Origin of the sequence: Haloarchaeobius iranensis, assembly GCF_900103505.1 — an archaeon.
Classification (GTDB): domain Archaea; phylum Halobacteriota; class Halobacteria; order Halobacteriales; family Natrialbaceae; genus Haloarchaeobius; species Haloarchaeobius iranensis.
The window spans coordinates 171,115-279,216 of sequence record NZ_FNIA01000001.1; the positions used below are offsets into that span (position 1 = coordinate 171,115).

The window sequence follows — 108,102 nt, forward strand, 5'->3', positions numbered from 1 at the left end:
ATACCGACGCCGACGACGAACAGCAGCCCCATCGCGTCCATCACCAGGGAGTAGGAGAGGTAGAACGCCCCCGAGAGGAACGGCTCGTTGCCGAGTGCCTTCTGCCAGAAGTCGATGTCGATACCGATGATGATGGTCCCGATGAGCAGCGTCAGGAAGCCCCACATGATGAACGTGTGCATCAGGCCCCCGTACATGTCGCGGTTGAACTGCTTCTCGTTCGTCGCGACGATCTTCGTCGCCTCGACGACCCGACTCGCGATGTCGTCCGTCCGGTCGAACCAGTCCTCCGCGCCGCGCGTGTACCGCGTGAACCGCCGGTAGACGCCCCAGCCGAACGTCAGCAGCGCCATCGCAGCGAAGAAGTAGAACAGTATCTCCTGGACGTGCCCGATCTGCCAGAACGTCTCCCGTCCGGGGGTCTGTAACGGCGGAACTGTCATAGTCTATCACCCGGACGACGAAGGCTTAAATCTTGCCACACCTGCCCGATATCATCCCGCCGGCGTCTTGCGGGAATCTCGAACAGGTTTCCAGTTTACCGTCGGCTGACTGCCGTCCGGCGATTCCGCCCGAGGTGACCGGCGGCGGTCCGGACCCCAACCAGTTGACCGCAGTCTTTTATAGGCCGTCCGCGTAATTGTGTCGCCACGATGGACAGAAAGACGGAGGAGCTGCGCGATATCTTCATGGACGTGGCCGAGGGGGAGACGGTCACGGAGTCACAGGAGGAATCGCGCGGGTCGCTCGCGGACAGGGGTGACGTCGGCCAGCGCCTCTCCGACGTCATCACCGGGATGCGCGAGCGGTACGCGTTCCGGGCCGACTTCGACGACGAGGCGCTGTGCGCCCTGGTGCGTGGCTTCTACGACGGCGAGACCGACGCCGAACTCGCGCGCACGCTCGACGTCTCTCGACACACCGTGTTCCGGGCGCGGATGGACCTGCACCTGCTCCGCGAGAGCGACCTCGACGCGCCGTTCGACCTCGACGTCCTGCGCGAGAGGCTCGCGGACGAGGACCCGCTGACGGAGGTGGCGGACGACCTCGGCGTCAGCGCCTCGACGGTGCGCCGCTACCGGGACGCGCTCGCCGCACGGAACGAGTCCCGCGGTGCGAACGACCGGTATCGCGCCGAGTTCGACAGCATCCTCGCGGACAGCGACCTGACGGGCGGGCTCACGGACGATGTGAAGAACGACGGGCTCGACGAGGCGACGGAGGACGCCGAGGTCGACGTCTCATTTTAAGTAGCAAGCCGGGGCCAGAGCGGTCGTGCTCGCGTTCAGCGACCTCCGAGAGGCGACGTACTGTCCGCGCAAGCTCTACTACGCCCGCCGCGCCGACCGGACGGTCCCCGACGAGGTGACGGCGGTCCAGGAGCTCGCTCATCGGTACGACGACGTCCTCGAGGGCGACTGCGACGACGAACTCGCGGGGCTTGCCGCGCTGCCACCGCCAGCGTACCGCGAGCAGCTTCGGCGCACCGCCGAGCGCTGCGCCCGGTTCGACGCGCTCTGCGAACCCGCCGACCGGGACGTACTGCTGACGGGCCGGGACTGTCGCGGCATCGCCGGGAAGGTGCTCGCCGGCCCGCCCGAGCCGTCGCTGGTCTCGCCCGGCGAGCCCCCCGAGAACGGCGTCTGGGAGCCGCACTCGGTGTGGGCGGTCGCGGCGGCCAAGGCGCTCGCGTGGGAGCGCGAGATCCCCGTCGAGCGGGCGTACGTCGAGTATCCGGCCCACGGCGTCGTCCGCAGCGTCGACATCACGGCACGGCGGACGGCGGCCTACCGGCGGGCGATGCGGACGGTCGAGGGTATCGACGGTCCGCCGCCGCGACTGCGAAACAGCGCGAAATGCGAGTCCTGCGAGTACGCCGACACCTGCGGCGTGCGGACGCGGTCGCTCAGCTCGCTTCTGGGGCTGTAGCCCGGTGCCTGGCGGTCACTCCGCCACGGGGACGAACACGTCGAGCGTCTCCCCGGGGGTGGTGGGGTCGAAGTCGGGCCCGTAGTACTCGAACGCGGGGCCGTCGCCGTGCTCGTACGCCGCCGACGGGAACCACTCGTCGTACACGCGATCCATCAGCGTCCCGATCTCGTCGAGTCGGGCCGTGAACACGGCGTAGGTCCCGCCGGGTATCTCGACGTGCTCGAGCGATGCTGGGGTGTCCGTCTCGTCCGACGGCTCGACCCCGGCGAGGTACGTGAACGAGCCGGTCCCGGCGTCGAAGTCGAACAGGACGCCGAACGCCTCGTCGGAGTTGATGCGGTCGGTGTACGCGCCGTGTCGTCGCTCGAAGTCGCTCCAGTGCGCGCCCAGGTCGGCTTCGTCGGTCGCACGCGTCGTGAGCCCGACTACGGTGAACGCGTCACGGTGGACCATTCGTGGGTCGTCGATGGTGGTCATGCGGCAACTACGGGTTCAGTCGACTTGACGGTTGTCGCCTCGGCCGGGGACGCCCTCGTGGTCGTCACGTCCGGTCGAGCCACGCGTCGATGGGGTCAGCGAGCGCCCCACGCCGGTGTATCTCGCCGCGCTCGACATCGACGACGGTGCTCTCGGTGCCATCGGTCGGTCCGTCGTCGACGACGTGGTCGACGTGTTCGAGGAACGCGCCGTCGAGGTCGGCCGGGTCGGTGACGCTGGGCCGTCCGCTCAGGTTCGCGCTCGTCGCCGTGACTGGCGTCCCGGCGGTCCGGTACAGCGCCAGCGCCGTCGCGTGGTCGGGCACGCGGACGCCGACCTGTTCGCGGCCGGCGGTCAGGACGTCGGGGACGTGCTCGCGGCGCTGGCAGAGCACCGTCACCGGCCCGGGCAGGAACTCGTACATGAACTCGGTCTCGCGGTCGGTCGCCTGCACGTGCTCCGTCGCGGTCTCGACGTCGGGGACGCCCAGCGAGACGGGCTTGTCGCGGGCCCGTTCCTTCGCCTCGAACACCATCTCGACGGCCTCGGGGTCGAGCGCATCGGCACCGAGTCCGTACACCGTCTCGGTGGGATAGACGACGAGGCCGCCCTCGCGGAGGACCTCGCCCGCGTGTGTCACGTCGGTCATGGCGGGAGCTACTGGGGGGAGGCGTAAAAGCGTGTCAGAACCACGACCACCCGGGTCCTACAGCGCCTCGAGCGCGGCCTCGACGTCGTCGTAGTCGGGGAACTCCGGCCACTCCTGGCTGGCCCAGGCGTACTGGACCGTCCGGTCCGCGTCGACGAGGAAGACCGCGGGCCGGAACTCGGTGACGCCGGCCATCCCGTCGAGGTCGTGCTCGATGCCGTACTCGGCGGCGACGCCGGCCGCGGGGTCCGAGAACAGCGCGTGGTCGATGTCGCGGTCCTCGATGAGCCGCGTGTGGGCGTACGGGTCCGACACGGAGATACCGACGACCTGCACGTCGAAGCGCTCGCCCCAGTCGCGGTCGCGGATCTCGTTCCACGTGTACGTCGCCGGGAACGCGCCGTTCATCGTGTGGGCGACGAGCAGCACCGGGCCGTCGTCGGTCAGCGCGGAGAGGGAGACGTCCTCCCAGTACTCCTCGTTCACCAGCGGACGGGTGAAATCCGGGGCCGTCTCGCCGGCCTCGACGTGGTCCGTCTCCGGCAGGTCGACGACGTCGAACCCGAGGTCCATCAGGCCTCACCCCCGTAGGTCGCGTGGAGATAGTCGACGATGTTCGCGCTCTCGGTCATCGTGACGCCCGTGTTCTCGTCGACGATGGCCGGGACCGTCCGCTTGCCGGAGACACGCTTGACGACGTTACGACGGGAGTGTCGCGGTTCGACGAACCGCGAGCTGTAGTCGAGGTCGTACTCGTCGAGCACGCGGACGACGCGCTCGCAGAACGGGCACGCCTGGAGCCGGTAGAGCGTGATGGCTGGGCCGTCTGACATACCCACCGGTACGTGCGACGCGTCCGAAAGGCCTTCGCTCGCGGCAGTCACCCGGTTCGAACCGGCCGAACCGGTCAGGAAACAAGAAAAGAGTTAATCCCGGGGGCGACCAAGGCTCACTGTCGAATGGGTTCATTGCTTAGTCTCGCGTCCGTGGAGCTCCCCGCACTGTACGAGGTGCCACTGCTCGGTATCGAACTTTCGCGGGACATCATCGGGATTCTCGGCGCACTGTCGATCCTCGTCCTGCTCGGGCTGTCGGCCTTCTTCTCCTCCTCGGAGATCGCCATGTTCTCCCTGGCGAAACACCGCATCGACGCCCTGGTCGAGGACGGCAACCCCGGTGCACGGACACTGGCCGGACTCAAGAAGGACCCACACCGGCTGCTGGTGACGATTCTCGTCGGGAACAACCTCGTCAACATCGCGATGACCTCCATCGCGACGGGACTGCTCGGCATCTACCTCGACAGTCAGGCGCTGGCGGTCGCCGCGTCGACGTTCGGGATCACCGCGCTCGTCCTGCTGTTCGGCGAGAGCGCGCCGAAGAGCTACGCCGTCGAGAACACGGAGTCGTGGGCGCTGCGCATCGCCCGCCCGCTGAAGTTCTCCGAGTACCTCCTGCTCCCGCTCATCGTCCTCTTCGACTACCTCACCCGGCTGGTCAACAAGGTCACGGGTGGTCGCTCCGCCATCGAGACCTCCTACGTGACCCGCGACGAGATACAGGACATGATCGAGACGGGCGAGCGCGAGGGGGTCATCGAGGAGGACGAGCGCGAGATGCTCCAGCGCATCTTCCGGTTCAACAACACCATCGCCAAGGAGGTGATGACGCCGCGGCTGGACATGACCGGCGTGCCCAAGGACGCCGCCATCGACGAGGCCATCGAGACGGCCATCCACTCGGGCCACGCCCGGGTTCCGGTGTACGAGGGCAGCCTCGACAACGTCATCGGCGTCGTCCACATCCGCGACCTCGTCCGCGATAACAACTACGGCGAGACGGAGCCAGAGGAGATCGAGCTCGAGGACCTCATCCAGCCCACGCTGCACGTGCCCGAGTCGAAGAACGTCGACGAGCTCATGGCCGAGATGCGCGAGAACCGCATGCACATGGTCATCGTCATCGACGAGTTCGGCACCACCGAGGGACTGGTGACGATGGAGGACATGATCGAGGAGATCGTCGGCGAGATACTGGAGGGCGAGGAGGAAGAGCCAATCGAGTCCGTCGACGACGACACCTTCCTGGTCAAGGGCGAGCTCAACATCGAGGACGTCAACGAGGCGATGGACATCGAGCTCCCGGAGGGCGAGGAGTTCGAGACCATCGCCGGCTTCATCTTCAACCGCGCGGGCCGCCTCGTCGAGGAGGGCGAGCAGATAACCTACGACGGCATCCAGATCACCGTCGAGCAGGTCGAGAACACCCGCATCATGAAGGCTCGCCTCGCTCGCATCGGTACCAGCGACGGCGAGCCGGGTGACGACCCCGACGCCAAGCCGGGCGACGACCCCGACGCCGAGCCGGACGAGCTCCAGCCGGAGTAGCCGGCTCGGTCCCGACGGGCGCGCGATTCGGTGGTCAGCCGTCCCGGACCGTAGCTGTTTCCAGCAACGAACAGTTCAAACGTCGCTCTGTTCCCGGACAGGGGCCAGCGACGCGCCACCGCCCGGAAGGCGGTCCTCGGCGGTTCCGGACGGGGCGTCGTCGCGCTTCACGACTGTCCCGAGCGACGGTCCCCGCTCAGAGCAGCAGCGCGTCGACGGCCGCGAAGCCGGCGTACGCGACCGCGAACGAGAGCGCGAGCGAGCCGACCCACGCGAGCACCGTCTTCACCATCTTCTCGCGGCTGACGCCGCTCCCGCCGGCCGCGTAGCCGCTGCCGATGATGGCGCTGACGATGATCTCGTTGAACGAGACGGGGATGCCGAAGAAGATGGCGATCTGCGCGATGGCGAAGCTCGGGATGAGCGCGGCGATGGAGCGGCGCGGCCCGAGCGAGGAGTAGTCCTGCGAGAGCGCCTTGATCATCCGTGGCGCGCCCGTCCACGAGCCGACGAGCAGGCCCAGGCCGCCGCCGACGAGCACCGCAACGAGGGGGACGTCGAACTCGGAGAGCAGCGGCGCGAGCGGTCCGACGGCGAGGCCGACCTGGCTCCCGCCGGCGGAGAACGCGACGAGCCCACCGAGGGCGAGCAGGAACCGGCGCTGTGCCGCCGCCTGGTCGCGCGAGATGTCCCACGCGAGCGCCAGTGCGATGCCGGCGGCGACGAGGAGCGTGACGACCACCGTCGCGACCAGTTGCGGGCCCGGGAGCGACGGCGCGATGGCCGCCGCCAGCGAGGCGCTCTCGCCGGGCGGTCCGAGCAGGACGAACTCGACGTTCGCGAGGAGGGCACCGACGAGGCCGGCCAGCACCGGGACGAGCAAGCTCTCCTCCAGTGCGTCGCCGCGCAGCGCCCGTGCGGTCGTGTACGCCGCACCGCCGCCGAGGAACGGCGTCAGGATCCACAGTGTCGATATCTCCGCGTACTTGGCGAACTGCGGCGTCCCCCCCATCGCCAGGCCGACGCCGACGACAGCGCCGGTGACGGTGAACGCGGTGGCGATGGGGTAGCCCGTGAAGATGCCAACCGCGACGAGCACCGCGGCAACGAGCAACGCCACCGTGGCCGCCTCCGCGGAGAGTGTGGTCACCTGCCCACCGATGAGCTCCTTCCCGACTGCCTCGGTGACGCCCTGCCCCTGGAGCACCGCGCCTGCGAACCCCAGGATGCCGACGAAGAACCCCGCCCGCATCACCGAGATGGCGTTCGCGCCGACCGCCGGTGCGAACGGCGTCGAGCCCGAGGAGCCCGCGCCGATGGACCACGCCATGAACAGACTCGCCAGTCCCGCGACGAGGAACGTCGCGACCGTCGCGGTTCCTACCATTGCTCGGAGCCTCGGCTGGGTACTTTAAGACGGTGTCGCCTCCCGGCCGTCGCTGCTGGTTCGTGTGTCCGCCGCTGCTGCCGGCGTGACAGCACTCCGGCCAGGCAACCCGAACCGCGCTGCCCGCTCGCGAGTTGCGCCGCTCGCCAGGGGAACCGTCCAGAGTAGCGTCGGGGGCGGTCAGTTCGTCGAGGGCTTCGACCGGTCCTCGGACGGCGGCGGCTCGACGCCCTCGGCGGCCTCGACGTGCGTGGTGTCCTTCTCGACGTCGACGTGCCAGCGGTCGACGGTGTCCTCGTACTCGTAGAGGCGGTCGCCGACCTGCGCTTTGATCTCCTCGTCGTTGATGTTGACCTCGAAGATGAACTCGTCGTCCTCGCCGGCGGACTGCTGGAGGTTCGCGCTGACGAGCTCGTTGTCGAAGTAGTACGGGGCGAGCTGGGTCATCACGCGCTGGTAGACGGTGTCCTCGACCTTGCGGAGCGCCTTCCGACCGACGGAGTCGGCGGCGCGGGCGACGTACTCGATGGACTCGTTCCACTTGTCGACGGCCGAGTCGGTGTCACCGTTTTCCAGGTTCTCGTAGGACTGCGAGAGCTTCTCCCCGGCGGTCTGGACGTCCTCGTTGGGGTCCTTACCCGCCTTCTCGCCCTCGCCCTCGTCGACGCTGGCCTGCTCGGCGGTCTTCTCGCTGACGTCCTCGTCGATGTCCTCGGTGACCTTCGGTCGCCACTCGTTCCACTCGGCGAAGGCGTCTGCCTGTTCGCCGTCGTTCACGTCGAGGTCGCGTAGTGCTCTGGTGACGCGCTCGCCGTGTTCGACGACCTCGGGCCAGGTCCCGCGGATCTTGAACCCGGAGATGCTCTCTTCCATCGGCTTGCACCGGCCTATGCCCCCATCACTGATAAACTTTCCAGGGAGTCACGGGGTAGCAGGGCGCGAATCGAACGATTTTACAGGTTCGGCCGCGCTGGTGGGTGTATGACCATCGAAGACCGTGGCGACGCGTACCTCGTCACCCACGCACTGGCGACGGACACGCTCACGAAGCTCCGCAGCGTCGAGACGGAACAGGTCGCGTTCCGCAAGGGCCTGGTCAAGCTCGGCCGAATCTGTGGCTACGAGATCATCGACGGCCGGATGGAGACGCAGTACGTCGAGGTGCAGACGCCGCTGGAGAAGACGATGGGTGAGCGCGTGAAGGGGCTGGACGACGTGGTCATCATCAACGTCCTGCGCGCCGCGACGCCGTTCGTCGAGGGGCTGCTGAAGGCGTTCCCGCGCGCTCGCCAGGGCGTCATCTCGGCCTCGCGCGACGAGGAGGCGGGGCGCAACGAGGACGGCGAGTTCCCCATCACCATCGACTACGTGAAGCTGCCGGAGATCAACGAGGAGGACACCGTCATCGTCGCCGACCCGATGCTCGCGACGGGTTCGACGATGAACGCCGTGCTCGACCACGTCACCGAGCAGGCCCCCGACCCGGAGCACCTCATCGTGCTCTCGGCGGTCAGCGCGCCCGATGGTCTCATCCGCGTCGGCGAGCAGTTCCCCGAGGCCGACCTGCTCACCGTCGCTATCGACGACCACCTCGACGACAACGGCTTCATCGTCCCCGGGCTGGGCGACGCGGGCGACCGCGCGTTCCGGACCACGTGAGGACCTGAACGTCTTTAACCACCCGGTGCGACGGTCCGCCCATGACCGAGGACCCGTGTGACGACTGCGGCGAGCCAGTCAGCGACGCGCTCTCACGGACCGTCCAGCTGGCGGTCGACCGCACGCAGATTGACGCACAGCGGCTCTGCCCCGACTGTTTCGCGGACTGGATCGACCGCTACCAGCACGAGATGGGGACCGACGAGGGCTCGTCGGTCGACATCGACGACGACGATATCATCGTGGACTGAACCCCTTCACTTCGTGTCGAACACGCCCGCTTGCGTCGGGGGCGGCGTGGAATTTCTCCGGGCGAAACGACCCGTTAGTGTGCTCTGTAGCCGACGGAAGCGCTACTGTGTGAAAGTATAGCATCCATGTGGACGCGGATTCGAACCCCTCCGTTTCGGCTCCGAACCACACGACTGAGTGGCGGTGCCGGGTGAAATTCTCCGCGCGAAACGCACCCATGTTTGGCAATAGTTCACTTGGACGGTGGTCACGGCGGGGTCCGTGCGCCGTAGCCGGCGACGGCCGCGAGCGCGGTGTTTCCGTCGCCGCTCGAGCGCTCGCGTCGGCGGGTACACCTTTAGTCTAGCCGCTCTGAAGGTACACAAAGAAACCAGAGGACGACATGTCAGATACCGCCGACACAACCACCGTCCTCCACGTCGACGACGACCCGGCGTTCACCGAGCTCGTCGCGACGCAACTCGAACGGGAGGACGAGCGGCTGACCGTCAGGACGGCGACGAGCGCAGCCGACGGCCTGGCACTGCTCGACGACGGCGACGTGGACTGCGTCGTCTCCGACTACGACATGCCCGGACAGAACGGCATCGAGTTCCTGGCGGCGGTCCGTGAGCGTCACGGGCCGCTCCCGTTCGTCCTCTACACGGGGAAGGGCTCGGAGGAGGTCGCCAGCGAGGCTATCTCGGCCGGCGTGACGGACTACCTCCAGAAGGGCACCGGCAGCGACCAGTACACCATCCTCGCGAACCGCATCGGGAACGCCGTCTCCGCCCGTCGGTCGGCCGACGAGGCGGAGCGACGGCGGCGACGCCTCGAGGAGACGACCGCCCGGCTCGAGGTGCTGTTCGAGGACTCCCCGGACATGGTCAACGTCCACGACGCGTCCGGGTCCATCCTCGACCCGAACGCGAAGCTCTGCGAGGCGACCGGCTACGAGCACGACGAACTCACCGGGATGAAGGTCTGGGAGCTCGACCGGACGCTCACTCCCGCCCAGGCGGCCAACATCTGGGAGGAGATGGCCGTCGGGGACAGCCGTCGATTCGAGAGCACCTACGAGCGTCGCGACGGCTCGACGTTCCCGGTCGAGGTCCACCTGAAACGGCTCGACCTGGAGGGGGCCGACCGGTTCGTCGCCATCAGCCGCGACGTCTCCGAGCAGCGGGCGCGCGAACGACAGCTGGAGCGCAGCGAGCATCGGTACCGCGCTCTGGCCGGGAACCTGCCGAACGGAGCGGTCCTCGTGTTCGACACGGAGCTCCGCTACCTGAGCGCGGACGGCGGCCTGTTCTCGCGTCCGGGCGTCGACCGGGAGACCTACGTCGGCAACCGGGTCGACGAGGTGTTCGAGGGCGAGACGCGCGCGACCAAGCGGGAGATGTACGAGGCGACGCTCGACGGCGAGACCTGCCAGCGACGGGTGGCGTACGAGGACCTGGTGTTCAGGGTGTACACCATCCCCGTCCGGGACGACGGGGGAGCCGTCTTCGCGGGCATCGTGATGACCCAGGACATCACCGAGCGCGTCGAACGAGAACGGAAGCTGGAGCAGCTCCGCGAGCGCACTCAGGAGCTGATGTACACGGAGACGGTCGAGGAGAGCACCGGCTACGCCGTCGCGGCAGCGGACGAGATCATCGACGCCCCGCTGAGCGGCATCCACCTCCTGAGCGACGACGGGTCGGCACTGGAGGCGGTCGCCGTGGCCGATTCCGTGCCGGACGTCTTCCCCGACCCGCCCCGGTTCGAGCGGGGCGGCGCCCCCGGTTCGCGGGCGGCGCTCGTCTGGGAGGCCTACCGGAGTGGCGACCCGGTGTCCGTCGACTCCCTCTCGGACTCCGACCGGGTGACCGAGGAGAGCCCGGCGGAGAGCGTCGCCGTCTACCCGCTCGGCGACCACGGAGTGTTCATCATCTCGTCGAAGGCCCCGCAGGCGTTCACCGACACCGACCGGCTCCTCGCGGAGATACTCGCGAACAACCTCGAGGCGACGCTCGACCGCGTCGACCGCGAGCAGACGCTCCGGACGCGGGAGAACCGCCTCGGGCTGCTCCACGAGGCGACGCGCGACCTCATCCGCGCGGACTCGACACGGGAGGTGACCGAGCGCATCGCCGAGGCCGCCGAGGAGATACTCGGCTTCTCGCTCACGGTCGTCCGGCTGTACGACGCCGACGAGGGCGGGCTCGTCCCGGTCGCACAGACCGACCAGGTCGACGACGTGCTGCCGGAGCGCCCCCTGTATACCCCCGACGACGACAGCGTGAACTGGGAGACCTACGAGTCGGGCACGGTCCGCATCATCGACGACATCGAGACGTTCGACGACGTGGCGGACAAGGGCACCGGCCTGCGGAGCGTCATGCTGCTCCCGATGGGCGAGTTCGGGACCATCTCGGTCGGCGAGACCGTGCCGCGAGCGCTCGACGACACCGACGAGTTCCTGGCGCGTATCCTGGCTACCGCGGGGGAGACGGCGCTCCAGTCCCGGGCACAGCGGGCCGACCTCCAGTCGCGCCAGGCGGCACTCCAGCGCCAGAACGAGCGCCTGGAGGAGTTCGCGAGCGTCATCAGCCACGACCTGCGCAACCCGCTGAACGTGGCGAGCCTGAACCTCGAGCTGGTCGCCGAGGAGTGCGACAGCGAGCACCTCGACGGGGTCGAGCGTGCACACGACCGGATGGCGGCGCTCATCGAGGACCTCCTGACGCTCGCCCGGGAAGGGCAGACGCTGAGCGAGGTCACGAACGTCGAGCTGGCACCGCTCGTGGCGAACTGCTGGCGGAGCGTCGATACGCGCGGCACGTCCCTCGTCGCCGAGACGGACCGGACGATCCGGGCCGACCAGGCGCGACTCCGACAGCTGTTCGAGAACCTGTTCCGGAACGCGGTGGAACACGGGAACCCGGGCGACGGGCACGACGCCGCCGCCACCGGTTCGCAGGACGCGACGACCGACGGGGACGGGTCGGCGACCGACGCCGGGCTGACGGTGACCGTCGGGGACTTGCCGGACGGGTTCTACGTCGCCGACGACGGACGGGGTATCCCCGAGTCCGCGCGTGACCAGGTGTTCGAGACGGGGTACTCGACGAGCGCCGACGGGACGGGCTTCGGGCTCAGCATCGCCGAGCAGGTCGCAGACGCGCACGACTGGTCGATACGGGTGACAGAGAGCGAGGCCGGCGGTGCGCGGTTCGAGTTCACCGGTGTCGAGACCGCGACCGAGTAGCGCTCAGTTCCCCTCGGGTTCGTCGTCGTCACCCGCCGACAGCCCGGCGTCGGGCGCTCGCCCCAGTGCGGGTGGGGCGTCGTGGTGGTCGCTGTAGCCGTCGAACCAGCGCCGGATGCGCTCGATGCGGTCGACGACGTGGCAGGGCTCGCCCGACCGGGAGAGCTCGTGGCCCTCGCGCGGGTAGCGGACGAACCGGGTGTCGGTGCCGGTCTTCCGGAGCGCCCGGAAGAGGAACTCGGCCCCGTCGACGGGCACCCGGAAGTCGTTCTCCGCGTGGAGGACGAGCGTCGGCGCGTCGATGTCGTCGGCGTGGGCGACCGGCGAGTGCTCCCAGAGGAAAGCGGGGTCGTCCCACGGGTCGGTGCCGAAGTCGCCCTCGACGAGGTGGTACGCGATGTCGGTCGACCCGTAGAAGCCCAGCAGGTCGTAGACGCCGCGCTGGGCGACCGTCGCGTCGAACCGGTCGCTGGTCGCGGCGAGCCACGCGGTGAGGTAGCCGCCGAAGGAGCCACCGGTGAGGAACACGTTCGAGGCGTCGACGGCTCCGCTGTCGGTGACGTGGTCGACGCCGGCGAGCACGTCCGCGCCGGTCACGTCGCCCCAGTCGCCCTCGATTGCCTGCATGAACGCGGCCCCGTAGCCCGCCGAACCGCGCGGGTTGCAGAAGAAGACGGCGTAGCCCGCCGACGCGAGCGACTGGAACTCGTGCCACATCGTCCCGGAGTCGGACCACATGATGTGTGGCCCACCGTGGACGTTCACGACCAGCGGGCTCGCCCCGTCGGCGTCCGGCGGCGTCAGCAGCCAGCCCTGTATCTCGTGGCCGCCGCTCTCGAACCGCAGCGCTTCGGGCTGGGGGACTGCGACGCCGTCGAGCACGTCCGCGTTGACACGGGTGAGCCGGTTCCCCTCGCCACCACCCGGCGTGGAGACGAACACGTCGCCGGGATGGTCCCACTCGCTGGCGGTGTAGGCGAGCACGTCCCGGCCGACGTGGGCCGCGTCGACGTCCATCCCCTCGCCGGCGACGACCGTCGACGGGTCCGGCGCGCCGTCGCCGTCGTCGGCGTCCCAGGGGAACCGCCGGAGGACCACCGAGCCCTCGTCGGGTGTGGTGACGTACAGCCGCTCCTCGTCGGCCCCCCACTCCAGCACCGAGTGGTACGCCATCGTCCGGTCCACGCCCGCCGTCGGCGTCCGCGTCTCGTCGCTCGCGGGGTCGTACACCCGGACCTCTGTCTGCTGCAGGGTCGAGCGCTCCTCGGGCGTGTGGAAGTACGCGACCCGGCCGTCGCTCGCGGCCCGGACGAACCCGCCCCAGCCCTCGTCGCGCGTGACCAGTTCGCCGTCACCGGGCTCGGCCGGGTCACAGCGTCGGATCTCGATCCGGATCGCGTCGTCGGCATCCGCCTCGCCCTCGCGGGGCACCTGCCGACCGAAGTACAGCGTCTCCGCGTCCGCCCACGTCGGCGAGAAGTGGTCCGCCTCGACGTCGGTGACTCGCGTCACCGCCGCGCGTGCACGCTCCTCGTCGGCCGCCACCGCCCCCGCCTCGTCCACGTCGACGACGTACACCTGCGGCCGCTTCCGGTCGAGGTACCGCCCTTCGGCCCGGTACACCGTCCGGTCGACGACCCGCGGGTCCGGCTCCGCCGGCTCGTACTCCTCGTCGACCCACCGGTCCCGCCCCGCCTCGCGGTCGTCCGGGGCCACCTGCTGGACGAACGCGACGCGGCTCCCGTCGGGGCTCCAGACCGGCGCGGCGACCCCGCCAACGACCGAGGTGACCTGTCGCGCCTCGCCCCCGTCGGCCGGAACAACCCACAGCTGGCTCCGGTCGCCCTCGCCGCGGGTGCTCGTGAACGCCAGCCGATCACCCGACGGCGACCAGCGGGGCGCGGCGTCCTCCCCCTCGCGGACGGTGAACCGCCGCGACTCGCCGCCCCCGACCGGCGCGACGTACACCGTCGCCTCGTACTCCTCGTCGTCTTCGGGTACCGTTCGGACGTACGCCACCCGCTCGCCCCCCGGCGCGACCCGTGGCTCCGAGACGCTCGCGAGCTCGTGGAAATCGCTCGCCTCGATGGAATCCATGGCCCTGCGTTCGGTTGCACGTGGGTTAGGCGTTCGGTTCGGAGAACCGGCTGGTCGTGGCGGAGTCGGCGGACTCGCACGTCGCGCCTCGAGTCGCGCACCGTTCACGGTCGCACCGCCGCACGTCGTGCTGGTGAGTCGAGCCGCTACGACAGCTCGACGCGGCCGCTCGTCGCGCTGCGGAGTCGGTCCCGGAGCGCCTCCGCCTCCGAGACGGGGACCCGCACGTCGAAGCTGACGCGCTCGGCGTAGTCGGCGTCGAACTCGCAGTCCCAGCCCTCGAGGATGCCCCGTACGGTCCCCGAATCGTCGTAGTCGACGGTGACGCCGACGGCCTCGTGCGGGCGCTCCTCGACGACCCCCGCGGCGTCGAGCGCGTCCTTGACCGACTGGCCGTAGGCGCTGACGAGGCCACCGACGCCGAGGTTCGTGCCGCCGTAGTAGCGCGTGACCACGACGACCACGTTCTCGACCTCCTGGCCCTGGAGCACGTTGAGCGCGGGTTTGCCCGCGCTCCCGGAGGGTTCGCCGTCGTCGCTGGCCCACTCGCGGAACGGGTCGGCGCGCACCCGGTAGGCCGGGACGTTGTGCGTCGCGTCGTCGTACTCGGCGCGGATCTCGTCGACGAAGGCCTCGGCGGCGTCGACGCGCTCGACGGGCCTGATGTGGCCGATGAACTCCGAGCCCTGCACGGTGAAGGAGGTGCGCGCCGGGCCGGCGACGGTCAGGTAGGTGTCCCCGGTCACGGGGCCGCCTCCGCGTCGCCGTCGGGGGTGTCGTCGGCCGCGCCGTCGGGGGTGTCGTCGGCCGCGCCGTCGGGGGTGTCGTCGCCGAACCGTTCGTGGTAGAGCAGCACGAGCAGGATGGCGAGCAGCACCGTCTCGATGGTCTTCGTCGTCACGAGCCAGATGGAGCCGAACAGATGCTCGACGAGCGTGCCGAGCGTCGAGCCGTGGGTGTGGCCGGTTGACTCCCAGGCGTAGGCGATGACCTCGTTGCCCTCGGGGTGGCCGCCGAGCAGCAGCCAGCCGACGATGTACGTCAGCGCGATGACGATGCCGAGTCCGTAGACGTAGTCGCGGCGGAGGCCGTACGCGGCCAGCCCGATGCCGACGAGCACGGCGAGCGAGGAGAGCACGAACAGTGCCTGCCGCGGGTCGGTGAGCGGCTCGCCGACCTGCGCGTACAGGAGCAGCGGGCGCAGGCCGATCCAGAGGTGGATGCCCGCGGTCGCGGCCGCGAGCTGCGCCGCGGTGAAGCGCAGGGCGACCTCGACGTTCTCGTCCATACCAGAACTCCGGCCGCCGAGCCCAATAGCGCGTCGGTTCGGCGCTACTGGAGCTCTATCTTCCGGACGAACGCCAGCGCGCGGATCTCGTTGATGAGGTCGCCGGGGAGGGGTTGGTCGGTGACGAGGTGGAGCTTCGGGTCGTCGGTGAACTCGGGGTCCTCGCTGATGGTCTGTCGGATGGAGATGTCGTGCTCGGCGAGCAGCCCGGTCACCTGCGAGACGATGCCCTGCTGCTCGGCGTCGGAGACCTCGACGGTGAGCACGGTCAGGTCGAGCACGGGCGCGAGGTCCATCAGGCTCGGCACCTGCGAGATGTTCTGGAAGATGCGTCGCAGCTCCTCGTCGTCGAGGATGGCGTCGGTCGTGGAGTCGACCACGCGCCGGTCGACGCCGATCTCGCGGGCGATGCCCGTGTTGGGGATCTCGATGCCGCCGGAGACCACGCGCCCCTCGTCGTTCACGGAGAAGCCGCGCTCGAGCAGCAGCCGGATGACCGCCTGCTGGCTCGGAGAGCCCTCGAACTTCTCCATGATCTCGTCGAACATGCCTGTCCGAACCGACGACAGGAACCGCGAAAGAACTGTCGACTCGGGCTACAGCTCGCCCTTCGTGCTCGGCGTGCCGCTCCGGCGCTCGTCGACCCGGGTCGCGTCGTCGAGTGCTCGCGCGAGCGCCTTGAACAGCGCCTCGACCTCGTGGTGGGCGTTGTCGCCGTCGACCTCGCAGTGCAGCGTCAGTCCGGCGTTCATCGCCAGCGACATGGCGAAGTGCTCGGCCATGTGGCTGGTGAACTCGCCGACGGACGGCTGGGAGAAATCGCCGTCGAACGCGAAGTAGGGGCGTCCCGAGATGTCGACGACGACGCCCGCGACCGCCTCGTCGAGCGGGACCTGCCGGTCCGCGTAGCGGACGATGCCGCGCTTGTCGCCGAGCGCCTCCGCGAACGCCTCGCCGAGGACGATGGCGACGTCCTCGACGGTGTGGTGGTCGTCTATCTCCAGGTCGCCGTCGCAGTGGACCGTCAGGTCGAACAGGCCGTGCTTGGCGAACGACGCGAGCATGTGGTCGAAGAAGCCGACGCCGGTGTCGACCTCGCTGTCGCCGTCGCCGTCGACGACGAGGGTCAGGTCGATGTCCGTCTCGGCGGTCTCGCGCGAGACGGCCGCGCTTCGGTCGCTCATACCGCAACCCAACCACCGGGTGGGCAAAGCCGTTGCGCTCGGCGCAGGCCACAGCGTCCGCCGGGCGTGTCCCGGTCCGTACGACGGATGGGACTGCATACTGCACCGGCTCCCACAGCCGCTGGGCGCTCGCAGCCCCCGTGAACGGTGACCATCGTGCACCGAGGCAGAACTCGGGTTACGGACTCAGAGCCGGTTGTAAAACATTAAAACGTCTCTCGCCGCTTCGAAAAAGGTCAGTATTCGCGATAAAACGGGTCGAAATAGACGAAAGGCTCGCCCCGTTATATGGTGGTCCCCATTGTAGGAGTGGATGCGAACCAGGTGTCCCCGATATGGCCCCCGCAACTCCAAACCAACTCCCTTCGATTCCGAGCCCCGTCAGCGAGCGACTGAGCGTGAGCGCGGTCGTCGCACAGCTCCAGATGGCGTGCTTCTGGCTCGCCGTCGTGTTACCGTTCGCGTACCTCTCGCTGCTCGCGTCGGGTATCGACTCGACTGCAGAAGTGCAGGCGTTCCTCGTACTGCTCGGGCTGAACCTCGGGACGCTCGTCGTCGGTCACGGTCACCGCAGCGACCGGGGCGACGACTGACCGCGCATCCGTCCCGGGGACCGCCCTGAACCACCTGCCCTCCTCCCACACCAACACCACACCACCTTCTCACTGCCCCACAGCGGCGGCGCCCGCCACACTGCCTACGGAGAGTCGACCGCGGCCATCGCCTCCCGGAGCGTGAATCGGCCCTCGTACAGCGCGCTGCCGACGACGACGGCTGCAGCGCCCGCGCCACGCAGCGCGCGAACGTCGTCGAGCGTCGCGACGCCGCCGCTGGCGACGACCGGGACGTCGACGGCCGCGACGAGCCGCCGCACTGGGTCGGTCTGGACGCCGTCGAGACGACCCTCGACGTCGACGTCGGTGAACAGGATGCCCGCCGCGCCGAGGTCCTCGTACCGGCCCGCGGCCTCGGCGGGGTCGAGTCCGGTTCCCTCGGTCCACCCCGAGACGACGACCTCGCCCTCTTTCGCGTCGAGGCTCACGAGCACGCTGTCGGGGTACTCGTCGCTGATATCGGCGACGATGTCGGGGTTCTCGACGGCGGCGGTGCCGAGGATGACCCGGTCGACGCCGCGGTCGAGCAGGTCGGTGGCGTCCCGTGCGGTGCGGATGCCGCCGCCGAGCTGGACGGTCACGTCCACGGCGTCGAGGATGGCGTCGATGGCCGGCGCGTTCTCGCGCTCGCCCTCGAACGCGCCGTCGAGGTCGACCAGATGCAGGGTGCGCGCGCCCTGGTCAGCCCACCGTTCGGCCGCCGCGACGGGGTCGCCGTAGGTCTTCTCGGTGCCGCGCTCGCCCTGGACCAGCTGGACCACCTCGCCGTCCTGCACGTCGACCGCGGGGACGACCTCGAACTCGGGGAACATGGCCGAGGATGGGTGACGGCGGGAGGTAAGTGCGACGGTCCCGGGACAGCGCCCGCTGCAGTGACGCAGTCAGTGACGGACTATCACCCCTCGGCAGGGGCCCCACGGGCAAGCCGTCGGGTGTCCCGCTCGCCGAGCGGTACCGGTGTCGCCGCACTCCTGCTGTTCCTGTTCGTCCCGTCGCGCTGGCCTGCTCCGGCGGCTACCGCCGGTCGCCGCGTCGGCTGTCGACGTGAGCCATTCTTTTACCACGGGTGGTCATACGGGGAAGTAGCAATGGTCGAGCTGCTCTTCGTCGTCGGTATCGCGGTCGCGGTGTTCGTCGGCTTCAACATCGGTGGGTCGTCGACCGGCGTCGCGTTCGGTCCGGCCGTCGGCAGCGGGACGCTCTCGAAGCTGCTCGCGGCTGCCCTGATGACCGGGTTCGCGCTGCTCGGCGGGTGGACCGTCGGCCGCGAGGTCGTCAACACGATGGGCGGGCAGATCGTCCCCCAGGCGCGGTTCACGCTCGCGGCGAGCGTCGCCGTGCTCTTCTTCGTGGGCTTCGCACTGCTCATCTCGAACCTCTCCGGCGTCCCCGCCTCGACGTCGATGACGGCGGTCGGTGCCATCGCCGGCCTCGGCGCTGCCAGCGGCAGTCTGAACATGGACAAGATGGGCGAGATCATCTCGTGGTGGCTCATCGCCCCCGTGATCGCGTTCTGGTTCTGTGCCGTCATCGGCCGGTACTTCTACCCGTACCTCGTCTCGAACATCGACCTCGAACCGGACGAAGACGGGAACGTGACGACGAAACAGCGTATCGGGCAGGTACTGGTCGTCGTCATCGGCTGTTACATGGCGTTCTCGGCGGGCGCGTCGAACGTCGCGAACGCGGTCGCGCCGCTCGTCGGGAGCGGCGAACTCGGCCTCGAACCCGGCATCCTGCTCGCCGGCGGGGCCATCGGGCTGGGCGCGTTCACCATCGCACGCCGGACGCTGGACACGGTCGGGAACGACCTGACCGACCTGCCGCTCCTGGCGGCGCTCATCGTCGAGGCCGTCAGCGCGAGCATCATCACGTTCCTCTCCGCGCTCGGTATCCCCGCCTCGCTCGCCGTCTCCGCGACGATGGCCATCGTCGGGCTCGGCTGGGGCCGGGCGACCCGCACGACGAAGATCAGCGAGGCCGCCGGGAAGGCAGTCAGCGGCGAGGCTCCCGAGCAGGTGGCGCCGGAGAAGAGCGTGAGTGCGGCGCTCAGCGCCGACCAGCCCGGGGGGGAGGTCGCGCGCATCGGCGAGGAGGAGCCGAACGAACTCAAGGCGAGTGACCTGTTCAACCCCGGAACGACCGCCCGCGTCATCTCGCTGTGGATACTCACCCCGAGCCTCTCGGCGGTGGCGTCGTTCCTGTTGTTCTCCGCGTTCCCCATCTACGGGTGAGGACTGACAGCCGGGGAAGTCCTTCAGGATTAATGCGTATGTTCGAGAGGGGCAGAACAGCAAGTTCTTAGGGTAGGGGGAACCAACCGTCGGGTGATGCCCACGGTAGAATACCTCAACTACGAAGTGCTGGACGACCACGGCTGGGACATGGACGACGACGACCTCTTCGAGAACGCGGCCGACGCCGACCTCGGCGACGAGGACTACGGGACTCTCGAGGTCAACCAGGGCGAGTACATCCTGGAAGCGGCCGAGGCGCAGGGCTACGACTGGCCCTTCTCCTGCCGCGCTGGCGCGTGTGCGAACTGCGCAGCCATCGTCAAGGAGGGCGACATCGAGATGGACATGCAGCAGATCCTCTCCGACGAGGAGGTCGAGGACAAGAACGTCCGTCTGACCTGCATCGGCTCGCCGACCGCCGACGAGGTCAAGATCGTCTACAACGCGAAGCACCTCGACTACCTCCAGAACCGCGTCATCTGAGGCTCCTTCGACGTTCGAGCGTCGATCTCCGTCCTTCGAGCGTCGCATCTCACTGGTTCTCTCTCCGCATCGCCCGCCGGACGGTAGCTATAGGGTCCGTGCTGTCGACCCACCGGCAGGACAATGAGCACCGAACCGCTCCGCGTGACGCTGTCCGTCCGGCATCCCGACTGCTGGACCATCGCGACCACCGAACGGACCGACGTCGGCGTCCTCGGACGCGTCGTCGCGACGACGACGGGGGACCGGACCACGTCGCTCGTCACGCTCTACGCCGACCGGCGGCGCGCGCTCGACGACGGCGAGGAGACGATTCGGTCGTTCTCGCAGGTCCACGCCGTGACGCCCGTCCCCGCGACGACGCTCGGGTCGGCGGCACGGACCGCGAAACCGGGGAACGCGACCCGCGACCTGCTCATCGACCACGACGCGGGCGCCCAGATCAGCGGTGCGTTCCTCTCGCGGGAGTTCGTCACCGCGCGTCCGGTCGACACGCACGACGGCCGGGAGCGGTGGACGCTCCTGACGACCCGGGGGCGCGACGCGGTCCACGACGCACTGGAGCAGGTCGCAGCCGAGGAGGACGCCGACATCTCCGTCGAGAGGCTCGCACGCACCAGCGACGCGGCCGGCGAGGCGCCGTTCTCGCTCACGTCGCTCTCGGCCCGCCAGCGCGAGGTCTTCGAGCTCGCTCGCGCCAGGGGCTACTACGAGTGGCCGAAGGAGGTCACGGGCACCGAACTCGCCGAGGAGCTCGGCATCGCGACCGCGACGCTGCACGAGCACCTCCACAAGGCCGAGGCGAAGCTACTGGGGCGCTGAGCCGTCGTCGACGGCCAGCAGCTCCCGGGCCGCCGGGTCGAGCACCGCGAGCGCCGTCTCGGCCTCGTCGAGGTCGATCGGGTACTGGTCGGGGCCGTCGCGGAACGGGCTCATGCGCCCCGCCCCGTCAACGAGGAGCCGTCCGAGCCGCCATCGCCACCCGCGGCGCCGTCGTCGCCCGTGCCGTAGAGCGCCGCCACGTCGTCCAGCGACGGTGCGACCTCGGTCACGTCGCCGACGGCCTGCTTCGCGCCCTGGGTGTCCTTCAGCCCGAAGCCGGTGACGACCGCGACGACGGACTCGTCGGGGTCGATGATGCCCTGCGCGCGGGCCGCCTGGATGCCGGCGACGGGGGCCGCGCCCGACGGCTCGGCGTAGATGCCCTCGGTCCGGCCGAGGAGCGTCTCCGCGTCGAGGATGGCCTCGTCGGTGACGGTGACTGCGGTGCCGCCGCTCCCCGCCAGCGCGCGGCAGGCCTTCACCGTGTTCCGCGGTCGCCCGACCGCGACGGCGTCGGCGAGCGTCTCCGCGACCGTCTCGTGGTCCTCCGCGCCGTGGAAGGCGTCGTGGATGGCACTCGCGCCCTCGGGCTGGACGCCGAGCAGCTTCGGGGTGTCGTCGACGTAGCCCAGCTCGGCGAACTCCCGGAGGCCCTTCCAGCAGCCGGCGATGGTGCAGCCGTCGCCCATCGAGAACACGACCCAGTCGGGAATCTCGTCGCTGGTCTGCTCGGCGAGCTCGTGGCCGACGGTGCGCTTGCCCTCGATCTGGAACGGGTTGATGGCGGCGTTGCGGTTGTACCAGCCGTAGGCGTCGGTCACCTCCAGGCTCAGGTCGTACGCCTCGTCGTAGCTCCCGTCGACCGCGAGCACGTCTGCGCCGTACACCCGGGGCTGGACGAGCTTCCCCTCCGGTGCGGCGGCCGGGACGAAGATGCGACAGTCCAGTCCGGCACGGGCCGCGTAGCCGGCGAGCGAGGCCGCGGCGTTGCCCGTCGACGCGCAGGTGACGACGTCCTGTCCCCCGAACCGGGCCTTCGTGGCGGCGATGCTCGTCGCCCGGTCCTTGAAACAGCCGGTCGGGTTCAGACCGTCGTTCTTCACCCGGAGGTCGACGCCGAGTTCGTCGCCGAGCCGCGGGGCATCGAGCAGGTCGGTGCCGCCCTCGTCGAGCGTCACCGGCTCCGCGTCCGTGTCGACCGGCAGGAACGCGCGGTACTTCCACTGGTTCGGGATGTCGCCGTCGAGGGCGGCGTCGAACCGGTCGTCGACGACGTCGTAGTCGTAGACGACCTCCAGGATGCCGGCCACCCCCTCGTGGTTCGGGCAGGTGTAGACGACTCGCTCGGGGTCGAAGGTCGCACCACAGCGCGTGCATTCGAGTGTCTCGACGTGGTCGAGGGTCATGCGTCGACGTTGCACGCCGGATGGTATCAGCCCACCCCCGGCTACTGTTGGGGGTGCCGGCCCGGACGTTTACTCGTACCTGAGCGCGTCGATGGGGTCGGTTCTGGCACCGCGCCAGGCCGGGTAGAGGCCCGCGCCGACGCCGACGAGGATACCGACGGCGATGGCGATGGCGAACCACTCGACCGGGTACGTCAGCGGGATGTCGATGTACTGGGCCCCGGCCCAGCCCCCGAGGATTCCGAGCAGCGTCCCGAGTATCGAGCCGATGATGCCGACGATGACGGCCTCGGTGACGAACAGCGTCAGGATGTCCCGTCTCTGCGCGCCGACGGCCTTCATGATGCCGATCTCTCGGGTGCGCTCGGTGACGGAGACGAGCATGATGTTGGCGATGCCGATGCTCCCGACGAGCAGCGACAGCGCCGCGATGCCCACCACGAACGCCTGGAGCTGGTCGAGGACGGCCTGGAGCTGGCCGAGCAGCTCGGTGCTGGTCTGGAGCTCGTAGGTGAGGTTCGCGGCCTCGGCCTGCTCCTGTGCGTCGGAGTCGGTCTCCAGGTAGCTGCGGGTGGACTCCTTCGCGCGGTCGACTCCCTCGATGCTCTCGGCCTCGACCACGATGGCGGGGAACCGCGGGGTCTCCTGTGCCTCGGCGACCAGCTGGGTGTAGTAGGGGTCGAGCGGGAGGTACACCCGCGGGCCGGGGCCGAAGCCCTCGAACGGCGAGCGCGCCTCCGAGTCCGTCGTGATGCCGACGACCGTCGCGTTCACCGCGAAGCCGCCGACGACGGTGACCGTGATGGTGTCGCCGACGGTGACGTTCCGCTCGAAGGCGTTCGCCATCGCCGGGTTGAGCACGGCCTCGCGCTGGCCGTACTCGAAGCGACGGCCGTCGGCGATCTCGTCCTCGTCGACGTACTCCACCCCCGTCGCGACCACCGCGTCCTGCCTGGGTATCCGCTCACCACCGAAGCCGACGCTCTGTGTCGGGATCGACGTGTAGCCGTACGCCGCCCGCACGCCGGGCTGTTCGGAGAGCCCATCGACGTCGGCCTGCGTGAACACCGGCTGTGCGCCGGCGAGCGGGCCCTGGTTCGAGGACTCCTCGGGGGCGGCCCAGCCGTAGATGTTCTGCCGGTCGTCCGGGCTGATGTCGCCGATGATACCCGCCTGGAGGCTCGCGCCGAGCGTGACGAACGTGATGACGGCGGCGACGCCGATGACCACGCCGAGCGTCGTCAGCGTCGACCGGAGCTTGTGGCTGCGGATGGCCCGCCAGGACATCCGGAGGTTCGTCAGCGGCTTCACGACTCCACCTCCGCCCCCACCGCGTCGAGTTCCTCGATGCGCTCGATCCGGCCGTCGAGCAGGTGGACGACGCGCTCGGCGTGCTCGGCGACCGGCCGCTCGTGGGTGACCATCACGACGGTGTTGCCCTCGGCGTGCAGCTCCTCGAACAGTGACATGATGTTCTCGCCCGTCTCCGTGTCGAGGTTGCCGGTCGGCTCGTCGGCGAGGATGAGCGCCGGGTCGTTCACGAGCGCACGGGCGATGGCGACGCGCTGGCGCTGCCCGCCGGAGAGCTCGTTCGGGACGTGGTCGAGCCGGTCGCCGAGGCCGACACGCTCCAGGAGTTCCGTGGCGCGTTCACGGCGCTCGCCAACCGGAATTCCCCGGAAGACGAGCGGGAGCGCGACGTTCTCGACGGCGGTGAGCCGCGGCATGAGGTTGAACGTCTGGAAGACGAAGCCGACCTCCTCGCCGCGGATGCGGGTTCGCTCGCGGTCCGACATCGTGGTGACCTCCTCGCCGTCGAGGTACACCGTCCCCTTCGTCGGCGTGTCGAGGCAGCCGATGACGTTCATCAGCGTCGACTTGCCGGAGCCGCTCGGACCCATCACGGCGACGTAGGAGCCACGGGGAATCTCCAGGTCGACGCCGTCTAGCGCGTGGACCGGCTCGCCGACCATGTACGTCTTCGTGACCGTCTCGAGCGAGACGGCCGCACTGCCCCCTGTAGAATCCATACACGTCCGAAAGGTCGTGACGGACAAAAAGATGCGTCCCAACGAGTGCACCCGTCTCGAACTCCGAGGCGGCGACTCCTGGCGGTCTCGTCGCACCTCCGGGGCACGTAATCGGACCCGAACGTCGTGGCCGTCGGGCACGGGAACGCATTAGAACCAGCCCGCCGCACGTCTCCGCATGAAGAACACGGAGGGCAGTTCCGAGGCGAAGCGACGCGCGGGCGAGCACGCCGCCGACCTCGTCGACGACGGCGACGTCGTGGGGCTGGGCACCGGCTCGACGGCCGCCCACGCCATCCGCGCGCTGGGCCGGGCGGTCGATTCGGGACTCGACGTGCGGGGCATCCCCACGTCGTTCCAGTCCCGCCAGCTCGCGCTCGACGCCGGGATTCCGCTGACGAGTCTCGACGCGGTCGACGGCGTGGACATCGCAATCGACGGGGCGGACCAGGTGGCCGAGCGCAACGACGGGGGGTTCGACCTCGTCAAGGGCGGCGGCGCGGCCCACGCCAGGGAGAAGATCGTCGACGCGGCGGCGGAGCGGTTCGTCGTCGTCGCCGACCCCTCGAAGCTGGTCGACCCGCTCGACTACCCGGTGCCGGTGGAGGTGCTGCCCGACGCCCGCCCGACCGTCGCCGGGACCGTCCGTGCCCTGGGCGGCGAGCCGACGCTCCGGGCGGCCGCGCACAAGGACGGGCCGGTCGTCACCGACAACGGGAACGTCGTGCTCGACTGCGACTTCGGTCCCATCGAGGACCCGGCGACGCTCGCGAGCGAGCTGGCGGCGCTGCCGGGCGTCGTCGAGCAGGGGCTGTTCGTCGGTCTCGCCGACGCGGTCCACGTCGGAAGCGCGGACGGCGTCGAGGTGCGCGGCGAGTGACGGCGCCGTCGCTGGGCGTCGAGTGGCTCCACCCGGGCGACACGGCCGCCGCTACCGGGCGAAGAAACGATTAGAAGTGAAGGAGACGCGCTTACAGGTCGCGCGGCTGGACCGTCTTCCGGTCGTTAGCCTCCGCGCGTCGGGCGGCGTCCTCGAGGAGCTCCTCGACTTCCTCGTCGAGTGCGTCGTAGAAGTCCGATGCGACGTTCTTGTCCTGAAGCGCTTCCTTGACGGCTGCCTTGACGATGAGGTCTGCCATACGAGCGGTGATTCCCACGCACCCTTTATAATACTTGCCAAATAGTCCCGGCATAGGCCCTGAGACGGTCGTGTAGCACTGACACGCGCCGAGACGGACCGGCCGGTTCCCGGGCCCGATGACGTCGAAAACACCCGACTGCGCTACGAAGCCTCCGCTTGCTTGCGATTCTCCCCGGACTCGGGGGGTCAACGCTCCAGGCTCGGTACGGAGCGTTTCGCAGCCCGTTTTCCATCTGGCACAAGTTTTATTCCGTTCACCACAACCACCGATAGCGAGTACAAACCAGAGATTTCTATTCCACAATTTCGTTTGTCTTTGCACGAATTTGGGTGAGAATCTGGAACAGGTATTTGGTGGTCCGAATCTAAGCGAGGAGTACCGGAGGTACGTCCGACGGAACCCACCATGCCATCGTGTGACAACTGCGGTTCCCATGTTTCGGAACAGTTCGCTCGCGTGTTCGCCGACGAACACGGAGAAATACTCGCGTGCGTGAACTGCTCGGCCAACGCGGGAATCGCCGAAGAGGCAAAGCGCCGCGCACAGAAGCCCTGAAAGGAGGCGTTCGTGCGGGACGCGAAGCCTTTCAGTACTCCCCCCCGTGAACCGGCCAGTCGTGAGTGACCACCACGTCTACGTGCTGCGCTGTGCCGACGGCACGCTCTACACCGGCTACACCACCGACGTGGAGCGCCGCGTCGCCGAACACGACGCCGGCGAGGGCGCGAAGTACACCCGCGGCCGCACGCCGGTCGAACTCGTCCACGTCGAGTCCTACGACGACCGCGGCACCGCGATGTCCCGCGAGTACGAGATAAAGCAGCTCTCGCGCCGGGAGAAGGAACGACTCGTCGACGGCGACTGACTACTCGAACCGGCGGGCCGCCGCGACGATATCCTCGCCGAGCGTCGCCAGCCGGTCCGCGATGTCGGCGTCGGTGACGGCACGGCCATCGGGGCCGTCCGGGTCCAGCGCGAACTTCGAGGCGGCGCTCCGGATACCGACCTGTCGAGGGATGACGTGGCCGTGGACGCCCCTGACCGTGCTCCGCAGGTGCTCGAGCGTGCTGCCGTAGGAGCCGCCGCCGGCCGTCGCGACCAGCGCGACCGGCGTGTCCTCGTAGTCGTCGAAGCCACAGTAGTCGTGGAAGTTCTTCAGCACGCCCGAGTACGAGCCGTGGTACACCGGCGTCCCGAGCACGACCGCGTCGGCCGCCCGGACCATCCGGGTGTAGCGCTCGACGCCCTGGTCGTCCTCGTCGGGGTCGAACATCGGCACGTCGGCGGTCCGGAGGTCGAGCAGCTCGGTGTCTGCCCCCGCCGCTTCGGCCGCGCGCAGGACGTGCGCCAGTGCGCTGTGCGTGTAGCTCGTGTCGCGGAGACTCCCCGAGACCGCAAGGACCGTCGGCGAACTGGTCATTGCTCCGGACTCGGGCGTCGACGTACAAAAGCGCGTCAGTTGTCGTCGCGGGCCGGGACGGCAGTTCTCACTCGGACTGTTCCTCACGCCGGCCGGTTCTGGGCGCGAACACCGCGACGGCCAGCAGGAGCCAGCCGGACGCCATCCCCTGGGAGAGCAGGGTGACGCCGCCGGTCGCGAGTGCCACGCGGAGCTGTGTGCTGAGTGTCCTCACCTCCGCCGCTGTCGTTGTTTTGCGACGCAGTGCGGCGTGCGTCGGGAGCCGGGGACCGGAGTCTACCGACGCCAGTAGCAATCACGAACGGCAGGGTAAAAGCGGTGAGCGTAGCCCGGTGAAAGTGAAAGTGTTCGGGGGTGCGTACGGGGCGTCTCGACCACCCGAGGCGGCCGGAATCGATAGTTCCACCCGCCGGAGGGGGCGGGGAGGTCCCTCCCGCCGAGCGACCGCCGCCGCCGCCGAGACGGTCACGCGTCGGTGCCGGACCGACGGATGAGGCCGCCGAACTCGAACCGGAGCACCACCCCGTCAGCCTCGTTCCGGCAGACCCCGTCGGCGGCGACGCGGTGTCCAGCGTCCGTCGACTCGACGGTGTGGAACGTCACCGTGCAGGTGACGGTGTCGCCGGTGTGGACGGGCCGCGGGAACTCGAACGCCATGCGGTCCGCGAGCACGTCGTACTCGCCGCCGACGGCCGTCGGGAGCGTGGCGGTCAGCAGCCCGTGGACGAGCAGCCGGCCGTCCGCGTCGGTTCCGGTGGTGGCTGCCGGTGTCACGCGACACGTCGGCGAACTGCCGCACGTCGTCGGCGGTGAACTCCCGGGGAGACTGTCTCGACCTGACTCTCGTCGGGAACTGGCATGGGCGTCGCTGCGAGGGCGGTGGACAAAAGTCACTCGACGAGCCGGTCGTCGGCGCGGGGGGACTGCGTCACTCCAGCAGCGGCATGGCGATGCCGAAGCCGAACACCGAGCAGAACGCGACGACGATGCCGAGCGCCACTGAGTCGGTCAGCAGGGTCTCCTCCCACGCCGGGAGCGTGCCCCAGATGGCGAGGCCGACGAACTCGCCGCCGGCGCCGGCGACGAACAGCCCGAGACCGAGCAGGAAGCCGACCCTCGTCAGACGGGAGTAGTCGAGCGAATTTCGCTGTTGCATGGAGCCGTGTCGTCGGTGATCGTTCAAAGCTTTTTCGTGCTCGATGGCGCCGCTCCCGAAAGATAGATGTGGTACAGACGACTCCGAACAGGCATGTCGTGGACACTGCTCGAACTGCTGCCGGAACTGCTGCACATCGCCGGCTACTCGCTGGTCGCGAGCCTGTTGACGGTGCTCGGCGTCGGCGCCGAACTGGAGAGCTGGCACACCTTCGCCGTGGAGGGACTCTCGGTCATGACGCTCTGGTACGCGTTCATGGGTGCGGCCATCCTCTACGCCGCGGTCTACCTCGTCGGCTACGAGCAACTTCTGCCGCGCGTGCGCCGCGTCGTCGCCGACTGACCGGCCGGCGCTGCCCCGACCCTGACCACGAAAGGGAACCGCGAGATAGCAGCCACCACACTGATGTCAACGTACTGCAAAGCCACGCGTATGCGGGAAGGGGGACAGGAGAGCATCTTCGCCACCGACCGGGACGAACAGACACACGAGTATCCCGAGAGCATCTTCCGGGAGCCCGAGCGGGAGATGGTCGTCATCGACGGCGGCCGGTCGTACCGGCTCACCGACGACGGCTGATTCCCCTCGCTGCCGGGTGACGCGCCGCCGTCTGCAGGACCGATTGTCCTTTAATGTCGGAGCGAGACACCTCCGACATGGAACGATTCGGGGAGGTGTCGGACCAGTACGACCCGGACGCGGTCGAGGACGGGATGTTCTCGTACTGGGACGACGTCGACGCCTACGAGCAGACGAAGGAGCACCGAGCCGACGGTGAACGGTTCTTCTTCGTGGACGGCCCGCCGTACACCTCCGGTGCGGCGCACATGGGGACGACGTGGAACAAGTCCCTGAAGGACGCCTTCATCCGCTTCTACCGGATGCAGGGCTACGACGTGACCGACCGCCCGGGCTACGACATGCACGGGCTGCCCATCGAGACGAAGGTCGAGGAGCGCCTCGGCTTCGAGAACAAGAAGGACATCGAGGAGTTCGGCGAGGACGCCTTCATCGAGGAGTGCAAGGAGTTCGCGGACGAGCAGCTCCAGGGGCTCCAGGAGGACTTCCAGTCGTTCGGCGTCTGGATGGACTGGGAGAACCCGTACAAGACGGTCACGCCCGAGTACATGGAGGCCGCCTGGTGGGGCTTCGACCAGGCCCACGACCGCGGCCTCGTCGAGCAGGGCCAGCGCTCCATCAACCAGTGTCCGCGCTGCGAGACCGCCATCGCCAACAACGAGGTCGAACGGCACGACGTGCACAAGCCGGCCATCTACGTGCGGTTCCCGCTCGTCGGCGAGGAGGGCTCGCTGGTCATCTGGACGACGACCCCGTGGACCATCCCCGCGAACACGTTCGTCGCCGTCGAGGACGGCGCCGAGTACGCGAAGGTCCGCGCCGAGCGCGACGGCGAGGCGGACGTGCTGTACGTCGCCGCGAGCCAGGTCGAGACCGTCCTGAAGGCCGGTCGCTACGACGACTACGAGGTCCTCGCGGAGCTCGACAGCGCCGACCTCGTCGGCAAGCAGTACGAGCATCCGCTCGCCGACGCGGTGCCAGAACATCCGCAGGGCGAGGGCGCGGGGCAGGTGTACACCGCCGAGTACGCCGACGCCGGCGACAAGTCCGGGATGGTGCACTCCGCCCCCGGCCACGGTGAGGAGGACTTCGAGCGCGGCAGCGAGCTCGGCCTGGAGATATTCTGCCCGGTCGAGAGCGACGGCCGCTACGGCGAGGCCGGCGGGACGTACGCCGGCCAGTTCGTCCGCGACGCCAACGAGAACGTCATCGCCGACCTCGACGAGAAGGGGCTGCTGCTCGCCCACGACGAGAACTACCTGGTCGAGGGCGAGGGGAAGTGCTGGCGCTGCGACACCGACATTGTCCGGCTCGTCACCGACCAGTGGTTCATCACGGTGAGCGACATCAAGGACGAGCTGCTGGCGAACATCGAGGACAGCGAGTGGCACCCGCCCGACGCCCGGGACAACCGGTTCCGCGACTTCGTCGAGGGGTCGCCGGACTGGAACGTCTCCCGGCAGCGTTACTGGGGCATTCCCATCCCCATCTGGACCTGCGACGACGAGGGCTGCGACCATCTCAACGTCGTCGGGACCCGCGAGGAGCTCGCCGACCGCGTCCACCAGGACCTCGACCCCGAGACGGTCGACCTGCACAAGCCGACGGTCGACGACCTCACGATGGACTGTGGCGGCTGCGGTGCCGAGGCGACCCGCGTCCCCGACGTGTTCGACGTGTGGCTCGACTCCTCCGTCGCGTCGTGGGGCACGCTCGACTACCCCAGCGAGACCGAGGATTTCGAGGAGCTCTGGCCCGCCGACCTCATCATGGAGGCCCACGACCAGACCCGCGGCTGGTTCTGGTCCCAGCTCGGCATGGGTAGCGCCGCCCTCGGCGAGGTTCCCTACGAGGAGGTGCTGATGCACGGCTGGGCGCTGATGCCCGACGGCCGGACGATGTCCAAATCCAAGGGCATCCTCGTCGACCCGAAGGAGGTCATCGACGACTACGGCGTCGACCCGATGCGCCTGTTCCTGCTCTCGCGCAACCCGCAGGAGGAGGACATGCGGTTCTCCTGGGACGAGATGGAGAACATGACCCGGGACCTGAACATCCTCTGGAACGTGTTCCGGTTCCCGCTCCCGTACATGCGCATGGACGGGTTCGACCCCGAGGCCGTCGACCCCGTGGACGCCGACACCGAGCTCGTCGACGAGTGGGTGCTCGCGCGGCTCCAGTCCGTCAAGGCAGAGATGAGCGAGCAGTGGCTCGACGAACGCCGGCCCGACCGCGCGCTCGACGCGCTGCTTTCGTTCGTCGTCGAGGACGTCTCCCGGTTCTACATCCAGGTCGTCCGCGAGCGGATGTGGGAGGAGGAGGACAGCGCGTCGAAGGCGGCCGCCTACGCCACCTTCTACGCCGTCCTCTCGGACGTGGTCAAACTGCTCGCGCCGTACGCACCGTTCGTCAGCGACCGCATCTACAACGCGCTGACCGGCGACGACGGCCACGACACCGTCCACATGTGCGACTGGCCGGAGCCCGACGAGTTCTGGGCCGACGCACAGATGGAGACCGACGTGGAGCTGCTCCGTGCGGTCGAGGAAGCCGGCTCGAACGCCCGCCAGCAGGCCGACCGGAAGCTCCGCTGGCCCGTCCAGCGCGTCGTCGTCGTCCCCGACGACGAGCGTGCGTACGAGGCCGTCGAGCGCCACCGCGACCTGCTCGCCGACCGGCTGAACGCCCGCGAGGTCGAGCTCGTCTCGCCCGACACCGACTGGGGCGAACTCGCCTACGCCGCCCGCGCGGACATGGGCGAGCTCGGCCCCGCCTTCGGTGACCGCGCACCCGAGGTCATGAACGCGCTGAACGACGCCCGCATCGACGCGCCCGACCTCGACGCGCTACGGGAGGCCGTCGGCGAGCCCGACCTCACCGACGAGATGGTCGAGTTCGTCAGCGAGACGCCCGAGGACGTCACCGGCAGCCGGTTCGACGTGTCGGGCGACGAGCGCGGCGTCGTCTACGTCGACGCCACCCTCACCGAGGAGATAGAGAGCGAGGGGTACGCCCGCGAGGTCGTCCGCCGGGTCCAGGAGATGCGCAAGGACCTCGACCTCGACATCGACGCCGAGATCCGCCTCGAGGTCGACGTCGAGGACGAGCGCGTCGCCGACCTCGTGCGCCGCCACGAGGACCTCATCACCGAGGAGACCCGCGCCGAGTTCGGGGCCGTCGAGGACGGCCACCGCAAGGCGTGGGAGGTCGAGGGCGTCACGATGACGCTCGCGGTCGAACCCGTCGCCGAGGCGACCGCGGACGACTGACCCGGGCACAAGACACATCTTCTCGCCGTCCGTTCCTCGCGCCATGTACCGACGGGTGACGCTCATCTCGATTCTTCTCATCTCGCTCGCCGCCGTCCCCGCCGCGACGCCGGTGTCGGACCCCTCGGACCGTGCGTCCATGCAGGCACCGGGGTCGGCGTCGGACGCCCTCTCGACGGCCGGACCGGCCCACGCGGCGGGCCAGCAGTCCGTCCCGACGATCACGCGGACGCTCACGCTGCACCTGACGCCGGACACCGCCGGCGAGATACGGGCGGTGGTCAGCTTCGACATCCCCGACGAGGTGACCGAGCTGCGGCTGCAGCTCCAGTCCAACGCCGATGTCCAGTCGACCGAGCACTTCGAGCGCGACGGCGACGGGGAGTACGCCTGGACCGGCGAGGGTACCGGCGGCACGGTGACGTTCACCTACGACGCCAACGAGACGGACGACAGCGGTGGCCGGGCGGCGCTCGCCGACGGCCTGGGTGCCGGAATCGACACGCAGGCGGCCCAGTACGCCTTCGCGGACACCGGCGACTGGGCGATCACGCGTGTCCCCGGCCTGGGCAGCTCGTGGCGCTGGCGAGGTGCGGACGACGTGAACCTCGAGAAGCACGTCGCGGTCGCCGGCGAGGGGACGACGGGCGGCTACATGGCCTACCTCGGGCCGATGACGACCTACAGCGAGACGGTCGACGGCCAGGAGATCACGCTCGCGGTGCCCGACGCGGCGGCGATGCGCGAGTCGCCCGAGGCCGTGCTGGCGAGCCTGGCGAACGCGAGCGAGCAGCTCCGCGTGGGCCAGCGCGACGAGACCGCGCTCGTCATCGCCGCGCCGCAGGCCCTCGACTGGTCGTCCGCCGGTCTCCAGTACGGCGACACGGACGCGTGGGTCGTCGCCGACGCGCGGCTCGACCGGGCGAACAACGTCTGGCTGCACGAGTACGTCCACACGAGACAGGAGTTCCGCACGAACCGGTCGGGGCAGTGGCTGACCGAGGCGACGGCGGACTACTACGCCGCGCTGCTCGCGTACGAACAGGGCCACATCGGCTTCGATGCGTTCCGCGAGAAGCTCGAACGCGGGAGCGAGGACCCGCAGTCGACGGCGGTGCTCGCCGAGCCGGCGACGTGGAGCAACAGCGCGAACTACCTCAAGGGCTCGCTCGTCACGGGGGCCATCGACCGTCGGCTCCGGGCCGCGACCGACGGCGCGACGTTCCAGCGGGTGTTCCGGCGGCTCAACGGTCAGGAGGCGCCCGTCGACAACGCCGACATCCTGGCGGCCGTCGAGGCGGCAGCGGGCGCGGACACGCGGTCGTACGCCGACCGGTACACGTCGGGCTCGGAGGTTCCGGACGCCTGGTCCCGGGACACGCACGCCGAGCTGTTCGGACCGGTGGCCGCCTCGTTCGCGTACATGCTCGCCGAGGGCTCACCCGCGGTCGCGGGGCCGTACCGGAACACGACCGTCGGCAACTCACCGACGCTGGCGGCCGGCGAGACGCTGTCCGTGGCGGCCACCGTCGAGAACGTCGGCGGTGGCGTCGGCACGTACGAGACCCGGTTCGTCGTCGACGGCACGGTCGAGGCGACGGAGTCGGACGAGCTCGACCCCGGCGAGACGGCGACGGTCACGTTCGAGCGGACGTTCGACGAGGCCGGCACCTACGACGTTCGCGTCGCCAACCGCGAGCTGACCGTCACCGTGCGCGAGCCGGCGACCCCGCGGGTGACGAGCATCGAGGCCCCCGAGTCGGTCACGGTCGGCGAGCCGTTCACCGTCCGGGCGACCGTCGACAACGAGGCGGCCTGGCCGGCCGCGGGCGAGGTCTCGCTGTCGCTCGACGGCGAGGAGAGCCGCACGGAGACGGTCCGACTACCGCCCACGAGCAGACTCACCTACACCGGGACGGTGACCGTCGGCGAGACCGGCGACCACGTCGTCCGCGTCGGCGGCGAACAGGTGAGCGTCACCGCTGTCGAGGCGGAGACGACGGCCGGCGGACCCGGCACCGAGGACGGGAGCGCGGCCGGCAGCGACGATGGCGGTGCGGGCGGCTCCCTGCCGACGCCGGGGTTCGGTGTCACCGGTGCAGTGGCGGCGCTGGTCGGTCTACTCGCAGGGCTCGGGCTGCAGCGGCAGTAAGTGGTGCATCGGTGTGGGCCGCCCTACGCGAACTCGACGGTCAGCTCGCAGTGCCCGTCGCCGTCGTGCATACACGCGCTCTCGGAGATGGTGACCTCCTCGTCGAACTCGTCGGCGATGCCCTCGATGATGCCCTTCGCGAGGTGGCAGAGCCGGCGCTCGGACTGGTACTGGACGACGTACGTGTCCGCCGCGATGCGGTCCGTCGAGACGGTCGGGAACGCGGCGTCGTCGTCGCCGGTCTCGATCTGTCGGTAGATCTCTTCGAGGTTGGCGACGACCTCCTTCGTGCCCCAACCGCTCTTGACGTGTGCCTTGAACGTGTTGAGCAGCTCCGGCGCGAGGTACGTTCCGACGTTGCGCTGGACGACCGGCTCCGCGGTCCCCGTCTGTTCGGCGACGACCGCGATGGCGTCGGTGAACTCCTCGTCCGGATATCGCGACACCGGGAGGTAGAGTTTCGGCTCGATGCCCGCCGCTTCCAGTACCTCGTCCCAGGTCGTCCCCGGCACGTGCTCCCCGACGAACCCCTTGAGTGATTTGTGTAGTATCCCGTGCATGGCCACACCGCCGCCCCTTGCGAGGCTACGTACTGTAGGAACGCTACGAGGTATAAAGAATCCGTGTTTTTATTCCGACAATTCTCTCGCGACAACCGGTGCCACGGAGACGGCGCTGACGGGGCGTTCGAGCGTGTCGGTGCCGTAGACGGCCTCGACGCCGGTGCGGGCGAGCTTCGTCGGCGCGTTCCGCGCGAGCAGCGGGTGGACCGTCGTGACGTACACGCGCGCCGCGTCGCGGTCGTTCAGCACGCCGATGGACTCGCTCATCGTCGAGCCGGTGGCGACGATGTCGTCGACGACGACGACGTCCCGGCCGGCCACGCCGGCGTCGCTCGGGCTGACCTCGACCTCGGAGCCCGAGTGGCGGACCTTCTCGAAGTAGTCCGTCTCGCCGCGGCCGTAGGCGTCCCGAACGGCCTCGGCGAGGTCGCAGGCCCCCTCGTCCGGCGCGAGGAAGAGCGGCTCGGCCAGGTCCTCGGGGAGCGGTTCGGCGAGCCGTGGCGCGGCGTCGAGCGCGACCGCCGGCGGGTCGAAGAACTCGCAGACGCCCGCCTCGTGCGGGTTGACCGTGAGCACGCGGTCCGCGCCGGTCGAGATGGCCCGCGCGACGGCCCGCGAGGAGACCGGCTCGCCGGGGTTGAACGCCTCGTCCTGGCGCGCGTAGCCCATGTACGGCAGGACGGTGACGACCTCGCCTGCACCGGCCTCGCGGGCGGCGTCCTGGAGCTGGAGCAGTTCGACGAACGCGTCGCTCGTGACCGTCGAGGCGACCACGATGGCGCGCTCCGGCGCGGTGTCGCCGATGCGGACGAGCAGCTCCCCGTCGGGGAACCGCTCGTACTCGACGGGCGCGAGGGGCTCGCCGAGTTCGGCCGCAAGTTCGGCCGCCAGGGACTGGGAGGCCGAGCCTGGGAGTATCATGTGGGAGTGCTCGCCGGCCTGCCTAATTCCACTTTCGTTACGGCGGGGATTCTGGGGAGACGGTCCGGGCAAGGTTTCGGTTGAAGAGAGAGCGGTTTCGAACGGCCAGAAAGCCCCGGCTGTCTCGACTCGGGGGCTTCGCTGCGCTCCTCGTACCTGCGGTGCTTGCGTCAGCCGCTGTCGTCGAGACAGCCGCCCCTTTCAGTCCCGCCCCGCGACCGCACCGTACCTCACGCCTCCCCAGCCTCTTCGCTCGGTCGCAGTGCTCCACGGCTCGCTTCGCTCGCCGTTCCGCGTGGAGACGCTCGCTGGCGCTCGCGTCTCCCACTCCCTCGCTCATCCCTCGCACGAGAGAGGCGAACGGCCTCGCAGGCTCGGCACGTTCGCCAGCCGCGCGCCGGTGGTAAAAAGTTTACAATTATTGTAAACTCTGAGGCTCGCGGCCCGAATCAATCCTCACCCTCAACGCGGCCCGACAGCCGCAACACCCGCCACGTCGGGGACCCCGAGCGACTGCCCGCGCCAGCCGTCGTCGGCCGCCGCGAACACCCGTCCCTCGGCGGTCACGAGGTACGTCGTCCGGTCGTGGGCGACCCCGACGACCGTGCCGTCGGGCTGGTCCGGGTAGGCCACCCACCCGTCCCCGGAGAGCGCGACGAACTCGCCGTCGACGACGGCGTGGGCGCGCTCGGGTTCGTCGGCGTCCGCGGCACCCGTCTCGCCGCCGTCGCTCTCGACCACGGTCGCGAGGCCCGAGAGTTCGTCCAGCCAGCCGTTGCCGAGCCGGTAGAGCCCGTCGCCGGTCGCAGCGCGTGGCGCTCCGACCGCACTCACGTCGCGGGCGTCGTCCAGGCCGACGTGCGTGAGCTCGCTGCCGACGCGGTAGACGCCGTCGACGGCGGCACAGAGGTCGCCCGAGAGCGCCCGGACCTCGCTCTCGACGCTGCCGCAGTCCGTCCAGTCGTCCTCGTCGACATCGCCGCCACCGACCCCGAGCCGGGAGACGCCGTCGTCCGGAGCCGCCGCGAGAACCGCTGGCCCGTCCGCGCCGGTGTCGGCCACGGAGACGGCGACCGCCTCGCCGTGGCCCGTCGTCGCGAACTCGCCGACGTGCGTCTCCTCCTCGTGGGTGCCGACCCGGCCGACGAGCACGTCGTCGTCGGTCGCCACCGCTACCACGCCACCGCCGGCTGCCACGTCCCGGGCCGTCCCGCGCGCCACGAGCTCGAACCCGCCGACACGCTCGTCGACCACGTCGACCGCGACGCAGCCGACGCCCGAGGCCACGTACAGCGTCGCCTTCCGCTCGTCGCCGTCGTAGACCCGCTTCTCGTCGAGACTGATGTCCTTCTCGGCGCTCATGCCCGGACGTGGGTGGGCCGGGGTCGAAAACGATGCGGTCGGCGTGTGAGCGGGGACCCCCGACTCAGAGGTCGGTCGCGACGCGCAGTTCGGTGTCGGTAACGGTCTCGACGGCGTCCGCGTGGACCTCGATGTCGTCCTCGTCGGCGTCGCCGAAGCCGAAGCTCTGGACGAGCGCCTCGGAGATGCCCGCCTCGGGCTCGACGTAGGCGACCTGGGCCTCGGCGTCGACCTCGGTCACGATGCCGATCTGCTCGCCTTCGATGTCCATGAGGTACTTCCCTTCGTCTTCGGTGGAGAGCACTGTCATTCCAATCGAACGATGGTTCCCGATACGAAATAAAAGTGCGGTTCGAGCCAGGGGTCTGGAGACGACTCCCCGCCACAGCTTCGGAATCCATTTGACGCCGCCACACCCACACCTACCCGAATGAAGGTATTCGGTTCCAGCGGGACACGCGGCGTCGCCAACGAGGCGCTGACGCCGACGTTCGTCCTCCGCGTAGCCAAGGCGGCCGGCACGGCGTGGGGTGCCGACCGGGTCGCCATCGCGCGGGACACACGGGCAACGGGCGAGATGCTCGCCGACGCGGCCGCGGCCGGGCTCACGAGCGTCGGGGTCGACGTGGAGCGTCTCGGCCGTGTGCCGACACCGGGCACACAGGCATACGCCGAGCGCGAGGGCGTACCGGCGATGATGATCACGGCCAGCCACAACCCGGCGGAGTACAACGGCGTCAAACTCGTCGGCGACGACGGCGTCGAGCTCGCCGTCTCCGACCTCGAGCGCGTCGAGGACATCTTCCTCGGCGAGCGGTTCGAGCCGGCGACGTGGGACGAGGTCGGCCGGAGCACGCGCGTCGAGGACGCCGCGGACCGCTACGTCGACCGCCTGCTCGCTACGGTCGACCGGGAGAGCATCGCCGAGGCGGAGCTGACGGTCGCGCTCGACCCCGGCCACGGCGCCGGCGCGCTCACCTCGCCCGAGTTCTTCCGGCGGCTGGGCTGCCGCGTCGTCACGGTCAACGCACAGCCGGACGGCCACTTCCCCGGGCGCGACCCCGAACCCGTCCCGGAGAACCTCGGCGACCTGGGCGACCTCGTCCGCGCGACCGACGCCGACGTGGGCATCGCACACGACGGCGACGCCGACCGCGCCATCTTCTACGACGAGACCGGCGAGTACGTCGAGGGCGACGCCACGCTCGCCGCGCTCGCCGCCGCCGAACTCGGGCCCGAAGACGTCACCGTCTCCGCGGTGAACGTCTCCCAGCGTCTCGTCGACGTGGTCGAGGAGACCGGTGCGAGACTCGAGCTGACGCCCATCGGCTCGACGAACATCATCACCCGCGTCCGCGAACTGCTCGCCGCAGGGGAGCACGTCCCGCTCGCCGGCGAGGGCAACGGGGGTATCTTCTTCCCCGACTACCACATCGCCCGCGACGGGGCCTACACCGCCGCGCGCTTCCTCGAACTGCTCGCCGAGGCGCCCGTCAGCGAGGTCGTCGCGCCCTACGGCGGCTACCACAACGTCCGCCGGAACGTCGAGTACGACCGCGAGGCGGAACGCACCGCGATGCTCGCCGCCGCCGAGGAGCGCGCCGCGACCGCCGACGCCGACCTCGACACGAAGGACGGCTTCCGGCTCGACTACGGCGACGCGTGGGTGCTCGCCCGTCCCTCGGGCACGGAGCCGCTGGTGCGCGTCTACGCCGAGGCGCACGACGCCACCCGCGCGGACGAGCTCGTCGACGGGATGTACGAGGCGCTCATCGACGCCAGGGAGTCCGCCTAGAGCGCCGCCTGCAACGTCTCTCGTTCCTCCCGCAGGTCCGCCAGCTCGTCCGCGACGGAGCCGGAGGCCAGCCGCTCGCGCCCCTCGTCGTCGAGCTCGTCCAGCGCGACCGCCGCCGTCCGTAGTCGCTCGTACTCGTCGTCCCAGGTCAGCTCGCGCACCGTCCGCAGCATCGCGACCACCTCCTCGTCGGCGACCCGCGAGACCAGGGGAATGCGCTCCTCGCAGCGCCGGCGCAGCGCCGCCGCGGGCCCGGGCGGCCAGTCGAGCTGGAGCGACGACCCGTCGAGCCGGTCGAGGTAGGTCTGGCGGGTCGCCACCGCCCGCTTCAGCGCGGTGGCGTCGTCGACGTAGTGGTCCAGCTTCGACGGCGAGTAGTCAGCCAGTTCGAGCAGCCGCGGCACCGTCTCCGTGCCCGCCTCGTGGGACTCGACGTACTCGACGAGGTCCGCGGGCGGTTGCTGGACGTCCACGAGCGGGTAGTGCGCCGCGCTCGCCGCGAACTCCAGCAGCTCGCGCGCGCTCACCTCGGTCCGGTAGTCGGCGAACGCGGCGACGACCGCCTCGTTGAACGCCGCGATGGGGTCCCTGAGCCGCTCGACCGGTGCGTCCAGGTCCGCCTCGCCGAGCTCGACCAGCCGCTCGCGCTCCGCGATGGCATCCTCGATGTCCTGTAGCCGCCGCTTCGCCTCGCGCTCGGCCTCCCGGAGCTCCGCACGGGCCTCACGTTCCTCGTCGAGCAGGCCCACCAGCTCCGACGCGGGCTGGAGTGCCGCCCGGGCCGCCGCGAAGTCGGACTCGGAGAGCCGGCGCTGGTCCACCGCGTCGAGCGCCTCCTCGAAGGCGTCCCGGCGCGGCAGGTCGTCGTCCAGGCCCTCGACCGTCGTCGTGAACTCGTCCTGGAACGTGACGAACGACTGGAAGTCACCCGTCCCGGTCGCCGTGTCCTCGTAGCGGTCCAGCAGCTCCATCGCCGTGCGGTGTGCCGACTCGACGGCCTCGAGCTGATCCCGGGCGTGGCGCTCGACTGCCGCCTCGGCCGCCTCGACCCGCTCGCGCGCCGTCCGCAGGCGCTCGATGGCGTCACTCATACACGTCGTCGGGGTCGAACACCTGTTCGCCGACCGTCTCGCCCTCGACGGTCCGGTGGAAGCACGACCGGAACCCCGTGTGGCACGCGCCACCGTCCTGGTGGACGCGGTAGAGGAGGGCGTCGCCGTCGCAGTCCAGCCGGACCGACTCGACGGCCTGCGTGTGCCCGCTCGTCGCGCCCTTCTCCCACAGCTCGTCGCGCGACCGGGAGTAGTAGTGTGCTCGCCCGGTCTCGACGGTCCGTTCGACCGCCTCCTCGTTCGCGTAGGCGAGCATCAACACCGCCTCGGTATCGACGTCCTGCGCGACGACCGGGACCAGGCCGTCGTCGCCGAAGTCGAGTTCGGACAGCGCGTCTGTCATTGTCGAAGCCTCGGCCGTGGCGGATATGGGTCTTTTCCTGTGGGTAGTTCGTGGCAGAGTCGTGCGGAGGGGGCGTGTCCAGTCGGCAGCTGGACTTACAGGGCCCACGGCGAGGGCCTCGCAGAGTTCGTATCTGTATACGGTGAAACGATATCCCCCACACTGATTTCCCGTCGATAGCTGGTGAGAATCAGATGGACTCCGACCGATCGCTCCACTCCACTCCGTCTTCAGCATCGAAGCGGGCGAGTCGAAACCCGCCTACGAAGCGAGCAGCACTCGTTGGTGGGAGTGTCGGGATATGTATCGGCCTGACCTCTCATCTTCTGTTACTGGAGTATTCTGTGGTATCCATCACCGTCTGTCTCCTGTACGCCGTCGGAGTGACGCTCATGATCGACTATTTCAGGATCCTCCGACGGACCCCCTACGATGGCGGGAGTTGGTGGACGATCGCGTTCGGTGCCACCACCGGACTCGTTCTGATGGTTATTCAACTGGTCTACCGCCCAATCGTTCCAGATCAGATCGCAGTTCGGCGCCTCCCCCCGGAGGAGGTCATAACGGTTCCGTTCGACCTCATCCTTGTACTGTGGCTCCTCGTATTCGGTGTCGCGTTAGTCTCACTGACCTACGGAATCGGAATGGCAGTAACGGACATGTCCGAAGGCTAGTCCTCTCTCGGCCTCCCGCTGGCTGGTTCCGACCTGCGCCACCCTTCCAACCAACCTCCGCCGCCGTGGTGACCAGCTACCGAGTGCCGACGGTGTGATGGGACGATTAGCACACGAAAAAGCAGGGTGAACGGTGAGTTGGACGGGTTCGGAACCGTAGAAGACTGGCTCCGTGACTCTCCAGCTGGTACCGACTGGGTACGACCAGTTGCAGACCAGTAGCACACCAGGTAATATGCCGCCCCACCCGAAACGAAGGGGTTTGGGGCATACAGACACCCCGACAGAGCAGCTACGCGGGAAACCTTCTTGACGAATCCAGCAGACTCCACACGTATGGAGGACTGCATCTTCTGTCAGATCGTCGCGGGCGACATCCCGAGCCGCACCGTCTACGAGGACGAGCACGCGTTCGCGTTCCTGGACGTGAACCCGCTCGCACCGGGGCACACGCTGGTCATCCCGAAAAACCACCACGAGACGCTCGGCGACCTCCCGGCCGAGGAGAGCGCGGCGCTCGCGGCGGCAGTCCACGAGGTCGCGCCCGCGGTGGAGTCAGGGATGGACGCCGACGCGACGACGGTGGCGTGCAACAACGGCGAGGCGGCCGGCCAGGAGGTGCCCCACGTGCACTACCACGTCGTACCGCGCTACGAGGGCGACGGCTACGGCCCGATCCACGCGCTGTTCGACGGGCCGACCGACGTGAGCGACGACGAGCTCGACGACATCGCCGACGCTATCGGGACCGCACTCGAATGACCGGGGCGATTCGGATATTTTTTACGGGAAACCGAGAGAGTAATTTGTATGTTCGAACAGGACCGGTCGGCGGCCGTGATGGGCGTCACCGGCGGCGCGGGTGCGACCAGGCTGACGGTCGAGCTGGCGACGACGCTGGCGCGCGACGGCCGGGACGTGGCGGTGTTCGACGCGGCGTTCGCCACGCAGGGGCTCAGCCAGTACGTCCACGGACGTATCGACGCGGACCTGACGCGGCTGCTCACCGACGAGGCGGTGACGCCGGAGGGCGCGATGGTGGACCTGCAGGTTGACACGTCCGGCGACGTGAGCGTCTGTCCCACCCACGCGCCGTTCGAGCGCCTCGCCCGGGCGAAGTCGGGCGAGGAAGCCGAACGCTTCGGTCAGGAACTCCGCGACGCGACCGTCGCCTACGACCACGTCCTCGTGGACACGCCACCGGTGGCAGACAACCCCTCCATCGCGGCGGTCAGCGCGACCGACACCGTCGCCTGCGTCGTCCCGTCTTCGAAGCGCGGCGTGGACACGCTCGCCCGAACCCGGGACCGGCTCGCCGACCTCGGCGTCGAGCCACACCGCGTCGTCGCGAACCGGGCTGCGGCACCGGCGACGCGGGACTCGACCCCGGTCGAATCGGCGGACGTCACCGTCCCGGAGAGCGACGTCCGCGGGGTCACCGACGCCCCGGTCTGTGTCGAGGATGCGACGGGACCGTTCGCCCGCAGCGTCGCGACCGCCGCCGAGGCCGTCTTCGAGACCGAACTCGACGTGGAGTTCCCGCGGGAGGGGCTCCGAACCCGCCTCTCGTTCTGAGAGACGAAAAAACTTTACAGTAAGTTACATATCTGTTCCCGTATGGCAGTAGAACCCGCTCGCACGTCCGACGTCGGGACCGTCGGCGTGCTCTCGCGTGCGGCCGACGCCCTCTCGGCCGACCCACGCATCCTCCTCGCCGGCGTCGCGGTGGTGGCACTGGGGTTCGTCCCCTACGTCTCGAACGTCGCCTCCACGGTCGTCGGCGGCCTCGCAGTCGTACTGACCCATCAGGCGCTCGTTGGAACGCCCGCAACCGACCGCAGCTATCTCCGACGCACCCTCTCGGCCATCGGCGCGACGGTCATCGTCGCCATCATCGTCGTCTCGGCCGTCCTCGCCGGCGTCATGGCCCTCGCCATCGTTGCGCTCGCGGGCTTCGTCTTCCCGCCGTTGCTGGTGCTCGCCGTCGTCGTCGGCATCGTCGGTATCCTGCTTCCGGTGCTGTACCTGGTGCTGCGCCTCCACCTCGCGCTCCCCGCCGCGTTCATCGACGGCGAGACCGCCACCGACGCGGTGCGCCGGAGCTGGGACCGCGCCGGGGGCAACGTCGTGACCGTGTTGGGCGTCCAGCTCGTCACCGGGCTGCTCTCGGTGCTCGCCGCGCTCCTCATCGCGTACGCCTTCGGCATCCCGTTCCCGGGCGTCGTCGAGTCCGGTGGGGCCTTCTCGTTCTCCGCGGAGAACCAGGAGCTGGTCTCCCAGTCCGCGATGGTGCTCCGGTACACCGCGGTCGGCTCCTCGACCGTCTCGGCGACCGTCCCCGGCCCCGAGTTCCTGCTCGGCTACTCGGTCGTCGGCGGGCTGTTCACCGCGCTCAACTACAGCTCACAGGCCGTGATGTACCAGGTGTTCGACGACGCTGGTGTCGAGACGCCCGCCGGCGTCTGAACCGCTCAGAGGAAGTCGTCCGCACCGCTCATCGTCTCCGCGAGGGCGTCTCGCTTCGCGACCGACGCGTCGTCCGACCGCGAGAAGGCGTCCGCGACCACGTCCTCCGCACCGGGCAGTGGCTCGTGACTCTCGACGAACGCCGCCAGCGCGAACTCGCGTTCGCTCGCGCCGCTGAGCGCCCGCGCGTCGGCTCGCGACAGTTCGCCGGCGAGCCAGTCACGCACCAGCTCGCGGCCCTGCGGCGAGACCGGAGAGACGCCCTCGAGTCCGAGTAGGTGGAGCACCTTCGCGGCCGTCGTCGGCGCGACCCCGGCCTCGTGTCCGGCCGCGTCGACCGCGCTCCCACCGACGTAGGCGTCCACGACTGCCGCCGCGGTCTCAACCGGACACGGCAGGTCGTCGGCGTAGCCGGCCAGCCGGTCGGGCAGGTCGCCCGCGGTCTCGTCGGCGAGGGCGACGCCGCGGTCGCGCTGCTCCGTCGTCACACACAGTCCCTCGGCGATGTCCGCCAGCCCCATAGCTATCGCTTCGGCCGTGACTGAATAAAAGGCACGGGTCGAGCGCCGACGCCGCCAGACGACGACGGCCCGAACCTACCGGTCACCGTTAGGTTCGAGCCCCCGTTCCACCCGCTTCCATCCGCCGACCAGCCCCGTTTAAATAACCCGTCGGGACGAACCTTCAGGTATGAGCAAGGCTCAGACGAGCTGTCCCGAATGTAGCGGCCACCTCCAGCGCGAGCGCGACGAGACGGTCTGCAGCGAGTGCGGTCTGGTCGTGGGGGCCGACCGAATCGACCGCGGTCCGGAGTGGCGGTCGAGCACCGACGGCGAGGCGTCGGGGAAACGCACCGGTGCGCCGCTCACGCGCTCCCGGCACGACCGCGGGCTCTCGACCGAAATCGGCTACGGGCGCGGCGAGACGACACGGCTGACCGGTCGCAAGCGTCGCTCGGTCGCCCGGATGCGCCGCCAGCACAACCGCGCCCGAACCGGTTCCAAGCGCGACCGCAACAAGGTGTACGCCTTCACCGAGGTTCGCCGCGTCGTCGGCGCGCTGTCGCTCCCGACGCACGTCCGCGACCAGGCCTGTGCACTGTTCGAGTCCGCCCAGAACGAGGACCTCCTCCAGGGCCGCTCGCTGGAAGGGTTCGCCGCCGCGACGGTGTACGCCGTCTGCCGCGTGCAGAACATCTCGCGCACCATCGACGAGGTGACGGACCCAGCCCGCGCGACCGCCGCCGAGCTGAAGGCCGCCTACGACGCCCTCAATCGCGAGCTCGGCCTGCCGACCGGGCCGATCGACCCCCGCGAGTACCTCGCACGCTACGCCACCGAGCTCGACCTCCCGCCAGCCGTCGAGTCCCGCGCCCGCGACCTCGCCGGCGACGCGGTCGAGGACGGCACCGCGGCGGGCCGGAACCCCGGGGGCTTCGCCGCGGCGTGTCTCTACCTCGCCGCACGGGAGCAGGAGCGCGACCTCACGCAGGCCCAGGCCGCCGACGTGGCCGACGTGTCCTCGGTCACCGTCCGCGCCGGGTTCTACGCGCTCCGCGACGGGGAGGAGTGATCGCCGCCGCGAGCGCGTGGAACGCCTCGGCGGCCGCCGAATCGGGGGCCGTCGCCGTCACCGGTTGCCCCGTCGCGGTCGCCCGGGCGAGCGGGTCGGACTCGGGGACTGTCGTCACCGGTGCGCCGAGCGCGCGTTCGACGGCCGCCCGCGGCGGGTTCGTCCCCGTCCGGTTCAGCACGACCTGTGCCAGCCCGGCGTCGAGTTCCCGGGCCAGCGCTCGCGTCCGCAGGGCGTCGGGGAGCGCGAACGCGTCCGGCAGCGCGACCAGCACCGTCCGGTCTGCCGCGAGCAGCGGCATCCCGGCGTCGGCCGCGAGCCCGGCCGGGCAGTCCACGACCACGTCGCCGTAGGCGCGCTCGACGGACCGCACGGCGTCGACCAGCCCACGGACGTTCGCGGCCCGCGCGCCGGCGAGCGACCGCCCACACGGCAGCATGTCGACGGGACCGCCCTCCCGGACGGCCTCGACCGGGTCGGCCCGGTCCGCGAGCACGTCGTGGAGGTCCGGGCCCGCGCTACCGGGCAGGTCGGCCATCCCGAGGTCGCCGTCGACGACGACCGCGTCCGTCACCGCGCCGAGGTTGTACGCGACCGTCGACTTGCCGACCCCGCCCTTCCCGCCCGTCACGGCGACCCTCATCGCGGCTCCTCCTCCGTCGTCGCTGCATCCGTCCCCAGGACCGGCACCGCATCCGCCGGCGGCGTCGGGTCGCCGAGCGCGCGGACCACGTGCTCGGGCGTCGGCTCCCTGCACTCCTCGTCGCCGGCCACCGCGACCGCCTCCACGACGGTCAGCACCGGCTCGTCGGGAGCCGCAGGCGTCGCGAAGCCGACCCCGCGTTCCCGGCCCGCCGCCACGGTCAGCGTGACCCTATCCCCGCTCCAGCCCGCCGCCGGCACGCCCTGTCGACGCGGCGGCCACACCGGGTCGAGTCCCGTCCGCAGCGTCACCCGTCGCCCAGTCCGCCCGTCGTTGCGGACCGTCGCCGCCACGAACGTCACGCAGTCGCGTCGTTCCGTCTGCACGTCGAGTTCGACCATACCCCGTCTGGCTCCGTGTTCGGGCTTAAACCGTGAGAACCGGCGCGTCGAGTGCCGCCGCGGCCGCCCCCGCCGACGGGAACCGCTCGCACGACAGCACGACCGGTGCGGCCACGTCGGCGACCCCGACGACCGCCAGCGCCGCAGTCACGGCGTCACCCTCGTACGTGCCCGGCGTCTCGCCCGGTACCGCCGGGCCCGGCATCGCCGCCAGCGCCTCCACGAACTCGTCTTCGACCCGCGTCACGAGCCACGCCCGCGCCGCCCGCCGGGCGTTCGCCAGGTCGTCCTCGATGGCGAGCCGTCGCTCCCGCGCGTCCCTGGCGTCCCGGGCCGCACGCCGGGCCGCCGCCAGCGCCTCCTCGGCGGCGATGCGGTCGGTCTCCACCTCGGTCAGCTCGCGTGCCGCCTCGCGCAACTCCCGTTCCAGCGCCCCGGTCGGCTCGCCGAGTTCGCGTCGCTCGCGTAGCGCGCCCCGCAGCGACGCGACGCGCTCGCGGAGCGCTGCCTCTCTGGTGCCGACCTCCGACACGCGCTTGCGTGCCCGCTGGCGCTCGTCCGCGGCACCGTCGTCCGTGCCGACCGCCGCCAGCTCCCGTTCCAGCGCCTCGATACGGTCGGCCTGCGGTGGTGTCAGCCCCCGCTGCCGTGCCACCGTGGCCAGCGCCGACCGCGTACACACCGCCCCACCGCTTCCGACGACACCCAGGGATTCGTGGACCGGCCCGGGCGCCGGACACTCGATGCGGAGCGTCGGCCCGCGGTCCTGCGTGCTGGTCCCGGTGCCGACCGCGCCGTCGGCCCGGACCGCCCGCAGCACCGTCTCGGCGGTGAGCCCACGCTTCCGGAGGTCGACCGCCGTCCCCGTCGCGGACCACGCGCCGTAGCGGACCTTCACAGCTCCCGTGCCCGCATCTCGCCCGGTGATGGGTGGTCGGTGCCGGTCGCGAACCGCTCGTACGGCGTGTACGGCGAGTCCCGCTCCTCGTACGCCTCGGCCGCCGCACGGACGCGCTCGTAGGTCGCCTCGAACTCGTTCAGCGGGCGGGTCCGCTCGACCTGGACCTCCCCGCCGTGTTTCGCCCGGAGCCGCAGCGCACAGAACGCGCCGAACTCGGTCCGGTCGAACAGCGCCGCGCGCCCGAACTGTCGCACGACCGCGTCCTCGTGCGCCCGACAGACGTTCCGGAGCGTCGTCCGCGCCGCGGTCGAGTACGTGATGACGAGGAACACGTGGTTTCGTGCGAAACCATGTGTAAAAAAGTCATCGGTCAGTCCGAGACGCGCTCGACCGACAGCGACTCGGGGAGGCCGTCGGCGAGCTCGCGGGCCTGCGCCCGGGCCTCGTTCGGCCCCGCGGCGACGAGGACGAGACCACCGGCTTCGTCGTCCGGGGGCTCGTCACCGCCGTCCGCCGGCGCGACCCGGTACACCGCCAGCGACTCCCCCACGTCGAACTCGCTGACGTACGTCCGCAGGATGGTCTGTACGCGTCGTTCGAGGTCGGCAAGATCGCAGTCGCCGTCCTCGAACGCCGCCAGCGCGTCCTCGACGTTCCGCAGCGCGGAGATTCGGTCCATCAGGTCGTCCGGATGTGGTCTGTGCGGGGCTCGTACACCTCGCCCTTCTGTTTGAGCTTCTCGATCTCGTGTTCGGCCTTCGAGGTGTCCATCCCGATCTCGTCGGCCCGGTCGAGCACCACGTCGACCGGCGCGCCCTCGTCGTAGTCCTCCTCGATGTCGCCGATGAGCTGCTTGAGGTTCTTGATGCGGTCGCGCTGGGTCTTCGACGTGCCCGTCTCGACGACGTCCGCGTCGAACTCGCCCGTCTCCGGGTCCACGCCGATGTCCTTCAGGCAGTCACGCACGATGGTGATTGCCCGGTCCGCGTCGGACTCCTCGACCGTGTCGGAGAGTCGGACCCGCGCCGACGCCTCCGCCAGCCGCACCAGCGCCTCCAGCTGGCGCGCCGTCACCGGCACCGGTGCGTCCTCCTCCATCCCCTTCGAACGGAGGTCCACGTAGAACTGCTCGATGGCGTCCCGTGCCTCCTGGGTCATCCGGGGATAGCAGCTCTGCTTCGAGTACGCGATGTACTTCCGCATCAGCTCCGGGTCGATGACCGGGTCGACCGTCTCGGTCATCTCGTCGATCTCCGACTGGTCCACGTCGACGTTCGTCAGCTCCGTCTTCTGCGTGTTCAGCTCCCCCGCGTAGTTCGTCGTCAGGATGTGCTGGGCGAGGTCGCGGTCGTGTTCCTCGTCCGGCTTGTCCGTCACCGTGAAGATGAGGTCGAAGCGCGAGATGAGCGCCGGCTCCAGGTCGATCTGCTCGCTGATGGGCTCGTACTGGTCGAACCGGCCGTACTTCGGGTTCGCCGCGCCGAGCAGGGAACAGCGCGACTTCAGCGTCGCGTTGATGCCCGCCTTCGACACCGAGATCTCCTGCTGTTCGAGCGCCTGGTGCATCGCACTGCGGTCCTCGGAGTTGTGCACGACCATCCCGTTGGCCACGTAGTTGTGTGTCCCCTCGACGGTCAGGTCGTACACCTTCGCCCCCTGTCGGTCCCGAACCTCCGAGAGCGTGGCTCGGACCTCGTCGCGGACCGAGTCGATACGGGAGAGCGCGACGTCCCGAACCTCGTCGAACTGGTCTGTCTCGACGACCCGCCCGAACCATCGTGAGACCGTCGAGCCATCGACAGCGAGGTCGTCTGCGAGTGTCCGGAACGAGACGCCGTGGTGCGCCAGTTCGGTTCTGAGAGTCCCCCAGTCGTCAGCCTCGGCTGGCTGTCGGGCGAGGAGCGCCTCCGCCGTCGCTACCGACTCCTCCCGCGCGCAGTTCAGCGTGTTCGCGAGTTTCGAGCGGAGAATCTCGACCCTGTCGTCGGTCCGCTCGGCGGGGACCGGCTCCACCGACTCGACCCGTCGCCACTTCACGTCACCCTGAACCAGCGACCGCAGGCGCGACAGGTCCGTCTCCGAGACCGAACGGACGATTCGCTCCAGCCGTGAGCGAACCACCGACCGGACCTCGTCCGAACGACCCCACTCTCGGGCTATCTGCTGTTGGGTGTACTCGGTCCTCTCGGCCAGTTCCGACTGTGAGACGTGGTAGGTCTGTTTCAACGAGTCGAGCGTCTCCCAGTCGGCGTCCGAGAGTTCGTCCAGGTCGTCCATAGCCTGCGAGCGCCGAGTTTCGAAGGCTCGAAGGACGATTCGTGCCGCTCGGATCGAGATGTTCGCGTCGCCGTTCTCGAAGTTGCAGTACGTCGCGTCGTCGAGCCCGCACTCGGACTGGTACAACCTGAGCGATGACCGCGCCGTGTTCAGGAGGTGGCCACACTCGGGAACGACGTCCAGAATCGTCCGGTCGCCGGTGACGGTCTCGACGGCGTCCGCCAGCGCGGACTCTTTCCGTTCGAGCGTGAACCCGACCCGTCTGTGGTACCGTTCGAGGGAGTCCGCGTCGGTGATCGTCAGCGCGTACACGTCCCGCTTCGATTCGTGGGTCGTCCGCTGGATCTGCGTCGAGATTCCGAACTCCATCAGGAGGTGCTTCGTCCCCATCAGCAGTTCGTAGCTCGCGGAGTGAATCTGCACACGCCGCTCTCCGACGCTCCCTTCGCTATCGGCGAGTGCACGGACGAAGGCGGCTTTCGTCTCCCGTGACGCCTCCGTAACTGCCTCCGGCAGCCGCTTTCCGTCGTACGTTTCGAGGTTCATCCCCGCGTCGATGACGGCGTCGGCGTGGGCCTTCCCGGCCAGTCGAACCGTCTCGACTCCGTCCGACCGCCGTTCGCTCGGGGGTCGGACTGTCTCGGCATCGAACGCCTGCTCGCACGCGGTCTCGAAATCCGAGCGGAGTTCCTCCTCCGCGTTGATGAAGCGAACACCGTACGTTCCCTCGCTCTGATCGTAGTAGAGGTTCCCGTCACCGGCCAGGTACCCAAGTACTGCTCCCATGGCCGGGGGAATCGACTCTTTCACCGGAGCTTCGTCGGCCGGCGATGGCACTGTAACGCCGCCATCCGTGACCCCCGCCGGTATCTCTCTGGGGACGTACGTCCAGTCGCCGGGGCTGAGCTCCGCTGCTCCCCGTTCGACCCGTTCCCCATCTTCGAGGACGAAGAACGGGTGGTCCGCCGTTCCAGTCACCTGTTCGCCGGACTGCAACCGGACGCGGTACAGGGTGTCGGGCGCATCGTACTCGTGAATGGCCGTGACGGGCCGACGGACCAGGCCCCCGTTCGAAGCCATCGTCCAGGCCTCGAGGTCGACATCGCGAATCGTCCGGCCGTTGTCCAGTCGCTCGACCGACCCATCCGACGCTGCTTCGTGTGCGAGGTCGCGGACTCTCGATACTCGACCGTCCCCGAGGTGAACCAGCGTGTCTCCCGTCACACACCGCATCTTGTCGAGCTCGTCGACCGCCGCGATGCCCTGGTCCGCCAAGACGAGCGCGCCGGCCTCCAGGGTCCACTGCTGGCCGTCGCCGAAGTCGTCGCGGACAGCTGCCGCGGTCAGACCGGCCGAACTGGACCCCTTGCCGGAGGTGTAGACGGAACGGGGTGCGATGTGGCGGATGTAGCTGAGCATCTGGGAGTTGTGCGAGACCAGCTTGTTCGAGAGGTAGTTGTGGGTACCCGCGACTTCGAGGTCGTACACCCAGTCGTAGTCGGGCGTGACGGACTCGATGGATTCGATGCGTTCCCACTGCAGGTCGTCGCAACAACGCTGTCCGGTTCCGACCGACTTCGCTCCACCGTCGGCGAGTAGTTCACGGGAGGTCGGTGGATTCTCCGTGGTTCGGTCATCAGCGCTCGCGGATGCTGCAACGGAGTCGCCCTCGGCCAGTTTCCGCGACTCGACCGCACGGAACCCTGTGCCAGCGGGGACGAACAGCGGGTGCGACGGCGTCACCTCGATCTCCGTCCCGGTATCCGTCTGAATCCGATACATCGTCTCTGGTGCCTCCCGCTTCCAGACCTTCGTGGCCTGCTCCGTCGCTATCGTCCCGCCGGGCTGGAGCGACGGCAGTTCGATGTTGACCTCGTCCCACCAGCCATCGTCTATCTCGTTCGGGTCGTCGAGATTCGACTCGACGAGTTCGCGAATCTCCACTTCCGTGCCGTCGGCCAGCGTGACTTTCGTGTCCCCCTTGACGCACTTCCCCGTCCCGGGGTCCCCTATCAGCAGCATATGCAGGTCGCCCCGAATCCGCGACTCGTCGGGGAGGAACTTCGTGACGCCGGAGAACAGCTGGAGGATCATCGCGAGCTTCTCCTGGTCGTAGCCGAAGATGGAGGGCGCGATGGAGCCGACCATCTGCTCGTAGATGTCGGGCTCGTTCGAGAGCGCGACGATCTCCTCCTTGTCCGCCTCGGAGATCTCCATGTCCTCGAACTGCTCCTCGTCGATGCGCACTGACACCCCTTCGAGGTAGTGGTCGAACAGGGGCGACTTCTCCTGCTGGTTCCCCTGCTGTTCGAGCCGGAGGATGCCGGTTGCGGCGACGTGGTCGCCCGGCGTCACTTCGCCGGTGATGTCGTCCTCGATGTGGATGTCGATGGCCTGTGGCGTCTCGCCGCCGCGCAGGCCCTCGGGCGACTCCTGCACGCGGATCTTCTGTGCGTCCACGAACTCGCTCTGGTCGTGGTTCAGCACGAAGGGACCCTGTCGCTCACAGCCCTGGCACTCGTGGGGTTCCTGGAAGGTGCCGGTGGACTGCGGGATGCGGGTGAGGGTGCCACAGCGCTGGCACTCGAAGGCGGCGACCTGCATCTTCGACTTGACGTCGGTCGCCTTGCGGACGATGCCCCGGACGGTCACGAGCGTGTTGACGTGCCGGGAGCGGATCGCGCGGATCTCGGTCGCGTCGGGCAGGGGCTCGATGCGGACGTGTGCCTGTCCGAGGCTGACGTCGACGGGCAGGTCGTACAGCCGGAGCGCCTCCTCGGCGTACTCCTGGAGCTGCTCGGGCTGGTTGCGGTAGTCGTCGGCCAGGTCACGGTCGAACGTGAACAGGTCGTCCCAGTCGACGTACAGCGACTTGCGTTCGCTGGGGTACTCCTGTGCGAGCCTCCCGATCTCGTCGCGGTAGTAGTTCCTGTAGAACTCCAGAAAGGCGTCGACGAGCTCGGCGTTGTCCCCTGCGTCCATCGGCACGGACTAAGGCCACCATCGGGTAAGTAGCTTGGCAAAGCGAGGCGAAAGTGTTACTCGCCCGCCGCCGGAGGTGACGGTATGCGCGACCGCCTCGGGTGGCTCAGGCCGGCCGACGACGAGCGATACCGGGACTGGGCGCGCCGGCTCGCACCCTACGCCGCGGTGGTGGTCGTCCTCGCCGTCCTCCTCGCCGGTGTCGGCGCGTGGGTCTACTTCGACTACCTCGCCTACGGGCCGACGGAGCCCCCGTCCGCGGTCGAATCCGAGTACGCCGTGACCGTCGAGTCGGGCTACGGCGGCTACGTCATCCGCCCGGACGACCAGCCCCCAGCCGGCGACCGCGTCGGCCTCGTCTTCTACCCCGGCGGCCGCGTCGAGCCCGGGTCGTACGTGCACACGCTCGCGCCGCTGGCCGAGCGCGGCGTCACCATCGTCGTCCCCGGCATGCCGCTCAACCTGGCCGTCCTGGACAGCGACGCCGCACACGCACCTATCGCCAGTGAGGACGGCGTCGACGCCTGGTACGTCGGCGGCCACTCGCTGGGCGGCGCGATGGCCTGCCGGTACGCGAACGGGAACACGGACCGGGTCGACGGGCTGGTGCTCGCGGCGTCGTACTGCGACGTGAACGTCAGCGACTCGGGCCTGGCGACCGTCGCCATCACCGGCAGCCGCGACGGCGTGCTGAACCGGGAGCGCTTCGAGTCGAACCGGCGATTCCTCCCCACTGACGCGACGTTCGTCTCCGTGCAGGGGATGAACCACGGGCAGTTCGGGAGCTACGGCCGGCAGGAGGGCGACGGCGAGGCGACCATCTCGACGGCGACCGCACACGAACGGGTGGTCGCCGCGTTGGTCGACTGGCTCTGTGCCGAAGGCGAGTCGGTGGGCTGTGCGAACCAGACCGGCGGCCGGTTCGCGGGCAGCTCGTAGCTCCCGGCGAGTCTGGTGTCCGACCGTCTCGCTCGGGTTCGCTCACTCGGCGTGAGAACGAGTCCGGGACTTCGTTTGCAGCATCGCAAAGACGGTATCGAGGTCGTCACAGTAGACCAGATAGCAGTCGGTCTCTGTCTCGTCGGGATTGACCTTTATCCGTCCGTTCCGTGGAAATCCGGTTTCGGCTCGGACACGGTACAGTCTCCCCTCTATCTCGGCGACGGTGTTGCGCTCGCTCTGACCCTGGCCCTGCCGCCACACCGGCACGCCGACCGCTTCGAGTACATCGACACACGCCACCGTCGTCGGATCGGTTGTTCCGAGCGAGTGTTCGGTTGCGCCCGTATCCAGCGGCCACCTTCCGCTGGCTCGCGATACGGTTTAGACTCGCACATCTCCCGTCGACGGTATCCGCAGGACACTGTCGAGAGTGGTGGGACGCACGGCTCGCCGAAACTGGAAAATCAACCCAGGAGTGCGTTCAACTTTCGAATACGAGGAAAGTGGGCCGGCCCGGATTTGAACCGGGGGTACAGCGTCCCAAACGCTGAAGGTTACCAAGCTACCCCACCGGCCCGCGCATATAAATCAGTCCCATTACGGGTAAAACGTTTCGTTCCGCCCCGCCGGACTCACAGTGGCCACAGCACCGCGATCCCCAGCGTTGTCACCACCGCGAATACCAGCTGGAGCGGCGTCCCGACGACGGTGTAGTCCGTGAACTTGTAGCCGCCGGGGCCGTAGACGAACAGGTTGGTCTGGTAGCCGACGGGCGTCATGAACGCGGTCGAGGCGGCGAACGTGACCGCGAGGACGAACGCGTAGGGCGAGGCGTCGAGCTTGGCGGCGGTGTCGAACGCGACCGGGATCATGAGCACGACACTGGCGTTGTTGGAGACGACGTTCGTCAGCGCCGCGGTGAGCACGTAGAACAGCCCCAGCACGGCGATGGCGGGCAGGTACGGCTCGGTGGCGACGAGCAGGTCGGCGAGGTAGAGCGCCGCGCCGGTGTGTTGCATGGCGGTGCCGAGCGGGATGACGCCGGCGAGCAGGACGATGACGTCCCACTGGACGGCGTCGTACACCTCGCCGGGCTTGAGACAGCCGGTGAGCACCATGGCGACGGCGCCGCCGAGGGCGGAGACGACGATGGGGAGGAGGTCGACCGCGGCGAGGCCGACGACGGCGAGGATGACGCCGATGGCGACGGGGATCTTCTCCTCGCGGTAGTCGTGGCGCTCGATCTCCTGGGCGACGATGAAGTCGCGGTTGTCGTCGAGGCGCTGGATGCTGTCGGCGGTGCCCTGGACGAGCAGCGTGTCGCCGACCTGGAGCACGATGTGGTCCATCCGCTTCCGGATGAGCTCGCCGCCGCGGCGGAGCGCGAGCACGGTGGCGTCGTAGCGCTGCCTGAAGTTCACGGAGGCAATCGACTCGCCGACGACGTGCGAGCCGGGCGCGACGACGATCTCGACGAGGTTCTCGGCGGCGGGGTCGGCGCGCTCGAGCTCGTCCTCGGTGACCTCGAACTCGGGGACGACGTCCATCCCCTCCACGTCGAGGAGCTCGACGAGCGTCTCCCGGTCGGTCCGGACGGTGAAGAGGTCGCCGGCCTGGATGGTCTTCGGGCCGAGCGGTTCGAGGAACACCTCGTCGTCGCGGATGAGCTGGACGAGGTCGACGTCGAACTCCGTCTCGGCGAGGGCGTCGCGGACGGTCTGGCCGACGAGGGGGGAGTCCTCGCGGACGACGACCTCGGTGAGGTACTCGGAGAGGCGGAACTCCGCGGCGAGGTCGTCCTCGGGTTCGATGCGGGACGGCAGCAGGTAGCGCCCGACGACGAGGAAGTAGACGAAGCCGACGACGGTGACGATGAGGCCGAGGCTGGTGAACTCGAACATCGAGAAGCCGTCCTGGAGCGCGACGACGGCGGGGCTGGGGTCGGCCACGTCGTTGGCGACGTCTGCGGCGACCTCGCTGGCGAGGATGTTCGTCGACGTGCCGATGAGGGTGAGCGTGCCGCCGAACATCGAGGCGTACGACAGCGGGATGAGCAGCTTCGACGGCGAGGTGTTGCCCTCGTGGGCGATGTCGGTGACCATCGGGAGGAGGATGGCGACGGCCGCGGTGTTGTTGATGAAGCCCGAGAGCGGGGCGACGACGCCCATCGTCGCCCCGAGCTGGCGCGTCTCCGAGTCGCCGGTGAGCGCGGCGAGCTTGCGCCCGAGTATCTGGACGATGCCCGTGCGCTGGACGCCGTCGGAGAGGATGAACATCGCCAGCACGGTGATGGTCGCCGTCGACGCGAACCCCGCGAGCCCGTCGGCCGGACTGTCGGGCAGGAGTTCGACCGGCCCTCCGAGGAGCCCGACCGCCGAGAGCTGCTGGGAGAGCGGCCCGGCGACCATGAGCGCGACCATCAGGCCGAGTGCGGTGATGTCGACGGGCACCGGCTCCGTCGCGAACAGGACGAGGACGACGGTGACGAGCGCGAAGACGAGCAGTACCTCGGGTGTGAGCGCGGCCACAGGCTCCGAAGATGGGTGCCCGGAAGAAAAGACTACGGACTGCGGCTGGCGCTCCGCGCGCCGCGTCGGCCCGCCTCAGTCGGGTAGCGCGTCGGCGATGTCGTCGTCGGAGGCCTCGCCCGACTGGCGGGCCGCTGGCGCGGAGTCGCCCGCGGCGTCGTCGTTCGCGGCCGGAGTCTCGTCCGGGTCGTCGAGCTCGACGGTCTCGGTCTCGCGGGCCACGTCGGCGTCGCTGGCCCGGCTGCTCCCGCCGGGGACGAGGTGCTCGACGTCGATCTCCTCGACGAGCGTCTCGTCGAACATCTGCTCGAAGGTGAGCTGTAGTTGCTGGCTGTGTGCGTTCGGGTCGAGGTGGAAATGCGCCACCGCGCCCACCGATTCGAGCCGCCCCGACAGCACGTGGCAGAACTGGAAGACGACCGCCGGGTCGTTCGCCGCGAGCAGGTCGGTCAGCGAGTCGAAGCAGACGACGATATCGTAGCCGGCGTCGTCCCAGACGCTGCAGAACTGGCTGACGACCTCGCCGAGTTGCTGGAGGTCCGTCGGGTCGGCGACCGTCTGCTCGACGAGCGGGTCGGTGAAGTCCGGTCGGCCGGCGCCGGCGGCCTGCATCGTCTCGCCGACGGTGACGATGCCCCGTTTCGTCGGCTGTCGCCCGCCGGAGAGCGAGCTGAAGTCGAGCCTGTCGGTCACGTCCTCCGGAAACGAGACGACGAGCTCGGCGCGCTGGTCCGCGGCCGGTACGCCCATCAACCCGTCGCAGTGCTCGCCGGCTTCGTCTTCGGCCATCTCGTCGAGGAGAAGGACTGTTCTCGGGCCACTGTCCGTGCCGTGTTCACTCATGTGTATCCACCCCGCCCCCCGGGATTGCTAACATGTTATTTGACCACCACGTAAATCACTTTGGGTTACTCGACGGGCAGCGAGTCCGCGATGTCGTCGTCGGATGCCTCGCTGACCTCGTCGGGGCGGGCGTAGTCGTCGTCGCCGACGATGGAGTAGTTCGCCTCGGCGCTCCAGCTCTCGGTGAGGGCGGCGATGTCGTCGTCGGTGGCTTCTGCGAACGCCTCGATGGCGTCGGCCTCGGTCGTCTGGCCGACGGTCCCGTCGAAGATGGACTGGAACGTGGCGACGGTCTCGTCGCTGTGCGCGTCGGGGTCGAGGTGGAAGTGCGCGAGCGCGTCGACCGAGTCGAGGCGGCTGGTGAGCACGTGGCAGAACTGGAAGACGACTTCGGGGCTGGCGTGGTCGAGCAGCTCGGTCAGCGAGTCGAAGCAGACGACGATGTCGTAGTCTTCCTCGTCCCAGCGCTGGCAGTAGCGGCTGACCGCGGTGCCGATACCCTGCAGGTCGTCGGGCTCCTCGACGGCGTCCATCACGACGGCCGCGCCGAAGTCCGGGTCGCCCTCGGCGGCCGACCGGAGCACGTGGCCGACGGAGATGAGCCCCTTGCGTGCCGGCTGTGCGTTCACGGTACTGCCGAACCCGGTCTGTTCGGCCTGTGCCTCCGGCAGCGAGACGGTCAGTTCTGCTCGCGTGTTCGGGTCACCCGTCTCGAGCAGGTCGCTACAGTGGTCCTGGTTCGTCGATTCGGTGGTCACGAGGACGTTCCGACTGTCCTCGACTGCATCTAGGTCGGTCATGGTGGCGGGCGAGGGGTCCCCATCCCCGGTCGTTGTCTGTCGAACGACTCGTCGCGTAAAGGTAGTTTCGGCCGGTTGAAAGGTCGGTGATGAACGTTGTGGCCCCCTGCGATTTGCCGGGAAGCCCCCCGTGCCGCGACCCACCGGCGACACGGTTATGTCGGCGGGGACGGACCACCGCACATGGCCAGTCTCGGCGACCAGTTCAGGGAGGCGCCCGTACTCGTCTCGGTCTCGCTCGGCAGCCTCCTCGCCTGCGTCGGCCTCTTCTTCGGCACGATGGCGCTGCTCGCGCTCGGCTACACCGACGGCACGCGGCCGCTGTGGCTCGCCGTCGTCGTCGTCGGCATCGCGGTCACCGTCCTCTGGAACGTGCTCTACCCGGTGTACGACGAGTACGTCGCCTAGACGAGGCCGAGCGCCCGGAGCAGCCCGACGAGCAGGTCGCCGTAGGCGAACGCGGCGACCAGGCCGAGGAACACCGGCACGAGGAACGGGATGCCCGGGGTGATCCACAGCTCCTCCTCGGTCGTCAGCCGGTCGAGGCCGTCGCGCAGACGCTCGGGCGACGTGCCGTAGGCGTCGCCCTCGATGGCGTCGAGGAACGCCCCCGCGCCCCAGGGGTCGTCGGCGGGCTCATCGTCGCCGTCCACCGGGTCCGCGGCGGATTCGTCGCCGTCCACCGGTTCCCCGCCGTCGGTCGCCACGTCGAGGTCGACCGCACCGTCTGTGGGGTCGTTCGGCTCATCGGGGAGCGAGTCGGGGTCCCGGAACCGCTCGGGGTCGGCCCGGACCTCGGCGAGCGTCGCCCCGCGCCAGCGCAGGTACATCCGGACGGCGTCGAGGTCGAGGCCCGCACCACGCGGATACGCGAGCGCACGCAGTCGTTCCCCGAGACCCTTGCTCCCCGAGTCGAGGAGCTTGCCGTGGGTCTCCGGCACCGCGTCCCAGCGCACCGGGATGCCGACGAACATCCGCTTCGAGACGTGCCCCATCGCCCCGTTGCGCGCCGCGAGCAGCAGCGGGTACGCGATGCCCCAGGCCACGGCGTTGGTCAGGATGGTGAAGGAGAGCACCGCGACCGGTGCCGGCTCGGACACCGGGAGCGCGACGCCGGCGACGGAGAGCGCCTCGCCGCCGACGTAGCCCGGATAGCTCGGGTACAGCACCGCGATGGTCATCAGCGCCCGGGCGTCCGCCCCGCCGAACGCGCCGAGGAAGTGGAACACGTACGCCATCGAGACGACGAAACCGACGCTGATGGCGGTCGTGAGGACGAACACGCGCATGTCGGTCCCGCCGGCGGCGGCCGCCCGCTGCCACTCGACGCCGAGCAGGACCACGCCGAGGAGGGTGAGCGGGACCCAGGTGATGCTGTCGATGCGCCGCGTCTGGATGTCGCGGTACGCGAGCACGCCGAAGACGGGCACGGTCGCCAGTCGCAACAGGTCGGGCAGCGTCCCGGAGAGTGGACCAACGTCTACCACAACTCCCTACCCCGCGGCGAAGCAATTAGAGGTTCCGGTGGGGAGCGCGCGGCGTCGGAGTCCCGTGACGCCGTGGGTGCCAGTCTCCCGCAAACGCCGCTGTGTGCCGTCGGCGCTGGCCGGGACACCGGTGCGGGAGGCAGCCAGAGGCGGTTTACAACCGACGTAAACCCCGCGCGGGGAGGCCCCGCGTCGGTTCGGACGTCCCGACCCCGACCACCCGAACACAGTGCAGTCGGCGGGGTTTTATCGCACCGGCGGTGGATGGGTGGCGTATGGACGCGATTTCGTTCGGTACCGACGGCTGGCGTGCGACACTCGACGAGTTCACCGCTCCCCGGGTCCGGATAGTCGGGCAGGGGGTCGCGACCTACCTGCGCGACGAGGGCCACGCGGGCGGAACTGTCGCCGTCGGCTACGACGCACGGGCGTCCTCGCCGGAGTTCGCCGAGGAGCTGGCGCGCGTGCTCTGTGCCAACGGCTTCGACGTGGTGATGCCCGAGGGCCGCGACCGCCCGACGCCACTGACGGCGTGGCAGTCCCGGGAGCGGGACCTCGCCGGCGCGCTGATGATCACCGCGAGCCACAACCCGCCCGAGTACAACGGCGTGAAGTTCATCATGGGCGACGGCTCGCCGGCGCTGCCCGAGGCGACCGACGCCATCGCGGAGCGGTTGGCGGAGCCGGCCCCGCTGCCGGAGGACCAGCACGGGACGGTGTCAGAGGTCGACGAGGTGACCCCGCACGCCGAGCACGCGATGGACCTCGTCGGCGCGGACCTCGACGGCCTGCACGTCGTCTACGACGCGATGCACGGCTCCGGCCGCGACACGACCGACGCGCTGCTGGAGTCCGCCGGCGCGACCGTCGACCGCATCCGCTGCGAGCGCGACCCCGAGTTCGGCGGGTCGTCACCGGAGCCCAGCGAGGAGAACCTGCAGGAACTCATCGAGACTGTCCGCGAACGCGACGCCGACCTCGGCATCGCCAACGACGGGGACGCGGACCGACTCGCCATCGTCACGCCGGAACGGGGCTTCCTCGACGAGAACCTCTTCTTCGCGGCGACGTACGACTACCTGCTCGAATCCGACTCCGGCCCGGTCGTCCGCACGGTCTCGACGACGTTCCTGCTCGACCGGGTCGCCGAGGCCCACGGCGAGGAGGTCATCGAGACGCCCGTCGGCTTCAAGTGGGTCGCACAGGCGATGGGCGAGCACGACGCGCTGATGGTCGGCGAGGAGTCCGGCGGCTTCGCGGTCCGGGGTCACATCCGCGAGAAGGACGGCGTCCTGATGGCGCTGCTCGCTGCGGCGGTCGAGGCGGAGCGCGCCTACGACGACCGCGTCGACGCCCTGCTCGACGAGTTCGGCGAGATCCACCAGTCAAAGCTGAGTGTCGACTGCCCGGATTCGGAGAAGGCGCGGGTCGTGGACGCACTCGGCGACGACATCCCCGACGAGGTCGCCGGTGAGTCCGTCGCCGACGTGGTGACGAAGGACGGGTTCAAACTCCTCTGCGAGGACGGCTCCTGGCTGCTCGTCCGCCCGAGCGGCACCGAGCCGAAGATGCGGGTCTACGCGGAGGCGGGGAGTCCGGAGCGCGTCGACGCGATTCTGGCGGACGGGAAAGCGCTGGTCGAGGCGCACGTCTGAGCCGCCGGCGAATGCTAACCCTCTCGACAGGATTTTACGACCCGGGCGGTGATACGCCGGCATGGACGAGAACACCCTGAACGCCGTCCTGCTCTCCATCGGTGCCGTCGCTGTCGTCTGGTCGTTCGTCACCGCATCGCTCCTGTTCGGCGTCCTGATCGTCCTGTTCCTGCTCGCGATGTCGCTCCTCCACCGGCTCGTCACCGCCGTCGAGCGCATCGCGGACAACACCGAACAGCTGGCGGCGAGGCCGACCGACGGCGGCCGAACCGGTTCGCGTCGCCAGAGCAACGACGACCGCGCCGGCGAGGCCGACTGGGACGACGCTGAGCGGCCTCCGGTCGAGGAACGGAGCACGGACGAGCTGTTCGAGTAGCGTCAACTCAGCTGACGCCGAACAGCCGGCCGTCTCGCACCTCGATATCGAAGCCGAGCGACTCGTAGAACGGGCGCACGTCGGCGTCGAACGCCGCGGTCAGGCGCTCGTCCGGCCCGCACCGTGCCAGCGCGGACTCGACCAGCGCGCTCCCGATGCCCTGGCCGCGCCGGTTCGGGCGGACCGCGACGGCGTCGACGTGGCGGTGCTCTCCGCCTGCATCTTCCTCCTGCACGAGCACCAGCGCGCCGAGCAGCCGGTCCTCCGCGATGGCGACCAGCACGTCACCACGGTCGAGCGAATCGTCGAGCGCGTCGGTCCTGAGCATCGCGGCGTCGAGGACGGCCGCAACCGCGTCGTGCTGGTCCGGCCGTGCCTCGCGGACACGGACGTCGGCGGGCGTTCGGTCAGGCATCGTCGGTCGCGGTCGTCCCCGCCTCGCGCAGCCGCTCGAGCTCGGCGAGGAGGTCGTCTATCGCGGGCCGGTCGAACGTCGAACTGCCCGCGTAGGACCACGCGACCGTCGGCTCGTTGCCGCGGGTGTCGACCACGACCGCCTCGGGCATCCGGCCGAGGAAGTCGCTGAACTTCCCGAGGATGCCGAACCTCACCGGCTGGTCGTAGGCGTCGCTGGCGATGGCATCGGGGTCCGCGAGCAGGGGGTACGGCAGGTCGTAGCGCTCCTGCCACTCCGCGGCGCGGTCGCGTTCCTCCGGCAGCACCGAGGCGACGACCGCGTCGCGCGCCTCGAACTCGTCGTAGCGCTCTTTCACCGCCTGCACCTGCTTGCGGCAGTTCGTGCAGTAGAAGTCGCGCTGGAACAGCAGCACGACGAACTCGTTGTCGGCGGCCAGGGCCCCAAGCGAGCACGGGTCCGGGCCGGGTCCGACGTTCGCCAGCTCGAAGTCGGGTGCCAGCTCGGTCATCCGCCCTTGATGAGCCGCAGGACGGTCACCTCGCTCGACTCCACCGGCTGGTCCTCGGGCACGGGGCGACCGTCGACGAGCACGCTCACCTCGTGCGGGCTCAGGTCGACCGCTCTGAGCACGTCGGCGTACGTCGGCTTCGGGAGGTCGACCTCGTGGGTGGTCTCGCCTTTCACGTCGACCGTGACCTGCATGCCCCGAAGTAGTGGGTGTGTGTGCGTAAGGGTGTCGTCGCACGACGCTCTCCGGTCGGTTCGAGAGGGGGTGGCCGCTCAGGCCGCGGACGGTGCGCCCTCGGCTTCGCCGCCGGCCTCGGGCGCGGGCTCCTCGCGCGAGCCGCGGCCGTACCGGGCGTACAGCACCAGCACGAGCGCCCCGAGCCCGACCAGCGAGACGACGACGTCGACGACGCCGCCGACGAGGGGGAGCATGCCGAACAGCGTTCCGAGCAGCAGGCCGACGGTCAGGGAGATCCAGCGGTTGTCGCCGCCGGCGCGGGCGACGAGCCACGAGCCGAGCGCGAACCGGCCGTAGACGAGTGCGACCCACCCGAACAGCCCGAACAGCACCGCGCCGGCCACGGCGAACGGGATGCCGACGAGCGTGAGCACGAGCAGCACGAGCAGCACCGGCACGCCGACGACGGTCAGCAGGCCGACGCCGCCGCTGCGGAGCGGGTCGGAGACGGCCCGGTCCGCGACGGCCCGGGAGAAGCCGGGCAGGACGAGCAGGAGCGCCGCCCCGAGCAGGAGGTTGGTGACGAAGCCGTAGACGGCGAGCGCGCCGTCGATGACCCAGGGCGCGACGTCGACACCGGCGCCCCCGATGGACTCGTCGCGAACGACGCTGCCGGCGACGGCGGCGTCCTCGACGCCGCTGATGTCGCCGTCGTACCGGAGGTCGCCCCCGATGACGGCCGTCTCGGTGAGGCGGATGGTGTCCGCGCCGACCACGACGTTCCCGGCGACGTTGCCGGCGATGGTCACGTCGCTCGCACCGACACGGAACTCGCCGCCCACGACGGCGGTCTCGGCGAGCGCGATGGACGCCCCACCGGAGGACACGTCGCCGTCGACGCGGCCCGCGATGTCGATGTTCGCGGCGGCCACGTTCACGTCCCCCGTGACCACGCCGGTCTCCGCGACGGTGACGTCGGCGGCGGCCCCGCTCAGGTCACCGTCGACCGTCCCCCTGACGACGACGGTCGCGCCGACGACCTCCAGCCCGTCGACCGTCTCACCCTCCTCGACGACGTAGGAGTCCGCGCTGGCTGTCTCCGCCGCGACGAGGCCGGGCATCGAGCCGAGGACGAGCACGATAATCATAAGCAGTACGAGCAGTCTATTGCGTGGGACAGAAGCCCTCATGGTTGGAGATACGGCGCATTGGTGTTTATATTAATATGGGATTTTATGTTTCTGAGAATCGCGGGCCGCGGGCTGGTCCGTCTCGGGGGCTTTATGCACGGACGACTCCTCGATTGCTACATGAGCGAGGCCGAGGCGACCGGCGACGACGCAGGGGGTCGCAAGCAGGTCTGGATCGAGAAGTACCGGCCCGACGGGCTCGACGAGGTGGTAGGCCACGAGGACATAATTAACCGTATAAAAAGCTATGTCAATAAGCAAGACTTACCGCATCTTATGTTTGCAGGACCGGCCGGTACCGGCAAGACGGCAACCGCCGTGTCCATCGCCAAGGAGGTCTACGGCGACGACTGGCAGGAGAACTTCCTCGAACTGAACGCTTCGGACCAGCGCGGCATCGACGTGGTCCGTCAACAAATCAAGAATTTCGCGAGTACCGATTGGAGTGGGAGGAAAGGAAACAATCCCAGTATCATCTTCCTCGACGAGGCCGACGCGCTGACCCCGGACGCGCAGTCCGCGCTGCGCCGGACGATGGAGCAGTTCTCGAACAACACGCGGTTCATCCTCTCGTGTAACTACTCCAGCCAGATCATCGACCCCATCCAGTCCCGCTGTGCGGTGTTCCGGTTCTCGCCGCTGGCCGACGAGGCGGTCACCGAGCAGGTGCGGTTCATCGCGGCCGAGGAGGGCATCGAGTACACCGAGGACGGCGTCGACGCGCTCGTCTACGCGGCCGACGGCGACATGCGCAAGGCCATCAACGCGCTGCAGGCGGCGTCGGTGATGGGCGACGCCGTGGACGAGGAGACGGTGTACGCCATCACGTCGACGGCCCGTCCGGAGGAGGTCGAGGCGATGGTGACCGACGCGCTGAACGGCGACTTCGTGGCGGCGCGGGCGAAGCTCGACGAGCTCATCACCGAGCGCGGGCTGGCGGGCGGCGACATCATCGACCAGATCCACCGGTCCGCGTGGGAGTTCGAACTGGAGGAGCAGGCGGCGGTTCGGCTGCTCGACCGCCTCGGCGAGGCCGACTACCGCATCACGACCGGCGCGAACGAGCGGATACAGCTGGAGGCGCTGCTCGCCTCGCTCGCCCTGGAGTAGCTGGTTTTCGAACCCGAATATCGATAATTCGAGGCCTGAGGGCGCAAATATCAACCGATGGGACATTTTCGCGGCCGAGACATTTATGTCGACTAACACCATGGTCGGTACACGAACTACGGGGTAGCATGTCAGAAGGTACCAACGTCCTCGTCGTCGAGGACAACACGGAGTTGGCGAGCCTCTACTCGTCATGGCTGGGTGCTGAGTGGGCCGTCACGTCCGTCAGCGACGGCGACGAGGCTGTCGAGGCCGTGACGTCGGAGACGGAGATCATCGTCCTCGACCGTCGGTTGCCGGGTCGCTCCGGCGACGAGGTACTCGAACGGGTTCGCGCCGACGGCTACGACTGCCAGGTGGTCATCGTCACGGCCGTCGAACCCGACTTCGACATCATCGAGATGGGCTTCGACGACTACCTCGTCAAGCCGGTCGACCGCGAGACGCTGAACCGCTGTCTCGAACGGCTCCAGCGCCGGAGCGAGTACGACGCCGAACTCCGGGAGTACTACGCACAGGTCTCGAAGAAGGCGGTCCTGGAGGCCCGAAAGCCCGAGCCCGAGCTCCGCAACTCCGAGGAGTACCGCCAACTCGAGGAGCGGGTGGCGGCCCAGGCCGACCGCGCCGACAGTCTCCTCGACGAGCTCTTCGAGAGCGGCAGCGACGTCCAGCTGTTCCACGGCCTGCTCGGTGGGCACGCCGGCACCGCGAACTGACGCTCGCTCTCCCGTCCCGTTTCGTTCTACTCGACGACGAACTCGAAGCGGAGCCCGTCGTCGTCGACGACGTCGACCGACCAGCCGTGCGCTTCGGCTATCTCCCGGACGATGGTCAGCCCGAAGCCGGTGCCGACCTCGCTCGTCGTGAAGCCGGATTCGAGGATTCGACTGGGGTCGTCGCCGTCGTAGCCGATGCCGTCGTCGTCGACGGAGAAGCCGTGGCGGTCCGCGAGCGGGCCGACGGTGACCCGGAGCGGCTCGCCGTCCGGGCGACGACCGGACGGCCCCTCCGTGTCTGCGGGGTCGTCCTCCTCGCCGGTGCCGTGGGTCACCGCGTTCCGGAACAGGTTCTCGAGGAGTTCGACCAGTCGGTCGCGGTCGGCGTCGACGGTCGCGCTGTCGACGACGGACAGCGTCGCGTCGCCGGTCCGGACGCTGGACCAGGCCTGTGTCGCGACGGGGCCGAGGTCGACGGGCTCGGTGTCCCCGACGACGTTCCCCTGTCTGGCGAGCGCGAGCAGGTCGTCGATGAGCGTGTTCATCCGACCGTGTGCGCGGCGTATCTCGTCGAAGTGCTCGGGGTCGCCCGTCTCCTCGGCGAGGCCGACGTAGCCCTGGGCGATGGAGAGCGGGTTGCGGAGGTCGTGGCTGACGATGCTCGCGAACGCGTCGAGGCGCTCGTTCTGGCGCTCCAGCTCGCGCTGGCGCTGTTTCTCCTCGGTGATGTCGGTGTAGATGGCGAAGCCCTGGAGGCTGCGCTCGCCGCGCTCGAACGGGACGACGTGCAGCAGGAAGTCGCGGACCTCGTCCTCGGTCTTGCGTCGGGAGACGACCTGGAGGCTCTCGCCGGCGAGGAGCTTCTGGTTCAGCGACCTGGCCTCGTCCTCGAACCCCTCGGGGACGATGTACTCGTCGATGTCCTCGTCGATCACCTCCGCGGTCGACCAGCCGAACGTCGACTCGAACGCCGGGTTGACCTCCTGCACCCGGAGTTCGCCGTCGACGAGCGCGAACCGGACGACCGGGTCGGGGACGTTCTCGAACAGCGCGGAGAGGCGGTCCCGCTGGCGGCGGAGGTGGCCCTCGGCACGGAGCCGTTCGACCGTCTCGGCGACGTGGGTCACGAGCAGTTCGACCAGCTCCCTGTCCCGGTCGTCGAACGCGTCCGGCTCCGGCGAGCCGGCCTGCAGGATGCCGAAGTCGCCGACGGGGACCGAGAGGACGGAGCGGTACCCCGGGTCTGACTTGTCGACGGCCTCGTTCTCGCGCTCGCGCACGTCGTCGACGACGATGGACGCCCCCGACTGGTACGTCTCGCCAGCGATACCCTCGTCGACCGCGATCTCGCCCGCCCCCGCGTAGCCCGTCTTTTCCATGCCGCCGGACACCGCGACGGGCACGAAGTAGCCGTCCTCGACGACGTCGATGCCGACGAGGTCGAGGTCGAGGATCTCCTCGGCGGCGCGGACGGCCGACTCGTACACCGCGGTCTCGCTCTCGCAGCCGACGAGCTCCGTCGCGACGCGGTGGAGACGTGTCACTTTGGCCGTGCGTTCTCTGAGCGCCGTCGGGTAGTCGTCGCCGCTGGCGACGTGCCAGGCGACTTCGTCCGCGAGCCGGGTCGCCGCACCGTCGGTGCCGTCGTCGCGGACGAAGCCGTCGAAGGCCGCGAGCTCCCCGATGGCCGTCGGGTCGCCGTCGGCGAACACGACCGCCGGGGCGTCGACCGCGACGGCTGCTGCGCGGAGGTCGTCGGCCGTCGTCGGGTCCGTCGCGACCACGAGACAGGTGGGGTCGTGTTCGAGTTCCTCGGCGGCGGTACGGGCGTCGACCGTCCACTCGCCGCCGATGGCGGTCGCGACCGCCAGCGCGTGCTCCTCGTCGGTGGCGAGCACGGCGACCCGAACGCCGGCCATCTCGCGCCCCGTCTCGGAGCTTTTCACTGGTGAACCGATACTGCCGCGTGGGGTTTAACTCTGCGGCCGCCGGGGGCGGTCAGTTCAACGACCAGATTGCGTAGTTCAGGAGCGCCGCGAAGCCGACCCACGCGAGATACGGCACGAGCAGCGCGGCGGCGGGCCGGTCGACGCGGTCGAACGCGGCGACGGTGCCGGCGACGAGCACCCAGAGGACGGCGATGATGCCGAGCGCGAGACCGGGTCGCTGGAGCGTGAAGAACACGGGCGTCCACGCCACGTTGAACGCCATCTGGAGGGCGAACGCGCCGAGTGCGACCCGGACCGTGGCGTGCTCCGTCCCCTCGTGCCAGACCCGGTAGAGGGCGACGCCCAGCAGCGAGAAGAGAACGGTCCAGGCGACGCCGAACGCCCAGCCGGGCGGGTAGAACCACGGCTTCTCGAGCGCCTGGAACCACGCGCTGTCGGGGCCGCCCAGGGCCGCCGGCGTCGCGCCGACGACGTTCACCAGCACGACGAAGCCGAGGGCGCGGAGCAGTTCGTCGCCGTCGGGGAACCGCGAGCCGCCGGTCGCGCCGTCGTTCGCCGAGGACATGCCGTTGACTGGGACGGCCGTCCACTTAACCGGAGGCGGTACCCCCGTCGGACCGCCGGTGGAGCCCTCGAACTCGGGGGGCCGCGGCCACCGCCCCCAGCGTCGCGAATTTTGCAGGAAGGGCGGTTGCGGAACTGTTTTACCGACCGAAGGGCCACTGTGGGACAACGATGAGCGAACTTGAGGAGGAGTACCGTCTCGACTATTTCGAGACGGAGGGGTTCGTACGCCGGGAGTGCACCGGCTGCGGTGCCCACTTCTGGACACGCGACCACGACCGGGAGCTGTGCGGTGAGCCACCCTGCGAGGATTACAGCTTCATCGACAACCCCGGCTTCGACGAGGAGTACACGCTGGAGGAGATGCGCGAGGCGTTCCTCTCCTTCTTCGAGGAACACGACCACGAACGGATCGAGCCGTACCCCGTGGCGGCGAACCGCTGGCGGGACGACGTGCTGCTGACCCAGGCTTCTATCTACGACTTCCAGCCGCTCGTCACCTCCGGGCAGACGCCGCCGCCGGCGAACCCGCTGACCATCAGCCAGCCCTGCATCCGGATGCAGGACATCGACAACGTGGGCAAGACGGGCCGGCACACGATGGCGTTCGAGATGATGGCCCACCACGCGTTCAACACGCAGGAGGAGGTCGACGAGGACGCCTACGCCTACCACGGCGAGGTGTACTGGAAGGACGAGACGGTGCAGTACTGCGACGAACTCTTCGAGTCGCTGGGGGCCAACCTCGACGAGATAACCTACATCGAGGACCCGTGGGTCGGCGGCGGGAACGCCGGGCCGGCCATCGAGGTCATCTACCGCGGTGCCGAGCTCGCCACGCTCGTCTTCATGTGCATGGAGCAGGACCCCGACGGCGAGTACGAGATGAAGGACGGCAACCGGTACTCCTTCATGGACACGTACATCGTCGACACCGGCTACGGGCTGGAGCGCTGGACCTGGATGTCCCAGGGGACGCCGACGGTGTACGAGGCGGTCTACCCCGACATGATCGCGTTCCTCAAGGAGAACGCCGGCATCGACCTCGCCGAGGACGAGGCCGAACTCGTCAACCGCGCCGCGAAGCTCGCCGGCCGGATGGACATCGACGAGGCCGAGGACATGGAGACGGCCCGGGGCGACATCGCCGCGAAGCTCGACGTCGAGACCGACCGGCTGGAGTCGCTGATGGAGCCGCTGGAGGACATCTACGCCATCGCCGACCACTGCCGGACGCTCGCGTACATGTTCGGCGACGGCATCGTCCCGTCGAACGTCTCGACGGGCTACCTCGCCCGGATGGTGCTCCGGCGCACGAAGCGCCTCTGTGACAACGTCGGCGTCGACGCGCCGCTCGACGAGCTGGTCGACATGCAGGCCGACCGCCTGGGCTACGAGAACCGCGACACGGTCCGCGACATCGTCCGCACCGAGGTCGAGAAGTACCGCGAGACGCTCGACCGCGGCAGCCGTCGCGTCGAACAGCTCGCCGAGGAGTACGCCCGCAAGTCGGAGCCCATCCCGACGAGCGAGCTCATCGAGCTGTACGACAGCCACGGCATCCAGCCGGACATGGTCGAGGCCATCGCCGAGGAGGCCGGGGCGCGCGTCGACGTCCCCGACGACTTCTACTCGCTCGTCGCCGAGCGCCACGACAGCGCCGAGGCGTTCGACGAGGCGGACGAGAGCGAGGCCGAGCGCCTCGACGACCTGCCCGAGACCGAGCGGCTCTACTACGAGGACCAGCAGCGCACCGAGTTCGAGGCGGTCGTCCTCGACGTGTTCGAACGCGATGACGGCTACGATGTCGTGCTCGACCAGACGATGTTCTACCCGGAGGGCGGTGGCCAGCCCGCCGACACCGGGAGCCTCTCGACGGACGACGTCACCGTCGAGGTGACCGACGTGCAGCGCCGCGACGGCGTCGTCCTCCACCGGACCGACGAGAGCCCGGGCAAGGGCGAGTTCGTCCGCGGCCAGATCGACACGTACCGCCGCAAGCAGCTGATGCGCAACCACACGGCGACCCACGTCGTCATCCACGCCGCCCGGCAGGTGCTCGGCGAGCACATCCGGCAGGCCGGTGCCCAGAAGGGCGTCGACGCCTCCCGCATCGACGTCCACCACTACGAGCGCATCACCCGCGAGGAGGCGAAGGAGATCGAGCGCTACGCCAACGAGCTGGTGATGGAGAACACGCCAGTCAAGCAGGAGTGGCCCCACCGGAACGAGGCCGAGGAGAAGCACGGCTTCGACCTCTACCAGGGTGGCATCCCGCCGGGCACGAACATCCGGCTCATCCACGTCGCCGAGGACGTCCAGGCCTGCGGTGGCACCCACGTCGCCCGCACCGGCGACATCGGGGCCATCAAGCTCCACACCACCGAGCGCGTCCAGGACGGCGTCGAACGCATCAGCTTCGCAGCCGGTGACGCCGCCATCCAGGCGACCCAGGAGACCGAGGACGCGCTATACGACGCCGCGGACGTCCTCGACGTGACCCCGGAGGAGGTGCCCGAGACGGCGGCGCGCTTCTTCGAGGAGTGGAAGGCGCGGGGCAAGACCATCGAGGACCTCAAGGAGCAGCTCGCCGAGGTCCGTGCCTCCGGCGCGGACGGCGCGGAGGAGGTCGACGTCGGCGGCACACCCGCTGTCGTCCAGCGCGTCGACGCCGACATGGACGAGCTCCGCGCGACCGCCAACGCGCTCGTCGACGAGGGCAAGATCGCCGTGCTGGGCTCCGGGCTCGACGGCGCGCAGTTCGTCGTCGCCGTCCCCGGCGAGAGCGAGGTCAACGCCGGCGCGGTCGTGAGCGAGCTCGCGTCGAAGGTCGGCGGCGGCGGCGGCGGCCCGCCGGACTTCGCACAGGGCGGCGGCCCCGACACCGACGCGCTCGACGACGCGCTCGACGACGCGCCCGACGTGCTCCGGGCCGTCCTCGACCACTGAGGCCGACCGAACGTTTTTCCTGCCGACACGTCTGGTTCGAAGTATGTGCCGACAGCGGTGCTGCCGGCCGCACGAGGTGGGGCCGTGAGCCGCGACGACGAGCCAGAGCCGACGTGGGACGACACCGCGGCCAGCCCCCGCGATGCCGAGGGGCGGCCGTGGGACGACGAGGCTCGCTCGCCGCCGGGCCGCGGGCAGCCGGCCGCCCACGGCGGCGGTGGACCGGGGGACGCCGGCCCGGACCGATGGGTCGACCGGCTCGGCGACCCCCGGTACGAGCGACAGCCCGCGGACCCACGGTCCGACGAGGCGATGGACCCGGGTATCTTCGACGCCGGCGTGGTGACGTTCAGCCTCAGGTACCCGTTCGGGGAGGGTGGGTCGGCGGCCCTGCTCACCGGCGTCCTCGGCATCCTCTCCTTCCTCGTCGTGCCCGGCGTGCTGGCGGTCGGCTACCTCACCCGGCTCGCCGGCGCGGCCGCACGGGCCGAGGAGCCGCCCGGCTACGACGACATCTGGGGGATCGCGAAGTGCGGCGTCGTCGTCACCGTGCTCTGGTGGGGTGCCGTCGGCGGGCTGGGGACGCTGGTGTATCTGAGCGCGGGCGAGAGCACCCTGCTCGCCAGCGTGCTCGCACTCGGCGGGTCGTACCTCCTGCCCGGACTGTTCACGACGTACGCGGCGACCGAGGACCTCCGCGAGGCCGCCGTCCGCACGCCGGAGTTCGCGTTCACCCGGCGGTACGCCCTCCACTTCTTCGCCGACGCCGTGCTCCTGGTCGGACTGCTGGTCGTGGGCTTTCTCGTGTTGCTGCTCGTCACCTTCGCCGCCTTCCTCCTGCCGCTCGCGGCGCTGGTGCCGGCTGCGTACTGGGGCTACCTCTACGGCGAGGCCCTCGAGGACGGACGGGTCGAACCGCTGCCGCCCACGGACGGGTAGTGCGTGTCCTCGGCTGCCGGAAGGTTTTTTCCGACCACCCACCATCGTGTCAAATAGATGGCGTTCCACAGCGTTCGGCAGGTGACGGCTGTATGAGCCGGGACGAGGACGACCCGGACGACGGCCGCACTACCGACCATCCGCCCGGCGAGGAGGGTGGCGACCCGGCCGACGGCGACCCGGCCGACGACGAGTCCGCGTACCCGAGCTACTCGTGGGACGGCGACGAGGACGAGTGGCGTGCAGACACCGAGCCGACCACACCGCCGGAGCGCTCGACCGACGACCGTCCCGCCGCCGGAGGTGGCCCCCCGGCCGACGACAGCCACGGGCCGCGCCGGGCCGAACGGTCACCGGACGACGGGCGGCGACCGACCGACCCACCCGACGACCGACGGCGTGGCCGCCAGCGTCGTCGCCGGCCCGACGCGCAGCGCGCTCCCGGCGGCGATGCGCGGCGCGCCGGCGACCGGACGGCCGGCGAGCCAGCGTCGACAGCCGACCGTACCGGCTGGAACTTCGACAGTCCGCACCCGGACCACGGTGCACGCCGCGACGAACACGAGCGTCGCAGGGAGACCACCCGCGCCCCGCCGAACCGACCCGACGGCGACGACGGCGTGAAACACATCGACTGGCGACAGAAGGGCGCGTTCGACTTCGCGTTCTCCTACCCTACCCAGCGTGGCTGGGGGCCGCTCCTGAAGGCCGGGGCGGTCGTGCTGGTCAGCCCGCTGCTCGTGTTCCTCCCGCTCGTGTTCCTGTTCGGCTACGTGTTCCGCCTCACCCGCTACGCCGCACAGGGCCGCACGCAGCCCGAGTTCGCCGACTACGGCGACATGCTCACCGACGGGGTCGGCTACGTCGTTGCGTTCACCCTCGCATGTGCCGTCTGGGTCGGTGCGGTCGTCGCCGGCGCGATGCTCCACGATGCGGTCGCCGTAATCTTCGGCCTCGCCGGGTTCTACCTGTTCCCCGCCGCACTGACCGTCTACCCCGTCACGGGAAGCATCACGAAGACGTTCTCGTCCAGCCTCACGTTCGATTTCGCGTTCAGCACGCACTACCTCAAGTACAGCCTGCTGTACATCCTGCTGCTCGTCGTCCTCCGCATCGTCGCCTCGTTCAGCGTGCTCCTGTTCCTCGTCGGCGTCGCCTGGGGCTCGGCGTTCACCTACCTCGCCAACGGCGCCTACTGGGGGTTCGTCTACTACAGGGGCGCGGAGGAGGGCGTGCTGCCGACTGCGGAGGAGGTCGACCAGCGGAACGGCTACTGAACGGTCCGGCGCGCGTCTTCTCGACCCGGCACGTCACGGCCGAGCAGCCACAGCGGCGGCTCCGAACCGTGGTTCGCGCCACCAAAAGGATATGATAGTGGCGTATCCCAGTCCCCACTCGGTCCCGGCCGAGCAGGGCATCGATCAGGAGGCAACGACTGATCCGATCTGGGGGGTCGTAACCCCGTATACGATTCCGGGAGCCACCACTGTAAACGTATTGGCTAAACGAAGGCTTCGCGGTCGCCGGAGGGTCGGGTGCCGGACGACGGGAGGTCGAGCGTGTCGAGGGCGGCCTCGCGGACGGGCTCGACGTGCTCCTCGGGGGCGTAGACGCCGAGCCGCCACTGGACCGTGCTGGCTGCCTGGAGGCCCTGCACCAGCGGCGAGGCGTCCCGCAGCCGGCGGACCTCGCCGTTGACGACGACGCGGGTCGAGGACTCGGGCATGGCGGGGCGGCCGGGGACGTCGAGGAGGACGGCCCGCTCGGGAACGCCGGCGGCCTCGGCGACGGCGCGCTCGGCTTCGCGTTCGTCCGCGTGGCCCGCGTCCACGATTCCGTCGGGCACGTCGTCGAGTTCGGCCCAGACCGCGCGCTTGTAGAGGTCGCGCTCGGCGAGGCGGGCGGCGTCCTCGGCGGTGGGCTCGTGGTCACGCAGCGCGGCAACCAGCTCGTCGTCGGTCATCCGTGCGAAGCGCTCGGCGTCCAGGTCGGTGCCGTCGAGCAGCCGTTCGCAGGCGCTCTCCAGCATCTCGCCGGCGATGCGGGGGACGTGATGACGGTAGACGGTGGCGTTCATCAGCGCCCGGGCGACGAGCATCGACTCGGCGGTCGCGAGGTTCCCCTCGGCGAGCGCGAGGTCGCCGTCGATGAAGGTGAGCGCACGGAGGAGGCGGGCCTGGTCGATGGTGCCGTAGGGCACCCCGGAGTGGTGGGCGTCGCGCACCAGGTAGTCCATCCGGTCCGCGTCGAGCTCGCCGGAGACGAGCTGGCCGAGCTTCCCCTGGCCGTCGATGAGGTCGGCGACGACCGTCGTCGAGATGCCGTGCGATTCGAGCACGTCGGCGAGTGCCGTCTCCTCGAGCAGGTCGTGCACCTCGTCGTGGTGTCGGCCGAGGCGGCGCTCGATGATGCCCTCGGTCTGGTGGCCGTACGGCCCGTGGCCCACGTCGTGGAGGACGGCGGCGGCCTGCACCGCCTCGGCGCGGCTGCCCTCGATGTCGAGGTGGCGACAGGCCCGGCGGGCGAGATGGTAGACGCCCAGCGAGTGCTCGAAGCGCGTGTGGTTCGCGGAGGGGTAGACGAGTCGCACCGTCGAGAGCTGCTTGATGTGGCGGAGCCGCTGCATCGCCGCCGTGTCGAGCAGGTCCGCGACGACGCCCGACACCTCGATGTAGTCGTGGACGCTGTCCTTGATCGCGTGCATTGTCGATACCTCGCAGTGGCGTGGCAAAAGAAGCCCGGAACGGTCGGGGACGACGGCAGTGAGGGGAGCGGTCAGCGAGCGGTGGTCGTCGCGGTGCCCTCGCCGGTCTCGTCGTCCTCCTCGTCGGTCGTCCGGTACGGCCGGTCCGTGGTGCGGTCCGGGCGGTCGTTGTCGTCCACGGTGGCGTAGTACGTGGTGCCGTCGTAGCGGAGGACGTACCACCGGTTCGAGTGTGACCGGTCGACCGGCTCGTGGGCGCTGATGCGCTCGACGAGAGCGGCGAACGCCTCGGAGAGCTCCTTCTCCTCACTGTAGCCCTCCTCGATGGCGGTGTCGACCATCCCGCGCTGCTCCTCGGAGAGGTCGTTCCGGGCGAGGGTGAACACGTGCTCGTCGACGACGCGCTCGACGTACGTCGCCACGTCCGGCGCGAGCGGTTCGAGTTCGTACCGGAACCGACCGTTCTCGACGGTTCGCGGCCCCTGGTACTCGACGAGGAAGGTGTGGCCATCGTACCTGACCGCGTCGTACTCCTGCTCGGGGACGAACACGGAGTCGGCGTCGTCGGGGTAGTCGTCCCGGACGAACGCCGACATCGCGCTGCCGTCTCGGGCCAGCGAGCCGGGGTCTGCGGAGTCGAACATCTCCCGGTCGATGGCTGGGAGGTCGCCGTGGTCGACGATGCGGGCATCGGAGTCGACCTCGACGGTCGTGTTGTCGCCGCGGCCGGTGTAGGTCACGTCGAACGTGTCCAGTGTTCGGCGTTCGACACCGACGCGGGTAGTGCGGACGGCGAAGACGCGGTCCTCGAAGCTCACGACCCGCCCGTCGTGGACGTACGGGCCGTTCCAATCGGTGCTCGTCCGGACGTACGACCCGTTCTCGTGTGCGCGACGGACGACGGTCTGCCCCTCGGGCGAGAGGTCGCGGGCGGGCCGTACCAGCTGCTCCCCGATGTCGGCGTCGGGGAGGGCGACCAGTCGGAGGTCGACGCGGGGAGGGCGGCTGCAGCCGGCGAGGGCGACGGTGAGGGCACCGCCGGCCGCCGCGAGGAACTGACGGCGTTGCATCACGTCGTATCGTCGTCACCATCCGTGAATACTTTCCGGTGGCGACTGCTCCCCACAGCCATGCCGACCACGACGCGCGACGGGACGACGCTGCAGTACCGGACCGACGGCGACGGCGCGACGGTTGCGTTCGTGCCGGACATCGGCGTCGGCCCGTGGTTCTGGGGCTGGCAGCACGCCGGCCTCGCCGGCCCGTTCGAGACGCTGACCTGGGCGATGCGCGGCACCGACGGCTCGGACCCGCCGGCCGGACCGTGCTCGGTGGCGACGCTGGCGAACGACCTCGACGTCGTGCTTCGGGACCACGGCACCGACTCGGTCCACCTCGTCGGGAGCGGCCTCGGCGCGATGGTCGCGCTGCACTACGCCCGCAACTCGGGCCGCGTCCGGAAGCTCGCGCTGCTCGCCGGCGCGGCGACCGGCGACGCCTACGACCCGGAGCCGCTGTTCGCCGACCCCGCAGACGCCGGTGCCTGCAGGGAGACGCTCTCGCCGGCGCTCTCCGCCGATTTCCGGGCCGAACAGCCCGACGTGCTCGACGGTATCGCGGACTGGCGCGGCGACGAGGACGCGGACCGCGAGTCGTGGGAGAACCAGCGCGCGGCGCTCGACGGCTTCGACGCGGAGCCGCTGTACGAGGTCGACCACCCGACGCTGGTCGTCGTTCCCGGCGCGGACGAACTTCTCGACCCGGAAGCCGGGCGTCGACTCGCCGACGAACTCCCCCGTGGCGAGGTGGTCACGTACCCCGACGCGAGCCACTTCGTCGGTATCGAGCGGTCACGTCCGGTGAACGACGCGCTCCTGGGATTCTTCGAGAGCGAGGACTGACTCCGCTGGTCGTGGACGAGTGCTCGGAGGGAGGGATGGCAGGAGGGCCTGGGATGGCACGGCCGGGCTGTCCGGCGCGAGCGGGGGCAGACGGCGGCGGGAGCGGCTGTCGCGGTGTCGCAGTAGGTGGGGTGCGGTGTCGTGGAGTCCGATCGGTGGACTGTCGGTGGGTGCGGTGGTGGTTGGGGTCGGTTTGCGAGCGGTGCGGTCGTGGGGTCCGACGCGTCGTGGCCGATGGCACGGTCCGTCAGTCGGCCTCTCGTGGGGTGCTCCGACACGTCGACCGCAGTCTTCTGTTTGGCGCGGTCGACAGTAGAGGTGCGTCCTACAGAGTTAGGCGTGCCCGGCGTGCCCCCGTCCTCGGCAGGATTCGCCGGGGCGCAACGCCCATTAGGGGCCATGCCGTGGGTTCCGACCATGAGCCGACTCCGAATCGCGCTGTTGAACGCCGCTCACGACGGGGCGGACACCCGACGGAACTTCCGTCGGGAGCTGGACGCAGACGTGGCGGAGTTCTCCGTCACCGAGGGCGAGCTGCCCGAGACCTTCGAGTACGACGCCGTGGTCGTCACGGGGTCGCGCTCGTCGGTGTACTGGGACGAGCCGTGGATTCGTGCCGCACGCGAGTACGCCCGCGAGGCCGCCGGACGCGGCCTCCCCTGCCTGGGTGTCTGCTGGGGACACCAGCTGCTCGCCGAGGCGCTCGGCGGCGAGGTCGACGCCATGGGCGAGTACGAGATCGGCTACCGCGAGGTCGAGCGCAACGGTGATGACCCGCTGCTCGACGGGCTCTCGGACCGCTTCACCGTCTTCACCACGCACTCCGACGCGGTCGTCGAGCTCCCCGAGGGAGCCCGGGAGATCGCCACCAACGAGTACGGCAACCACGGCTTCCGGAAGGGACACGTCTTCGGCGTGCAGTTCCACCCCGAGTACGACCCCGAGACTGCCCGCACCGTCACCGAGGGCAAGGACGAACTGAGCGAGGAGCGCAAGGCGCGCGTCGTCGCCGGCATCACCGACGAGAACTACGCGAAGGCCTGCGAGGCGAAGGCGCTGTTCGACAACTTCCTGCAGTACGCCGCCGCGGTCCGCGACGAGCGACCGACCGCCGCGAGCGACTGACGTTCGGCCGGCGCGCGTTCGACCGCCTGCCGGCGGATACCCGGGAAACGAATATAACAATCGGCACCGTTCCTGTAAACAACCATGACAGCGCTGTCTCGCGTCCGAGAGCCGGAGTACACGGGGGAGAACCGTTGCTGGCCCTGTACGACCGTGAACGTACTCATCGCACTGGTGCTGGCGGGCGTCGTCGACGTCGCTCTCCTGACGCTCGCGAACGCGAGTACCACGGTCGCTGGGGGTGCCGCTCTCCTCGTCCTCGTCGTCTCCGCGGCGAGCATCTGGCTCCGGGGCTACCTGGTCCCCGGCACGCCGACGCTCACCAAGCGCTACATGCCCGAGTCCGTCCTCCGACTGTTCGGCAAGGAGCCCGAACATCCGATGCCGGCGGCCGGCGACACCCGGGAGGTCGACCCCGAGACGTACCTCTCCGACGCCGGCGCGATCGAGCCCTGCGAGGACATCGACGACGTCTGCCTCACCGAGTCCTTCGCCGAGCGCTGGGACGAGGAACTCGCCGCCGTCGAGGACCCCGGTCCGGAGGACGTCCGCACGGTCTTCGGCCTCGGCGACGGCGACTACGACCTCGACTTCCGCGCGGAGGCCGTCATCCTCGAACGCGACGGCCAGCGCGCCGGCGAGTGGCCCTCCCGCACCGCGCTGCGGGTCGACATCGCCGGCGGGCACGCACTCGCCGCCTTCGACCGCGACGCCTGGGCCGCCCTCGACCCCGTCGCCCGCGGCCGCGTGCTCAACGGGCTCCGCGTGTTCCTCGAAGAGTGCCCCGACGGCGGTGCCGTCGAGATGAAGGAGGAGACCGTCGAGTCCTGCTGTAACGCCTACGACGTCGTGGCGCTGACGTGTGCCGAGAGCGGCGACCGCGTGCTCGAACAGCGCGTCTCGTGACCGCTCCTCGTTCCTGCGGTGCTTGGCTGGCGAGACTCACTGTGTTCGTCTCGCTGCTTCCCGTTCGTTCGCTAGCGCTCACTCACGGGAACGTCGCCGGGGTTCGCCGGAAGACTCCGTCTTCCGAGCCTCCACTCGCTTCGCTCGTGGAGACGCCGAGAACCTCGCCCCTTTCAGTCCCACCGTCGGAGCAAGCTCCGACGAGCCCCCGTTCGCTCGCAGGCTCGCTCACGGGCACACCCGACCGCACAGCCCCGCACCTCACGCCTCCCCAGCCTCTTCGCTCGGTCGCAGTGCTCCACGGCTCGCTTCGCTCGCCGTTCCGCGTGGAGACGCTCGCTAGCGCTCGCGTCTCCCACTCCCTCGCTCATCCCTCGCGCGAGCGGGTGCTGCGCGTCTCGCTGTCGCTCGACACGCAGCACGGCCGCGCGCCACCCGGCTGGTCGGACGGTGCCGCCCCCCGAAGTTTACAATTCACGTGAACTTCGGTCGGGCGCGCCGTCGTCTCCCAGTCCTGAACGGAAGGACAGACAGGGTCGAGGCAACATTTAGGAGTATTTTTCAGCGTGTGGTCCGGACCAACAGTATGCTCGACTTCGTCGGCCTCGAATCCGACCTCGGCGACGAGGAGCGGCTCATCCGTGACACCGCCCGCGAGTTCGTCGAGGAGCGCGTCAGACCCGATATCGCCGACCACTACGAGGCGGGGACGTTCCCCACCGAGCTCATCACCGAGATGGGCGAGATGGGCTTCTACGCCCCGAACCTGGACGGCTACGACCTGCCGAACGTCTCCGAGACGGCGTACGGCCTGCTGATGCAGGAGCTGGAGGCGTGTGACTCCGGCCTCCGGTCGATGGCCAGCGTGCAGGGCGCGCTCGTCATGTACCCCATCCACGCCTTCGGCAGCGAGGCACAGAAGGAGCAGTGGCTGCCCGACATGGGTCGCGGCGAGAAGATCGGCTGCTTCGGCCTCACCGAGCCCGAGCACGGCTCCAACCCCTCCGCGATGGAGACGCGCGCGGAGGCCGCCGACGGCGGCTACGTCCTCAACGGCTCGAAGACGTGGATCACGAACGCGCCCATCGCCGACGTGGCGGTCGTCTGGGCGCGGGACAAGTCCAGCGACGGGAACCCGGTGCGTGGCTTCCTCGTGGAGACCGACCGCGACGGCTTCGTCGTCAACAAGATAACGGAGAAGCTCTCGCTCCGGGCCTCCATCACGGGCGAGTTCGGCCTCAACGACGTGTTCGTGCCCGAGGAGAACGTCCTCCCCGGTGTCGAGGGCATGAAGGGCCCGCTGTCGTGTCTCACGCAGGCCCGCTACGGCATCGCCTGGGGCGCGGTCGGCGCGGCGCGCGACTGCTTCGAGGTCGCCCGCGACTACGCGACGGACCGCGAGCAGTTCGACACGCCCATCGCCAGCTTCCAGCTCCAGCAGGAGAAGCTCGCCGAGATGGCCACCCAGATAACGACGAGCCAGCTGCTCGCACACCGCCTCGCCGAGCTCAAGGAGCGCGGCGACCTCCGCCCGCAGCACGTCTCGATGGCCAAGCGCAACAACGTCCGGATGGCCCGCGACCAGGCCCGCGTCGCCCGCGAGATGCTCGGCGGCAACGGCATCACCTCGGACTACTCGCCGATGCGCCACATGGCGAACATGGAGACGGTGTACACCTACGAGGGCACCCACGACATCCACACGCTCATCCTCGGACAGGACCTGACGGGCATCGCCGCGTTCGAGTAGCGAGGCGCTGAGCGTCAGCGAAGAACCTCCTGTTTGCGAGCGGGGAGCGTAGCGACCCGCGAGCAAGAGGTCCCCGGCACCACACCTACCCGTCCAGGCCGCGAAGCACGCCCATGCCCTCGACACTCGGCTGGTCGCTGCTCAGCTCCGGTCTCGTGACCCTCGTGCTCGCCGCACTGCCCGGGAGCGACGGGCTCTGGGGTGTCCTGCTGGTCGTCCTCGGCGTCGTCGTGCTGGCGCGGCGGGCGTGAAAACGGGACCGAAACGCTGAACGGAACGCGCTGCCGATTCGACCACGTCCTCAGCAGGCAACAGCCGTGGCTGGGCCACGCTGTCGCCGGCCGCCGCACGTCACGCGGCGGAGCAACCATGACAGGCACTCCAGACGACGGACCTGGACCGACGAGAAGTATCGACGCAGTGCTGTTCGACCTCGACGACACGCTGACGACGTACGAGCAGGCCGGTGCCGAGATACTGCCGCAGGCGTTCGACCGCGCAGGCGTGGAGCCGTTCTGCAGCTACGCCGACCTCGAAGCCGTCGCCGCGGCGCAGGCGTTCCCGCCGGACCGGACCCACGCCGACTTCTGGATTAGCGCGTTCGAGCGGGCCGCCGAGCGCCACGGCGGCGACCCCGGCGACGCCCGGGTGCTGTACGAGGCCTTCGGCGCGGTGCTCGCCCGCGACCGGGTCGAGTTCCGGCCCGGCGCGGCGGCCGCGCTCGAATCAGCACGGGACGGCTACCGCGTCGGGCTCGTCACGAACGGCGAGCGCGCGGTGCAGGCGGCCAAGCTCTCGACCCTGGGCATCGCCGACGCCTTCGAGACCGCGGTGTACGTCGACGAGGTGGCCGAACCGAAGCCCGCGCCCGAACCGTTCGAGACGGCGCTGGCCGAGCTCGCTGTCCCCGCCGACCGCGCGCTCTACGTCGGCGACTCGTTCCACCACGACGTCTGCGGGGCGGCCCGGGCGGGCCTGCGGGTCGCGTGGTGTCCGGACGACGGGACGACGCCGGTCGAGGCGCGGGCAGCGGCCCCCGGTGGCGAGGATGTCACGCCCGACCACACGCTCGAAAGCCTGCACGAGCTCGCCGACCTGCTCCGCTGAGCCGGACAAAGCACTTACCGGGGGCCACCCGGCGGGCGATGCCCTCCCGCAGAGCCCTCCTCCGGACCGGCGTGCTCGGACTGACGGCCGCGCTCGGTGGCTGTCTGTTCGGCGGCGGTTCGGACGGCACAGCCGACCAGACACCGGCGACGACAACACCGAACCGGACCACGACGCGGCTCACGACCGAGCCCGAACCAGTCCGGGAGCTTCAACGCGTCGACCCCCGTGGCGGTCCCCGACGATGCGACCGCCGTCCTCGGGAACGAACGCGTTCGGACGCTCGTCAGCGACGCCGTCGCGACCGACGGACGCGTCGACTACCTGCCCGAGGACGGACCCGTCGACGAAGACGCCCGGCTGGTGTTCGGCGCGTTCGACCGCATCAGGTTTCGGGGCGAGACGTACGACCCCACGTCGAGCTACGCAGGGTTCGCCGAGGAGGCGACGTACGTGGTCGAGGCGGTGGCGGCGACCGAGAGCGAGACGACCGGCGAGGTCCTCGTCTACGGCAACCTGACCGACGGCGAGCGCGACATCGCGGACGAGCTCGTCGTCGAGGGGGATACGTCGCCGGCGGCCACGAGGTGGTCCCGGAGGCGTTCCACACGTTCGAGAACGCTGACTACCTCCGGACCGAGGACGAGGTGTCCCGGCTCGAAGGCCCGGTCGTCGGCGACAACATGGGTCACCACATGCTCGCGCTCGACGCCGCCGACGTGGGCCAGAACTCGACGCTCGTGACCGTCGCAGACCGGGTGGTTCCGGCCGACCGCCGCGAGCCGATCCGGGCTGCCGTCGCGTCGGGAAGCGTCGAGCTGTCCGCCGACGAGTCCGAGCGATTCCGGAGCGTGCTCGGCGAGGCCGGCTTCGTCTGCACCGCCCACGCGGTCGTCGAGTCGTCTCCGACGATGCGCGGCGATTCGAGACGGCACAAGAACCCGCGGCCTACCGGCAACTGGTCGCGGTAGCGAAACTTGTTTTACTACACCCGTACGTAACGTAGAACGCGTCGACTTTCCACTTCCATTTCTACCCGCCCCGAGCCGGTGGCTCGCACCGCCGAAGCTTCCCGAGGACGTCCCGGTTGTTCGCCATCGTCCGGTAGAGCGGTTCACGGACGGCCGACCGTACGGCCTCGGGAAGCAGCTGGAACGCGGTCATCGGGCGGTGCTCCCAGGAGTCCATGCGGGCGACGACCTCCTCGGCGGCCGCCCCGCAGGAGTAGGTCTCGTCGCCGACGAACAGGTGCGCGCAGGACTCGTAGTCCGGCGGGAGCCGTGCCAGCTGCTCGTCCGTGAGCTCGGAGAACCCGACGAGTACGAAGGGTCCGCGGGCCGCAGCGTAGCGCGCGCTCCACGTGCAGAACCCGCAGTCGTCGTCGTAGACGATGGTCGGCCAGGCGTTCATACGTGACCGTTGGTGCCGCGCCGACATGAAGGGCGGTGGGGAGCCCGCCGACTCAGGTGAACCGGCCGGTCTCCGCACCGCAGTCGACGCAGGTGGTGGCGACCGCGTCGCGCCCGTCGGTGAGCGAGATGGTTTGCTCGGTGCGCTCGTCGCAGTCCTCGCAGTGGCGGAGCATGGTGAGCTCGCCCGCCTCCTTCGGTGCGCCCATCGCGAGGACGGCGGCGCGCTCGTCGCCCTCGTTGGTCCCGAGCTGCCACTCGCCGGGTTCGAACCGGGCAACCTCGCCCGGTTCGACGGGCACATCCCCTGACTCCGTCTCGAACGTGACGACGCCGGACTGGACGTAGAACACCTCCTCCTGGTCGGCGTGCCGGTGGTAGCCGAACCCGAGACTGTCCCCCGGCGCGAGCTCGTAGTAGTTGAGCGCGAGGTCGGTCGCGCCGAGCGCGTCGGCCAGCGGGCGCTTCTCGTCGGCGGGACCCATGCGACGGTCGCAGTCGGCGATGGTCACCTTCTCCATGAGCGATGCGACGGCGGCGGGCGGCAAATAGCTGCAGGCTGCGGGAGCTTTAGGTGTCGGCGGTGCGACCGGGCGGCCATGAGTGGTCCGTTCGACGCCACGATTCGTGTCGCCGAAATCGTCGACGCCGAGCCGTTCCCCGAGGCGCGAAAGCCCGAGCTCGTGAAGCTCACGCTCGACGTGGGCGACGAGGAGCTCCGGTCGGCCGCCCAGCTCGGCTACCACCACGACGTGGCCGACCTCCCCGGCCGGCAGGTGCTCTGTGCGACGGACATCGGCACCGTGAACATCGCGGGCTACGTCTCCGAGGCGCTGACCATCGGTGTCCCGGGCGATGACGGCAACCCCGTGCTGGTCACACCGGACGAGGACGTGCCGCTGGGCGGCGAGCTGTACTGAGTTCGTGGTGGAGTCGGGTGGTTTTTCCCGGTCGGTCGCCGACTGACAGCCATGGCTATCGACCCGAACTTCGACGAGAACCGCGAGGCCGTCGACGAGCACGACGGACACGCCGTCTGGGGCCCCGTCGACGAACCGGACCAGCTCGGCATCCACGGCACGCACGTGGCGGTGGACTTCGACATCTGCCTCGCCGATGGCGCATGTCTGGAGGACTGTCCCGTCGACGTGTTCGAGTGGGTGGACACGCCCGGCCACCCGGAGTCGGAGATCAAGGCGGACCCGGTCAGCGAGGCCCAGTGCATCGACTGCATGCTCTGTGTCGACGTCTGTCCGGTTGACGCCATCGACGTGGACGCGAGCCGGTCGGCCTGACGGCTCATCGTCGGGAAACGAGACGAGAAACGGGACGCGGACCTACGTTCGGTCCACGTCGACTTCTTCCTTGAGCTGCTGGAGTTCGTCGGCCTCCGCGAGGTCGTCGAGCCGGTCGCGGAAGTGCTCCTCGCACAGCCCGACCTTGATGCCCTGGGATTCGACCGCGAACGCGGCATCGAGGTCGCAGTAGTGGCACTTCATGCCCACATCTTGGCGGTGCAATGGTTTGAACGCTACGCTCGCGGGCGATGCCGGTCGTGGACCCGTTACGCCCGGGCACCTGCACGCGGGTTCAGGCGAGCCGCTCGGCGAGACGGTCGTACTCCGCCTCGGCGAGCCCGGTGACGCCGAGGTCGTCGTCGTGGGCGTCGCTCCCGCCGGTGACGAACAGGTCGTACTCCGCGACGGCGCGCTCGACGAGTTCGGTATCGACGGCGTGGCCGTAGTCGTAGTACCGTTCGACGGCGGGGAGGTCGGCACAGAGTTCGAGCGCGGCCTCGGGGTCCGGGTAGCGGAACGGATGTGCGAGCGAGACCAGTCCGCAGGCCGCCGAGAGCAGGTCGCGACCCTCCTCGAAGCTGGGCACGTCGCGCGGGACGAAGCAGGGGCCGTCGTCGCCGATGAGGTGCTCGAACACCTCGCCGTACTCGTAGTCCGTGTCGGGGTGGTCGGCGACGGCGCGGGCGATGTGTGGGCGGCCGAGCCCGGGCCGGCTCTCCAGCCCGAGGTCGACCCCGAGGCGGTCCTCCACGCGGGCGATGATGGCGGCACCGCGCTCCTCGCGGTCGGTCTGGAGGTGGTCGACGAGCGCTCGGAGGTCGCCGTCGCTGTCGTCGACGCCGTAGCCGAGCAGGTCGACGCGCTGGTCGCCGGCATCGACGCGGAGCTCGATGCCGTGGACGACGGTCACGCCCTCCCGCTCGACGACCGGCGCGTCGAGCGCCGGATGGGTCCGGTCGTGGTCGGTGACGGCGACGACGGAGACCCCCGAGCGCTCGGCGGCCGCCGGCAGCTCGTCGATGGTCATGGTCCCGTCGGAGTTCGTCGTGTGGACGTGGAGGTCCGCGTACACCATACGTGCCGTTCGACCGGCCGGGGGAAACCCATTCCGACACGTCGTTTCTCTCACCTTAAGGTGTACAAGGTCCCTGGGTCGGTCGAAGGTAGTTTATGGACAATGTTTATAATTATTGTTCACCCATGACGGGTATGTTCCGCAACGGAACGGACGAGCGAATCGAGAACCAGACCTACCCACTGACAGCCGACGAACTCGCCGCGGAGCTCGGCGACGCGGAACTCGACCTGACCCACGGGTCCGAGACGGTAGCCGAGGTTCTCGACGGCATCCGCTGTGAGGAGACGTTCCAGCGGCCGGAGGACGTCCGGTTCACCCTCGTCGGCGGCGTCTCGGAGGACGCCGTCGGCCGGAAGGGCTACTCGGACCGCGACCCGACACCGCCGGGCAGCCCGGAAGCTCCCGAGACGGTCTCGTTCTGAACCACCGCGGCCCCCTGTCTCACCCGTCTTCTCGACGACTAGTCACGACTACTGGAGCGTCATCGCACTGTCCAGATACAGCGGGACGTCGCCTTTCGTGTACCCCTCCGCGGAGCCGTCGGGTCGCACCCGGTAGACGACGGCCGGCTTGTGCCGGACGTCCGGCTGTTCACCTTTGACGGTGGCCCACTGCTCGTCGGTGAACCCCGAACAGTCGACGAACAGGACGACACCGCCGCCGTGGTTGGCGAGCTGGCCGGTCGTCTTGACCTCCGCCGTGTCGCGGACCGCCACGACGGGGCTGTTCGTGCTCCGGCGGTTCGGCGGCCGCGGCCGGGTGACCTCGACGAGGTAGCTCGTGCCGTCGGGCTCGGTCGCGCGGTAGTCGAGGAAGTGCCCGGTCGTCACCTCGATTTCCGGGGTGATGTCGTAGCCGGCGTCGGTCAGCAGCTTCGCCGCGACGAACTCCGAGATGGCCGCACACATCCGCCAGTAGTCGAGCGTCTCGCTCGTGCCGAGCTTGCCCGCCATCTCCTCGCGGTCGTCGTCGAGGTAGCCCGGTCTGAGCACGGATTCGAGGTACGACAGCGCCTGGTCGGGGTCGGCGTCGGGGAACCCACACGCGCGCTCGTGGAGGAACTCGCGGGAGGTCTCGCGGCCGTCCTTCGACATCAGCACGGTGAGGAAGTACCAGCGGACGTGCGGGTAGTCGTCGAGCCACGGGGCCTCCACCGAGAGGTCGGCGATCAGCTCGCGCTGGGCCCAGCGAGCGATCTCGTAGGGCACCTCCTCCCACTCGTACTTGTCCGTGCGCCAGAGTGTGCTCGGCGTCTCGGTGTTGCCGAGCCAGTACGCCACGTCGCCGTCATAGCAGAACAGCGCCATGTCGCCGTTGTCCATCTCGAACCGCCACGCCTGCCAGCCGTTCGGCGGCTTGTAGTGCGGCGAGACGAGGTCTGCACCGAGGTTCGCGTCGAGGTCCGCCAGCAGGTCCCGGCGAACGCGGTCGTCGTCCCAGCGTTCGTGCGAGCGCCGGAAGCGGAGGGGTCGTGCCACACCCGGCGATTGGTCGGCTTCGTTTAAACGGGTTCGGGTGGGGCGGTGAAACAGCTGTTGCAGCTTCCCCCGTCGTTACGGAGAGCGAGCGTCTCCGACATAGTATGCCATGGCGAGCCCTCCCGTTCGTCGTGCTCCTCGTGACCGCCGGCTGTCTCGGCGGTGTCGGGTCGGAGACGACGACGGGCACGGCCGATGAACCGGCACAGGTCACGTATCCAGAGCCACCGGCCTCGGTGTCGAACGAGTCGGCAACCGAGTTCGCGAGCGCGTACGAGCGGGCGCTGGCGACCGAACGGGCCCGGAACGTCTCGTCGGGGGAGGTACAGGACGTCGACGTGAGCGTGACCGACGTATCGGTCCACTCGAACACCGACGAGGGTGTCCTCGTCCACGTCGAGTACATGGTCGGCGTCCGGGTCGAGGAGCGGTCGGGCGCAGTCACCGTCTCGGACACCCGCTACACCGCGAACTACTACGTCACGAACGAGACTGTCCGCCGTGCGGCGACGACCGGAATCGCCCGAACCGGGCCGAACCCCCGAACGAACGGGACGACGGTCGCGTCGAGCCGCTCGGCACTCCGACTCGACACCACGTATCACATCGGCCCACCCCTCTGCCCCCGGTTTCGCCGATAGTTTGATAAGGAGCAGCGACGAACCATGGGCCGTATTGCCATGTCAATGGGTGCCTACGACGACGACGAGCACGAGCGGCGCGAGCAGCAGGCCAGTCGGGTCGATACCGACTTCGACGACGAGCGGACCATCCATCACGGGGAGGTCGAGTACGACTCGGGAGAGTCGACAGAGGACCTGCTCGAGCAGTTCGAGCAGATAAAGTCCGATTAGGCGTCGTTCTGCCGACGGACGCTCAGTCCCACCGAGAGCGACGTGGCCAGCGTGACTGCCACGACGTGGGCGACGACGACCGCCGAGAGCACCGGCCGGCCGAGGATGAACGGCACGAGCAGCAGCTGTGCGATGGCGAACCAGAGGTTCAGCAGGTCGGCCCTGGCGAACGCCCACGAGGTCTCGCGGTCGAACTCGTAGACGTACGACCGCCAGATGGCGACGACCCCGGCCCACCAGCCGGTGCCGATGCGGTAGGCAACGTCCCAGAGGATGAGCAGCATCAGGTACACCGCGAGCACCGGCGGCTCCTGGCCGAACAGGCTCTCGATGAGCGGGTCCGACGAGCGTGCGGGGTCGACGACGAACAGGTGCGTGACGACCGCGATGAACGCGAGCACGCCGAGGACGACCTCGACGCTCGACCCGAACAGGAGCCGCTGGTAGCCGTCGGGCGTCGGGAGCCGCCGGATGGAGTCGCCGAGCCGGAGCATCAGCGCGCTGCCGACGGCGGCGACCGCGACGGCGGCGGTCCCCGCCGGCACCGCCGACCAGAGGTCGTAGTACCACGCCAGCAACAGCAGTGCGGCCTCGAAGCCGAGCAGCTGGATGGTGACGGCCGCACGCTCCGAGAGCTCGATGCCGGGGAGCGCGCCCACGATGCTCTCGTACACCCACGTCTCCCCGAACTCCTCCTTCGACCCGCGGGGCGACTCCGCGGGCGTGCCTGTCGTCGCCGCGTCGCCGCCTGACTGGTCGGCCGACCCGTCGCTCATCTCGCCCCCTCCACGGGGATCGGTTCCGGTGCCTGGTCGTCGTCCCGCAGCGCTCGACGGACCGCGACCTCGAACGGCGTCAGCTCGACGCCGACGAGGTCCGTGATGCTGTCGTCGGTGGCGACGACCGGGTTCCGGAGGCCGGCGATGAGCGGCCGCGCGACGCCCTTCGGCACGCTTGTCACGAGGCCGACCCAGTACGCCGACAGCTCCGGAGAGAGGACCGGGACGGGGAGGACACGGAGCCGCTGTCCGGTGAGCCGTGCCGTCGTCTCCAGCATCTCGCGGTAGCTGAGCACGTCCGGGCCGCCGATCTCGAACGTTCGGCCGGCAGTCTCCGGGACGGCCAGTACGCCGACGAGGTAGGCGACCACGTCGTCGATGGCGATCGGCTGGCACGGGGTCGACACCCACTTCGGTGTCACCATCAGGGGGAGCTGCTTGACGAGCTGGTAGACCATCCGGAAACTGGCGCTGCCCGCACCGACGATGATCGCCGCGCGGAGCGTCGTCAGCTCGAACTCGCCCGCCTCGAGCAGGTGTTCGACCTCGCGGCGCGAGCGCAGGTGCTCGGAGAGCCGGTCACGTTCCTCGCCGAGGCCGCCGAGGTAGACGACGCGGGAGACGCCCGCCGCGTCCGCCGCGTCGACGAAGTTCCGTGCCGCGCGGCGGTCGCGGTCCTCGAAGTCGCCGCCGGACTGCATCGAGTGGACGAGGTAGTACGCCGCGTCGACGCCCTCGAACGCGGGGGGGAGCGTCTCGGGGTCGAGCAGGTCGCCGCCGACCACGGTCACGCCGTCGGGGACGTCGTACCGGTCGGGGTCACGGACGAGCGCGACCACGTCGTGGCCGGCGTCCCGCAGCGGGGGGACGAGATGGCCGCCGACGAAGCCGGTCGCACCGGTGACGAGCACGCGCATACCGTCACGAAAGGGTGGCTCCTGCATAAAGCGTCACCCCGACTCGTTCCCGGCGTGAATCACCCGACAGCGTCCCAGCCCGGTGTCCCGGGTGCGCCGGCATCGTCCTCGACGCGCTCGACGACCGAGACGGCCGGCGCAGTCTCTCCGTCGCCGGTAGCCCAGGCGGTCCAGTACTCGACCGCACTCGTCACCCAGGACTCCGCGGACAGCACCGCCTCGCGGTACGTCTCGTAGTGTGGCTCGCTGTGCTCGGTGGTTCCGGGGGCCGAGGCGGCCGCCCAGCCGACGAACGCGGCGCGGTCCGCCGGCGTCAGCGTTCCCGCGGCCGCCCGGCTCGCGATGCCAGTCAGCTCGTCCGGCTCCGGGTGGACGAACACCTTCTCGCCGAGCGCCTGCGGGCCGAGCAGCAGCCCGCCGACCGACTCGGGGGGCTCGTCGTCGACCAGCCGGTCGCCGCCGAACGCGTCCTCGACCCGCTCGCACTCGGTCTGGCGCTCCAGCAGGAGGTTGTGGCCCGGGTAGTCGGCACACTCCGACGGGTACCGGTCGTCGCCGTGGAGACGACACTGGAGCGTCCGCGGGTCGAGGAACACGCAGCTTCGGAGCCAGCAGGCCTCGTCCGTGCCGACCGGCGCGACCGGCTTCGGCGTCTTCCGCAGGCCGACGAAGAACGCCGGCTGGCCGCCGATGGCCGCGACCCGGTGCCCGTCGACGACGACGGCGTCGTCCGCGTCCGGGGGCGCGGTCCAGAGCCGGGGGACCAGTGCGTCGCCCAGGCCGTCGTCACAGAAGCGCCGGACCTCCGCCCGGGTCAGCGGCACGAGGTTGTAGACGTCGTCGAGTGGCTCGTGCAGCCCGCGGCGCTCGTGGTCGCTCGGGCGGTCCGTGAGCGGCCGCCAGTCGACACAGCAGCCCGCACAGCCCTCGCAGTCGACCTCCATGCCCAACGGGTTCGTGCGCCAGCGGCAAATCGGTGCCCCCCGACCGTCGCACGTCTCAATAGTCCTCTATATCGCACCCAAACCTATTCCATAGATGAGTGTGAAGGGCGCTCACATGGTGATGGGCAGAAACGGTGGTGTCCGGGTGGTCGCGAACCGCGAGGTGGTCGCGAGCTTCGCACTCCTGGCATCGCTGGTCGCACTCGGACGGCTCACGACACTCGGGCCGCTCGAGACACCGGGCACACTGCTGGTCGAGGGGTACCAACTGGTCGAAGCGTTCCTGACGAACGTAGTCGCCGTCTCCGCACCGACCGTCGTGCTGTTCCTGGTGTACCTCTACGTCCTCGCGGTCGGCGTCGCCTGGGTGGTCCGTAGCACGGGAAAGAGCTAACGCCGTCCGGCCTCCAGGGTCGAGCGTGAGCACGGACCCTTGCGACGGCTGTGACACCCCGGTGAAGATCCGTGGCGGTATCGGCGACTTCTGGTCGTTCTTCGGCGGCAGCGACGACGCCGAAGGGATGCTGTTGACGTTCGACAGCGACGGCTCCGAGCACCTGCTCTGCTACGACTGCATCGAGAAGCTACCGGACGAGCCAACTGCGGCCGACGTGTCGGCCCTGGAGTAATCAGCGCTCGTCGCGCGACTCGACGGGTCTGCCCTCCTCGGTCGGCGGGGCGACGTAGTCCACGAACGCCTCGACCGACGGCTCCGTGACCCGCATCCGGACGTGGATGTCCCCCAGTTCGTCGGGGTTGCCGACGGCGAAGTTGACCACACCCTGGAACGCCGCCTGCTTCTTCAGGTCGAACTCGACGACGTTCCCGTCCCGGTGCTCGAAGAACTGGCCCCGTGCGGTGTCGAGGATGGCCTGCTCGTGCAGCAGTTCGGAGAAGTGGTCGACCTGGTGGGTCGTCGCGAGCAGTTCGCCCGGGTGCTCCTCGACCGAGGCCTCGGGGAAGATGTTCCGGATGGCGTCGGCGACCCGGTCGGTAACCTCCGTGTCCGTCACCGGTGCGGTGACCTGCACCTCGACGCTGTAGATCATCTGCGCACCTCCGAGACGGCCGCTGGCCCCTCGGCGAGCAGCGCCTCGATCTGCTCGCGGAACGCCGCCAGCGTGTCGGTGTTGTCGATGACGAGGTCGGCCCGTTCCATCGCGTCGTCCATGCCGAAGCCGCGCTCGCGCTCGTCGCGCTCGCGGAGACTCTCACCGTCCTCGTCGGTCCGGTCCCGGCCGCGCTCGGCCAGTCGTTCCTTCCGGACCTCGAAGGGTGCCTCGATGCTCACGAGGACGAAGTCGTCACCGAACGCGGCCTCGAACGTGTCGAGTTCGACCCCGGAACGCAGGCCGTCCACGAGCACGGTGTCGTTGTCCACGAGGTGGTCGCGGATCATGGGTAGCGACCGCTGGGCGATGGCGTCGGGGCCGTTCTCCTCGCGCAGCGCCTGTGCGATGCGGCCGTGGTGCTCGGCCGGGTCGAGCCCGCGGTCGCGACACTCCTGCCGGATGACGTCGCCCATCGTCACGACGGGGATGCCGTGCTCGCGGGCCACGTTCGCCGCCTCGCCCTTGCCGCTCCCGGGGAGGCCGACTGTTCCGATGACGGTCATCGGCCGAGAGTTGTCGTGACGGCGGCTTAACCCCACCGCTCTCCCGCTGCCGACCGCTCGCGTCGCCGGCAACGCTTTTCGCCCGTCGGCGCATCCGTACACGTATGGCCCGCTCCCTCCTCGTCCGTGCCGTGTGGTTCCTCCTCGTCGGCTGGTGGCTCACCTTCCTCGCCATCAACGCCGCGTGGTTCCTGAACGTCACCGTCGTCGGCCTCCCCGTCGGTATCAAGCTCATCAACCGCGTCCCGACGCTGCTGACGCTGAAGGAGCGCCGCGACCCTATCGACGCCGACGCCGGTCGCAGCCAGCACTCGCTGCTCGTCCGGGCGGCCTACTTCCTGCTCGTCGGCTGGTGGCTCAGCTTCCTCTGGGCGAACCTCGCGTGGGCGCTCGCGGCGTCCATCGTCGGCCTGCCCGTCGCCATCGTGATGTTCAACTACCTGCCGTATCTGACCTCGCTCTACCGGTTCGACGGCTGAGCGAGGACGACCAGCGAGCCCGACGCGAACCGCTCGAAGCCGAGCCCCCTCGCCAGCGCGATAGACCACGGCCACGCAGCCGGCGTCGAGCGCCCGTTCCGTCGCCGGCTGCGTGGTCGTGCCGATGTCCCCCCGCGAAAACAGTTCGACCGGTGTGTGGGCCCGTCGCACCAGCCGCGCCGGTCGAATCCCGACCGTTTTTCTACGATGGCGACATAGCCGGAATCGAGGGCACGTAGCTCAGCCTGGATAGAGCGTCGGACTTCTATCCGCACGCACCTCTGGTGGTGTGGGAAGACATCCGATGGTCGTGGGTTCAAATCCCATCGTGCTCGTCTGTCGTCACGAACCGGTGAGTAACGACGACGAGCAGCCGTGGGATTTGAGCCAGGGAGCGGAACGCAGTGGAGCGACCGTGGTTCAAATCCCGTCGTACTCGCTCGCTGCGCTCGCTCGCGGGACTCCCATCGTGCTCGTCTGTCCTATCGTGCTCTCCTGTGTCGACACCCGGATGCCTGCCACGCCACGGTCGTTTAATCCGAACCGGGAGACGCTAGACTGCTAGCCTCGCTATTGATGTATGTTGACACAGTACGAGGGCGTGCGTCGTCGGGGATGTTCCCGGCGGTCCGGCCGGTCGGGTACCACCGACCGGAACCGTCGGTCCCCACAGGGGGGACGGGAGCGGCGGTGCGGTGGGCCGCCGCGGGATACGATCCGGCGATGCGAAGGGGGGGTCCAGTGCCGTCGGGCTGAGTCGGCCAGTGTGCGGACTACCCGGGCGTCGTAGGCGTTCGGTCCGTCGTCCTGATTCGGACGAAGCCGTACAGGGTACAGCCCGCCGCCACGAGGAGGGCGACCGCGTGGACGGCGGGGTGGACGCCGAGGTTGGAGAGCAGTCCGAGACCGTTCTCGAACGCGACCATCGTGACGACGAACAGCGCGCTCCCGGCCTGGAAGACGGCGAGGGCGCGCCGTCGTTCCGGGGAGACGCCGCGTCGTTGGCGGACCAGCTCCGAGCGGACGAGGACCAGCACGCTCGCGACCACGAGGCCGCCGACGAGTAGCCAGTCCGTGAGTACCGACATCGTTTCGTAGTATCGAACACCGACACAAAAACGTTGGCTCCCCGTCCACCCGTCGGTGCGATATTGGGGTTTTAGTCGACGCCAGCCGAGACTGCGGTATGGAGTACTTCGAGGACATCGCGGTCGGCGACACCGACGACTACGGCAGCTACACGGTCGACGCCGAGGAGATCATGGAGTTCGCGGGGCAGTACGACCCGCAGCCGTTCCACACCGACGAGGAGGCCGCCGCGGAGAGCCTCTTCGGCGGGCTGGTGGCGAGCGGCTGGCACACCAGCGCCATCACGATGCGGCTACTGGTCACGGGCATCTTCCCCGAGACCTCCGCGATGGGCGCGGTCGGGGTCGACGAGCTGCGCTGGCCGAACCCGGTGCGGCCGGGCGACGAACTCCACGTCGAGACGGAGGTACTGGAGACCGAGGCGGACTACCGGCCCGGCGTCGGCCTCGTCCGGAGCCGGGTGGAGACGTTCGACGCCGAGGGCGAACTGAAACAGCACTTCGTGAGCCGAGCGTTGTACGGGCAGCGGTGACGCCACAGTCGACGATAGGTCGGCTCCCCGACTACTTTACGGCGACGCCACGCCGACCCGACACCCGAGGCAGCTAGTGTCCGCTCGGCGGTCGACCGGACAGGACCTGGCCGACTATCGGCGATACTGCGCCGTTGAACTTTCTACGGCCGCCGAACGGGAGCTGCTGAACCACGCCACCGATGGTATACTGCCCATACTGGCAGCCATGGACGGGTTCCTGTGGCAATAACTATCGGCTATGTTTATATATGCCAGCTGAGAACAACGGCAGGTGTGGGGGTGCACTGCCCCGCGCAGGAGGAGACTTACATGACAGATGTGAAGACAATCGCCACGGGAATCGACGCCGCAATCGGCTGCGACTATCGGCGGACCGAACGCGCGCTGTACTTCGTCGAGTACGGCGGCAGCATCGCACGCTACGACCTCGTCCGGGACGCCGTCGGAACGGTCTCGACGGGGACGGACACCATCATGGGGACGTACCAGTACGACCTCGACACCGGCCAGCAGGGGGCCGCCGGCGACGACGACGTCTGGTGGGAGATCATCACCGACGGCGAGCGCAAGCTCGTCTCGCTGGAGGACGCCGCCATCGCGTACCTCGGGGACGTCGACTACGACGGCATCTCGTCGGCCGAGGTGCAGGACCTCGACTACGACCGGTCGCGTGACCTGAGCGGCAGCGACGACGACAACGAGCTGTTCGAGGGTGCCGTGTTCGCGGTCCGGACGAACGACGACAACTACGCGAAGGTCGAGGTGCTCGACCACGGAGACGACCTGCAGATCCGGTACCGGACCTACGAGCTGCAGGACGCGTACCAGGAGCTCGGCACGGGCTACGACCGCCCGGAGGATATCGTGCTCGGGAGCGACGGCATCCACGCCTACGTCACCGAACGCGGCGGCGACGTGCTCCGCGTCGACCTGGAGGACGCCGACCGGAGCCAGGCGACCGTGCTCACGAGCGGGCTCACGAGACCACACCAGCTCGCGCTCGACGAGGACCACAGCCAGGCGTACGTCGTGGAGTACGACGACGACGGCCGGCTGCTCCGCATCGACCTCACCTCCGGGGCCGTCGACGAACGCTACAGCGGGCTCGACGGCGCTGCCGGCCTGCTCGTCGACGACGAGCGGGAGTTCGCCTACGTGACAGAGCAGCGCGACGGTGGCGCGAGCGGCGTCCTCACCCGCATCGAGCTCGCGACCGGTGCGGACGAGGTGCTGGTCGGGAGCCTGACCGCTCCGTTCATGCTCTCGTGGGGGAGCCCGACGGAGGACCGCGTCGTGTTCACCGAGCGCGACCCCGAGAACGCCGTCTCCATGGTCGACCTCACGACGCTCGACGTTGACACGCTCGTCGACGACGTGCCGTTCCGGCCGTCGAGCGTCGCGCTCGTCAGCGAGGACGAACTACTCGTCTGCAGCGACGACGTGCTCGCGGCCGTCGACCTCGCCGCCGACCTCTACCCGGCGGACGCGCCGCTGTTCATGGGTATCGGTCACGTCCCCGTCACCGACATCTCGGCGGACGGCTACGCCACCACGCAGGGCCCGGGCTATCCGCTCCAGACCGAGAGCGCCCCGTTCGGCGGACGGCTCCCCCTCATGCTCAACCACGAACGCGCCTACCACGACACGGGGGCGCGCTACTACCGCCTGCTCGTCGACGGCGACGAGCCACGCCAGAGCTGGCGACAGCTCAAGTGGACGACCAGCACGAACCGGTTCGAACCCGAGGCCGTCTCGGCGTCCAGCGGCGGCTACTATCCGGTCCACCGCCCCGGCGAGATCTGGTACAACAGCCGGCTGGGCTACAAGCTCGGGACCGGCTGGCTCACCAACGGCGAACACACCATCACGGTGAAGTTCTACAGCGACCGGGACCGCAGCACCCTCGTCGACCAGGAGCACGTCGACGTCCACATCGACAACCAGCACCCGCGCGCCGAGATCGGGACCATCTATCACAAGCTCCCGCCCGGCGCGGCGTCCACGGAGGAGGAGATCGGGGCCTGCGGTATCGTCGACGGCGGCACCGACGAGTTCCAGCTCGGCGTCACCGCCCACGACCCCGAGGGCCACCTCCGGAGCTGGTCGCTGCGGACGCTCTGGGGCGACAACCAGAGCGCCACCATCGCGAGTGACAGCTACGACAACCACGACGCGTCGGTCAGCTGGGCCGGCATCCAGGACAGCCGCGAACCGGGAGGCTGGTGGTCGGTGTACGCCCTCGAGTCCGACTCCGCCCGTCAGTGCGCCCACACGTTCTACCTCGACGTGTGGGGTCGGACGGTGAACGGGTACCACCACGTCCACCGCTCGCGCTACCACAAGTCGATCACGATGCTGATGCCGGACCCGAGTCCCTGAGCCGGCGCCGACACCCGGCTTCCTGACGGAGGCTCCGGCAACAGCCATCCCGAGTGGGCGACGACTGCCCCCGTCTGGCTCCGATAGCGATAGTCGGAACCGGGCGCGAGCGGCGATTTCTGTCGGTTTCTCGGAATTCACGACCCGAGTTAGCACGGCTCCCGATAGACACATACCGGTTGGTCCTCTGTCACCTCCATGGTCGATGCCGCACCGCTCCTTCCGGGACTGATGCTGCTGTCGGCGGCGACGAGTGCGAGCATCGCCAGCTATCTCGTCCTCCGGCTTCGACGCTCGACGCCGGTGCCCGGGGCACGCTCGTTCCTCCTGGTCGCCGTCTCGGCCGCTGTCTGGTGCCTCGGTGTGGCGCTGGTGCTGTGGGAGCCGACGCTCGGGGGGATGGCCGCGCTGTCTACGATCTCCTGGCTGGGCATGACGGGCCTCGCCGTCGGCTGGCCAGCGTTCGTGCTGGAGTACACTCGGTCGGTCGACGCGTTCCGAGCCCGGGTGCTCGGGCCGCTGGCGGCAGTGCCCGCTGCCACCTTTCTGGGCCTCTTCGTCGCGAACGACCTGCTTGTACACGAGGTGCACAGGGAAACTGTCGGCAGCCTCTCGACGCTCGACGGAACGCCGGGGCCGCTGCTGGTCGTGTTCGTCCTCTACACCTACGTCGTGAACGTAGGGACGCTGGCGCTGCTGGCACAGCACTACCGAGAAGCCGGCGACAAGGTCCGCCCGCAGACGGGCGCGTTGCTCGTCGCCGGCGCGCTCCCGTTCACCGTCAGCATCGCCAGCCTGCTCGGCGTGACCCCGTTCCAGCCGGTCGACCTGACCCCGTTCGTGTTCTCCGTAACGAACGTCGTCGTACTCGTCGCGCTGTTCCGGTACGAACTGTTCCGGCTCGTCCCGGTCGCCCGGACGACGCTGGTCGAGGAGCTGACCGACGGGGTGCTCGTCGTCGCCCCCGAAGGCCGCATCGTCGACGCCAACCCGGCGGCGAGTGCGCTGCTCGGGACGGACGACCTCGTCGGGCGCCGCGTCGACGACCTGCGATACGACATCGGTCTCGATAGCCCCACTGACACCACGTTCTCCGTCGAAGAGGCCGACGGAACCCGCCACGTCGAGGTCACGGTCTCGAACATCCGCACGCCAGGCGAGGGCGTCACGGGCTCGCTCGTCGTGCTCCACGACGTGACCGAACAGCGCGAACGCGAGGCGTTGCTCGAGGAGACGAACGAACGTCTCGACGAGTTCGCGAGCGTCGTGAGCCACGACCTCCGGAACCCGCTCACCATCTCCCAGGGCTACGTCGACCTCCTCCGCGAGCGTCACGCCGACCCCGACCTGGAGGAGATCGCCGACGCGAACGCCCGCATGCAGGAGATCATCGACGACACGCTCCGCCTCGCCAGACTGGAGACGCAGGCCCTCGACGAGGAGTGGGTGTCGCTCCACGCGGCTGCCGTCGACGCCTGGGAGCTCGTCGAGACCGGCGACGCCACGCTCGCGGTCGACGCGGACGCCTCGGTGTACGCCGACCCCGGCCGGCTCCAGACCCTGCTCGAGAACTGCTTCCGGAACAGCGTGGAACACGGCTCACCCGACGGCGGCACCGACCTCACCGTCTCTGTCGGCGTGCTCGACGACGGCTTCTACGTCGCCGACGACGGCGTCGGCGTCCCCGATGCGGTCCGCGACGACCTCTTCGAGATGGGCGTCTCCACCGACGAGGACGGCACCGGGTTCGGGCTGGCAATCGTCCAACGGACCGCGCAGGACCACGGCTGGACCGTCGAACTCGTCGCCGACGACGGCGCCCGGTTCGAGGTGCGCGGCGTCGACGTACGCTCCTGAGGCGTCACGGCCGTCTCGCTGTTCGAACGGACTCGGGGCGAGCGGGAGAAGGCGTCGTGCCGCCGTCAGATGCGACCTGTTCCGTCGAGGTCAGAACCCGTCTTCGAACCTGAAGGTCCCGTCGCGCTGGACGACGTCGCCGTCGACCTCGATGAAGCTGTCCTCGCTCATGTCGACGATCATGTCGACGTGGACGGCGGACTCGTTCTGCTCGTTGTCCTCGCCGACGTTGGCCTCGTAGGCGCGCCCGACGGCCATGTGGACGGTGTCGCCCATCTTCTCGTCGAACAGCATGTTGTACGTGAACCGGTCGATGTCGCGGTTCATGCCGATGCCCAGTTCGCCCAGCCGCCGCGCGCCGTCGTCGGCGTTCAGTACCTCGGTCAGCACCTCCTCGTTCTTCTCCGCCGAGTGCTCGACGACCTCGCCGTCCTCGAAGACGAGGTGGACGCCGGTGACCTCCCGTCCCTGGTGGTACAGCGGCTTGTCGAACAGCACCTCGCCCTCGACCGAATCGGGCACGGGGGCGGTGAACACCTCGCCGCCGGGCAGGTTGTGCTTGCCCGTGTCGTTTATCGTCGTGTTGCCCGCGACGGACATCGTCACGTCGGTCGTGTCGCCACTGACGATGCGGACCTCCTCGGCGGGGTCCAGGAGCTCCACCATCTGTGCCTGGAACTCGCCCTGTTCGTCCCAGTCCTTGTTGACGGCGTCCCAGACGAAGTTCTCGTAGCCCTCGGTGCTCATCTCCGCGAGCTGGGCGTTCGCGCCGGCGGGGTACTGGGTGAGCACCCAGCGCTTCGAGAGCCGCTCGTCGAGCAGGGGCTTGCGCGCCGTGTCGTACTCGCGGGACGTCACCGGGTCGATGTCGGCGGTCTCGGTCACGTTCGCGTCGCCGCGGATGGCGATGTAGACGTCCATCTCCTCGAACAGCGCCATCTCGTGGCTCGGCAGCTCGAACTCGCCGTCGTGGTTGCGCAGGTACGCCCGTCGGAAGCGTGTCCCGGTGCGCTGGCTGACCGCCAGCGGGTTCGCACCGACGTCCGCACACGTCTCGAACAGGGCCGTGACGAGGTCCTCCGCGACGGGGTGGGCGTCGATGACCACGTTGTCGCCGGGCTGGAGGGACGCGGAGTGCTCGGCGACGATACGTGCGTGCTCGCGAACTCGTGGGTCCATACCGGTACTCGCGCCGGTGTTCGGTTATCGGTTTCGGTGCGAAACCCGGTGGAGAGAATCAGACCTCGGGCTTCCAGTCGTCGATACGCTCGGCGTAGGGCACGAACTTCTCGTGGGAGTCGTGCTTGAACACGCCCAGGATGGTCCCGTCGAGCTTCTGGACGTACGTGTAGAACTCGCCCGCGTCCTCGGCGTCGTGGACCATGCCGGGGGCGTGGCGCAGCTCGTACTGTGCGGCGACGAAGACGGCGGTCTCCGTCTCCTGGTCGCGGTACTCCACGACGAGGAACACGTTCCCGTCGACCTCGCGGCGGTACACCTCGTACTCGGGGAACTCCTTGTCCCCGAACACCTCGGTGAACTCCTCGCCGTGGTTCGACGGGACGACGAACACCAGCCCGAAGCGGTCGTCGTCGCCCACCCCGCGGTGCTGTGCGCCGGTGCTCCCGGCCATCATCGTGACCGTCTCCCAGCCCGCTTCCTCGCGTTCGTCCGCCAGTGCCTCCATGTCCTCGAGTGCGCCCTGCCAGGCGTTCTTCAGGACCTCTGCGTTGTTCGCGATTCGGTCGACGTACTCTTCGTCGTGTTCACTCTCGGGGACATCTGGCATATCAGCACACACGAAACGGAGCCGGATAAGCGTGTCTGACCGTCTCAGGCGGCGACACTCACACCGCAGCGATGCCGAAGACGAACTCCATCGCCATCGAGGTGCCGAGCATCAGCACTGCCGCCAGGAACTGCTTCGTGTGCGTCGAGAACCGGTCGTTCTGGTTCACCTCGACCCACCGCAGCGGCGGGAGCCAGCCGGCGAGGCGTTCGAGTCGGGTCGGCGACTGTGCGCCGACCGAGCCGGACGCCTTCTTCTGTCGGTCGTCCCCGCTGGTGACGAACTCGCCCTTCGACTCCATCTTCGACGGCGAGTCCGGCCGTAGCTGGAACGACGCGTACGCGAGCAGCGCGAAGCCGACCCAGAACAGCACGAACTTCGTCCGGAACAGCGTTCCCTCCCCCGAGAGCTCGAAGAACGCCGACGTACCCGCGACTGCGGCGGCCAACAGGACCGCGTACGCCAGAGCGTCGAGCGTCTTCCGACCGAGTCGAATCGCTCCGACTACCTCCGGGGGCCGGTCGCTCATCGCTTCTGTTTGAGCTTCTCGAACTCCGGCGCCGGGTCCTCGTACCGGTCGACGTGTCGGTGGCAGAAGCTCGTCCGTCCGTCGTCGCTGACGCTGTAGTGCTTCGGCCGGTCGGTGTCACAGATGCTGCCGAACTGGTCGAACAGGTACTCCCGGGCCTTGTTGTCGTGGCCCTTCTCGACGAAGCTCGACGCCTCGCGGACGTGCTCTGCGACCTCCGTCGGCACGTCGACGTCGCCGAACAGCTCGTCGGTGATCTCCGTCACGTCGGAGAAGCGCGTCGACCGCCCGAGCAGCTCGCGGGCGTGGTCCGTGAGCGACCGGTCCGCACGGGTCCGCTCGCGGATGACCTCCCGGAAGACCTCGATACGCTGCCAGATGTCGTCGTCGATATGCTGGTACTCGTCGGGCCGTATCTTCACCGGACAGCGCGTGCTGAACGGACAGCCGATCGGCGGGTCGCGCGGGCTCGGCGGCGTCCCGCGCAGCGTGATGCGGTCCTTCGCGGCGGACGGGTCCGGCTCCGGAATCGCCGACAGCAGCGAGTGCGTGTACGGGTTCCCGGGGTTCTCGAACAGGCCGTCCGTCGGGCCGATCTCCATCAGGTTGCCGAGGTACATCACCGCGACCCGGTCACAGATGTGCCGGACGACACTCAGGTCGTGCGCGATGAACAGGTAGGTCAGCCCGAACTCCGTCTGCAGGTCCTCCAGCAGGTTCAGGATCTTCGCTTGCACGGAGACGTCCAGCGCCGACACCGGCTCGTCGAGCACCAGGAAGTCCGGCTCGAGCGCGAGCGAGCGGGCGATACCCACGCGCTGGCGCTGCCCACCGGAGAACTGGTGCGGGTAGCGGTAGTAGTGCTCCGGTCGCAGTCCGACGGTCTCGAGCAGTTCGCGGACGCGCTCGCGGCGCTCCCGCGGCGTCCCCCAGCTGTGGACGTCGAGCGGCTCGCGGATGATCTCGCCGACGGTCATCCGGTCGTTCAGGCTCGACTCGGGGTCCTGGAACACGATGCCCAGCTGTCGACCGCGGAGCCGTTTCAGTGCGCGGGCCGGTGCCGCGGTCACGTCGATGTAGCCGCGCTCGACTTCGTAGACGCCGTTCTCGATGCGACCCTCCTGGATGAAGATGAAGTCCTTCTCGCCGAACAGGCCGAGCCTCGGGCCGAAGCCCTGGTCGATGACGTCGGAGACCGCCAGGCCGGTCTGCTGGACGAACTCGGCGGCGTCGATCTCGGACGCGCTGACGTCCTCCCAGCCGCGGTCCGGAGCGACGGCCTTCGGCTGGACGCCGTCGGCGAACAGCTTCGTCACCAGCTCGGTCGCGTCGTTGTCGGCGTACACCTCGCGGAGGTCGACGGTACGACGTCCGTAGCTGTTCGCCATCCGCTCGACGACGTCCGGCTTCTGGAAGCGGCTCGCCCCGGCCGTGGCGTCCTCGAGCTGGACGAGCGTGCGCCCGAGCGTGGACTTGCCACAGCCGGACTCGCCGACGAGGCCGAGCGTCTCGCCTTTCTTGATGTCGAAGCTCACGCCGTCGACTGCCTTCACCGGCTCGTCGTTGATGAGCCCGCCACCGGGGTAGTACGTCTTCAGGTTCCGTACCTGTATCATCGGCTCTGCCTGGACTGTCGACTGCGACTCGGACATCGCTTGCTTGCTCATTCAGGGCCACCTCCTTTTCCGCCTTTGGCTCGGTGAATCTCCAGTGCCTCTGTCTGTGGAACGTCCTCGGGATAGAGCAGACACGACGCCGTGTGGGTGGTGTCGCCCTCCCCGACGGAGACGGATTCGGGGTGTACCGCCTGGCACTCGTCGAACGCCTCGGGACAGCGTGGCGCGAAGCGGCAGTACGTCGCCTCCTCGTTCGGCGTCGGCACGTCACCCTCGATGGTGACGAGCCGGTCGCCCTCCTGTCGGCCGGGAATCGAGGAGAGCAGCCCCTGCGTGTAGGGGTGCTTCGGTCGGTCGAACAGCGACTCTGCGTCGGCCGTCTCGACGATCTCACCGGCGTACATCACGTTCACACGGTCCGAGATGTCGGCGATGACACCCATGTCGTGCGTGATGAACATGATCGAGAGGCCACGGTCCTCCTGAATCTCGGAGAGCAGCTCCAGGATCTGCGCCTGGATGGTCACGTCGAGCGCCGTCGTCGGCTCGTCGCAGATGAGCAGTTCTGGCTCACAAGCGAGTGCCATCGCGATGACCGCACGCTGGCGCATCCCACCGGAGAACTGGTGGGGGTACTCGCGGACCCGACGGCGAGCGTCGGGAATCCCGACCGCCTCGAGCAGGTTGACGGCCTCCTGGGTCGCCGCCTGGCCCTGCAGCCCGCGATGGAGCCGCAGCGCCTCCTCGATCTGGTTCCCGACGGTGTACACCGGGTTCAGCGACGAGAGCGGGTCCTGGAACACCATCGCGATGTTCCCGCCACGCAGGCGTCGGAGTTCTCGCTCGCTCGCACGCGTGACGTCGACGTAGCCGCGGTCGACGCGGACGCCGTCACCGGAGGTGTGTCCCTCCTCCACGAAGATGAAGTCGTCCGCATCGATGAGGTTGAGCTCGTCGGCGTAGCCGGCGGCGATGACGTCGTCCCAGCCGACCGCCTCGTCGGCGACCATCTGGCGCGCGTTCACCTGCTCCGGCGGCAGGTCGGCGTACTTCTCGTGGTCGGTGAGCTCGTGTGGCTGTGCACCGTGCTGGTCCATCGCGTCCTGGACCACGTTGGCGAGCTCCGACTTCTCCTCGAGCTTCCCGATGTCGACCGTCTTCCCCGCGTACGTGTTCGCGAAGCGCTCGACGGTCTCGGGGTCGCGGAACTGGATGGAGCTCCCGCGGAGCGTCCGTCCGGGGCTCTCGACGAGGCCCATGATCGAGCGCGCCGTCACCGACTTGCCCGACCCGGACTCGCCGACGATACCGACCGTCTCACCGTGGTCGATGTCGAAGCTGATGCCGTCGACCGCACGGATTACCTCCTTGTCCGTGAAGAAGGAGGTCTGGAGGTTCTTGATGCGGAGGATGGGCTCCTCCTTGTGGGTCTGCATCGACATCACCCACCACCCCCTGCGGCGGCGCTCTCACCAGCACCGCTGCCCTCGGACTGCGGGTCGATGGCGTCGCGGATGCCGTCACCCAGCGCGTTGAAGCCGGTGACGACGAAGACGACCATCAGGCCCGGAATCGTGGCGATGTGCCACGAGACGGTGGTGACGTACGGCCGACCGATGTTGACCGCACGGCCCCACTCGGGCGTCGGCGGTGCGACGCCGAGGCCGAGGAACGACAGCGCCGCGACGCTGATGATGATTCCACCGATGGTGAGCGACCCGTAGATGAGCAGGTAGCCCGCCACGTAGGGGAGCATGTGTTTTCGCATCGTGGCCGACGGTCGCTGACCGTAGGACTTGGCTGCGTCGATCCACTCCTCCTCGGACACCTGGAACGCGGGGCCACGGATGGCGCGCCACAGCGCCGGCCAGCCGGTGGCCGCGAAGATGAGCGCCAACAGGAACCCACCGCTGTAGATGTTCGAGATGGGGTGACTCGAGAACACGACCGAGAGCAGGATGTAGATCAACAGCCCCGGGAGTGCCTGTATCGAGTCACTGGTGACGACGACGATGAGGTCGGCGAGCCCCTTGTAGTACGCCGTCACCATCGCGAGGGCGGTCGCGATGAAGCCGCTCAGCGCGATGGACAGCAAGCCGATGAACAGGGATACACGGGCGCCGTCGGCCATGAACGTGAACAAGTCCTTGCCGTTGGCGCGTTCAGACAGTGTCCCGATGGGGTGGAACCGCCCGTAGTCGTCGTAGTTCATCACGCCGACGTTGTTGTCCGGTGTCCCCTGTGATGCGGACTGCAGGTTCGCCGTCCCGTGGGTGATCGTCTGGACCTCACCGTCTTCGACGTACTGGAACTCGTGCCCGTACGGGTTGTAGATGTTCTGTGCGGTGGTGGTCGGTCCCATCGCGGGGGCGAACATCGCCAGCACGAGGAACAGGAACACGACCACGAAGCCGAACTGGCCCCAGCGGTGGGTGCTCAGCCGGTCGATCATGTCGTCGCGGGGCGTCCAGTCGGCGAAGCGGTAGTGCCGCCGGAACGTCTTGTAGCCCTGCCAGACCCAGACGAGCCAGACGAAGGCGTAGAGGTAGATCGCGACCACGCGGATGGCCCACGCGACGGCCGGCGAGAGGCCGAGGAACGTGCCGTGGTACGGGCCGATGGCGATGCGTGCACCCAGAATCTCACTGCCGGCCGGGTACTCGGACGCCGCGCTCGCTGGCGGGTTGAAGCCCTGGTTCGGTATCAGGTCCCGGGAGAGCAGCGTCGGGACGTTGGCGACGACCCAGTCCGCGATGCCGGCCATCGTCTGCGCGAAGCCGTGGACCATCTGCGCGAGGGTCGGCTCGCCGATGAGCGGGAGTGCGGGCAGGAACGCGAGCGGCTCGTACAGCAGGACGAGCCACAGCACCACCAGGAACGCCCCGACGATGGACCGCTCGAGGAGGTCAGCCGAGATCGGCAGGTCCTCGAGGCCGAGCCTCTCGACGATGCTGAACGGAATGAACGCCGCCTTGACGAAGACGGAGAACACCGCGAGCACGACGAGTGCGCCCAGTGCGGACATCACTGTCCCGCCGGCGAAGCCGAGCGAGTCGTACATCGTGTCGACGTACCAGCCACCGATGTCCTTGCTGCCGCCGACGAGCGGGTTGATCTGCTCGCCGAACAGGATCAGCGCGTCGACGAAGGCGCTGAACTCCACCGAGAGGAGGAGCAGCACGCCGCCGAGCCAGATCAGTGCCGGTGTCGGGTTCGCGGCGATTCGACCGAAGAACGTTCTGTTCTGAGTTACCTCGCTCATGTTATTCGTACCCCACTCGCGGGTCGATGATCGTGTAGAGGAAGTCCTGGAAGATGTTCATGAAGACGACGATGAGGATGAAGATGTACATCAACGAGCCGACCAGTGGCATGTCGCCCTGGATGGCCGCCTGGAAGAACAGGTAGCCGATGCCGTTGATGGCGAAAATCTGTTCCATAATGACCGAGCCGCCGATCAGCAGGAACGCCTCGTTCAGGATGATCGGGACCAGCGGAATCAGAGCGTTGCGGAAGACGTGCTTCCAGACGATCTTCCGGCGCGAGAGGCCCTTGGCGCGGGCGGTCTCGACGTACTTCGAGTTGATCGTCTCCAGCACCGCCGTCCGGCCCAGTCGCATCTCGTTACCCATGGATGCGGAGCCGAGGACGATGGCCGGCGGGAGCACCATCTTCACTGCGCGCACGAACACCTCCCAGTCGAAGCTGAACAGGGAGATGGTCGTCCCACCGACGGTCAGCAGCTCTGTCCCGTTCGAGTTGTAGAAGTTCAGTGGCGGTGGCGTCCCGATGTTGTTGGTGACGATCCAGGCGTCCCACTGGAACTGGACGACGCCGAACGTCAGCATCTCGGAGTACGTGACGGACTGACTCAGCACCGAGTAGAAGATGACACCCAGCCAGAAGTTCGGCATGGCACGCCAGATGATGCCGCCGAAGGAGGCGAAGTAGTCACCCATCGTGTTCGGGTTGAGCCCGGCGTAGAAGCCCAGCGGGATACCGATGAAGAGCGGGATGAGCACCGACCAGAAGCCCAGCCAGAGCGTCCGCGGGGCGTGCTGGACGATGAGCGTCATCGCCTTGGTGTTCTCCTGGATGACGTAGGAGTTCCCCAGGTCGAACGTCAGCAGGCCGACCATGAATTCGATGTACTGTTCCCACAACGGCCGGTTCAGTCCGAGCTGCTCCTCCACCCGTGCGTACTGTGACGGCGGGGTGTTCGGACCGAGGATGGCCGCAACCGGGTCGAGTGGACCCAGTCGAAGGATTGCGAACGTGATTGTCACGCCGAACAGCACCACAGGGATTGCCAGGAGGAGCCTGCGAGCGAAGTACCCCCAGCGACTCATGGCGTGTCCCTCCGGTGAGCCACTTCCATCACCATTGTTCTACTGGGAGTATATTTCGCACCCATGGTTATGTCTTGCGTTCCTCAGCGGCTGTATTTCCGGACGTACCCGGGGCTACGCGCCCGAAAAATGAAAAATCCGAAACGGGACCGAAACCCGGTTTAGCTGCGGTCGTTCAGGTAGACGTTGTTGAGCTTCTGGCGGCTGCCGCCACCGGCGCCGACGCGCGGCATGTCGACCCAGTTGTACGCCATGCGCTCGTCTGCGCGGTGGTAGGCGGGCAGCAGGATCATGTCGTCCCACATCGCCTCCTCCATCTCGACGTAGGCCTCGTTACGGGTCTGCTGGGCCTCCTCGGTCGGGGCCGGGTTGTTGCTGATGCGGTCCCAGGCGTCGGACGCGCGCTGCGGGGCGTCGGTGTCGGAGTCGTCCCAGTCGAGGTAGAAGCCCTGCGCACCGCCCTCCTGGTCGGTGTTCGTGAGCTCCGGGACGAGCTGGCCGAGGAAGTTGTCCGGCGCGGGCCAGTCCATGACCCACCCGAGCGAGTAGGCGCCGAGGTTCCCGTTGCGGCCGCGGTTGAGCAGCGTCGAGAACGGCGCCTCCTCCAGCTGCAGGTTGACGTGGGCGTTCGCGAGCTTGTCGCGAAGGATGGTGCCCAGCCCCTGCCAGGTGTCGGACTCGTAGGTGGTCAGCGTGACCTCGTACTTGTTGTTCGGCCCGTAGCCGGCGTCCTCCATGACCTGACGTGCGGACTCGATATCGGTCGTGTTGTAGCCGTAGGGGTAGCTCTCCTCGGCGTGCTGGTTGTAACCCTCGGCCTGCCCCGGGTAGATGCCCGGCGGCGTGAGGTGGTAGGCGGGCGTCCCGCGGCCCTTGAAGACCTCGTCGACGCCCTCCTGCTGGTTGTTGACGTACGCCATCGCCTTGCGGGCGGCGGGGTCGACGTTCTTGGCGTTCAGGCCGATGTAGAACGTGTTGATGGTCGAGTACTTGAGGTACTGGACCGTCTCGCCGTTCCGCATCGGGCCGTAGGTACCGATCTCACGACCCTTGGAGTCGGTCTGCTCGACGGAGACCAGGCTCGGGTCGTACTGCGAGGTCGGCATCGACACGAGGTCGGAGTTCTGGTTCTGGCCGTAGTTGTACGCAGCGTCGGGGTCCGTGATGACCTGCCAGTGGACGCCGGCGACGTGCGGGACTGGGCCGTGGTAGTCCTCGTTGCGGGTGATGTCACACGAGGTGTTGGTCTCCCAGCTCTCGAACACGAACGGACCCGCGCCGACCGGGTTGTTCCGTGCGAAGTCCTCGTACGCCATATCGCCGTTGTAGTTCCCGTGGTCGCCGACGATGCCTTCCGGCACGGCGGAGAACGAGGTGTAGGCGAGCATCTCCAGTGTGGACGCGAACGGCTGCTGGAGGCTGAGCTCGAAGGTCTTGTCGTCGACGGCCGTCGCGCCGAGCGAACCCCACTCGTAGTTGCCATCGCTGTCCGCCGACTGCTCGATGCCCATCGCGTAGGACGTCGTGAAGTACGCACGCCGGCTGTTGGACGACCCCGCGAGACGCTCGAAGGAGTAGACGAAGTCCTGCGCGGTGACCTCGTCACCGTTGTGGAACTGGGCGTCCTCCTTGATGTTGAACGTGTACGTCGTGAAGTCGTCGGAGACCTCGAAGTCGGCGGCGAGGAGCGGCTCGACCTCTATCTCGCCGTTCGGGTAGTTCATCAGTGCGTCGAAGACGTTCTGGATAACGGTCCCGGACGCGGTGTCCGTCGCGGCCACCGGGTCGAGGGTGCTCATCGTCGAGTTGATGAGCTGGAACGTCTTGTCGAGGAGCTCGCGGTCATCACCCGTATCTCGGGTGGTCTGCTCCGTCGCGGTCTCCATCGGCTCGGTCTCGGTGTCCTCGGGCGTGTCGGTGCCGTCTCCTTCACCGCCACCGCCGAGACATCCCGCGACTGCAACTGCAGAAGCTGTGCCACCGGTCGCCTTCAGGAAGCGACGGCGGTCAATGCTGGTATTGTCTGTCATCCCACGCACCCCTTTTGGGACGATATGGTTAAAATTACCGTTTAGGCCTGTGGCTGTTTTACATACCCTAATGTTTAAGTAACTCCCGTCTCGTCGGACGGTTTCCCCACACGAGAATGTCAACTGCCAACACGGCAATGTTGCTGGTAGAGGTGCATTAAAGTACGCCGTCCGTCTGGAGCCTTGTCAAACCACGACCGACCGTGTAGACGGCTGAGACCTGCCTCGGACGGGTGCACGCGTGCAAAACGAGTAAACTGGAGTGCCGATTCGACGCGTTTATCAGTGGGCATGAGAGAGAGCCTCATATGGCAGCATCCGAGCCAGGTTCGTCGGAGTTCCCCGACGAGCGCGACGTCGTAGCGTCTGTCGATGGTGAAGGCTCCGCCCAGGAGTACGTCATCGCAGACATCACAGAGGATGGAGCCTGGCTCTCCATGCAGGCGGAGGACGCACCGGACCTCCCGGCCTGGCGATAACGCCGGTCGGTCCTTCTCGCGACGCAGCACCGACCAGCCGCGGCGCCGGCCACGGTCGATGACACTACCTTTTTGCCGTCGACCCCCCT

Annotated in this window: 119 protein-coding genes and 2 tRNA genes (1 of these 121 only partly in view); 53 read left to right on the forward strand and 68 right to left on the reverse strand. The window is 69.0% G+C overall.

Features of this window, described 5'->3' with window-relative positions:
- Positions 1–443: the start of a heterodisulfide reductase-related iron-sulfur binding cluster gene (locus BLT27_RS00745; protein ID WP_089731115.1), read on the reverse strand. Its footprint begins 1,708 nt before the window's first position; only the first 443 of its 2,151 coding nucleotides appear in the window; the start codon lies at positions 441–443; its stop codon lies beyond the left edge, outside the window.
- A gap of 210 nt (positions 444–653) precedes the next feature.
- On the opposite strand from BLT27_RS00745, the gene BLT27_RS00750 reads away from it, so the two are divergent.
- Both BLT27_RS00750 and BLT27_RS00755 read left to right on the forward strand, forming a co-directional pair.
- On the forward strand, positions 654–1,250 hold the full coding sequence (locus BLT27_RS00750; protein ID WP_089731116.1) for a helix-turn-helix domain-containing protein: 597 nt from the start codon (positions 654–656) through the stop codon (positions 1,248–1,250).
- 25 nt (positions 1,251–1,275) lie between these two features.
- On the forward strand, positions 1,276–1,929 hold the full coding sequence (locus tag BLT27_RS00755; protein WP_089731117.1) for a Dna2/Cas4 domain-containing protein: 654 nt from the start codon (positions 1,276–1,278) through the stop codon (positions 1,927–1,929).
- 15 nt (positions 1,930–1,944) lie between these two features.
- Here BLT27_RS00755 and BLT27_RS00760 read toward each other — a convergent pair whose 3' ends face one another.
- The 4 genes from BLT27_RS00760 to BLT27_RS00775 all read right to left on the reverse strand — a co-directional run bounded on the left by BLT27_RS00760 (position 1,945) and on the right by BLT27_RS00775 (position 3,891).
- Positions 1,945–2,409: a GyrI-like domain-containing protein gene (locus tag BLT27_RS00760; protein WP_089731118.1), complete on the reverse strand. Its 465-nt coding sequence runs from the start codon at positions 2,407–2,409 to the stop codon at positions 1,945–1,947.
- Positions 2,410–2,473: 64 nt separating this feature from the next.
- A complete protein-coding gene (locus BLT27_RS00765) occupies positions 2,474–3,058 on the reverse strand; it encodes an L-threonylcarbamoyladenylate synthase (protein WP_089731119.1) in 585 nt (194 codons plus the stop codon).
- Positions 3,059–3,115: 57 nt separating this feature from the next.
- Entirely contained in the window at positions 3,116–3,631 is a 516-nt protein-coding gene (locus tag BLT27_RS00770; protein ID WP_089731120.1) for a redoxin domain-containing protein, read from the reverse strand.
- A complete protein-coding gene (locus BLT27_RS00775; RefSeq protein WP_089731121.1) occupies positions 3,631–3,891 on the reverse strand; it encodes a glutathione S-transferase N-terminal domain-containing protein in 261 nt (86 codons plus the stop codon). The genes BLT27_RS00770 and BLT27_RS00775 overlap by 1 nt, the downstream gene beginning before the upstream one ends.
- A gap of 126 nt (positions 3,892–4,017) precedes the next feature.
- Here BLT27_RS00775 and BLT27_RS00780 point away from each other — a divergent pair, with 126 nt between their 5' ends.
- Positions 4,018–5,445: a hemolysin family protein gene (locus BLT27_RS00780; RefSeq protein WP_089731122.1), complete on the forward strand. Its 1,428-nt coding sequence runs from the start codon at positions 4,018–4,020 to the stop codon at positions 5,443–5,445.
- A gap of 196 nt (positions 5,446–5,641) precedes the next feature.
- Here the strand turns inward: BLT27_RS00780 and BLT27_RS00785 are convergent, their stop codons facing one another.
- Together BLT27_RS00785 and BLT27_RS00790 are read right to left on the reverse strand one after the other, a co-directional pair.
- Entirely contained in the window at positions 5,642–6,832 is a 1,191-nt protein-coding gene (locus BLT27_RS00785; RefSeq protein WP_089731123.1) for an inorganic phosphate transporter, read from the reverse strand.
- A 180-nt stretch (positions 6,833–7,012) separates the two neighbouring features.
- Positions 7,013–7,705 carry a DUF5828 family protein gene (locus BLT27_RS00790; protein WP_089731124.1) on the reverse strand — a complete coding sequence of 231 codons (693 nt, stop codon included), beginning with the start codon at positions 7,703–7,705 and terminating at the stop codon, positions 7,013–7,015.
- Between the two features lie 108 nt (positions 7,706–7,813).
- Here BLT27_RS00790 and upp point away from each other — a divergent pair, with 108 nt between their 5' ends.
- The 3 genes from upp to BLT27_RS00805 all read left to right on the forward strand — a co-directional run bounded on the left by upp (position 7,814) and on the right by BLT27_RS00805 (position 11,975).
- Positions 7,814–8,491, forward strand: coding sequence for a uracil phosphoribosyltransferase (gene upp, locus BLT27_RS00795; RefSeq protein ID WP_089731125.1), 678 nt, complete (start codon positions 7,814–7,816; stop codon positions 8,489–8,491).
- 41 nt (positions 8,492–8,532) lie between these two features.
- Positions 8,533–8,742 carry a DUF7569 family protein gene (locus tag BLT27_RS00800; protein WP_089731126.1) on the forward strand — a complete coding sequence of 70 codons (210 nt, stop codon included), beginning with the start codon at positions 8,533–8,535 and terminating at the stop codon, positions 8,740–8,742.
- 383 nt (positions 8,743–9,125) lie between these two features.
- Entirely contained in the window at positions 9,126–11,975 is a 2,850-nt protein-coding gene (locus tag BLT27_RS00805) for a hybrid sensor histidine kinase/response regulator (RefSeq protein WP_089731127.1), read from the forward strand.
- 3 nt (positions 11,976–11,978) lie between these two features.
- Here the strand turns inward: BLT27_RS00805 and BLT27_RS00810 are convergent, their stop codons facing one another.
- The 5 genes from BLT27_RS00810 to hisB all read right to left on the reverse strand — a co-directional run bounded on the left by BLT27_RS00810 (position 11,979) and on the right by hisB (position 16,544).
- Positions 11,979–14,072, reverse strand: coding sequence for a S9 family peptidase (locus tag BLT27_RS00810; protein WP_089731128.1), 2,094 nt, complete (start codon positions 14,070–14,072; stop codon positions 11,979–11,981).
- A gap of 146 nt (positions 14,073–14,218) precedes the next feature.
- Positions 14,219–14,818: an IMPACT family protein gene (locus BLT27_RS00815; protein WP_089731129.1), complete on the reverse strand. Its 600-nt coding sequence runs from the start codon at positions 14,816–14,818 to the stop codon at positions 14,219–14,221.
- On the reverse strand, positions 14,815–15,360 hold the full coding sequence (locus BLT27_RS00820; RefSeq protein WP_089731130.1) for a hypothetical protein: 546 nt from the start codon (positions 15,358–15,360) through the stop codon (positions 14,815–14,817). The genes BLT27_RS00815 and BLT27_RS00820 overlap by 4 nt, the downstream gene beginning before the upstream one ends.
- 44 nt (positions 15,361–15,404) lie before the next feature.
- Positions 15,405–15,908: a TrpY family transcription regulator gene (locus BLT27_RS00825; RefSeq protein WP_089731131.1), complete on the reverse strand. Its 504-nt coding sequence runs from the start codon at positions 15,906–15,908 to the stop codon at positions 15,405–15,407.
- 48 nt (positions 15,909–15,956) lie between these two features.
- Positions 15,957–16,544: an imidazoleglycerol-phosphate dehydratase HisB gene (hisB, locus tag BLT27_RS00830; RefSeq protein WP_089731132.1), complete on the reverse strand. Its 588-nt coding sequence runs from the start codon at positions 16,542–16,544 to the stop codon at positions 15,957–15,959.
- Between the two features lie 335 nt (positions 16,545–16,879).
- Here hisB and BLT27_RS00835 point away from each other — a divergent pair, with 335 nt between their 5' ends.
- Positions 16,880–17,137 (forward strand): DUF8028 family protein, encoded by a 258-nt coding sequence (locus BLT27_RS00835; protein ID WP_175526326.1) that lies wholly within the window; start codon positions 16,880–16,882, stop codon positions 17,135–17,137.
- Positions 17,138–17,241: 104 nt separating this feature from the next.
- Here the strand turns inward: BLT27_RS00835 and hisA are convergent, their stop codons facing one another.
- On the reverse strand, positions 17,242–17,970 hold the full coding sequence (hisA, locus tag BLT27_RS00840; RefSeq protein ID WP_089731134.1) for a 1-(5-phosphoribosyl)-5-[(5-phosphoribosylamino)methylideneamino]imidazole-4-carboxamide isomerase: 729 nt from the start codon (positions 17,968–17,970) through the stop codon (positions 17,242–17,244).
- A 276-nt stretch (positions 17,971–18,246) separates the two neighbouring features.
- On the opposite strand from hisA, the gene BLT27_RS00845 reads away from it, so the two are divergent.
- From BLT27_RS00845 to BLT27_RS00855, 3 genes are all read left to right on the forward strand, one after another.
- Positions 18,247–19,392, forward strand: coding sequence for an inorganic phosphate transporter (locus tag BLT27_RS00845; protein ID WP_089731135.1), 1,146 nt, complete (start codon positions 18,247–18,249; stop codon positions 19,390–19,392).
- 96 nt (positions 19,393–19,488) lie between these two features.
- The gene (fer, locus tag BLT27_RS00850; RefSeq protein WP_089731136.1) at positions 19,489–19,878 is read left to right on the forward strand and encodes a ferredoxin Fer; all 390 of its coding nucleotides are present in this window, start codon (positions 19,489–19,491) and stop codon (positions 19,876–19,878) included.
- A 123-nt stretch (positions 19,879–20,001) separates the two neighbouring features.
- The gene (locus BLT27_RS00855) at positions 20,002–20,700 is read left to right on the forward strand and encodes a helix-turn-helix domain-containing protein (RefSeq protein WP_089731137.1); all 699 of its coding nucleotides are present in this window, start codon (positions 20,002–20,004) and stop codon (positions 20,698–20,700) included.
- Here BLT27_RS00855 and BLT27_RS20340 read toward each other — a convergent pair.
- The 4 genes from BLT27_RS20340 to BLT27_RS00870 form a co-directional block, all read right to left on the reverse strand.
- Positions 20,686–20,814, reverse strand: a complete 129-nt coding sequence (locus BLT27_RS20340; RefSeq protein ID WP_281241441.1) for a hypothetical protein — start codon at positions 20,812–20,814, stop codon at positions 20,686–20,688. The two genes, BLT27_RS00855 and BLT27_RS20340, sit on opposite strands and share 15 nt — an antisense overlap.
- Positions 20,811–22,106: a threonine synthase gene (gene thrC / locus BLT27_RS00860; protein WP_089731138.1), complete on the reverse strand. Its 1,296-nt coding sequence runs from the start codon at positions 22,104–22,106 to the stop codon at positions 20,811–20,813. Before thrC ends, BLT27_RS20340 begins: the two co-directional genes overlap by 4 nt.
- Positions 22,107–22,175: 69 nt before the next feature.
- On the reverse strand, positions 22,176–23,417 hold the full coding sequence (locus tag BLT27_RS00865) for an ABC transporter permease (protein WP_089731139.1): 1,242 nt from the start codon (positions 23,415–23,417) through the stop codon (positions 22,176–22,178).
- Positions 23,414–24,136, reverse strand: a complete 723-nt coding sequence (locus tag BLT27_RS00870; RefSeq protein WP_089731140.1) for an ABC transporter ATP-binding protein — start codon at positions 24,134–24,136, stop codon at positions 23,414–23,416. Before BLT27_RS00870 ends, BLT27_RS00865 begins: the two co-directional genes overlap by 4 nt.
- A 178-nt stretch (positions 24,137–24,314) precedes the next feature.
- On the opposite strand from BLT27_RS00870, the gene rpiA reads away from it, so the two are divergent.
- Complete coding sequence (rpiA, locus tag BLT27_RS00875) at positions 24,315–25,016, forward strand: ribose-5-phosphate isomerase RpiA (RefSeq protein ID WP_089731141.1); 702 nt, start codon at positions 24,315–24,317, stop codon at positions 25,014–25,016.
- Between the two features lie 91 nt (positions 25,017–25,107).
- On the opposite strand, the gene BLT27_RS00880 is transcribed toward rpiA, so the two are convergent.
- The gene (locus BLT27_RS00880; RefSeq protein ID WP_089731142.1) at positions 25,108–25,275 is read right to left on the reverse strand and encodes a DUF1931 family protein; all 168 of its coding nucleotides are present in this window, start codon (positions 25,273–25,275) and stop codon (positions 25,108–25,110) included.
- 408 nt (positions 25,276–25,683) lie between these two features.
- Between BLT27_RS00880 and BLT27_RS20600 the strand changes: the two genes are divergently transcribed.
- Together BLT27_RS20600 and BLT27_RS00885 are read left to right on the forward strand one after the other, a co-directional pair.
- Positions 25,684–25,833 carry a DUF7563 family protein gene (locus BLT27_RS20600; RefSeq protein WP_440990360.1) on the forward strand — a complete coding sequence of 50 codons (150 nt, stop codon included), beginning with the start codon at positions 25,684–25,686 and terminating at the stop codon, positions 25,831–25,833.
- A gap of 61 nt (positions 25,834–25,894) precedes the next feature.
- Positions 25,895–26,143, forward strand: a complete 249-nt coding sequence (locus BLT27_RS00885) for a GIY-YIG nuclease family protein (RefSeq protein ID WP_089731143.1) — start codon at positions 25,895–25,897, stop codon at positions 26,141–26,143.
- Here the strand turns inward: BLT27_RS00885 and BLT27_RS00890 are convergent, their stop codons facing one another.
- The 4 genes from BLT27_RS00890 to BLT27_RS00900 all read right to left on the reverse strand — a co-directional run bounded on the left by BLT27_RS00890 (position 26,144) and on the right by BLT27_RS00900 (position 27,854).
- Positions 26,144–26,698 (reverse strand): NADPH-dependent FMN reductase, encoded by a 555-nt coding sequence (locus BLT27_RS00890; protein WP_089731144.1) that lies wholly within the window; start codon positions 26,696–26,698, stop codon positions 26,144–26,146. It abuts the gene before it with no gap.
- A 67-nt stretch (positions 26,699–26,765) separates the two neighbouring features.
- Positions 26,766–26,912 (reverse strand): hypothetical protein, encoded by a 147-nt coding sequence (locus BLT27_RS19515; RefSeq protein WP_175526327.1) that lies wholly within the window; start codon positions 26,910–26,912, stop codon positions 26,766–26,768.
- A 251-nt stretch (positions 26,913–27,163) separates the two neighbouring features.
- Positions 27,164–27,472: a hotdog family protein gene (locus BLT27_RS00895; protein ID WP_217639069.1), complete on the reverse strand. Its 309-nt coding sequence runs from the start codon at positions 27,470–27,472 to the stop codon at positions 27,164–27,166.
- A 154-nt stretch (positions 27,473–27,626) separates the two neighbouring features.
- On the reverse strand, positions 27,627–27,854 hold the full coding sequence (locus BLT27_RS00900) for a DUF7860 family protein (RefSeq protein WP_089731145.1): 228 nt from the start codon (positions 27,852–27,854) through the stop codon (positions 27,627–27,629).
- A gap of 93 nt (positions 27,855–27,947) precedes the next feature.
- On the opposite strand from BLT27_RS00900, the gene BLT27_RS00905 reads away from it, so the two are divergent.
- The 4 genes from BLT27_RS00905 (at position 27,948) to BLT27_RS00915 (ending at position 33,854) form a co-directional block, all read left to right on the forward strand.
- On the forward strand, positions 27,948–28,196 hold the full coding sequence (locus BLT27_RS00905) for a DUF8151 family protein (protein ID WP_089731146.1): 249 nt from the start codon (positions 27,948–27,950) through the stop codon (positions 28,194–28,196).
- Positions 28,197–28,286: 90 nt separating this feature from the next.
- Positions 28,287–28,433, forward strand: coding sequence for a hypothetical protein (locus BLT27_RS19520; protein ID WP_175526328.1), 147 nt, complete (start codon positions 28,287–28,289; stop codon positions 28,431–28,433).
- A 77-nt stretch (positions 28,434–28,510) separates the two neighbouring features.
- Complete coding sequence (ileS, locus tag BLT27_RS00910; protein ID WP_089731147.1) at positions 28,511–31,702, forward strand: isoleucine--tRNA ligase; 3,192 nt, start codon at positions 28,511–28,513, stop codon at positions 31,700–31,702.
- Between the two features lie 43 nt (positions 31,703–31,745).
- The gene (locus BLT27_RS00915; protein WP_089731148.1) at positions 31,746–33,854 is read left to right on the forward strand and encodes a CARDB domain-containing protein; all 2,109 of its coding nucleotides are present in this window, start codon (positions 31,746–31,748) and stop codon (positions 33,852–33,854) included.
- A gap of 23 nt (positions 33,855–33,877) precedes the next feature.
- Here the strand turns inward: BLT27_RS00915 and BLT27_RS00920 are convergent, their stop codons facing one another.
- From BLT27_RS00920 to BLT27_RS00935, 4 genes are all read right to left on the reverse strand, one after another.
- A complete protein-coding gene (locus BLT27_RS00920; protein WP_089731149.1) occupies positions 33,878–34,414 on the reverse strand; it encodes a heme NO-binding domain-containing protein in 537 nt (178 codons plus the stop codon).
- A gap of 69 nt (positions 34,415–34,483) precedes the next feature.
- A complete protein-coding gene (locus tag BLT27_RS00925; protein ID WP_089731150.1) occupies positions 34,484–35,338 on the reverse strand; it encodes a ribose-phosphate diphosphokinase in 855 nt (284 codons plus the stop codon).
- A 462-nt stretch (positions 35,339–35,800) separates the two neighbouring features.
- The gene (locus tag BLT27_RS00930; RefSeq protein ID WP_089731151.1) at positions 35,801–36,700 is read right to left on the reverse strand and encodes an HVO_0234 family beta-propeller protein; all 900 of its coding nucleotides are present in this window, start codon (positions 36,698–36,700) and stop codon (positions 35,801–35,803) included.
- 64 nt (positions 36,701–36,764) lie between these two features.
- Positions 36,765–37,010, reverse strand: coding sequence for a hypothetical protein (locus BLT27_RS00935; RefSeq protein ID WP_089731152.1), 246 nt, complete (start codon positions 37,008–37,010; stop codon positions 36,765–36,767).
- Positions 37,011–37,130: 120 nt separating this feature from the next.
- Between BLT27_RS00935 and glmM the strand changes: the two genes are divergently transcribed.
- The gene (gene glmM / locus BLT27_RS00940) at positions 37,131–38,495 is read left to right on the forward strand and encodes a phosphoglucosamine mutase (protein ID WP_089731153.1); all 1,365 of its coding nucleotides are present in this window, start codon (positions 37,131–37,133) and stop codon (positions 38,493–38,495) included.
- Here the strand turns inward: glmM and BLT27_RS00945 are convergent.
- Positions 38,492–39,586: a DUF7118 family protein gene (locus BLT27_RS00945; RefSeq protein ID WP_089731154.1), complete on the reverse strand. Its 1,095-nt coding sequence runs from the start codon at positions 39,584–39,586 to the stop codon at positions 38,492–38,494. The two genes, glmM and BLT27_RS00945, sit on opposite strands and share 4 nt — an antisense overlap.
- On the reverse strand, positions 39,579–39,950 hold the full coding sequence (hisI, locus tag BLT27_RS00950) for a phosphoribosyl-AMP cyclohydrolase (RefSeq protein ID WP_089731155.1): 372 nt from the start codon (positions 39,948–39,950) through the stop codon (positions 39,579–39,581). Before hisI ends, BLT27_RS00945 begins: the two co-directional genes overlap by 8 nt.
- A gap of 194 nt (positions 39,951–40,144) precedes the next feature.
- Between hisI and BLT27_RS00955 the strand changes: the two genes are divergently transcribed.
- The 4 genes from BLT27_RS00955 (at position 40,145) to BLT27_RS00970 (ending at position 43,090) form a co-directional block, all read left to right on the forward strand.
- A complete protein-coding gene (locus tag BLT27_RS00955; RefSeq protein ID WP_175526329.1) occupies positions 40,145–40,624 on the forward strand; it encodes a hypothetical protein in 480 nt (159 codons plus the stop codon).
- A 336-nt stretch (positions 40,625–40,960) separates the two neighbouring features.
- A complete protein-coding gene (locus BLT27_RS00960; protein WP_089731157.1) occupies positions 40,961–41,386 on the forward strand; it encodes an HIT family protein in 426 nt (141 codons plus the stop codon).
- Positions 41,387–41,434: 48 nt separating this feature from the next.
- Positions 41,435–42,199 carry a ParA family protein gene (locus BLT27_RS00965; RefSeq protein WP_089731158.1) on the forward strand — a complete coding sequence of 255 codons (765 nt, stop codon included), beginning with the start codon at positions 41,435–41,437 and terminating at the stop codon, positions 42,197–42,199.
- A gap of 42 nt (positions 42,200–42,241) precedes the next feature.
- Complete coding sequence (locus tag BLT27_RS00970; RefSeq protein ID WP_089731159.1) at positions 42,242–43,090, forward strand: glycerophosphoryl diester phosphodiesterase membrane domain-containing protein; 849 nt, start codon at positions 42,242–42,244, stop codon at positions 43,088–43,090.
- A 5-nt stretch (positions 43,091–43,095) separates the two neighbouring features.
- Here the strand turns inward: BLT27_RS00970 and BLT27_RS00975 are convergent, their stop codons facing one another.
- Positions 43,096–43,611 carry a DUF7858 family protein gene (locus tag BLT27_RS00975; RefSeq protein WP_089731160.1) on the reverse strand — a complete coding sequence of 172 codons (516 nt, stop codon included), beginning with the start codon at positions 43,609–43,611 and terminating at the stop codon, positions 43,096–43,098.
- Positions 43,612–43,780: 169 nt separating this feature from the next.
- On the opposite strand from BLT27_RS00975, the gene BLT27_RS00980 reads away from it, so the two are divergent.
- Positions 43,781–44,662 carry a transcription initiation factor IIB gene (locus tag BLT27_RS00980; protein ID WP_089731161.1) on the forward strand — a complete coding sequence of 294 codons (882 nt, stop codon included), beginning with the start codon at positions 43,781–43,783 and terminating at the stop codon, positions 44,660–44,662.
- Here BLT27_RS00980 and BLT27_RS00985 read toward each other — a convergent pair.
- From BLT27_RS00985 to BLT27_RS01010, 6 genes are read right to left on the reverse strand one after another with little or no spacing between them, the layout of a single operon-like run.
- Positions 44,616–45,305, reverse strand: a complete 690-nt coding sequence (locus BLT27_RS00985; RefSeq protein WP_089731162.1) for a nucleotide-binding protein — start codon at positions 45,303–45,305, stop codon at positions 44,616–44,618. The two genes, BLT27_RS00980 and BLT27_RS00985, sit on opposite strands and share 47 nt — an antisense overlap.
- On the reverse strand, positions 45,302–45,706 hold the full coding sequence (locus BLT27_RS00990) for a DUF7857 domain-containing protein (RefSeq protein ID WP_089731163.1): 405 nt from the start codon (positions 45,704–45,706) through the stop codon (positions 45,302–45,304). Before BLT27_RS00990 ends, BLT27_RS00985 begins: the two co-directional genes overlap by 4 nt.
- A gap of 25 nt (positions 45,707–45,731) precedes the next feature.
- The gene (locus tag BLT27_RS00995) at positions 45,732–46,604 is read right to left on the reverse strand and encodes a DUF7856 family protein (protein ID WP_089731164.1); all 873 of its coding nucleotides are present in this window, start codon (positions 46,602–46,604) and stop codon (positions 45,732–45,734) included.
- A complete protein-coding gene (locus BLT27_RS01000; protein ID WP_089731165.1) occupies positions 46,601–46,939 on the reverse strand; it encodes a DUF7855 family protein in 339 nt (112 codons plus the stop codon). The genes BLT27_RS00995 and BLT27_RS01000 overlap by 4 nt, the downstream gene beginning before the upstream one ends.
- A gap of 38 nt (positions 46,940–46,977) precedes the next feature.
- Positions 46,978–47,286, reverse strand: a complete 309-nt coding sequence (locus BLT27_RS01005; protein ID WP_089731166.1) for a DUF7854 family protein — start codon at positions 47,284–47,286, stop codon at positions 46,978–46,980.
- Positions 47,286–51,866, reverse strand: coding sequence for an LAGLIDADG family homing endonuclease (locus BLT27_RS01010; protein ID WP_089731167.1), 4,581 nt, complete (start codon positions 51,864–51,866; stop codon positions 47,286–47,288). The genes BLT27_RS01005 and BLT27_RS01010 overlap by 1 nt, the downstream gene beginning before the upstream one ends.
- 84 nt (positions 51,867–51,950) lie before the next feature.
- Between BLT27_RS01010 and BLT27_RS01015 the strand changes: the two genes are divergently transcribed.
- Entirely contained in the window at positions 51,951–52,805 is an 855-nt protein-coding gene (locus tag BLT27_RS01015; RefSeq protein WP_089731168.1) for an alpha/beta hydrolase, read from the forward strand.
- Between the two features lie 42 nt (positions 52,806–52,847).
- On the opposite strand, the gene BLT27_RS01020 is transcribed toward BLT27_RS01015, so the two are convergent.
- From BLT27_RS01020 to BLT27_RS01040, 5 genes are all read right to left on the reverse strand, one after another.
- The gene (locus BLT27_RS01020) at positions 52,848–53,108 is read right to left on the reverse strand and encodes a hypothetical protein (RefSeq protein ID WP_139172224.1); all 261 of its coding nucleotides are present in this window, start codon (positions 53,106–53,108) and stop codon (positions 52,848–52,850) included.
- A gap of 204 nt (positions 53,109–53,312) precedes the next feature.
- Positions 53,313–53,385 (reverse strand) — tRNA-Pro (locus tag BLT27_RS01025).
- Positions 53,386–53,440: 55 nt separating this feature from the next.
- A complete protein-coding gene (locus BLT27_RS01030) occupies positions 53,441–55,336 on the reverse strand; it encodes an SLC13 family permease (protein WP_089731170.1) in 1,896 nt (631 codons plus the stop codon).
- A gap of 75 nt (positions 55,337–55,411) precedes the next feature.
- On the reverse strand, positions 55,412–56,179 hold the full coding sequence (locus tag BLT27_RS01035) for a DUF7504 family protein (protein WP_089731171.1): 768 nt from the start codon (positions 56,177–56,179) through the stop codon (positions 55,412–55,414).
- A gap of 65 nt (positions 56,180–56,244) precedes the next feature.
- A complete protein-coding gene (locus tag BLT27_RS01040) occupies positions 56,245–56,979 on the reverse strand; it encodes a DUF7504 family protein (RefSeq protein WP_089731172.1) in 735 nt (244 codons plus the stop codon).
- 183 nt (positions 56,980–57,162) lie between these two features.
- Here BLT27_RS01040 and BLT27_RS01045 point away from each other — a divergent pair, with 183 nt between their 5' ends.
- Complete coding sequence (locus BLT27_RS01045) at positions 57,163–57,387, forward strand: hypothetical protein (RefSeq protein WP_089731173.1); 225 nt, start codon at positions 57,163–57,165, stop codon at positions 57,385–57,387.
- Here the strand turns inward: BLT27_RS01045 and BLT27_RS01050 are convergent.
- On the reverse strand, positions 57,384–58,466 hold the full coding sequence (locus BLT27_RS01050) for an A24 family peptidase C-terminal domain-containing protein (RefSeq protein WP_089731174.1): 1,083 nt from the start codon (positions 58,464–58,466) through the stop codon (positions 57,384–57,386). The two genes, BLT27_RS01045 and BLT27_RS01050, sit on opposite strands and share 4 nt — an antisense overlap.
- 275 nt (positions 58,467–58,741) lie before the next feature.
- On the opposite strand from BLT27_RS01050, the gene BLT27_RS01055 reads away from it, so the two are divergent.
- Positions 58,742–60,121, forward strand: a complete 1,380-nt coding sequence (locus BLT27_RS01055) for a phosphoglucomutase/phosphomannomutase family protein (protein WP_089731175.1) — start codon at positions 58,742–58,744, stop codon at positions 60,119–60,121.
- A gap of 61 nt (positions 60,122–60,182) precedes the next feature.
- Positions 60,183–60,497 (forward strand): DUF8066 domain-containing protein, encoded by a 315-nt coding sequence (locus BLT27_RS01060; protein WP_089731176.1) that lies wholly within the window; start codon positions 60,183–60,185, stop codon positions 60,495–60,497.
- Positions 60,498–60,504: 7 nt separating this feature from the next.
- Here BLT27_RS01060 and BLT27_RS01065 read toward each other — a convergent pair whose 3' ends face one another.
- From BLT27_RS01065 to BLT27_RS01080, 4 genes are all read right to left on the reverse strand, one after another.
- Positions 60,505–60,912 carry a GNAT family N-acetyltransferase gene (locus tag BLT27_RS01065; protein ID WP_089731177.1) on the reverse strand — a complete coding sequence of 136 codons (408 nt, stop codon included), beginning with the start codon at positions 60,910–60,912 and terminating at the stop codon, positions 60,505–60,507.
- Positions 60,905–61,423 carry a peroxiredoxin family protein gene (locus BLT27_RS01070; RefSeq protein WP_089731178.1) on the reverse strand — a complete coding sequence of 173 codons (519 nt, stop codon included), beginning with the start codon at positions 61,421–61,423 and terminating at the stop codon, positions 60,905–60,907. The genes BLT27_RS01065 and BLT27_RS01070 overlap by 8 nt, the downstream gene beginning before the upstream one ends.
- Positions 61,420–61,617, reverse strand: a complete 198-nt coding sequence (samp2, locus tag BLT27_RS01075) for a ubiquitin-like small modifier protein SAMP2 (RefSeq protein WP_089731179.1) — start codon at positions 61,615–61,617, stop codon at positions 61,420–61,422. The genes BLT27_RS01070 and samp2 overlap by 4 nt, the downstream gene beginning before the upstream one ends.
- Before the next feature lie 78 nt (positions 61,618–61,695).
- Positions 61,696–62,721, reverse strand: coding sequence for a bactofilin family protein (locus tag BLT27_RS01080; protein ID WP_175526330.1), 1,026 nt, complete (start codon positions 62,719–62,721; stop codon positions 61,696–61,698).
- A gap of 189 nt (positions 62,722–62,910) precedes the next feature.
- Here BLT27_RS01080 and BLT27_RS01085 point away from each other — a divergent pair, with 189 nt between their 5' ends.
- Both BLT27_RS01085 and BLT27_RS01090 read left to right on the forward strand, forming a co-directional pair.
- Positions 62,911–63,900, forward strand: coding sequence for a replication factor C small subunit (locus tag BLT27_RS01085; protein ID WP_089731181.1), 990 nt, complete (start codon positions 62,911–62,913; stop codon positions 63,898–63,900).
- A 128-nt stretch (positions 63,901–64,028) separates the two neighbouring features.
- Positions 64,029–64,616, forward strand: a complete 588-nt coding sequence (locus BLT27_RS01090) for a HalX domain-containing protein (protein WP_089731182.1) — start codon at positions 64,029–64,031, stop codon at positions 64,614–64,616.
- 26 nt (positions 64,617–64,642) lie between these two features.
- On the opposite strand, the gene BLT27_RS01095 is transcribed toward BLT27_RS01090, so the two are convergent.
- Together BLT27_RS01095 and BLT27_RS01100 are read right to left on the reverse strand one after the other, a co-directional pair.
- Positions 64,643–66,562: a PAS domain S-box protein gene (locus tag BLT27_RS01095; RefSeq protein ID WP_089731183.1), complete on the reverse strand. Its 1,920-nt coding sequence runs from the start codon at positions 66,560–66,562 to the stop codon at positions 64,643–64,645.
- 52 nt (positions 66,563–66,614) lie between these two features.
- The gene (locus BLT27_RS01100) at positions 66,615–67,130 is read right to left on the reverse strand and encodes a TspO/MBR family protein (protein WP_089731184.1); all 516 of its coding nucleotides are present in this window, start codon (positions 67,128–67,130) and stop codon (positions 66,615–66,617) included.
- Between the two features lie 170 nt (positions 67,131–67,300).
- Here BLT27_RS01100 and alaS point away from each other — a divergent pair, with 170 nt between their 5' ends.
- The 3 genes from alaS (at position 67,301) to BLT27_RS01115 (ending at position 72,294) form a co-directional block, all read left to right on the forward strand.
- Positions 67,301–70,078, forward strand: a complete 2,778-nt coding sequence (alaS, locus tag BLT27_RS01105; RefSeq protein ID WP_089731185.1) for an alanine--tRNA ligase — start codon at positions 67,301–67,303, stop codon at positions 70,076–70,078.
- An 84-nt stretch (positions 70,079–70,162) separates the two neighbouring features.
- Positions 70,163–71,017: a hypothetical protein gene (locus tag BLT27_RS01110; protein WP_139172225.1), complete on the forward strand. Its 855-nt coding sequence runs from the start codon at positions 70,163–70,165 to the stop codon at positions 71,015–71,017.
- A 92-nt stretch (positions 71,018–71,109) separates the two neighbouring features.
- Positions 71,110–72,294, forward strand: coding sequence for a DUF4013 domain-containing protein (locus BLT27_RS01115; protein ID WP_089731187.1), 1,185 nt, complete (start codon positions 71,110–71,112; stop codon positions 72,292–72,294).
- 224 nt (positions 72,295–72,518) lie between these two features.
- On the opposite strand, the gene BLT27_RS01120 is transcribed toward BLT27_RS01115, so the two are convergent.
- Complete coding sequence (locus BLT27_RS01120; RefSeq protein ID WP_089731188.1) at positions 72,519–73,721, reverse strand: HD domain-containing protein; 1,203 nt, start codon at positions 73,719–73,721, stop codon at positions 72,519–72,521.
- 71 nt (positions 73,722–73,792) lie between these two features.
- Positions 73,793–74,791 carry a hypothetical protein gene (locus tag BLT27_RS01125; RefSeq protein WP_089731189.1) on the reverse strand — a complete coding sequence of 333 codons (999 nt, stop codon included), beginning with the start codon at positions 74,789–74,791 and terminating at the stop codon, positions 73,793–73,795.
- A 60-nt stretch (positions 74,792–74,851) separates the two neighbouring features.
- On the opposite strand from BLT27_RS01125, the gene BLT27_RS01130 reads away from it, so the two are divergent.
- The 8 genes from BLT27_RS01130 (at position 74,852) to BLT27_RS01160 (ending at position 81,481) form a co-directional block, all read left to right on the forward strand.
- Positions 74,852–75,622 carry an alpha/beta fold hydrolase gene (locus BLT27_RS01130; protein ID WP_089731190.1) on the forward strand — a complete coding sequence of 257 codons (771 nt, stop codon included), beginning with the start codon at positions 74,852–74,854 and terminating at the stop codon, positions 75,620–75,622.
- Between the two features lie 417 nt (positions 75,623–76,039).
- Entirely contained in the window at positions 76,040–76,747 is a 708-nt protein-coding gene (locus tag BLT27_RS01135) for a type 1 glutamine amidotransferase (protein WP_089731191.1), read from the forward strand.
- An 84-nt stretch (positions 76,748–76,831) separates the two neighbouring features.
- Positions 76,832–77,653 (forward strand): DUF8054 domain-containing protein, encoded by an 822-nt coding sequence (locus BLT27_RS01140; protein WP_089731192.1) that lies wholly within the window; start codon positions 76,832–76,834, stop codon positions 77,651–77,653.
- Between the two features lie 586 nt (positions 77,654–78,239).
- Positions 78,240–79,403 (forward strand): acyl-CoA dehydrogenase family protein, encoded by a 1,164-nt coding sequence (locus BLT27_RS01145; protein WP_089731193.1) that lies wholly within the window; start codon positions 78,240–78,242, stop codon positions 79,401–79,403.
- A gap of 113 nt (positions 79,404–79,516) precedes the next feature.
- Positions 79,517–79,654 (forward strand): hypothetical protein, encoded by a 138-nt coding sequence (locus BLT27_RS19525; protein WP_175526331.1) that lies wholly within the window; start codon positions 79,517–79,519, stop codon positions 79,652–79,654.
- A gap of 118 nt (positions 79,655–79,772) precedes the next feature.
- The gene (locus BLT27_RS01150) at positions 79,773–80,510 is read left to right on the forward strand and encodes an HAD family hydrolase (RefSeq protein WP_089731194.1); all 738 of its coding nucleotides are present in this window, start codon (positions 79,773–79,775) and stop codon (positions 80,508–80,510) included.
- A gap of 228 nt (positions 80,511–80,738) precedes the next feature.
- Positions 80,739–81,254 carry a hypothetical protein gene (locus BLT27_RS01155; RefSeq protein WP_089731195.1) on the forward strand — a complete coding sequence of 172 codons (516 nt, stop codon included), beginning with the start codon at positions 80,739–80,741 and terminating at the stop codon, positions 81,252–81,254.
- The gene (locus BLT27_RS01160; RefSeq protein WP_089731196.1) at positions 81,206–81,481 is read left to right on the forward strand and encodes a hypothetical protein; all 276 of its coding nucleotides are present in this window, start codon (positions 81,206–81,208) and stop codon (positions 81,479–81,481) included. Before BLT27_RS01155 ends, BLT27_RS01160 begins: the two co-directional genes overlap by 49 nt.
- A gap of 61 nt (positions 81,482–81,542) precedes the next feature.
- Here the strand turns inward: BLT27_RS01160 and BLT27_RS01165 are convergent, their stop codons facing one another.
- The gene (locus BLT27_RS01165; RefSeq protein ID WP_245707574.1) at positions 81,543–81,920 is read right to left on the reverse strand and encodes a thiol-disulfide oxidoreductase DCC family protein; all 378 of its coding nucleotides are present in this window, start codon (positions 81,918–81,920) and stop codon (positions 81,543–81,545) included.
- A gap of 52 nt (positions 81,921–81,972) precedes the next feature.
- Positions 81,973–82,440, reverse strand: coding sequence for a cupin domain-containing protein (locus BLT27_RS01170; protein ID WP_089731198.1), 468 nt, complete (start codon positions 82,438–82,440; stop codon positions 81,973–81,975).
- A gap of 78 nt (positions 82,441–82,518) precedes the next feature.
- Between BLT27_RS01170 and BLT27_RS01175 the strand changes: the two genes are divergently transcribed.
- Together BLT27_RS01175 and BLT27_RS01180 are read left to right on the forward strand one after the other, a co-directional pair.
- Positions 82,519–82,839, forward strand: a complete 321-nt coding sequence (locus BLT27_RS01175) for a tRNA-binding protein (RefSeq protein ID WP_089731199.1) — start codon at positions 82,519–82,521, stop codon at positions 82,837–82,839.
- Between the two features lie 51 nt (positions 82,840–82,890).
- Positions 82,891–83,214, forward strand: coding sequence for a 4Fe-4S dicluster domain-containing protein (locus BLT27_RS01180; RefSeq protein WP_089731200.1), 324 nt, complete (start codon positions 82,891–82,893; stop codon positions 83,212–83,214).
- A 42-nt stretch (positions 83,215–83,256) separates the two neighbouring features.
- On the opposite strand, the gene BLT27_RS19530 is transcribed toward BLT27_RS01180, so the two are convergent.
- Together BLT27_RS19530 and BLT27_RS01185 are read right to left on the reverse strand one after the other, a co-directional pair.
- Positions 83,257–83,418, reverse strand: coding sequence for a DUF6757 family protein (locus BLT27_RS19530; RefSeq protein ID WP_175526332.1), 162 nt, complete (start codon positions 83,416–83,418; stop codon positions 83,257–83,259).
- 91 nt (positions 83,419–83,509) lie between these two features.
- Positions 83,510–84,292 carry a PHP domain-containing protein gene (locus BLT27_RS01185; protein ID WP_089731201.1) on the reverse strand — a complete coding sequence of 261 codons (783 nt, stop codon included), beginning with the start codon at positions 84,290–84,292 and terminating at the stop codon, positions 83,510–83,512.
- A gap of 134 nt (positions 84,293–84,426) precedes the next feature.
- On the opposite strand from BLT27_RS01185, the gene BLT27_RS01190 reads away from it, so the two are divergent.
- Entirely contained in the window at positions 84,427–84,717 is a 291-nt protein-coding gene (locus BLT27_RS01190) for a DUF5789 family protein (protein WP_089731202.1), read from the forward strand.
- A gap of 48 nt (positions 84,718–84,765) precedes the next feature.
- Here the strand turns inward: BLT27_RS01190 and BLT27_RS01195 are convergent, their stop codons facing one another.
- Entirely contained in the window at positions 84,766–85,773 is a 1,008-nt protein-coding gene (locus BLT27_RS01195) for a DUF5784 family protein (RefSeq protein ID WP_089731203.1), read from the reverse strand.
- A gap of 104 nt (positions 85,774–85,877) precedes the next feature.
- Between BLT27_RS01195 and BLT27_RS01200 the strand changes: the two genes are divergently transcribed.
- Entirely contained in the window at positions 85,878–86,414 is a 537-nt protein-coding gene (locus BLT27_RS01200; RefSeq protein WP_089731204.1) for a hypothetical protein, read from the forward strand.
- Positions 86,415–86,453: 39 nt separating this feature from the next.
- Positions 86,454–86,627 carry a DUF5786 family protein gene (locus BLT27_RS19535; protein WP_175526333.1) on the forward strand — a complete coding sequence of 58 codons (174 nt, stop codon included), beginning with the start codon at positions 86,454–86,456 and terminating at the stop codon, positions 86,625–86,627.
- Here the strand turns inward: BLT27_RS19535 and BLT27_RS01205 are convergent.
- Genes BLT27_RS01205 through BLT27_RS01215 form a run of 3 tightly spaced genes read right to left on the reverse strand, consistent with a single transcriptional unit; the run spans position 86,624 to position 89,267 of the window.
- Positions 86,624–87,403, reverse strand: a complete 780-nt coding sequence (locus BLT27_RS01205; RefSeq protein ID WP_245707576.1) for a DUF7530 family protein — start codon at positions 87,401–87,403, stop codon at positions 86,624–86,626. The genes BLT27_RS19535 and BLT27_RS01205 overlap by 4 nt on opposite strands.
- Positions 87,400–88,323, reverse strand: coding sequence for an NAD(P)H-binding protein (locus BLT27_RS01210; RefSeq protein WP_089731205.1), 924 nt, complete (start codon positions 88,321–88,323; stop codon positions 87,400–87,402). Before BLT27_RS01210 ends, BLT27_RS01205 begins: the two co-directional genes overlap by 4 nt.
- A 59-nt stretch (positions 88,324–88,382) precedes the next feature.
- A complete protein-coding gene (locus BLT27_RS01215) occupies positions 88,383–89,267 on the reverse strand; it encodes a YkgJ family cysteine cluster protein (RefSeq protein WP_089731206.1) in 885 nt (294 codons plus the stop codon).
- A 115-nt stretch (positions 89,268–89,382) separates the two neighbouring features.
- On the opposite strand from BLT27_RS01215, the gene BLT27_RS01220 reads away from it, so the two are divergent.
- Positions 89,383–89,661: a hypothetical protein gene (locus BLT27_RS01220; protein ID WP_089731207.1), complete on the forward strand. Its 279-nt coding sequence runs from the start codon at positions 89,383–89,385 to the stop codon at positions 89,659–89,661.
- 25 nt (positions 89,662–89,686) lie between these two features.
- Positions 89,687–89,896, forward strand: coding sequence for a DUF7561 family protein (locus BLT27_RS01225; RefSeq protein ID WP_089731208.1), 210 nt, complete (start codon positions 89,687–89,689; stop codon positions 89,894–89,896).
- Here the strand turns inward: BLT27_RS01225 and BLT27_RS01230 are convergent, their stop codons facing one another.
- Positions 89,897–90,316: an RNA-binding domain-containing protein gene (locus BLT27_RS01230; RefSeq protein WP_089731209.1), complete on the reverse strand. Its 420-nt coding sequence runs from the start codon at positions 90,314–90,316 to the stop codon at positions 89,897–89,899.
- On the reverse strand, positions 90,313–90,882 hold the full coding sequence (locus tag BLT27_RS01235) for an AAA family ATPase (protein WP_089731210.1): 570 nt from the start codon (positions 90,880–90,882) through the stop codon (positions 90,313–90,315). The genes BLT27_RS01230 and BLT27_RS01235 overlap by 4 nt, the downstream gene beginning before the upstream one ends.
- Before the next feature lie 104 nt (positions 90,883–90,986).
- Between BLT27_RS01235 and BLT27_RS01240 the strand changes: the two genes are divergently transcribed.
- Together BLT27_RS01240 and BLT27_RS01245 are read left to right on the forward strand one after the other, a co-directional pair.
- Entirely contained in the window at positions 90,987–91,361 is a 375-nt protein-coding gene (locus BLT27_RS01240; protein ID WP_089731211.1) for a YccF domain-containing protein, read from the forward strand.
- Positions 91,362–91,590: 229 nt separating this feature from the next.
- Positions 91,591–91,696, forward strand: a tRNA-Arg gene (locus BLT27_RS01245).
- Between the two features lie 438 nt (positions 91,697–92,134).
- On the opposite strand, the gene BLT27_RS01250 is transcribed toward BLT27_RS01245, so the two are convergent.
- Complete coding sequence (locus tag BLT27_RS01250) at positions 92,135–92,449, reverse strand: hypothetical protein (RefSeq protein ID WP_089731212.1); 315 nt, start codon at positions 92,447–92,449, stop codon at positions 92,135–92,137.
- A gap of 98 nt (positions 92,450–92,547) precedes the next feature.
- On the opposite strand from BLT27_RS01250, the gene BLT27_RS01255 reads away from it, so the two are divergent.
- The 3 genes from BLT27_RS01255 to BLT27_RS01265 all read left to right on the forward strand — a co-directional run bounded on the left by BLT27_RS01255 (position 92,548) and on the right by BLT27_RS01265 (position 97,221).
- On the forward strand, positions 92,548–92,982 hold the full coding sequence (locus tag BLT27_RS01255; RefSeq protein WP_089731213.1) for a MaoC family dehydratase: 435 nt from the start codon (positions 92,548–92,550) through the stop codon (positions 92,980–92,982).
- A 312-nt stretch (positions 92,983–93,294) separates the two neighbouring features.
- Positions 93,295–95,364: a YncE family protein gene (locus BLT27_RS01260; protein WP_139172227.1), complete on the forward strand. Its 2,070-nt coding sequence runs from the start codon at positions 93,295–93,297 to the stop codon at positions 95,362–95,364.
- A gap of 198 nt (positions 95,365–95,562) precedes the next feature.
- The gene (locus tag BLT27_RS01265) at positions 95,563–97,221 is read left to right on the forward strand and encodes a histidine kinase N-terminal 7TM domain-containing protein (protein ID WP_089731215.1); all 1,659 of its coding nucleotides are present in this window, start codon (positions 95,563–95,565) and stop codon (positions 97,219–97,221) included.
- A gap of 90 nt (positions 97,222–97,311) precedes the next feature.
- Here BLT27_RS01265 and BLT27_RS01270 read toward each other — a convergent pair whose 3' ends face one another.
- From BLT27_RS01270 to BLT27_RS01310, 8 genes are all read right to left on the reverse strand, one after another.
- The gene (locus BLT27_RS01270) at positions 97,312–98,400 is read right to left on the reverse strand and encodes an aminopeptidase (protein ID WP_089731216.1); all 1,089 of its coding nucleotides are present in this window, start codon (positions 98,398–98,400) and stop codon (positions 97,312–97,314) included.
- A 58-nt stretch (positions 98,401–98,458) separates the two neighbouring features.
- A complete protein-coding gene (locus BLT27_RS01275; RefSeq protein ID WP_217639070.1) occupies positions 98,459–99,010 on the reverse strand; it encodes a DUF7529 family protein in 552 nt (183 codons plus the stop codon).
- Between the two features lie 58 nt (positions 99,011–99,068).
- Positions 99,069–99,539, reverse strand: coding sequence for a DUF7555 family protein (locus tag BLT27_RS01280; RefSeq protein WP_089731217.1), 471 nt, complete (start codon positions 99,537–99,539; stop codon positions 99,069–99,071).
- Positions 99,536–101,206 (reverse strand): ABC transporter ATP-binding protein, encoded by a 1,671-nt coding sequence (locus BLT27_RS01285; protein WP_281241442.1) that lies wholly within the window; start codon positions 101,204–101,206, stop codon positions 99,536–99,538. Before BLT27_RS01285 ends, BLT27_RS01280 begins: the two co-directional genes overlap by 4 nt.
- Positions 101,203–102,597, reverse strand: coding sequence for an ABC transporter ATP-binding protein (locus BLT27_RS01295; protein ID WP_089731218.1), 1,395 nt, complete (start codon positions 102,595–102,597; stop codon positions 101,203–101,205). The genes BLT27_RS01285 and BLT27_RS01295 overlap by 4 nt, the downstream gene beginning before the upstream one ends.
- On the reverse strand, positions 102,597–104,417 hold the full coding sequence (locus BLT27_RS01300) for an ABC transporter permease (RefSeq protein WP_089731219.1): 1,821 nt from the start codon (positions 104,415–104,417) through the stop codon (positions 102,597–102,599). Before BLT27_RS01300 ends, BLT27_RS01295 begins: the two co-directional genes overlap by 1 nt.
- Position 104,418: 1 nt before the next feature.
- Positions 104,419–105,504, reverse strand: a complete 1,086-nt coding sequence (locus BLT27_RS01305) for an ABC transporter permease (RefSeq protein ID WP_089731220.1) — start codon at positions 105,502–105,504, stop codon at positions 104,419–104,421.
- A 161-nt stretch (positions 105,505–105,665) separates the two neighbouring features.
- The gene (locus BLT27_RS01310; RefSeq protein WP_089731221.1) at positions 105,666–107,534 is read right to left on the reverse strand and encodes an ABC transporter substrate-binding protein; all 1,869 of its coding nucleotides are present in this window, start codon (positions 107,532–107,534) and stop codon (positions 105,666–105,668) included.
- Between the two features lie 308 nt (positions 107,535–107,842).
- On the opposite strand from BLT27_RS01310, the gene BLT27_RS19540 reads away from it, so the two are divergent.
- Positions 107,843–108,013, forward strand: coding sequence for a DUF7556 family protein (locus BLT27_RS19540; protein ID WP_175526334.1), 171 nt, complete (start codon positions 107,843–107,845; stop codon positions 108,011–108,013).
- The last annotated feature ends 89 nt before the right edge of the window (positions 108,014–108,102 follow it).

Bases quoted from the DNA above. Each gene is read 5' to 3' on its own strand.
- BLT27_RS00750 (WP_089731116.1), top strand. From the start codon at position 654: ATGGACAGAAAGACGGAGGAGCTGCGCGATATCTTCATGGACGTGGCC.
- BLT27_RS00760 (WP_089731118.1), bottom strand. From the start codon at position 2,409: ATGACCACCATCGACGACCCACGAATGGTCCACCGTGACGCGTTCACC.
- BLT27_RS00765 (WP_089731119.1), bottom strand. From the start codon at position 3,058: ATGACCGACGTGACACACGCGGGCGAGGTCCTCCGCGAGGGCGGCCTC.
- BLT27_RS00770 (WP_089731120.1), bottom strand. From the start codon at position 3,631: ATGGACCTCGGGTTCGACGTCGTCGACCTGCCGGAGACGGACCACGTC.
- BLT27_RS00775 (WP_089731121.1), bottom strand. From the start codon at position 3,891: ATGTCAGACGGCCCAGCCATCACGCTCTACCGGCTCCAGGCGTGCCCG.
- BLT27_RS00780 (WP_089731122.1), top strand. From the start codon at position 4,018: ATGGGTTCATTGCTTAGTCTCGCGTCCGTGGAGCTCCCCGCACTGTAC.
- BLT27_RS00785 (WP_089731123.1), bottom strand. From the start codon at position 6,832: ATGGTAGGAACCGCGACGGTCGCGACGTTCCTCGTCGCGGGACTGGCG.
- BLT27_RS00790 (WP_089731124.1), bottom strand. From the start codon at position 7,705: ATGGAAGAGAGCATCTCCGGGTTCAAGATCCGCGGGACCTGGCCCGAG.
- upp (WP_089731125.1), top strand. From the start codon at position 7,814: ATGACCATCGAAGACCGTGGCGACGCGTACCTCGTCACCCACGCACTG.
- BLT27_RS00800 (WP_089731126.1), top strand. From the start codon at position 8,533: ATGACCGAGGACCCGTGTGACGACTGCGGCGAGCCAGTCAGCGACGCG.
- BLT27_RS00805 (WP_089731127.1), top strand. From the start codon at position 9,126: ATGTCAGATACCGCCGACACAACCACCGTCCTCCACGTCGACGACGAC.
- BLT27_RS00810 (WP_089731128.1), bottom strand. From the start codon at position 14,072: ATGGATTCCATCGAGGCGAGCGATTTCCACGAGCTCGCGAGCGTCTCG.
- BLT27_RS00820 (WP_089731130.1), bottom strand. From the start codon at position 15,360: ATGGACGAGAACGTCGAGGTCGCCCTGCGCTTCACCGCGGCGCAGCTC.
- BLT27_RS00825 (WP_089731131.1), bottom strand. From the start codon at position 15,908: ATGTTCGACGAGATCATGGAGAAGTTCGAGGGCTCTCCGAGCCAGCAG.
- hisB (WP_089731132.1), bottom strand. From the start codon at position 16,544: ATGAGCGACCGAAGCGCGGCCGTCTCGCGCGAGACCGCCGAGACGGAC.
- BLT27_RS00835 (WP_175526326.1), top strand. From the start codon at position 16,880: ATGGCCCCCGCAACTCCAAACCAACTCCCTTCGATTCCGAGCCCCGTC.
- hisA (WP_089731134.1), bottom strand. From the start codon at position 17,970: ATGTTCCCCGAGTTCGAGGTCGTCCCCGCGGTCGACGTGCAGGACGGC.
- BLT27_RS00845 (WP_089731135.1), top strand. From the start codon at position 18,247: ATGGTCGAGCTGCTCTTCGTCGTCGGTATCGCGGTCGCGGTGTTCGTC.
- fer (WP_089731136.1), top strand. From the start codon at position 19,489: ATGCCCACGGTAGAATACCTCAACTACGAAGTGCTGGACGACCACGGC.
- BLT27_RS00855 (WP_089731137.1), top strand. From the start codon at position 20,002: ATGAGCACCGAACCGCTCCGCGTGACGCTGTCCGTCCGGCATCCCGAC.
- BLT27_RS20340 (WP_281241441.1), bottom strand. From the start codon at position 20,814: ATGAGCCCGTTCCGCGACGGCCCCGACCAGTACCCGATCGACCTCGAC.
- thrC (WP_089731138.1), bottom strand. From the start codon at position 22,106: ATGACCCTCGACCACGTCGAGACACTCGAATGCACGCGCTGTGGTGCG.
- BLT27_RS00870 (WP_089731140.1), bottom strand. From the start codon at position 24,136: ATGGATTCTACAGGGGGCAGTGCGGCCGTCTCGCTCGAGACGGTCACG.
- rpiA (WP_089731141.1), top strand. From the start codon at position 24,315: ATGAAGAACACGGAGGGCAGTTCCGAGGCGAAGCGACGCGCGGGCGAG.
- BLT27_RS00880 (WP_089731142.1), bottom strand. From the start codon at position 25,275: ATGGCAGACCTCATCGTCAAGGCAGCCGTCAAGGAAGCGCTTCAGGAC.
- BLT27_RS20600 (WP_440990360.1), top strand. From the start codon at position 25,684: ATGCCATCGTGTGACAACTGCGGTTCCCATGTTTCGGAACAGTTCGCT.
- BLT27_RS00890 (WP_089731144.1), bottom strand. From the start codon at position 26,698: ATGACCAGTTCGCCGACGGTCCTTGCGGTCTCGGGGAGTCTCCGCGAC.
- BLT27_RS00900 (WP_089731145.1), bottom strand. From the start codon at position 27,854: ATGCAACAGCGAAATTCGCTCGACTACTCCCGTCTGACGAGGGTCGGC.
- BLT27_RS00905 (WP_089731146.1), top strand. From the start codon at position 27,948: ATGTCGTGGACACTGCTCGAACTGCTGCCGGAACTGCTGCACATCGCC.
- BLT27_RS19520 (WP_175526328.1), top strand. From the start codon at position 28,287: ATGCGGGAAGGGGGACAGGAGAGCATCTTCGCCACCGACCGGGACGAA.
- ileS (WP_089731147.1), top strand. From the start codon at position 28,511: ATGGAACGATTCGGGGAGGTGTCGGACCAGTACGACCCGGACGCGGTC.
- BLT27_RS00915 (WP_089731148.1), top strand. From the start codon at position 31,746: ATGTACCGACGGGTGACGCTCATCTCGATTCTTCTCATCTCGCTCGCC.
- BLT27_RS00920 (WP_089731149.1), bottom strand. From the start codon at position 34,414: ATGCACGGGATACTACACAAATCACTCAAGGGGTTCGTCGGGGAGCAC.
- BLT27_RS00925 (WP_089731150.1), bottom strand. From the start codon at position 35,338: ATGATACTCCCAGGCTCGGCCTCCCAGTCCCTGGCGGCCGAACTTGCG.
- BLT27_RS00930 (WP_089731151.1), bottom strand. From the start codon at position 36,700: ATGAGCGCCGAGAAGGACATCAGTCTCGACGAGAAGCGGGTCTACGAC.
- BLT27_RS00935 (WP_089731152.1), bottom strand. From the start codon at position 37,010: ATGACAGTGCTCTCCACCGAAGACGAAGGGAAGTACCTCATGGACATC.
- glmM (WP_089731153.1), top strand. From the start codon at position 37,131: ATGAAGGTATTCGGTTCCAGCGGGACACGCGGCGTCGCCAACGAGGCG.
- BLT27_RS00945 (WP_089731154.1), bottom strand. From the start codon at position 39,586: ATGAGTGACGCCATCGAGCGCCTGCGGACGGCGCGCGAGCGGGTCGAG.
- hisI (WP_089731155.1), bottom strand. From the start codon at position 39,950: ATGACAGACGCGCTGTCCGAACTCGACTTCGGCGACGACGGCCTGGTC.
- BLT27_RS00955 (WP_175526329.1), top strand. From the start codon at position 40,145: ATGGACTCCGACCGATCGCTCCACTCCACTCCGTCTTCAGCATCGAAG.
- BLT27_RS00960 (WP_089731157.1), top strand. From the start codon at position 40,961: ATGGAGGACTGCATCTTCTGTCAGATCGTCGCGGGCGACATCCCGAGC.
- BLT27_RS00965 (WP_089731158.1), top strand. From the start codon at position 41,435: ATGTTCGAACAGGACCGGTCGGCGGCCGTGATGGGCGTCACCGGCGGC.
- BLT27_RS00970 (WP_089731159.1), top strand. From the start codon at position 42,242: ATGGCAGTAGAACCCGCTCGCACGTCCGACGTCGGGACCGTCGGCGTG.
- BLT27_RS00975 (WP_089731160.1), bottom strand. From the start codon at position 43,611: ATGGGGCTGGCGGACATCGCCGAGGGACTGTGTGTGACGACGGAGCAG.
- BLT27_RS00980 (WP_089731161.1), top strand. From the start codon at position 43,781: ATGAGCAAGGCTCAGACGAGCTGTCCCGAATGTAGCGGCCACCTCCAG.
- BLT27_RS00985 (WP_089731162.1), bottom strand. From the start codon at position 45,305: ATGAGGGTCGCCGTGACGGGCGGGAAGGGCGGGGTCGGCAAGTCGACG.
- BLT27_RS00990 (WP_089731163.1), bottom strand. From the start codon at position 45,706: ATGGTCGAACTCGACGTGCAGACGGAACGACGCGACTGCGTGACGTTC.
- BLT27_RS01005 (WP_089731166.1), bottom strand. From the start codon at position 47,286: ATGGACCGAATCTCCGCGCTGCGGAACGTCGAGGACGCGCTGGCGGCG.
- BLT27_RS01010 (WP_089731167.1), bottom strand. From the start codon at position 51,866: ATGGACGCAGGGGACAACGCCGAGCTCGTCGACGCCTTTCTGGAGTTC.
- BLT27_RS01015 (WP_089731168.1), top strand. From the start codon at position 51,951: ATGCGCGACCGCCTCGGGTGGCTCAGGCCGGCCGACGACGAGCGATAC.
- BLT27_RS01035 (WP_089731171.1), bottom strand. From the start codon at position 56,179: ATGAGTGAACACGGCACGGACAGTGGCCCGAGAACAGTCCTTCTCCTC.
- BLT27_RS01040 (WP_089731172.1), bottom strand. From the start codon at position 56,979: ATGACCGACCTAGATGCAGTCGAGGACAGTCGGAACGTCCTCGTGACC.
- BLT27_RS01045 (WP_089731173.1), top strand. From the start codon at position 57,163: ATGGCCAGTCTCGGCGACCAGTTCAGGGAGGCGCCCGTACTCGTCTCG.
- BLT27_RS01055 (WP_089731175.1), top strand. From the start codon at position 58,742: ATGGACGCGATTTCGTTCGGTACCGACGGCTGGCGTGCGACACTCGAC.
- BLT27_RS01060 (WP_089731176.1), top strand. From the start codon at position 60,183: ATGGACGAGAACACCCTGAACGCCGTCCTGCTCTCCATCGGTGCCGTC.
- BLT27_RS01065 (WP_089731177.1), bottom strand. From the start codon at position 60,912: ATGCCTGACCGAACGCCCGCCGACGTCCGTGTCCGCGAGGCACGGCCG.
- BLT27_RS01070 (WP_089731178.1), bottom strand. From the start codon at position 61,423: ATGACCGAGCTGGCACCCGACTTCGAGCTGGCGAACGTCGGACCCGGC.
- samp2 (WP_089731179.1), bottom strand. From the start codon at position 61,617: ATGCAGGTCACGGTCGACGTGAAAGGCGAGACCACCCACGAGGTCGAC.
- BLT27_RS01080 (WP_175526330.1), bottom strand. From the start codon at position 62,721: ATGCCCGGCCTCGTCGCGGCGGAGACAGCCAGCGCGGACTCCTACGTC.
- BLT27_RS01085 (WP_089731181.1), top strand. From the start codon at position 62,911: ATGAGCGAGGCCGAGGCGACCGGCGACGACGCAGGGGGTCGCAAGCAG.
- BLT27_RS01090 (WP_089731182.1), top strand. From the start codon at position 64,029: ATGTCAGAAGGTACCAACGTCCTCGTCGTCGAGGACAACACGGAGTTG.
- BLT27_RS01100 (WP_089731184.1), bottom strand. From the start codon at position 67,130: ATGTCCTCGGCGAACGACGGCGCGACCGGCGGCTCGCGGTTCCCCGAC.
- alaS (WP_089731185.1), top strand. From the start codon at position 67,301: ATGAGCGAACTTGAGGAGGAGTACCGTCTCGACTATTTCGAGACGGAG.
- BLT27_RS01115 (WP_089731187.1), top strand. From the start codon at position 71,110: ATGAGCCGGGACGAGGACGACCCGGACGACGGCCGCACTACCGACCAT.
- BLT27_RS01120 (WP_089731188.1), bottom strand. From the start codon at position 73,721: ATGCACGCGATCAAGGACAGCGTCCACGACTACATCGAGGTGTCGGGC.
- BLT27_RS01125 (WP_089731189.1), bottom strand. From the start codon at position 74,791: ATGCAACGCCGTCAGTTCCTCGCGGCGGCCGGCGGTGCCCTCACCGTC.
- BLT27_RS01130 (WP_089731190.1), top strand. From the start codon at position 74,852: ATGCCGACCACGACGCGCGACGGGACGACGCTGCAGTACCGGACCGAC.
- BLT27_RS01135 (WP_089731191.1), top strand. From the start codon at position 76,040: ATGAGCCGACTCCGAATCGCGCTGTTGAACGCCGCTCACGACGGGGCG.
- BLT27_RS01140 (WP_089731192.1), top strand. From the start codon at position 76,832: ATGACAGCGCTGTCTCGCGTCCGAGAGCCGGAGTACACGGGGGAGAAC.
- BLT27_RS01145 (WP_089731193.1), top strand. From the start codon at position 78,240: ATGCTCGACTTCGTCGGCCTCGAATCCGACCTCGGCGACGAGGAGCGG.
- BLT27_RS19525 (WP_175526331.1), top strand. From the start codon at position 79,517: ATGCCCTCGACACTCGGCTGGTCGCTGCTCAGCTCCGGTCTCGTGACC.
- BLT27_RS01150 (WP_089731194.1), top strand. From the start codon at position 79,773: ATGACAGGCACTCCAGACGACGGACCTGGACCGACGAGAAGTATCGAC.
- BLT27_RS01160 (WP_089731196.1), top strand. From the start codon at position 81,206: ATGCTCGCGCTCGACGCCGCCGACGTGGGCCAGAACTCGACGCTCGTG.
- BLT27_RS01165 (WP_245707574.1), bottom strand. From the start codon at position 81,920: ATGAACGCCTGGCCGACCATCGTCTACGACGACGACTGCGGGTTCTGC.
- BLT27_RS01170 (WP_089731198.1), bottom strand. From the start codon at position 82,440: ATGGAGAAGGTGACCATCGCCGACTGCGACCGTCGCATGGGTCCCGCC.
- BLT27_RS01175 (WP_089731199.1), top strand. From the start codon at position 82,519: ATGAGTGGTCCGTTCGACGCCACGATTCGTGTCGCCGAAATCGTCGAC.
- BLT27_RS01180 (WP_089731200.1), top strand. From the start codon at position 82,891: ATGGCTATCGACCCGAACTTCGACGAGAACCGCGAGGCCGTCGACGAG.
- BLT27_RS19530 (WP_175526332.1), bottom strand. From the start codon at position 83,418: ATGAAGTGCCACTACTGCGACCTCGATGCCGCGTTCGCGGTCGAATCC.
- BLT27_RS01185 (WP_089731201.1), bottom strand. From the start codon at position 84,292: ATGGTGTACGCGGACCTCCACGTCCACACGACGAACTCCGACGGGACC.
- BLT27_RS01190 (WP_089731202.1), top strand. From the start codon at position 84,427: ATGTTCCGCAACGGAACGGACGAGCGAATCGAGAACCAGACCTACCCA.
- BLT27_RS01200 (WP_089731204.1), top strand. From the start codon at position 85,878: ATGCCATGGCGAGCCCTCCCGTTCGTCGTGCTCCTCGTGACCGCCGGC.
- BLT27_RS19535 (WP_175526333.1), top strand. From the start codon at position 86,454: ATGTCAATGGGTGCCTACGACGACGACGAGCACGAGCGGCGCGAGCAG.
- BLT27_RS01205 (WP_245707576.1), bottom strand. From the start codon at position 87,403: ATGAGCGACGGGTCGGCCGACCAGTCAGGCGGCGACGCGGCGACGACA.
- BLT27_RS01210 (WP_089731205.1), bottom strand. From the start codon at position 88,323: ATGCGCGTGCTCGTCACCGGTGCGACCGGCTTCGTCGGCGGCCATCTC.
- BLT27_RS01215 (WP_089731206.1), bottom strand. From the start codon at position 89,267: ATGGAGGTCGACTGCGAGGGCTGTGCGGGCTGCTGTGTCGACTGGCGG.
- BLT27_RS01220 (WP_089731207.1), top strand. From the start codon at position 89,383: ATGGTGATGGGCAGAAACGGTGGTGTCCGGGTGGTCGCGAACCGCGAG.
- BLT27_RS01230 (WP_089731209.1), bottom strand. From the start codon at position 90,316: ATGATCTACAGCGTCGAGGTGCAGGTCACCGCACCGGTGACGGACACG.
- BLT27_RS01235 (WP_089731210.1), bottom strand. From the start codon at position 90,882: ATGACCGTCATCGGAACAGTCGGCCTCCCCGGGAGCGGCAAGGGCGAG.
- BLT27_RS01240 (WP_089731211.1), top strand. From the start codon at position 90,987: ATGGCCCGCTCCCTCCTCGTCCGTGCCGTGTGGTTCCTCCTCGTCGGC.
- BLT27_RS01250 (WP_089731212.1), bottom strand. From the start codon at position 92,449: ATGTCGGTACTCACGGACTGGCTACTCGTCGGCGGCCTCGTGGTCGCG.
- BLT27_RS01255 (WP_089731213.1), top strand. From the start codon at position 92,548: ATGGAGTACTTCGAGGACATCGCGGTCGGCGACACCGACGACTACGGC.
- BLT27_RS01260 (WP_139172227.1), top strand. From the start codon at position 93,295: ATGACAGATGTGAAGACAATCGCCACGGGAATCGACGCCGCAATCGGC.
- BLT27_RS01265 (WP_089731215.1), top strand. From the start codon at position 95,563: ATGGTCGATGCCGCACCGCTCCTTCCGGGACTGATGCTGCTGTCGGCG.
- BLT27_RS01270 (WP_089731216.1), bottom strand. From the start codon at position 98,400: ATGGACCCACGAGTTCGCGAGCACGCACGTATCGTCGCCGAGCACTCC.
- BLT27_RS01275 (WP_217639070.1), bottom strand. From the start codon at position 99,010: ATGCCAGATGTCCCCGAGAGTGAACACGACGAAGAGTACGTCGACCGA.
- BLT27_RS01280 (WP_089731217.1), bottom strand. From the start codon at position 99,539: ATGAGCGACCGGCCCCCGGAGGTAGTCGGAGCGATTCGACTCGGTCGG.
- BLT27_RS01285 (WP_281241442.1), bottom strand. From the start codon at position 101,206: ATGAGCAAGCAAGCGATGTCCGAGTCGCAGTCGACAGTCCAGGCAGAG.
- BLT27_RS01295 (WP_089731218.1), bottom strand. From the start codon at position 102,597: ATGTCGATGCAGACCCACAAGGAGGAGCCCATCCTCCGCATCAAGAAC.
- BLT27_RS01300 (WP_089731219.1), bottom strand. From the start codon at position 104,417: ATGAGCGAGGTAACTCAGAACAGAACGTTCTTCGGTCGAATCGCCGCG.
- BLT27_RS01305 (WP_089731220.1), bottom strand. From the start codon at position 105,504: ATGAGTCGCTGGGGGTACTTCGCTCGCAGGCTCCTCCTGGCAATCCCT.
- BLT27_RS01310 (WP_089731221.1), bottom strand. From the start codon at position 107,534: ATGACAGACAATACCAGCATTGACCGCCGTCGCTTCCTGAAGGCGACC.
- BLT27_RS19540 (WP_175526334.1), top strand. From the start codon at position 107,843: ATGGCAGCATCCGAGCCAGGTTCGTCGGAGTTCCCCGACGAGCGCGAC.